Source organism: Pseudomonas sp. UV AK001 (genome assembly GCF_046097675.1).
In the GTDB taxonomy this organism is placed as follows: Bacteria; Pseudomonadota; Gammaproteobacteria; order Pseudomonadales; family Pseudomonadaceae; genus Aquipseudomonas; species Aquipseudomonas kribbensis.
On sequence record NZ_JBJUVZ010000004.1, the window covers coordinates 56,722 to 167,698 of the forward strand.

116 protein-coding genes and 2 tRNA genes (2 of these 118 running past the window's edge) are annotated in these 110,977 nt (G+C 60.8%); 87 read left to right on the forward strand and 31 right to left on the reverse strand.

What is annotated here, in order from left to right:
• From pyrH to ispD, 21 genes are all read left to right on the forward strand, one after another.
• Positions 1-621 carry the 3' portion of a UMP kinase gene (pyrH, locus tag ACKLNA_RS13670; RefSeq protein WP_011332683.1) on the forward strand. 123 nt of this gene lie to the left of the window's left edge, so 621 of the gene's 744 nt are visible here — the last part of the coding sequence; its start codon lies off the left edge, out of view; the stop codon is at positions 619-621.
• Positions 618-1,175: a ribosome recycling factor gene (gene frr, locus ACKLNA_RS13675; protein WP_085688727.1), complete on the forward strand. Its 558-nt coding sequence runs from the start codon at positions 618-620 to the stop codon at positions 1,173-1,175. The genes pyrH and frr overlap by 4 nt, the downstream gene beginning before the upstream one ends.
• Before the next feature lie 14 nt (positions 1,176-1,189).
• A complete protein-coding gene (gene uppS / locus ACKLNA_RS13680) occupies positions 1,190-1,945 on the forward strand; it encodes a polyprenyl diphosphate synthase (protein ID WP_408986151.1) in 756 nt (251 codons plus the stop codon).
• Positions 1,945-2,751 carry a phosphatidate cytidylyltransferase gene (locus tag ACKLNA_RS13685; protein WP_085712840.1) on the forward strand — a complete coding sequence of 269 codons (807 nt, stop codon included), beginning with the start codon at positions 1,945-1,947 and terminating at the stop codon, positions 2,749-2,751. Before uppS ends, ACKLNA_RS13685 begins: the two co-directional genes overlap by 1 nt.
• Positions 2,748-3,938 (forward strand): 1-deoxy-D-xylulose-5-phosphate reductoisomerase, encoded by a 1,191-nt coding sequence (ispC, locus tag ACKLNA_RS13690; protein WP_408986152.1) that lies wholly within the window; start codon positions 2,748-2,750, stop codon positions 3,936-3,938. Before ACKLNA_RS13685 ends, ispC begins: the two co-directional genes overlap by 4 nt.
• 52 nt (positions 3,939-3,990) lie before the next feature.
• A complete protein-coding gene (rseP, locus tag ACKLNA_RS13695; protein WP_408986153.1) occupies positions 3,991-5,343 on the forward strand; it encodes a sigma E protease regulator RseP in 1,353 nt (450 codons plus the stop codon).
• A gap of 74 nt (positions 5,344-5,417) precedes the next feature.
• Positions 5,418-7,805 (forward strand): outer membrane protein assembly factor BamA, encoded by a 2,388-nt coding sequence (gene bamA, locus ACKLNA_RS13700; RefSeq protein ID WP_408986154.1) that lies wholly within the window; start codon positions 5,418-5,420, stop codon positions 7,803-7,805.
• A gap of 45 nt (positions 7,806-7,850) precedes the next feature.
• Entirely contained in the window at positions 7,851-8,354 is a 504-nt protein-coding gene (locus ACKLNA_RS13705) for an OmpH family outer membrane protein (protein ID WP_003222140.1), read from the forward strand.
• A gap of 3 nt (positions 8,355-8,357) precedes the next feature.
• Positions 8,358-9,413: a UDP-3-O-(3-hydroxymyristoyl)glucosamine N-acyltransferase gene (gene lpxD / locus ACKLNA_RS13710; RefSeq protein ID WP_408986155.1), complete on the forward strand. Its 1,056-nt coding sequence runs from the start codon at positions 8,358-8,360 to the stop codon at positions 9,411-9,413.
• Between the two features lie 106 nt (positions 9,414-9,519).
• A complete protein-coding gene (gene fabZ / locus ACKLNA_RS13715; RefSeq protein ID WP_003222142.1) occupies positions 9,520-9,960 on the forward strand; it encodes a 3-hydroxyacyl-ACP dehydratase FabZ in 441 nt (146 codons plus the stop codon).
• Positions 9,957-10,733 carry an acyl-ACP--UDP-N-acetylglucosamine O-acyltransferase gene (gene lpxA, locus ACKLNA_RS13720; RefSeq protein ID WP_085712845.1) on the forward strand — a complete coding sequence of 259 codons (777 nt, stop codon included), beginning with the start codon at positions 9,957-9,959 and terminating at the stop codon, positions 10,731-10,733. The genes fabZ and lpxA overlap by 4 nt, the downstream gene beginning before the upstream one ends.
• A 2-nt stretch (positions 10,734-10,735) precedes the next feature.
• Complete coding sequence (lpxB, locus tag ACKLNA_RS13725) at positions 10,736-11,866, forward strand: lipid-A-disaccharide synthase (RefSeq protein ID WP_408986156.1); 1,131 nt, start codon at positions 10,736-10,738, stop codon at positions 11,864-11,866.
• Between the two features lie 11 nt (positions 11,867-11,877).
• Positions 11,878-12,504 carry a ribonuclease HII gene (gene rnhB / locus ACKLNA_RS13730; protein WP_408986349.1) on the forward strand — a complete coding sequence of 209 codons (627 nt, stop codon included), beginning with the start codon at positions 11,878-11,880 and terminating at the stop codon, positions 12,502-12,504.
• Positions 12,505-12,580: 76 nt separating this feature from the next.
• A complete protein-coding gene (gene dnaE, locus ACKLNA_RS13735) occupies positions 12,581-16,102 on the forward strand; it encodes a DNA polymerase III subunit alpha (RefSeq protein ID WP_085712848.1) in 3,522 nt (1,173 codons plus the stop codon).
• Between the two features lie 140 nt (positions 16,103-16,242).
• Entirely contained in the window at positions 16,243-17,190 is a 948-nt protein-coding gene (locus ACKLNA_RS13740; RefSeq protein WP_408986157.1) for an acetyl-CoA carboxylase carboxyltransferase subunit alpha, read from the forward strand.
• 134 nt (positions 17,191-17,324) lie between these two features.
• The gene (gene tilS, locus ACKLNA_RS13745) at positions 17,325-18,653 is read left to right on the forward strand and encodes a tRNA lysidine(34) synthetase TilS (RefSeq protein WP_408986158.1); all 1,329 of its coding nucleotides are present in this window, start codon (positions 17,325-17,327) and stop codon (positions 18,651-18,653) included.
• 274 nt (positions 18,654-18,927) lie between these two features.
• Positions 18,928-20,559 carry a CTP synthase gene (locus ACKLNA_RS13750; protein WP_011332696.1) on the forward strand — a complete coding sequence of 544 codons (1,632 nt, stop codon included), beginning with the start codon at positions 18,928-18,930 and terminating at the stop codon, positions 20,557-20,559.
• Positions 20,560-20,563: 4 nt separating this feature from the next.
• Positions 20,564-21,409, forward strand: a complete 846-nt coding sequence (gene kdsA / locus ACKLNA_RS13755) for a 3-deoxy-8-phosphooctulonate synthase (RefSeq protein ID WP_007954807.1) — start codon at positions 20,564-20,566, stop codon at positions 21,407-21,409.
• 156 nt (positions 21,410-21,565) lie between these two features.
• Positions 21,566-22,855 (forward strand): phosphopyruvate hydratase, encoded by a 1,290-nt coding sequence (eno, locus tag ACKLNA_RS13760; protein ID WP_007954808.1) that lies wholly within the window; start codon positions 21,566-21,568, stop codon positions 22,853-22,855.
• A gap of 328 nt (positions 22,856-23,183) precedes the next feature.
• The gene (gene ftsB / locus ACKLNA_RS13765) at positions 23,184-23,462 is read left to right on the forward strand and encodes a cell division protein FtsB (protein WP_003222158.1); all 279 of its coding nucleotides are present in this window, start codon (positions 23,184-23,186) and stop codon (positions 23,460-23,462) included.
• On the forward strand, positions 23,459-24,166 hold the full coding sequence (ispD, locus tag ACKLNA_RS13770; protein ID WP_408986159.1) for a 2-C-methyl-D-erythritol 4-phosphate cytidylyltransferase: 708 nt from the start codon (positions 23,459-23,461) through the stop codon (positions 24,164-24,166). The genes ftsB and ispD overlap by 4 nt, the downstream gene beginning before the upstream one ends.
• On the opposite strand, the gene ACKLNA_RS13775 is transcribed toward ispD, so the two are convergent.
• Complete coding sequence (locus ACKLNA_RS13775; RefSeq protein ID WP_085712852.1) at positions 24,163-25,059, reverse strand: LysR substrate-binding domain-containing protein; 897 nt, start codon at positions 25,057-25,059, stop codon at positions 24,163-24,165. The genes ispD and ACKLNA_RS13775 overlap by 4 nt on opposite strands.
• A 116-nt stretch (positions 25,060-25,175) precedes the next feature.
• Here ACKLNA_RS13775 and ACKLNA_RS13780 point away from each other — a divergent pair, with 116 nt between their 5' ends.
• From ACKLNA_RS13780 to rpoS, 8 genes are all read left to right on the forward strand, one after another.
• Positions 25,176-26,288, forward strand: coding sequence for an S-(hydroxymethyl)glutathione dehydrogenase/class III alcohol dehydrogenase (locus ACKLNA_RS13780; protein ID WP_007954819.1), 1,113 nt, complete (start codon positions 25,176-25,178; stop codon positions 26,286-26,288).
• 55 nt (positions 26,289-26,343) lie between these two features.
• A complete protein-coding gene (fghA, locus tag ACKLNA_RS13785; RefSeq protein WP_408986160.1) occupies positions 26,344-27,189 on the forward strand; it encodes an S-formylglutathione hydrolase in 846 nt (281 codons plus the stop codon).
• A 43-nt stretch (positions 27,190-27,232) separates the two neighbouring features.
• Positions 27,233-27,706, forward strand: a complete 474-nt coding sequence (ispF, locus tag ACKLNA_RS13790) for a 2-C-methyl-D-erythritol 2,4-cyclodiphosphate synthase (RefSeq protein WP_042606995.1) — start codon at positions 27,233-27,235, stop codon at positions 27,704-27,706.
• On the forward strand, positions 27,703-28,761 hold the full coding sequence (gene truD / locus ACKLNA_RS13795) for a tRNA pseudouridine(13) synthase TruD (protein WP_408986161.1): 1,059 nt from the start codon (positions 27,703-27,705) through the stop codon (positions 28,759-28,761). The genes ispF and truD overlap by 4 nt, the downstream gene beginning before the upstream one ends.
• Positions 28,749-29,498 (forward strand): 5'/3'-nucleotidase SurE, encoded by a 750-nt coding sequence (surE, locus tag ACKLNA_RS13800; protein WP_085712856.1) that lies wholly within the window; start codon positions 28,749-28,751, stop codon positions 29,496-29,498. The genes truD and surE overlap by 13 nt, the downstream gene beginning before the upstream one ends.
• A gap of 41 nt (positions 29,499-29,539) precedes the next feature.
• Complete coding sequence (locus ACKLNA_RS13805) at positions 29,540-30,175, forward strand: protein-L-isoaspartate(D-aspartate) O-methyltransferase (protein ID WP_169432601.1); 636 nt, start codon at positions 29,540-29,542, stop codon at positions 30,173-30,175.
• A gap of 211 nt (positions 30,176-30,386) precedes the next feature.
• Positions 30,387-31,268 carry a peptidoglycan DD-metalloendopeptidase family protein gene (locus ACKLNA_RS13810; protein WP_408986162.1) on the forward strand — a complete coding sequence of 294 codons (882 nt, stop codon included), beginning with the start codon at positions 30,387-30,389 and terminating at the stop codon, positions 31,266-31,268.
• 106 nt (positions 31,269-31,374) lie between these two features.
• Positions 31,375-32,382, forward strand: a complete 1,008-nt coding sequence (gene rpoS / locus ACKLNA_RS13815; protein ID WP_007954831.1) for an RNA polymerase sigma factor RpoS — start codon at positions 31,375-31,377, stop codon at positions 32,380-32,382.
• 511 nt (positions 32,383-32,893) lie between these two features.
• Here the strand turns inward: rpoS and fdxA are convergent.
• Complete coding sequence (gene fdxA, locus ACKLNA_RS13820; protein ID WP_007908827.1) at positions 32,894-33,217, reverse strand: ferredoxin FdxA; 324 nt, start codon at positions 33,215-33,217, stop codon at positions 32,894-32,896.
• A 163-nt stretch (positions 33,218-33,380) separates the two neighbouring features.
• Positions 33,381-35,963, reverse strand: a complete 2,583-nt coding sequence (gene mutS / locus ACKLNA_RS13825) for a DNA mismatch repair protein MutS (protein ID WP_408986163.1) — start codon at positions 35,961-35,963, stop codon at positions 33,381-33,383.
• Between the two features lie 210 nt (positions 35,964-36,173).
• Between mutS and ACKLNA_RS13830 the strand changes: the two genes are divergently transcribed.
• From ACKLNA_RS13830 to recX, 47 genes are all read left to right on the forward strand, one after another.
• Positions 36,174-36,908 (forward strand): XRE family transcriptional regulator, encoded by a 735-nt coding sequence (locus ACKLNA_RS13830; RefSeq protein WP_085712860.1) that lies wholly within the window; start codon positions 36,174-36,176, stop codon positions 36,906-36,908.
• Positions 36,909-37,423: 515 nt separating this feature from the next.
• Entirely contained in the window at positions 37,424-37,828 is a 405-nt protein-coding gene (locus ACKLNA_RS13835; RefSeq protein WP_408986164.1) for a tail fiber assembly protein, read from the forward strand.
• A gap of 178 nt (positions 37,829-38,006) precedes the next feature.
• The gene (locus tag ACKLNA_RS13840; protein WP_408986165.1) at positions 38,007-38,348 is read left to right on the forward strand and encodes a phage holin family protein; all 342 of its coding nucleotides are present in this window, start codon (positions 38,007-38,009) and stop codon (positions 38,346-38,348) included.
• Between the two features lie 72 nt (positions 38,349-38,420).
• Entirely contained in the window at positions 38,421-38,942 is a 522-nt protein-coding gene (locus ACKLNA_RS13845) for a hypothetical protein (protein WP_408986166.1), read from the forward strand.
• A 3-nt stretch (positions 38,943-38,945) separates the two neighbouring features.
• On the forward strand, positions 38,946-39,554 hold the full coding sequence (locus ACKLNA_RS13850; RefSeq protein ID WP_408986167.1) for a phage baseplate assembly protein V: 609 nt from the start codon (positions 38,946-38,948) through the stop codon (positions 39,552-39,554).
• A gap of 14 nt (positions 39,555-39,568) precedes the next feature.
• The gene (locus ACKLNA_RS13855) at positions 39,569-39,901 is read left to right on the forward strand and encodes a phage baseplate protein (protein WP_085712866.1); all 333 of its coding nucleotides are present in this window, start codon (positions 39,569-39,571) and stop codon (positions 39,899-39,901) included.
• The gene (locus ACKLNA_RS13860) at positions 39,898-40,893 is read left to right on the forward strand and encodes a baseplate J/gp47 family protein (protein ID WP_408986168.1); all 996 of its coding nucleotides are present in this window, start codon (positions 39,898-39,900) and stop codon (positions 40,891-40,893) included. The genes ACKLNA_RS13855 and ACKLNA_RS13860 overlap by 4 nt, the downstream gene beginning before the upstream one ends.
• On the forward strand, positions 40,890-41,525 hold the full coding sequence (locus ACKLNA_RS13865; RefSeq protein WP_408986169.1) for a phage tail protein I: 636 nt from the start codon (positions 40,890-40,892) through the stop codon (positions 41,523-41,525). The genes ACKLNA_RS13860 and ACKLNA_RS13865 overlap by 4 nt, the downstream gene beginning before the upstream one ends.
• Positions 41,526-43,139 carry a phage tail protein gene (locus tag ACKLNA_RS13870; RefSeq protein WP_408986170.1) on the forward strand — a complete coding sequence of 538 codons (1,614 nt, stop codon included), beginning with the start codon at positions 41,526-41,528 and terminating at the stop codon, positions 43,137-43,139.
• 9 nt (positions 43,140-43,148) lie between these two features.
• The gene (locus ACKLNA_RS13875) at positions 43,149-43,736 is read left to right on the forward strand and encodes a phage tail protein (protein ID WP_408986171.1); all 588 of its coding nucleotides are present in this window, start codon (positions 43,149-43,151) and stop codon (positions 43,734-43,736) included.
• Between the two features lie 99 nt (positions 43,737-43,835).
• Positions 43,836-44,021 carry a hypothetical protein gene (locus ACKLNA_RS13880; protein WP_039771239.1) on the forward strand — a complete coding sequence of 62 codons (186 nt, stop codon included), beginning with the start codon at positions 43,836-43,838 and terminating at the stop codon, positions 44,019-44,021.
• 2 nt (positions 44,022-44,023) lie between these two features.
• The gene (locus ACKLNA_RS13885; RefSeq protein WP_248738157.1) at positions 44,024-45,190 is read left to right on the forward strand and encodes a phage tail protein; all 1,167 of its coding nucleotides are present in this window, start codon (positions 44,024-44,026) and stop codon (positions 45,188-45,190) included.
• Complete coding sequence (locus ACKLNA_RS13890; RefSeq protein ID WP_305441673.1) at positions 45,190-45,696, forward strand: phage major tail tube protein; 507 nt, start codon at positions 45,190-45,192, stop codon at positions 45,694-45,696. Before ACKLNA_RS13885 ends, ACKLNA_RS13890 begins: the two co-directional genes overlap by 1 nt.
• Before the next feature lie 100 nt (positions 45,697-45,796).
• Positions 45,797-46,378, forward strand: coding sequence for a phage tail assembly protein (locus tag ACKLNA_RS13895; RefSeq protein ID WP_408986172.1), 582 nt, complete (start codon positions 45,797-45,799; stop codon positions 46,376-46,378).
• Positions 46,379-46,506: 128 nt separating this feature from the next.
• Positions 46,507-48,483, forward strand: a complete 1,977-nt coding sequence (locus tag ACKLNA_RS13900; RefSeq protein ID WP_408986173.1) for a phage tail tape measure protein — start codon at positions 46,507-46,509, stop codon at positions 48,481-48,483.
• Positions 48,480-48,863, forward strand: a complete 384-nt coding sequence (locus ACKLNA_RS13905) for a phage tail protein (RefSeq protein WP_408986174.1) — start codon at positions 48,480-48,482, stop codon at positions 48,861-48,863. The genes ACKLNA_RS13900 and ACKLNA_RS13905 overlap by 4 nt, the downstream gene beginning before the upstream one ends.
• Complete coding sequence (locus ACKLNA_RS13910; RefSeq protein WP_408986175.1) at positions 48,856-49,068, forward strand: tail protein X; 213 nt, start codon at positions 48,856-48,858, stop codon at positions 49,066-49,068. The genes ACKLNA_RS13905 and ACKLNA_RS13910 overlap by 8 nt, the downstream gene beginning before the upstream one ends.
• Before the next feature lie 9 nt (positions 49,069-49,077).
• Complete coding sequence (locus tag ACKLNA_RS13915) at positions 49,078-50,106, forward strand: phage late control D family protein (RefSeq protein ID WP_408986176.1); 1,029 nt, start codon at positions 49,078-49,080, stop codon at positions 50,104-50,106.
• A 57-nt stretch (positions 50,107-50,163) separates the two neighbouring features.
• Positions 50,164-50,748, forward strand: coding sequence for a hypothetical protein (locus tag ACKLNA_RS13920; protein WP_408986177.1), 585 nt, complete (start codon positions 50,164-50,166; stop codon positions 50,746-50,748).
• Complete coding sequence (locus tag ACKLNA_RS13925; RefSeq protein WP_007954893.1) at positions 50,745-50,924, forward strand: DUF2635 domain-containing protein; 180 nt, start codon at positions 50,745-50,747, stop codon at positions 50,922-50,924. Before ACKLNA_RS13920 ends, ACKLNA_RS13925 begins: the two co-directional genes overlap by 4 nt.
• A complete protein-coding gene (locus ACKLNA_RS13930; RefSeq protein ID WP_248738150.1) occupies positions 50,924-52,420 on the forward strand; it encodes a phage tail sheath subtilisin-like domain-containing protein in 1,497 nt (498 codons plus the stop codon). Before ACKLNA_RS13925 ends, ACKLNA_RS13930 begins: the two co-directional genes overlap by 1 nt.
• A 67-nt stretch (positions 52,421-52,487) precedes the next feature.
• On the forward strand, positions 52,488-52,835 hold the full coding sequence (locus ACKLNA_RS13935; protein ID WP_007908779.1) for a phage tail tube protein: 348 nt from the start codon (positions 52,488-52,490) through the stop codon (positions 52,833-52,835).
• Complete coding sequence (locus ACKLNA_RS13940; RefSeq protein WP_003222226.1) at positions 52,832-53,128, forward strand: phage tail assembly protein; 297 nt, start codon at positions 52,832-52,834, stop codon at positions 53,126-53,128. Before ACKLNA_RS13935 ends, ACKLNA_RS13940 begins: the two co-directional genes overlap by 4 nt.
• A 130-nt stretch (positions 53,129-53,258) precedes the next feature.
• The gene (locus ACKLNA_RS13945; protein WP_408986178.1) at positions 53,259-55,031 is read left to right on the forward strand and encodes a phage tail protein; all 1,773 of its coding nucleotides are present in this window, start codon (positions 53,259-53,261) and stop codon (positions 55,029-55,031) included.
• Positions 55,018-56,253, forward strand: coding sequence for a DNA circularization protein (locus ACKLNA_RS13950; RefSeq protein ID WP_408986179.1), 1,236 nt, complete (start codon positions 55,018-55,020; stop codon positions 56,251-56,253). Before ACKLNA_RS13945 ends, ACKLNA_RS13950 begins: the two co-directional genes overlap by 14 nt.
• 3 nt (positions 56,254-56,256) lie before the next feature.
• Positions 56,257-57,300 carry a phage baseplate assembly protein gene (locus tag ACKLNA_RS13955; protein ID WP_408986180.1) on the forward strand — a complete coding sequence of 348 codons (1,044 nt, stop codon included), beginning with the start codon at positions 56,257-56,259 and terminating at the stop codon, positions 57,298-57,300.
• Positions 57,301-57,329: 29 nt separating this feature from the next.
• On the forward strand, positions 57,330-57,839 hold the full coding sequence (locus tag ACKLNA_RS13960; RefSeq protein WP_119427197.1) for a phage baseplate assembly protein V: 510 nt from the start codon (positions 57,330-57,332) through the stop codon (positions 57,837-57,839).
• Complete coding sequence (locus tag ACKLNA_RS13965) at positions 57,839-58,237, forward strand: phage GP46 family protein (RefSeq protein ID WP_408986181.1); 399 nt, start codon at positions 57,839-57,841, stop codon at positions 58,235-58,237. The genes ACKLNA_RS13960 and ACKLNA_RS13965 overlap by 1 nt, the downstream gene beginning before the upstream one ends.
• Positions 58,227-59,270, forward strand: a complete 1,044-nt coding sequence (locus ACKLNA_RS13970; RefSeq protein WP_408986182.1) for a baseplate J/gp47 family protein — start codon at positions 58,227-58,229, stop codon at positions 59,268-59,270. Before ACKLNA_RS13965 ends, ACKLNA_RS13970 begins: the two co-directional genes overlap by 11 nt.
• Positions 59,258-59,857, forward strand: a complete 600-nt coding sequence (locus ACKLNA_RS13975) for a YmfQ family protein (RefSeq protein WP_408986183.1) — start codon at positions 59,258-59,260, stop codon at positions 59,855-59,857. The genes ACKLNA_RS13970 and ACKLNA_RS13975 overlap by 13 nt, the downstream gene beginning before the upstream one ends.
• 14 nt (positions 59,858-59,871) lie before the next feature.
• Entirely contained in the window at positions 59,872-60,807 is a 936-nt protein-coding gene (locus tag ACKLNA_RS13980) for a hypothetical protein (protein WP_408986184.1), read from the forward strand.
• Positions 60,807-61,211 carry a hypothetical protein gene (locus ACKLNA_RS13985; RefSeq protein WP_408986185.1) on the forward strand — a complete coding sequence of 135 codons (405 nt, stop codon included), beginning with the start codon at positions 60,807-60,809 and terminating at the stop codon, positions 61,209-61,211. The genes ACKLNA_RS13980 and ACKLNA_RS13985 overlap by 1 nt, the downstream gene beginning before the upstream one ends.
• Before the next feature lie 112 nt (positions 61,212-61,323).
• Entirely contained in the window at positions 61,324-62,475 is a 1,152-nt protein-coding gene (locus tag ACKLNA_RS13990) for a phage tail protein (protein ID WP_408986186.1), read from the forward strand.
• Complete coding sequence (locus ACKLNA_RS13995; RefSeq protein ID WP_408986187.1) at positions 62,472-62,987, forward strand: phage tail protein; 516 nt, start codon at positions 62,472-62,474, stop codon at positions 62,985-62,987. Before ACKLNA_RS13990 ends, ACKLNA_RS13995 begins: the two co-directional genes overlap by 4 nt.
• 140 nt (positions 62,988-63,127) lie before the next feature.
• Positions 63,128-64,219: a phage tail protein gene (locus ACKLNA_RS14000; RefSeq protein ID WP_408986350.1), complete on the forward strand. Its 1,092-nt coding sequence runs from the start codon at positions 63,128-63,130 to the stop codon at positions 64,217-64,219.
• Between the two features lie 9 nt (positions 64,220-64,228).
• Positions 64,229-64,795: a tail fiber assembly protein gene (locus ACKLNA_RS14005; RefSeq protein ID WP_408986188.1), complete on the forward strand. Its 567-nt coding sequence runs from the start codon at positions 64,229-64,231 to the stop codon at positions 64,793-64,795.
• Positions 64,796-64,817: 22 nt separating this feature from the next.
• A complete protein-coding gene (locus ACKLNA_RS14010; RefSeq protein ID WP_408986189.1) occupies positions 64,818-65,744 on the forward strand; it encodes a hypothetical protein in 927 nt (308 codons plus the stop codon).
• Positions 65,744-66,211, forward strand: coding sequence for a phage tail assembly chaperone (locus ACKLNA_RS14015; protein ID WP_408986190.1), 468 nt, complete (start codon positions 65,744-65,746; stop codon positions 66,209-66,211). The genes ACKLNA_RS14010 and ACKLNA_RS14015 overlap by 1 nt, the downstream gene beginning before the upstream one ends.
• Positions 66,212-66,252: 41 nt before the next feature.
• Positions 66,253-67,149 carry a phage tail protein gene (locus ACKLNA_RS14020; RefSeq protein WP_085712891.1) on the forward strand — a complete coding sequence of 299 codons (897 nt, stop codon included), beginning with the start codon at positions 66,253-66,255 and terminating at the stop codon, positions 67,147-67,149.
• A complete protein-coding gene (locus ACKLNA_RS14025; protein WP_408986191.1) occupies positions 67,150-67,596 on the forward strand; it encodes a hypothetical protein in 447 nt (148 codons plus the stop codon). It abuts the gene before it with no gap.
• A gap of 18 nt (positions 67,597-67,614) precedes the next feature.
• Complete coding sequence (locus tag ACKLNA_RS14030) at positions 67,615-68,772, forward strand: hypothetical protein (protein WP_408986192.1); 1,158 nt, start codon at positions 67,615-67,617, stop codon at positions 68,770-68,772.
• Positions 68,772-69,026, forward strand: coding sequence for a hypothetical protein (locus ACKLNA_RS14035; protein ID WP_408986193.1), 255 nt, complete (start codon positions 68,772-68,774; stop codon positions 69,024-69,026). The genes ACKLNA_RS14030 and ACKLNA_RS14035 overlap by 1 nt, the downstream gene beginning before the upstream one ends.
• A 34-nt stretch (positions 69,027-69,060) precedes the next feature.
• Entirely contained in the window at positions 69,061-69,627 is a 567-nt protein-coding gene (locus ACKLNA_RS14040; RefSeq protein ID WP_408986194.1) for a glycoside hydrolase family 19 protein, read from the forward strand.
• Positions 69,606-70,124, forward strand: coding sequence for a lysis system i-spanin subunit Rz (locus ACKLNA_RS14045; protein ID WP_408986195.1), 519 nt, complete (start codon positions 69,606-69,608; stop codon positions 70,122-70,124). Before ACKLNA_RS14040 ends, ACKLNA_RS14045 begins: the two co-directional genes overlap by 22 nt.
• A gap of 68 nt (positions 70,125-70,192) precedes the next feature.
• Positions 70,193-70,693, forward strand: coding sequence for a CinA family protein (locus tag ACKLNA_RS14050; RefSeq protein WP_085712897.1), 501 nt, complete (start codon positions 70,193-70,195; stop codon positions 70,691-70,693).
• An 83-nt stretch (positions 70,694-70,776) separates the two neighbouring features.
• Positions 70,777-71,835: a recombinase RecA gene (gene recA / locus ACKLNA_RS14055; protein WP_085712898.1), complete on the forward strand. Its 1,059-nt coding sequence runs from the start codon at positions 70,777-70,779 to the stop codon at positions 71,833-71,835.
• Between the two features lie 8 nt (positions 71,836-71,843).
• Positions 71,844-72,314, forward strand: a complete 471-nt coding sequence (gene recX, locus ACKLNA_RS14060; RefSeq protein WP_305837031.1) for a recombination regulator RecX — start codon at positions 71,844-71,846, stop codon at positions 72,312-72,314.
• Between the two features lie 72 nt (positions 72,315-72,386).
• Here recX and ACKLNA_RS14065 read toward each other — a convergent pair whose 3' ends face one another.
• Positions 72,387-73,505: a TIGR00730 family Rossman fold protein gene (locus tag ACKLNA_RS14065; protein WP_408986196.1), complete on the reverse strand. Its 1,119-nt coding sequence runs from the start codon at positions 73,503-73,505 to the stop codon at positions 72,387-72,389.
• A gap of 354 nt (positions 73,506-73,859) precedes the next feature.
• Here ACKLNA_RS14065 and ACKLNA_RS14070 point away from each other — a divergent pair, with 354 nt between their 5' ends.
• Positions 73,860-74,054: a hypothetical protein gene (locus ACKLNA_RS14070; RefSeq protein WP_085712901.1), complete on the forward strand. Its 195-nt coding sequence runs from the start codon at positions 73,860-73,862 to the stop codon at positions 74,052-74,054.
• Here the strand turns inward: ACKLNA_RS14070 and ACKLNA_RS14075 are convergent, their stop codons facing one another.
• Positions 74,055-74,480: a PA3611 family quorum-sensing-regulated virulence factor gene (locus ACKLNA_RS14075; RefSeq protein WP_119427211.1), complete on the reverse strand. Its 426-nt coding sequence runs from the start codon at positions 74,478-74,480 to the stop codon at positions 74,055-74,057.
• 189 nt (positions 74,481-74,669) lie between these two features.
• On the opposite strand from ACKLNA_RS14075, the gene ACKLNA_RS14080 reads away from it, so the two are divergent.
• The 3 genes from ACKLNA_RS14080 to ACKLNA_RS14090 all read left to right on the forward strand — a co-directional run bounded on the left by ACKLNA_RS14080 (position 74,670) and on the right by ACKLNA_RS14090 (position 76,731).
• Positions 74,670-75,413: a tRNA-uridine aminocarboxypropyltransferase gene (locus ACKLNA_RS14080; protein ID WP_408986197.1), complete on the forward strand. Its 744-nt coding sequence runs from the start codon at positions 74,670-74,672 to the stop codon at positions 75,411-75,413.
• Positions 75,414-75,642: 229 nt separating this feature from the next.
• Positions 75,643-76,293: a response regulator transcription factor ErdR gene (gene erdR, locus ACKLNA_RS14085; RefSeq protein ID WP_085712904.1), complete on the forward strand. Its 651-nt coding sequence runs from the start codon at positions 75,643-75,645 to the stop codon at positions 76,291-76,293.
• A 75-nt stretch (positions 76,294-76,368) separates the two neighbouring features.
• The gene (locus tag ACKLNA_RS14090; RefSeq protein WP_003222276.1) at positions 76,369-76,731 is read left to right on the forward strand and encodes a diacylglycerol kinase; all 363 of its coding nucleotides are present in this window, start codon (positions 76,369-76,371) and stop codon (positions 76,729-76,731) included.
• On the opposite strand, the gene ACKLNA_RS14095 is transcribed toward ACKLNA_RS14090, so the two are convergent.
• The gene (locus tag ACKLNA_RS14095) at positions 76,728-77,654 is read right to left on the reverse strand and encodes a LysR family transcriptional regulator (RefSeq protein ID WP_085712905.1); all 927 of its coding nucleotides are present in this window, start codon (positions 77,652-77,654) and stop codon (positions 76,728-76,730) included. The genes ACKLNA_RS14090 and ACKLNA_RS14095 overlap by 4 nt on opposite strands.
• 144 nt (positions 77,655-77,798) lie before the next feature.
• Between ACKLNA_RS14095 and fpr the strand changes: the two genes are divergently transcribed.
• The gene (fpr, locus tag ACKLNA_RS14100) at positions 77,799-78,578 is read left to right on the forward strand and encodes a ferredoxin-NADP reductase (RefSeq protein WP_003222277.1); all 780 of its coding nucleotides are present in this window, start codon (positions 77,799-77,801) and stop codon (positions 78,576-78,578) included.
• 69 nt (positions 78,579-78,647) lie between these two features.
• Here fpr and tsaA read toward each other — a convergent pair whose 3' ends face one another.
• From tsaA to rimO, 6 genes are all read right to left on the reverse strand, one after another.
• Entirely contained in the window at positions 78,648-79,346 is a 699-nt protein-coding gene (gene tsaA, locus ACKLNA_RS14105; protein WP_408986198.1) for a tRNA (N6-threonylcarbamoyladenosine(37)-N6)-methyltransferase TrmO, read from the reverse strand.
• 60 nt (positions 79,347-79,406) lie between these two features.
• Complete coding sequence (locus ACKLNA_RS14110; RefSeq protein ID WP_134825696.1) at positions 79,407-80,177, reverse strand: SDR family oxidoreductase; 771 nt, start codon at positions 80,175-80,177, stop codon at positions 79,407-79,409.
• Between the two features lie 127 nt (positions 80,178-80,304).
• On the reverse strand, positions 80,305-80,772 hold the full coding sequence (locus ACKLNA_RS14115; RefSeq protein WP_114881683.1) for a DUF1456 family protein: 468 nt from the start codon (positions 80,770-80,772) through the stop codon (positions 80,305-80,307).
• A gap of 73 nt (positions 80,773-80,845) precedes the next feature.
• Positions 80,846-81,556, reverse strand: a complete 711-nt coding sequence (locus tag ACKLNA_RS14120; protein WP_134825697.1) for an rRNA pseudouridine synthase — start codon at positions 81,554-81,556, stop codon at positions 80,846-80,848.
• 82 nt (positions 81,557-81,638) lie between these two features.
• Positions 81,639-82,112, reverse strand: coding sequence for a GNAT family N-acetyltransferase (locus ACKLNA_RS14125; RefSeq protein ID WP_085702626.1), 474 nt, complete (start codon positions 82,110-82,112; stop codon positions 81,639-81,641).
• A 112-nt stretch (positions 82,113-82,224) separates the two neighbouring features.
• Positions 82,225-83,562 (reverse strand): 30S ribosomal protein S12 methylthiotransferase RimO, encoded by a 1,338-nt coding sequence (gene rimO, locus ACKLNA_RS14130; RefSeq protein WP_408986199.1) that lies wholly within the window; start codon positions 83,560-83,562, stop codon positions 82,225-82,227.
• A 350-nt stretch (positions 83,563-83,912) separates the two neighbouring features.
• Here rimO and ACKLNA_RS14135 point away from each other — a divergent pair, with 350 nt between their 5' ends.
• Together ACKLNA_RS14135 and ACKLNA_RS14140 are read left to right on the forward strand one after the other, a co-directional pair.
• Positions 83,913-85,754 (forward strand): potassium transporter Kup, encoded by a 1,842-nt coding sequence (locus ACKLNA_RS14135; protein WP_371321039.1) that lies wholly within the window; start codon positions 83,913-83,915, stop codon positions 85,752-85,754.
• 151 nt (positions 85,755-85,905) lie between these two features.
• Positions 85,906-86,064 (forward strand): hypothetical protein, encoded by a 159-nt coding sequence (locus tag ACKLNA_RS14140; protein ID WP_408986200.1) that lies wholly within the window; start codon positions 85,906-85,908, stop codon positions 86,062-86,064.
• A gap of 88 nt (positions 86,065-86,152) precedes the next feature.
• Here ACKLNA_RS14140 and ACKLNA_RS14145 read toward each other — a convergent pair whose 3' ends face one another.
• From ACKLNA_RS14145 to ACKLNA_RS14160, 4 genes are all read right to left on the reverse strand, one after another.
• The gene (locus tag ACKLNA_RS14145; RefSeq protein WP_085712913.1) at positions 86,153-87,445 is read right to left on the reverse strand and encodes a virulence factor family protein; all 1,293 of its coding nucleotides are present in this window, start codon (positions 87,443-87,445) and stop codon (positions 86,153-86,155) included.
• Complete coding sequence (gene mprF / locus ACKLNA_RS14150; RefSeq protein ID WP_085712914.1) at positions 87,445-90,084, reverse strand: bifunctional lysylphosphatidylglycerol flippase/synthetase MprF; 2,640 nt, start codon at positions 90,082-90,084, stop codon at positions 87,445-87,447. Before mprF ends, ACKLNA_RS14145 begins: the two co-directional genes overlap by 1 nt.
• A 279-nt stretch (positions 90,085-90,363) precedes the next feature.
• Positions 90,364-90,440: transfer RNA gene (locus ACKLNA_RS14155), tRNA-Met, on the reverse strand.
• A gap of 209 nt (positions 90,441-90,649) precedes the next feature.
• Positions 90,650-90,726 (reverse strand) — tRNA-Met (locus tag ACKLNA_RS14160).
• A gap of 280 nt (positions 90,727-91,006) precedes the next feature.
• Here ACKLNA_RS14160 and dinB point away from each other — a divergent pair.
• Entirely contained in the window at positions 91,007-92,068 is a 1,062-nt protein-coding gene (dinB, locus tag ACKLNA_RS14165; protein WP_408986201.1) for a DNA polymerase IV, read from the forward strand.
• Positions 92,069-92,117: 49 nt separating this feature from the next.
• Here the strand turns inward: dinB and ACKLNA_RS14170 are convergent, their stop codons facing one another.
• From ACKLNA_RS14170 to ACKLNA_RS14185, 4 genes are all read right to left on the reverse strand, one after another.
• Positions 92,118-93,071 carry a hypothetical protein gene (locus tag ACKLNA_RS14170; RefSeq protein ID WP_085712916.1) on the reverse strand — a complete coding sequence of 318 codons (954 nt, stop codon included), beginning with the start codon at positions 93,069-93,071 and terminating at the stop codon, positions 92,118-92,120.
• Between the two features lie 17 nt (positions 93,072-93,088).
• Positions 93,089-94,804: a proline--tRNA ligase gene (locus ACKLNA_RS14175; RefSeq protein ID WP_085712917.1), complete on the reverse strand. Its 1,716-nt coding sequence runs from the start codon at positions 94,802-94,804 to the stop codon at positions 93,089-93,091.
• 115 nt (positions 94,805-94,919) lie between these two features.
• Positions 94,920-96,479, reverse strand: a complete 1,560-nt coding sequence (locus ACKLNA_RS14180; RefSeq protein WP_408986202.1) for an AmpG family muropeptide MFS transporter — start codon at positions 96,477-96,479, stop codon at positions 94,920-94,922.
• Positions 96,480-96,522: 43 nt separating this feature from the next.
• Positions 96,523-96,906 carry an MGMT family protein gene (locus tag ACKLNA_RS14185; protein WP_162803463.1) on the reverse strand — a complete coding sequence of 128 codons (384 nt, stop codon included), beginning with the start codon at positions 96,904-96,906 and terminating at the stop codon, positions 96,523-96,525.
• Between the two features lie 136 nt (positions 96,907-97,042).
• Here ACKLNA_RS14185 and ACKLNA_RS14190 point away from each other — a divergent pair, with 136 nt between their 5' ends.
• Entirely contained in the window at positions 97,043-98,050 is a 1,008-nt protein-coding gene (locus tag ACKLNA_RS14190) for a DUF481 domain-containing protein (protein ID WP_408986203.1), read from the forward strand.
• A 120-nt stretch (positions 98,051-98,170) separates the two neighbouring features.
• Here the strand turns inward: ACKLNA_RS14190 and ACKLNA_RS14195 are convergent, their stop codons facing one another.
• A complete protein-coding gene (locus tag ACKLNA_RS14195) occupies positions 98,171-98,380 on the reverse strand; it encodes a cold-shock protein (protein WP_002554837.1) in 210 nt (69 codons plus the stop codon).
• 354 nt (positions 98,381-98,734) lie between these two features.
• Here ACKLNA_RS14195 and dcd point away from each other — a divergent pair, with 354 nt between their 5' ends.
• Together dcd and ACKLNA_RS14205 are read left to right on the forward strand one after the other, a co-directional pair.
• Positions 98,735-99,301, forward strand: a complete 567-nt coding sequence (dcd, locus tag ACKLNA_RS14200; protein WP_007954988.1) for a dCTP deaminase — start codon at positions 98,735-98,737, stop codon at positions 99,299-99,301.
• 106 nt (positions 99,302-99,407) lie between these two features.
• Positions 99,408-99,617 carry a hypothetical protein gene (locus tag ACKLNA_RS14205; RefSeq protein ID WP_065259270.1) on the forward strand — a complete coding sequence of 70 codons (210 nt, stop codon included), beginning with the start codon at positions 99,408-99,410 and terminating at the stop codon, positions 99,615-99,617.
• A gap of 39 nt (positions 99,618-99,656) precedes the next feature.
• On the opposite strand, the gene pdeM is transcribed toward ACKLNA_RS14205, so the two are convergent.
• The 10 genes from pdeM to ACKLNA_RS14255 all read right to left on the reverse strand — a co-directional run.
• A complete protein-coding gene (gene pdeM, locus ACKLNA_RS14210; RefSeq protein WP_408986204.1) occupies positions 99,657-100,313 on the reverse strand; it encodes a ligase-associated DNA damage response endonuclease PdeM in 657 nt (218 codons plus the stop codon).
• A complete protein-coding gene (locus ACKLNA_RS14215) occupies positions 100,313-102,799 on the reverse strand; it encodes a ligase-associated DNA damage response DEXH box helicase (RefSeq protein WP_408986205.1) in 2,487 nt (828 codons plus the stop codon). The genes pdeM and ACKLNA_RS14215 overlap by 1 nt, the downstream gene beginning before the upstream one ends.
• A 59-nt stretch (positions 102,800-102,858) precedes the next feature.
• Positions 102,859-103,623: an ABC transporter ATP-binding protein gene (locus ACKLNA_RS14220; RefSeq protein ID WP_408986206.1), complete on the reverse strand. Its 765-nt coding sequence runs from the start codon at positions 103,621-103,623 to the stop codon at positions 102,859-102,861.
• 13 nt (positions 103,624-103,636) lie between these two features.
• A complete protein-coding gene (locus ACKLNA_RS14225) occupies positions 103,637-104,755 on the reverse strand; it encodes a succinylglutamate desuccinylase/aspartoacylase family protein (RefSeq protein WP_408986207.1) in 1,119 nt (372 codons plus the stop codon).
• 12 nt (positions 104,756-104,767) lie between these two features.
• Positions 104,768-105,478, reverse strand: a complete 711-nt coding sequence (locus tag ACKLNA_RS14230; protein WP_115076788.1) for an ABC transporter permease — start codon at positions 105,476-105,478, stop codon at positions 104,768-104,770.
• On the reverse strand, positions 105,475-106,203 hold the full coding sequence (locus ACKLNA_RS14235) for an ABC transporter permease (RefSeq protein WP_102686593.1): 729 nt from the start codon (positions 106,201-106,203) through the stop codon (positions 105,475-105,477). The genes ACKLNA_RS14230 and ACKLNA_RS14235 overlap by 4 nt, the downstream gene beginning before the upstream one ends.
• 56 nt (positions 106,204-106,259) lie before the next feature.
• Positions 106,260-107,042 (reverse strand): transporter substrate-binding domain-containing protein, encoded by a 783-nt coding sequence (locus tag ACKLNA_RS14240; RefSeq protein ID WP_085683295.1) that lies wholly within the window; start codon positions 107,040-107,042, stop codon positions 106,260-106,262.
• 250 nt (positions 107,043-107,292) lie between these two features.
• The gene (locus ACKLNA_RS14245) at positions 107,293-108,978 is read right to left on the reverse strand and encodes an ATP-dependent DNA ligase (RefSeq protein ID WP_408986208.1); all 1,686 of its coding nucleotides are present in this window, start codon (positions 108,976-108,978) and stop codon (positions 107,293-107,295) included.
• Complete coding sequence (locus tag ACKLNA_RS14250; protein WP_408986209.1) at positions 108,975-110,009, reverse strand: ligase-associated DNA damage response exonuclease; 1,035 nt, start codon at positions 110,007-110,009, stop codon at positions 108,975-108,977. Before ACKLNA_RS14250 ends, ACKLNA_RS14245 begins: the two co-directional genes overlap by 4 nt.
• Before the next feature lie 125 nt (positions 110,010-110,134).
• Positions 110,135-110,977 carry the 3' end of a penicillin acylase family protein gene (locus tag ACKLNA_RS14255; protein ID WP_408986210.1) on the reverse strand. 1,608 nt of this gene lie beyond the right edge of the window, so the window shows 843 of its 2,451 coding nt (coding positions 1,609-2,451); its start codon lies off the right edge, out of view; its stop codon occupies positions 110,135-110,137.

The following is a 110,977-nucleotide window of genomic DNA, read 5'->3' on the forward strand; positions in this document are numbered from 1 at the left end:
CTGGAAGTCGGCCAACTGGTCGGCATCGGCGTTCAGGTCGGTCTGGTGATCGGCGGCGGCAACCTGTTCCGTGGTGAAGCGCTGAGCAAGGCTGGCATGGATCGTGTCACCGGCGACCACATGGGCATGCTGGCCACTGTGATGAACGCCCTGGCCATGCGCGATGCGCTGGAACGTGCCAATATCTCGGCCATCGTGATGTCGGCCATTTCCATGGTCGGTGTGACCGATCACTATGATCGTCGCAAGGCCATGCGTCACCTGAACTCCAAGGACGTGGTGATTTTCGCGGCCGGTACCGGCAATCCGTTCTTTACCACGGATTCGGCAGCCTGCCTGCGTGCCATCGAGATCGACGCGGACGTCGTGCTCAAGGCAACCAAGGTCGATGGCGTCTACACCGCCGACCCGTTCAAAGACCCGCATGCCGAGAAGTTCGATCATCTGACTTACGATGAAGTACTGGATCGCAAGCTGGGCGTAATGGATCTGACGGCCATCTGCCTGTGCCGCGACCACAAGATGCCATTGCGCGTATTCAACATGAACAAGCCTGGCGCCCTGCTGAACATCGTGCACGGCGGCGCTGAAGGAACCCTGATCGAGGAAGTTCAACAATGATCAACGAAATCAAGAAAGACGCCCAAGAGCGCATGAAGAAGTCGATCGAGTCGCTGAGTCATGCATTCGGCCAGATTCGTACCGGCAAGGCTCACCCGAGCATTCTGGGTAGCGTGATGGTGCCTTACTATGGTGCCGATACCCCTTTGAGCGGGGTAGCGAACGTTACGGTGAAAGACTCCCGTACCCTGCAGGTCGTGCCGTTCGAGCGCAACATGCTCACGGCGGTCGACAAGGCGATCATGAACGCCGGTCTGAACCTCAATCCGACCAACCTTGGCGAGCTGCTGCTGGTTTCCATGCCGGCGCTGACCGAAGAAACCCGTAAGGGCTTCACCAAGCAGGCGCGCGCAGCGGCTGAAGATGCTCGCGTTGCCGTGCGCAACATTCGCCGTGATGCACTGGGTGACCTGAAAAAGTTGGTCAAGGACAAGGAAATCAGCGAAGACGAAGAGCGCCGCGCGGCGGCTGATATCCAGAAGCTGACCGACAAGGCTGAAGCTGATATCGACGCGGCTACCAAGGAAAAAGAAGCGGATCTGATGGCCGTATAAGGGTCGAGCTTTAAATGGAAAAGACCAAGCAGACTGCGCCGTCCGCGGTGCCGCGCCATGTCGCGATCATCATGGATGGCAACAATCGCTGGGCGAAAAAACGCTTTATGCCGGGTGTCGCCGGGCATAAGGCGGGTGTAGATGCTGTGCGGGCGGTGATCGAGGTGTGTGCCGAGGCCGGTGTCGAGGTGTTGACACTGTTTGCCTTCTCCAGTGAAAACTGGCAGCGCCCGGCCGATGAGGTCAGTGCCCTGATGGATCTGTTCTTCAAGGCGCTGCGTCGTGAGGCCAAGCGCCTCAATGACAACAACATCAGCCTGCGCATCATTGGTGACCGTTCGCGTTTCCATCCTGAGCTGCAGGCGGCCATGCGTGAAGCTGAAGCGATGACTGCGGGCGCCAATCGCTTCATCCTGCAAATTGCCGCCAACTACGGCGGTCAGTGGGATATCGCGCAAGCTGCGCAGCGCCTGGCTCGCGAAGTTCAGGCCGGGCACCTGCGGCCGGAAGACATCACCCCGGATCTGCTGCAAACCTGTCTGGCGACCGGCGACCTGCCATTGCCGGACTTGTGCATCCGCACGGGCGGCGAGCACCGCATCAGCAACTTCCTGCTGTGGCAACTGGCCTATGCCGAGCTGTTCTTCTCCGACCTGTTCTGGCCGGACTTCAAACACGATGCCATGCGTAATGCACTGGCCGATTTCGCTTCGCGTCAGCGTCGCTTCGGTAAAACGAGCGAGCAGATCGAAGCTGGAGCCCGGGTTTAATGCTTAAACAACGAATCATCACTGCGCTGATCCTGCTGCCGATTGCACTGGGCGGATTTTTCCTGCTCGAGGGATCCGGTTTTGCGCTGTTCATCGGTCTGGTGGTCAGTCTGGGTGCCTGGGAATGGGCGCGCCTTGCCGGTTTCACTGCGCAATCGTTTCGCGTTGGTTATGCGGCAGTCGTCGCGCTGATGCTGTTCGTCATGTACATCCTGCCAGGGCTGGCGCCCTGGGTGCTTGGTGCTTCGGTGATCTGGTGGGCGGTGGCAACGTGGCTGGTGCTGACCTATCCGCGCTCCAGCGAGCGCTGGGCCAGTGCCGCCAGCAAGCTGGTGATCGGCCTGCTGATTCTCCTGCCGGCCTGGCAAGGCCTGGTTCAGATCAAGCAATACCCGCTGGGTAACTGGCTGATCATGGCGGTGATGGTGCTGGTCTGGGGTGCCGATATCGGTGCCTACTTTTCCGGTCGTGCATTCGGCAAGCGCAAGCTGGCCCCGCAAGTCAGCCCGGGCAAAAGCTGGGAAGGCGTGTATGGCGGTCTGGCCCTGAGTCTCGTTATCACCACGCTGGTCGCTCTGTTTCGAGACTGGACAGTGGCGCAACTGTTCAAAGGCCTGATTGGCGCTGCGCTGATCGTGTTCATTTCGGTGGTGGGCGATCTGACTGAAAGCATGTTCAAGCGTCAGTCCGGTATCAAGGACAGTAGCAATCTGCTGCCGGGCCATGGCGGCATACTGGACCGCATTGACAGCCTGACGGCCGCGATCCCGGTATTCGCCGTGCTGTTGTGGATGGCAGCACCGTGAGCCGCCCACAGCAGGTCACTGTTCTGGGGGCAACCGGCTCGATCGGTCTGAGCACTCTGGATGTCATCGCTCGTCACCCTGACCGTTATCAAGTGTTTGCACTCAGTGGCTTTACGCGTCTGAGCGAGCTGTTTGCCTTGTGCGTACGCCATGTGCCGCAGTTCGCTGTGGTGCCGGAAGTCGCGGCAGCCCGTGGTTTGCAAGACGACTTGCGTGCCGCCGGCCTGTCGACCCGGGTGCTGGTCGGTGAGGAAGGTCTGTGTCAGGTCGCAGCAGCCCCTGAGGTGGATGCCGTGATGGCGGCCATTGTCGGCGCCGCCGGTCTGCGCCCGACCCTCGCCGCTGTCGAGGCGGGCAAGAAGATTCTTCTGGCGAACAAGGAGGCGCTGGTCATGTCCGGCGCCTTGTTCATGGAGGCTGTGCGCAAGAGCGGATCGGTCCTGCTGCCCATCGACAGTGAGCACAACGCGGTTTTCCAGTGCATGCCGCAGGATTTCGCGCGTGGATTGAGCAATGTCGGCGTGCGTCGGATTTTGCTGACGGCCTCTGGTGGTCCTTTCCGGCAGACGCCGATGGCCGAACTGGCGCATGTTTCTCCTGATCAGGCCTGTGCCCATCCTAACTGGTCCATGGGGCGCAAGATTTCCGTGGATTCGGCCAGCATGATGAACAAGGGGCTCGAGTTGATCGAAGCCTGCTGGCTGTTCGATGCCCGGCCATCGCAAGTCGAAGTGGTGATCCATCCGCAGAGCGTGATTCACTCTCTGGTCGACTACATAGATGGCTCGGTACTGGCGCAGTTGGGTAATCCCGACATGCGTACGCCGATCGCCAATGCGCTGGCCTGGCCTGAACGCATTGATTCTGGCGTGGCGCCACTGGATCTGTTCGCCATCGCGCGCCTGGACTTCGAAGCGCCCGATGAAGAGCGCTTCCCGTGCCTGCGGCTTGCCCGTCAGGCAGCCGAGGCCGGCAACAGTGCGCCTGCCATGCTCAATGCCGCGAATGAAGTTGCGGTGGCGGCGTTTCTCGACGGGCGGGTTCGCTACCTCGAAATCGCGAGTATCATCGAGGAAGTGTTGAATCTCGAGCCGGTGGTTGCTCTGAATGATCTCGATGCGGTGTTCACGGCGGACGCGGCAGCACGTACGCTCGCCGGGCAATGGCTGATTCGTCACGGTCGATAGACCCTGCGTACATGGCTTCATGCGGCATAGAACAGGATTGCGGAGAAAGTAGATGAGCGCGCTCTATATGATTGCCGGCACCCTGATCGCCCTGGGTGTGCTGGTCACCTTTCACGAATTCGGCCACTTCTGGGTCGCGCGTCGCTGTGGCGTCAAGGTTCTGCGCTTTTCCGTGGGCTTCGGCATGCCGTTACTGCGCTGGCATGACAGGCAGGGGACCGAGTTTGTCATCGCGGCCATTCCGCTGGGTGGCTACGTCAAGATGCTCGATGAGCGTGAAGGCGAAGTGCCCGCTGATCAGCTTCATTTGTCTTTCAATCGCAAGTCCGTTCGCCAGCGTATTGCTATCGTGGCGGCTGGCCCGGTCGCCAACTTCCTGCTGGCCATGGTGTTTTTCTGGGTGCTGGCCATGCTCGGCAGTGAACAGGTGCGTCCGGTCATCGGTGCTGTCGAGTCAGGCAGTATCGCCGCGAAAGCCGGTCTGAATGCAGGTCAGGAAATTGTCGCCATCGACGGTGAGCCGACTTCGGGCTGGGCGGCGGTCAATCTGCAACTGGTACGTCGCCTGGGGGAAAGCGGTTCCCTACAGGTGCTGGTGCGTGAGCAGGGCTCTACGGCCGATTCGCCGCGTGAGCTTGCGCTGGATCATTGGCTCAAGGGGGCCGACGAGCCGGATCCGATTCGCTCTCTGGGTATTCGCCCATGGCGTCCGGCGCTGCCGCCTATTCTCGCTGAGCTCGATCCGAAAGGCCCGGCCCAGGCGGCCGGGTTGAAGACCGGTGACCGTCTGCTGGCGCTGGACGGCAAGGCGCTGGATGACTGGCAGCAAGTGGTCGACACCGTTCGTACGCGTCCTGATACCAAAATCATGCTGCACGTCGAGCGCGACGGTGCTCAAATCGACGTCCCCGTGACGCTGGCGGCGCGCGGCGAGAGCAAGTCGCCAAGTGGTTATCTGGGGGCGGGAGTGAAAGCTGTCGACTGGCCACCGGAGATGATCCGTGAGGTCAGTTATGGTCCTTTGGCCGCGATTGGCGAGGGTGCCCGTCGTACCTGGACCATGAGCGTGCTGACGCTGGATTCACTGAAGAAAATGCTGTTCGGCGAGCTCTCGGTAAAAAACTTGAGTGGACCGATAACCATTGCTAAAGTGGCGGGCGCTTCTGCCCAGTCGGGCGTTGCTGATTTCCTGAATTTCCTTGCTTATCTGAGTATTAGCCTGGGGGTTCTGAATTTGCTGCCTATTCCTGTACTGGATGGGGGGCATTTGTTGTTTTATCTGATCGAGTGGGCGCGTGGTCGTCCCTTGTCGGATCGGGTGCAAGGTTGGGGGATACAGATCGGTATCAGTTTGGTGGTCGGGGTGATGTTGCTTGCTCTGGTCAACGATCTGGGTCGACTGTAACGCTTCGCTGAATTGCGAATCTGCCGCATTTTGCGGCAGTTTGTTTATTGCCAGTTGGAATAAGAAAGGACTTCATGAAACGTCTGCTGCTAACTGCGGTTCTCACCGTATTGATGATCGCCGAAGTTCACGCCGAGTCCTTCACTATCTCTGATATTCGCGTCAATGGCCTCCAGCGGGTCTCCGCGGGTAGCGTCTTTGGTGCCTTGCCGTTGAACGTCGGCGAGCAGGCGGATGATCGTCGCCTGGTGGAATCCACTCGTGCGTTGTTCAAAACCGGTTTCTTTCAAGATATCCAGCTGGGCCGCGAAGGCAACGTTCTGGTGATCACGGTCGTTGAACGTCCATCGGTCGCGAGCATCGAGATCGAAGGCAACAAGGCGATCTCCACCGAAGACCTGATGAAGGGCCTCAAGCAATCCGGTCTGGCCGAAGGCGAGATCTTCCAGCGTGCGACCCTCGAAGGCGTGCGTAACGAGCTGCAACGCCAGTACGTTGCGCAAGGTCGTTACTCGGCCACCGTCGATACCGAAGTGGTATCGCAGCCGCGTAACCGTGTCGGCCTGAAAGTGAAGATCAACGAAGGCACCGTCGCTGCCATTCAGCACATCAACGTGGTGGGCAACACGGTTTTCCCTGAGGAAGACCTGACCGACCTGTTCGAACTGAAGACCACCAACTGGCTGTCGTTCTTCAAGAACGATGACAAGTACGCCCGTGAAAAGCTTTCCGGTGACCTGGAGCGTCTGCGTTCCTACTACCTGGACCGCGGCTATATCAACATGGATATCGCTTCGACCCAGGTGTCCATCACACCGGACAAAAAACACGTCTACATCACCGTCAACGTGAACGAAGGCGAGAAGTACACCGTTCGTGACGTCAAGCTCAGCGGTGACCTGAAAGTCCCTGAGGACCAGGTCAAGTCGCTGTTGCTGGTGCAAAAGGGTCAGGTGTTCTCGCGCAAGCTGATGACCACCACCTCCGAACTGATCACCCGTCGTCTGGGTAACGAGGGCTACACCTTCGCCAACGTCAACGGTGTTCCGCAGCCGCACGACGATGACCACACTGTGGACATCCTGTTCGCTGTCGATCCGGGCAAGCGTGCTTACGTCAACCGCATCAACTTCCGTGGCAACACCAAGTCCGAGGACGAAGTGCTGCGTCGTGAAATGCGCCAGATGGAAGGTGGCTGGGCTTCGACCTACCTGATCGACCAGTCCAAGACCCGTCTTGAGCGTCTGGGCTTCTTCAAGGAAGTCAACGTCGAGACCCCGGCAGTTCCAGGTGTCGACGACCAGGTTGACGTGAACTATGCGGTTGAAGAGCAGGCTTCCGGTTCGATCACCGCCAGTGTCGGTTTTGCCCAGAGCGCCGGTCTGATCCTCGGTGGTTCGATCACCCAGAACAACTTCCTGGGTACCGGTAATCGCGTCAGCGTCGGCCTGACCCGCAGTGAATACCAGAGCCGTTACAACTTCGGCTACGTTGACCCCTACTGGACCGCCGATGGCGTGAGCCTGGGTTACAACGCGTTCTATCGCACCACTGACTACAAAGACCTCGACGTCGACGTAGCAAGCTATGCGGTAGACAGCCTGGGTGCCGGTGTGAACGTTGGTTATCCGATCAGCGAGACTTCGCGTCTGACCTTCGGTCTGTCGGCTCAGCAGGACAAGATCAAGACCGGTCAGTACACCGTTGACGAGATTTTCGACTTTGTTAAGCGCGAGGGCGACCAGTACCTGAACTTCAAGGCGTCGGCCGGCTGGTCCGAGTCCACTCTGAACAAAGGCGTGCTGCCAACCCGCGGTCGTTCGCAGAGCCTGACCCTGGAAACGACGATTCCCGGCAGTGACCTGTCGTTCTACAAACTGGATTACCGTGGCCAGCTGTTCCAGCCACTGACCGAAAACTACACCCTGCGTCTGCACACCGAGTTGGGTTATGGCGACGGTTACGGTTCGACGGACGGCTTGCCGTTCTATGAAAACTACTATGCTGGTGGTTTCAACTCGGTACGTGGTTTCAAAGACAGTACCCTGGGTCCGCGCAGTACGCCGAGCCGTGGCCAGGCGGTCACCGGTAACGCCGGTACGCTTGCCGACCCGGATCAGGATCCGCTGCCATTCGGTGGTAACGTGTTGATCCAGGGTGGTGTCGAGGTGCTGTTCCCGCTGCCGTTCGTGAAGGATCAGCGTTCGTTGCGTACATCGGTATTCTGGGACGTCGGTAACGTGTTCGACTCGACTTGCAAGTCGACCACAAACGCCGATGGCTCCAAGGCCAATACACAGTGCAACGACATCAGCCTGAGCAACATGGCCAGTTCCGTCGGTGTCGGCGTGACCTGGGTTACCGCACTGGGTCCTTTGAGCTTCGCGTTGGCCACACCGATCAAGAAACCGGATAACGCTGAAACTCAAGTGTTCCAATTCTCCCTCGGCCAGACGTTCTAAGCGTCTGACCCAAGATAACGACAATGGATTTTGTAGGAGTGCATCGTGCGTAAGTTGACTCAATTGGTTCTCCTGGCCTCCGTACTGGTGGCAGGCCCGGCATTTGCCGACATGAAAATCGCTGTTCTGAACTATCAGATGGCTCTGCTGGAATCCGATGCGGCCAAGAAGTACGCCGTGGATGCCGAGAAGAAGTTCGGTCCTCAACTGACCAAACTGAAGACGCTGGAAAGCAGCGCCAAGGGTATCCAGGATCGTCTGATGGCTGGCGGCGACAAGATGCAGCAGGGCGAGCGTGAGCGTCTCGAGCTGGAATTCAAGCAAAAGGCCCGTGACTTCCAGTTCCAGTCCAAGGAACTGAACGAAGCCAAGGCTGTTGCTGACCGTGAAATGCTCAAGCAGCTCAAGCCGAAACTGGATAGCGCAGTGGAAGAAGTCATCAAGAAAGGTGGTTTTGACCTGGTGTTCGAGCGTGGCGCAGTGATCGATGTCAAACCTCAGTACGACATCACGCGCCAGGTTATCGAGCGCATGAATCAGCTGAAGTAACCCATGACCGTGACTATCAAACTCGGCCAGTTGGCCGAGTTCCTCGGTGCCACCCTGAGTGGCGATCCCGAGAAGCAAATTACTGGGCTAGCCACCTTGCAGGAGGCTGGCCCAGCTCAGTTGAGCTTTCTGGCAAACCCTCAATACCGCAAATACCTGGCTGGCTCACAAGCGGCAGCATTGCTGCTCAAGGCGGCTGATGCCGAAGGTTATGCCGGGAATACGTTGGTGGTGCCGGATCCTTATCTGGCTTACGCACGCATTTCTCACCTGTTCGATCCGAAGCCGAAATCTGCAGCCGGTATCCATCCGACCGCAGTGATTGCTCCGGACGCCGTGGTCGATCCGACTGCCAGCATCGGTCCCTTTGTGGTGATCGAGGCTCAAGCACGGATTGGAGCGGGCGTGGCGCTCGGCGCGCATTGCGTCGTCGGTGCCCGCAGTGAAATCGGCGAGGGCGGCTGGCTGGCTCCGCGTGTCACGCTGTATCACGATGTACGCATCGGCAAGCGGGTGGTGATTCAGTCAGGTGCAGTGCTTGGCGGTGAGGGCTTCGGCTTTGCCAACGAGAAAGGCATCTGGCAGAAAATCGCCCAGATCGGTGGCGTCACCATCGGCGACGATGTGGAGATCGGCGTGAACACCGCCATCGACCGCGGTGCGTTGGCCGATACCGTGATCGGTAACGGCGTCAAGCTCGACAACCAGATTCAGATCGCTCACAACGTTCAGGTCGGCGATCACACCGCCATGGCTGCGTGCGTGGGGATTTCCGGCAGCACCAAGATCGGCAAGCACTGCATGCTCGCCGGTGGTGTCGGCCTGGTAGGGCACATCGACATTTGCGACAACGTATTCCTGACCGGGATGACTATGGTGACTCACTCGATTACCGAGCCGGGCGCCTATTCTTCCGGTACGGCGATGCAGCCGGCTGCCGAGTGGCGCAAAAGCGCGGCACGCATCCGTCAGCTCGATGACATCGCGCGACGTTTGCGACAGCTGGAAAAGCAGGCAGGAGAAGTGACCCCTGGCGGTAACGCTTCATCTGAAGGCTGATACCATTTCCATATCAAGTGTGCACAGCCTCTGGACTGCCTCCTTGATTTGCTAGAGGAGTGCGCGTCAGTCGCGCTCCCAATCTTTACATAGGCTTCCCCCCGAAATGATGGACATCAACGAGATTCGCGAATACCTGCCTCACCGTTACCCGTTCCTGCTGGTGGACCGGGTGGTGGAACTGGATACGGAAGGCAAGCGCATTCGCGCCTACAAGAATGTCAGCATCAACGAACCGTTCTTCAATGGCCACTTCCCTGCGCACCCGATCATGCCTGGCGTGTTGATCATCGAAGCGATGGCTCAGGCTGCCGGGATCCTCGGTTTCAAGATGCTCGATGTGAAACCGGCTGATGGCACCCTCTATTATTTCGTCGGTTCCGACAAACTGCGCTTCCGTCAGCCAGTGCTGCCGGGTGACCAGTTGATTCTCGAAGCCAAGTTCATCAGCTGCAAGCGTCAGATCTGGAAGTTCGAATGCCAGGCTTCGGTCGATGGCAAGCCGGTCTGCTCCGCTGAAATCATCTGTGCGGAACGCAAGCTATGAGTTTGATTGACCCTCGCGCAATCATCGATCCTTCGGCCGTACTGGCCGAAGGTGTCGAGGTCGGCCCGTGGTCGATCATCGGCGCAGGTGTGGAAATCGGCGAGGGAACAGTGATCGGGCCACACGTGATCCTCAAAGGTCCGACCCGAATCGGCAAGCACAATCGCATCTACCAGTTTTCCTCGGTAGGCGAAGACACGCCTGATCTCAAGTACAAGGGTGAAGAAACCCGTCTGGTGATCGGTGACCATAACGTTATCCGTGAAGGCGTGACGATTCACCGTGGCACGGTTCAGGATCGCTCGGAAACCACCCTGGGCGATCACAACCTGATCATGGCTTACGCCCACATCGGTCACGACAGTGTCATCGGCAACCACTGCATTCTGGTCAACAACACCGCGTTGGCCGGGCATGTGCACGTCGAGGACTGGGCGATCCTGTCCGGTTTCACCCTGGTTCACCAGTATTGTCACATTGGTGCTCACAGCTTTTCCGGCATGGGAACGGCCATTGGCAAGGACGTCCCGGCGTTCGTCACGGTGTTCGGCAACCCGGCCGAAGCGCGCAGCATGAATTTTGAGGGCATGCGTCGTCGCGGTTTCAGCGAGGACGCCATTCACGCCCTGCGTCGCGCTTACAAAACCGTTTATCGTCAGGGGCTGACTGTCGAACAGGCGCTGGCCGAACTGGCCGAACCTGCCGCCCAGTTCCCGGAAGTCGCAGTGTTCCGTGACTCCATCCAGTCGTCGTCTCGCGGCATCACTCGCTGATCATGGCCAATCTGCGTATTGCGCTGGTGGCGGGTGAGGCTTCCGGCGATATTCTGGGTGCCGGTCTGATGCGTGCCCTCAAGGCACAGCATCCGGCGGTCGAGTTTATCGGTGTCGGCGGCCCCCTGATGCAGGCCGAGGGCCTGAATTCCTACTTCCCCATGGAGCGGTTGTCGGTCATGGGGCTGGTGGAGGTTCTCGGTCGGTTGCGTGAGCTGCTCAAGCGCCGCAAGGACCTGATCGCCACCCTGATCGCCCAGAAGCCGGACGTGTTCATCGGCATCGATGCGCCGGATTTCAACCTCAACATCGAACTCAAGCTGCGTCAGGCCGGGATCAAGACCGTGCATTACGTCAGCCCTTCGGTGTGGGCGTGGCGGCAGAAGCGAGTGCTGAAGATTCGCGAAGGCTGCGACCTGATGCTCACGCTGCTGCCGTTCGAAGCCAGGTTTTATGAAGAGAAAGGCGTACCGGTGCGATTCGTCGGTCATACGCTGGCCGATACCATTCCACTGGAAGCCGATCGCGCCGCTGCGCGAGCCGAGCTGGGTTTGCCTGACGGTCCGCTGGTGGCTTTGATGCCGGGCAGCCGGGGCGGCGAAGTCAGTCGTCTGGGCGCGCTGTTCCTCGATACCGCCGAACGCCTGCGCGCCATGCGCCCGGGTTTACGCTTTGTCATTCCATGTGCCAACCCGGAGCGTCGTGCCCAGCTTGAAGAGCTGTTGGCCGGTCGCGATTTGCCAGTGACCTTGCTCGATGGCAAGTCCCACTTGGCGCTGGCAGCGTGCAACGCGGTCCTGATTGCGTCGGGCACGGCGACCCTTGAAGCGTTGCTGTACAAGCGCCCGATGGTCGTGGCCTACCGCCTTGCGCCGCTGACGTTCTGGATTCTCAAGCGCATGGTCAAGAGCCCGTACGTCTCCCTGCCGAACCTGCTGGCCCAACGGTTGCTGGTGCCGGAATTGTTGCAGGATGATGCGACGGTCGAGGCGCTGGCCCAGACCCTGTCGCCGCTGATCGACGGCGGTGAAGAACAGACTCGCGGCTTCGATGAAATCCACCGCACCCTGCGCCTGGACGCCTCCAATCAGGCGGCTGACGCCGTTCTGAACCTGATCGGTCAAACACGATGAGCAAGACAAGCATGCAGATGGGGCTGGATTTCACTTTGGTCGCCGAAGTCGAAGAACTGGTTGCCGGCGTTGACGAGGTAGGTCGCGGCCCGTTGTGCGGTGCGGTCGTCACGGCGGCAGTCATCCTCGATCCGAACCGGCCGATTCTTGGTCTCAATGACTCGAAGAAACTCACCGAAGCCAAGCGTGAAAAGCTCTACGATGAAATCTGCGAAAAGGCTTTGAGCTGGTGCATCGCCCGTGCCGAAGTCGAAGAAATCGACGAGCTGAATATCCTTCACGCCACCATGCTGGCCATGCAGCGCGCCGTTGCGGGCCTGCATGTCCAGCCGAAACTGGCGATGATCGACGGCAACCGCTGCCCGAAACTGCCGATGCGTTCCGAAGCGGTGGTCAAGGGCGACAGCAAGGTCCCGGCCATCGCAGCGGCCTCGATTCTGGCCAAGGTCAGCCGCGACCGCGAGATGACGGCGTTCGAGTTGATCTACCCGGGTTACGGCATCGGCGGTCATAAAGGCTATCCGACGCCCGTTCATCTGGAAGCGCTGGTGCGCCTCGGGCCGACGCCGATTCACCGGCGTTCGTTTGCCCCGGTGCGGCAGGCTTACGAGGCGCTTGAAGGTCTCACGCAGGTTTAGCGGCGAGGCTGATGTTTTATTCGGGGCCCGGTACAATCCGGGCCTTGTTGTCTCTATGTAACTGGACAGGATCACTATGCCGGCTTCATTCGTTCATCTACGCCTGCACACTGAATACTCCCTGGTCGACGGGCTGGTGCGGATCAAGCCGCTGGTCAAGGCCCTGACCGGCATGGGCATGCCGGCCGTTGCGGTTACCGACCAGAACAACATGTGTTCGCTGGTCAAATTCTATAAAAACACCATGGGCGCGGGGATCAAGCCGATCTGCGGCGCCGACCTGTGGCTGTCGAACAAGGACCCGGATGGCCCGCTGAGCCGGATCAGCCTGCTGGTCATGAACGCCCTGGGCTATCGCAACCTGACCGAGCTGATTTCCCGTGGCTTCATCGACGGTCAGCGCAACGGCATGATCATCATCGAGCGCGAGTGGGTGGCCGAGGCCAATGAAGGCCTGATCATGCTGTCCGCCGCAAAAGAAGGCGAGATCGGCATGGCCATGATCGGCGGCAATCCCGCTGAGGCCGAGGTCCTGACCCGTGAGTGGATGTCGGTGTTCCCGGATCGCTTCTATCTGGAAATACAGCGTACCAATCGCCCGAACGACGAAGAACAATTGCACGGCGCCGTGGCCCTGGCCGAGAAGCTCGGTGCGCCGCTGGTCGCCACCAACGATGTGCGCTTCATCAAGCAGGAAGACTTCGCCGCCCACGAAACCCGCGTCTGCATCGGTGAGGGCCGGGCCCTCGACGACCCGCGCCGCTCGAAGAATTACAGCGATCAGCAGTACCTGAAAAGCGCCGAGGAAATGGCCGAGCTGTTCAGCGACCTGCCGGATGCCGTGGAAAACACCGTCGAGATCGCCAAGCGCTGCAATATCGACGTGAAGCTGGGCAAGCACTTCCTGCCGGACTACCCGATTCCCGATGGCATGACCATCGACGAGTATTTCCGCAAGGTGTCGTTCGATGGTCTGGACGAGCGTCTCAGCGTACTGCTGCCCAAGGACACTACCGAAGATTACGAGGCCAAGCGTCAGGTCTATGTCGACCGGCTGAATTTCGAGCTGGATATCATCATCCAGATGGGATTCCCCGGTTACTTCCTGATCGTGATGGACTTTATCCAGTGGGCCAAGAACAACGGCGTGCCGGTGGGCCCGGGCCGGGGGTCGGGTGCCGGATCGCTGGTGGCCTATGTGCAGAAGATCACCGACCTCGACCCGCTGGAATATGACCTGCTGTTCGAACGTTTCCTCAACCCGGAACGGGTATCGATGCCCGACTTCGACGTCGACTTCTGCATGGACGGTCGCGACCGGGTAATCGATTACGTGGCCGAAAAATACGGCCGCAACGCCGTTAGCCAGATCATCACCTTCGGTTCCATGGCGGCCAAGGCTGTGGTGCGGGACGTGGCGCGAGCCCAGGGCAAGTCGTTCGGTCTGGCGGATCGTCTGTCGAAGATGATTCCGTTCGAAGTCGGGATGACCCTGGAAAAAGCCTACGAGCAGGAAGAAATCCTGCGCGACTTCATCAAGGTCGATGAAGAAGCGGCGGAAATCTGGGAGATGGCGCGCAAGCTCGAAGGCGTGGTGCGTAACGTCGGTAAACACGCCGGTGGTGTGGTGATCGCGCCGACCAAACTGACCGACTTCTCGCCGATCTATTGCGACGAGGCCGGCGACGGTCTGGTGACCCAGTTCGACAAGGACGACGTGGAGGCGGCCGGTCTGGTGAAGTTCGACTTCCTCGGCCTGCGGACCCTGACGATCATCGACTGGGCGCTGAAAACCATCAACCGCGACCGCGCCAAGGTCAACGAGCCGCCGCTGGACATTGCGTTCATCCCGCTGGATGACAAGCCGACTTACCAGTTGCTGCAAAAAGCTGAAACCACCGCGGTGTTCCAGCTTGAATCCCGCGGCATGAAAGAGCTGATCAAAAAGCTCAAGCCCGACTGCCTCGAAGACCTTATCGCACTGGTGGCCCTGTTCCGTCCGGGCCCGCTGCAGTCCGGCATGGTGGATGACTTCATCAACCGCAAGCACGGTCGCGCGGAACTGGCGTATCCGCACCCGGATTACCAGTACGAAGGTTTGCAACCGGTACTCGCACCGACGTACGGCATCATTCTGTATCAGGAACAGGTGATGCAGATCGCCCAGGTCATGGCCGGTTACACCCTCGGTGGTGCGGACATGCTGCGTCGGGCGATGGGTAAGAAGAAACCCGAGGAAATGGCCAAGCAGCGCGGCGGTTTCATTGAGGGTTGTGCGTCGAACAATATCGACGCGGATCTTGCCGGTAACATTTTCGACCTGGTGGAAAAATTCGCCGGTTACGGCTTCAACAAATCCCACTCCGCCGCCTACGGCCTGGTGTCGTACCAGACTGCCTGGCTGAAAGCTCACTACCCGGCGCCGTTCATGGCCGCGGTACTCTCGGCGGATATGCACAACACCGACAAGGTCGTGACCTTGATCGAGGAAGTGCGCACGATGAAGCTGCGTCTCGACGCGCCGGACGTGAACACGTCGGAGTTCAAGTTCACGGTGAACGACGAGGGCCGCATCGTGTACGGTCTGGGCGCGATCAAAGGCGTCGGCGAAGGTCCGGTGGAAGCGATCACTGAGGCGCGTCAGGCCGGTCCGTTCAAGGATCTGTTCGACTTCTGCGCCCGGGTCGACCTCAAGCGCATCAACAAGCGCACGCTGGACGGTCTGATCCGCAGCGGCGCGCTGGATCGCCTCGGCCCGTACTTCCATGACGAGCAAAAGGCTTATCAGGCCAATATCGACCGCAACCGCGCGGTGCTGCTGGCGGCGATGGAAGAGGCGATCAAGTCGGCCGAACAGACTGCACGCACCCGCGACAGTGGTCACGCCGACCTGTTCGGCGGGCTGTTCGTCGAGGAAGACGCAGACGTTTACGCGCTGCATCGCAAGGCCAAGGAGCTGACCCTCAAGGAGCGCCTCAAGGGTGAAAAAGACACCCTCGGCCTGTACCTGACCGGCCACCCGATCGACGAATACGAAGGCGAAATCCGCCGTTTCGCCCGCCAGCGCATCATCGACCTGAAACCGGCCCGGGACACCCAGACCGTGGCGGGGATGATCATTGCCCTGCGGGTGATGAAGAACAAAAAGGGCGACAAGATGGGTTTCATCACCCTCGACGACCGCTCCGGGCGAATCGAGGCGTCGCTGTTTGCCGATGCGTTCCACTCCGCACAGTCGCTGTTGCAGACCGATGCGATGGTGGTGGTCGAAGGCGAGGTCAGCAACGATGACTTCTCTGGCGGCCTGCGCCTGCGGGTCAAGCGGGTGATGAGCATGGAAGATGCGCGCACCAACCTGGCCGAGAGCCTGCGCCTGAAGTTGCAGACCCAGGACCTGAAAGGCGATCAGCTACGCTGGTTGGGGGATTTGCTCAAGCGTCATCGCGGGGCCTGCCCGATCACCATGGAATACACCAGCCCGGATGCGAAGACCTTGCTGCAGTTTGGCGAGACCTGGCGGATCGACCCGGCGGATGCCTTGATTCAAGCCCTGCGTGACCAGTTCGGGCGAGACAACGTCTTCCTCCAATACCGTTGACCGGCAGGTGAGACCGAACCGCCTGCCCACAACCTGAATTTTTAATCTCGACCTCAGCGCGCCTCTCCCTTAAGGTAGGGCGCGAATAGACAACCGGCCGGCCCCAAGCTCACTTGGGACACGACCCAAGACGGACGCCTATGAACCCGAATTTCCTGGATTTCGAACAGCCGATCGCCGACCTGCAAGCCAAGATCGAAGAGTTGCGCTTGGTCGGTAATGACAATGCGCTGAATATCGGCGATGAGATCTCCCGCCTGCAGGACAAGAGCAAGACGCTCACCGAAGACATCTTCGGCAAGCTGACCAGCTGGCAGATCGCACGTCTGGCACGTCACCCGAAACGTCCATACACCCTGGACTACATCGAGCACATCTTCACCGAGTTCGACGAACTGCACGGTGACCGTCACTTCTCCGACGACGCGGCCATTGTAGGCGGCGTGGCACGTCTGGAAGACCAGCCAGTAATGGTGATCGGTCACCAGAAGGGCCGTGAAGTGCGTGAAAAGGTACGCCGCAATTTCGGCATGCCGCGCCCGGAAGGCTACCGCAAGGCTTGCCGCCTGATGGAAATGGCCGAGCGCTTCAAGATGCCGATCCTGACTTTCATCGACACTCCGGGTGCCTATCCTGGCATCGACGCCGAAGAGCGCAACCAGAGCGAAGCGATCGCCTGGAACCTGCGCGTCATGGCTCGTTTGAAGACCCCGATCATCGCCACCGTGATCGGTGAAGGTGGTTCCGGCGGCGCACTGGCAATCGGTGTCTGCGACCAGCTGAACATGCTGCAGTACTCGACTTACGCGGTGATTTCGCCGGAAGGTTGCGCTTCGATTCTGTGGAAAACCGCAGAAAAAGCGCCGGATGCCGCTGAAGCGATGGGCATCACCGCCGAGCGTCTGAAAGGCCTGGGCATCGTTGACAAAGTGATCGGCGAGCCTCTGGGCGGCGCCCATCGCGATCCGGCGGCGGCGGCTGCTTCGATCCGTGCCGAGCTGAGTTCGCAACTGGCGATGCTGAAGAAGCTCGACAACGAAGCGCTGCTCAAGCGTCGTTACGATCGTCTGATGAGCTACGGTCTCTAAGTCGACCGCGCAATACCCGATGTGGGAGCGAGCCTGCTCGCGATGAGGGGGTAACATTCAACCAATGAGTTGGCTGTTGCACCGCTATCGCGAGCAGGCTCGCTCCCACATTTGATTTGTGCCAAGGGAAAGAAATGGATCCGTCGACGATTGATTTGCCTTCCAGGCTTCTACGCAATCTCAAGCCCTGGCTCGATGCGGCTCATTGGCGCATTGCCTTCTCGGGCGGCCTCGACTCCACCGTCCTGCTGCACCTTCTGGCAACTCTCGCCAAAACCGAATCCCTTCCGGCGCTAAGCGCCATCCATGTCCATCACGGCCTTCAGGCCGCGGCCGAAGTGTGGCCGGCGCATTGCCAGGCTGTCTGTGACGCCTTGGGCATTTCATTGCAGATCGTTCACGTGACCGTGCAACAGGGCGCCAGCCTTGAACGTGCGGCGCGGGATGCGCGTTACGCGGCACTCACTTCGGCGACCCGGATCAATGATGTCTTGATGACGGGCCAGCACCGCGATGATCAGGCAGAAACCCTGTTGTTCCGGTTGCTGCGTGGCGCCGGGGTGCGCGGTCTGTCCGGCATGCCGGCGCAGCGAACGTTGGGGCAGGGCAGTCTGGTTCGGCCCTTGCTCGACATCCCGCGTGCCGAACTGGAAGCTTATGCGCGGGATCATGGTCTGCGTTGGGTTGAAGATCCGTCGAATCAGGATCGGCAGTTCTCGCGCAACTACCTGCGTCATCAGGTCATGCCGCTGCTGACCGATCGCTGGCCGCAGGCACACGCCAGCATGGCCCGCAGTGCGGCACATCTGCGTGAGGCGCAGGGGTTGCTCGATGAGTTGGCGCAGATCGATCTGGCGCAAGCGAGCTTGCCCGGTGAGTTCGAATGGTCGGGATTGCCATCGCTGGAGTTCGCGGCCATCGTCGGGTTGTCCGATGCGCGCCAGCGCAATGCACTCAGTCACTGGCTTGAACCGCTCACCCGACTGCCGGATACCGACCATTGGTCGGGTTGGATCGATCTGCGCGATGCCGGTAACGACGCCGCTCCGGTCTGGCGTCTGGCGGATGGCGAGTTGCACCGCAGCGCCGGTCGCCTGTGGTGGCTCAGCGGCCATTGGTTGCGCACGCCGGTGGTCAGCGGCGACTGGCGTGAGACGTCGCTGGCGCTACGCTTGCCCGATAACGGGCATGTCATGTTCAGCGGTCAGACTCCCGCAGGGCCGCTGCAGATCCGCTATCGGCAGGGCGGCGAGGTGATGCATCTGGCGGATCGCGGACACCGCGATCTCAAGCGCCTGCTCAATGAGCGCGCGGTGCCGGCCTTTGTGCGTGGCAGATTGCCGCTGCTGTTTCGCGGTGAAGAATTGCTCGCCGTGGCGAACCTGCCGGGGCTCGACGGCAATGCACGGGAAGGCTGGCGATTGCATTGGCAGCCTTCTGACGAAGATCAAGGTTTGAGATGAAGGGGGCATTCCGGTAGACTACGCTCCCTTCTTGATACAACTTCTGTGGATTCGCCTGAATTGCAGGAGTTGCCGATTACCAAGCAGTCTTTGCTGGGCGATTCCAAAAAATGTGTAGCGAGCAACGTACCGGTGTTTTCACTTCCGGTCTGTCCCAACGCGGCGGTTTTTTTGAAAGGTGCACTGTGATTAATGCAGGTGATCGGGGGCTTCGGCCTTCCTTCGCTTTCCCCGGCGGCTCGGACCGCTTTAACGCAGACTTCTAGGGTTTTTCATGACGCGCTACATATTCGTCACGGGCGGTGTTGTTTCTTCTTTGGGGAAAGGCATTGCATCGGCTTCATTGGCGGCCATCCTGGAGGCGCGGGGGCTTAAGGTCACCATGCTGAAGCTGGATCCGTACATCAACGTCGACCCGGGCACCATGAGCCCGTTCCAGCACGGTGAAGTGTTCGTCACCCACGACGGCGCCGAGACCGACCTGGACCTGGGCCACTACGAGCGGTTCATCCGCACGACCATGACCCAGAACAACAACTTCACCACCGGCCGTGTCTACGAGCACGTGCTGCGCAAAGAGCGCCGTGGTGACTACCTGGGTGCAACCATCCAGGTGATTCCGCACATCACCGACGAAATCAAGCGTCGCATCATCAAGGGCGCCGGCGATGCCGACGTGGCCCTGGTGGAAATCGGCGGTACCGTTGGCGACATCGAATCGCAACCGTTCCTCGAAGCCATCCGCCAGCTGCGTGTGGAAGTCGGTTCCAAGCGCGCGATGCTGATGCACCTGACTCTGGTTCCGTACATCGCCACCGCTGGCGAGACCAAGACCAAGCCGACCCAGCACTCCGTAAAAGAGCTGCGTTCGATCGGCCTGCAGCCAGACGTGCTGATCTGCCGCTCCGACCATCCGGTGGATGTATCGTCGCGTCGCAAGATCGCGCTGTTCACCAACGTTGAAGAGCGTGCGGTGATCTCCCTGGAAGACGTCGACACCATCTACAAGATCCCGGCCGTGCTGCATGCTCAGGGTCTGGATGATTTCGTCGTCGAGCGTTTCGGCCTGCAATGCAATGGCGCCGACCTGTCCGAGTGGGAAAAGGTCGTCGATGCCAAGCTCAATCCTGAGCACGAAGTCACCATCGCGATGGTCGGCAAGTACATGGAGCTGCTGGACGCCTACAAGTCGCTGATCGAAGCGATGAGTCACGCCGGCATCACCAACCGCACCAAGGTCAACCTGCGCTACATCGATTCCGAAGACATCGAGAACCAGGGCACCGCGCTGCTGGAAGGTGTCGACGCGATCCTCGTACCGGGCGGTTTCGGTCTGCGTGGCGTGGAAGGCAAGATCACTGCCGTTCAATACGCTCGCGAAAACAAGGTTCCCTACCTGGGTATCTGCCTGGGCATGCAAGTGGCGGTCATCGAGTTCGCCCGTAACGTGCTGGGCTGGAAAGACGCCAACTCCACCGAGTTCGATCGTGCCAGCGGACATCCGGTTGTCGGCCTGATCACCGAGTGGGAAGACGCCACCGGCGCCGTTGAAGTGCGTACCGAAGCGTCCGACCTGGGCGGCACCATGCGCCTCGGCGCTCAGGAATGCCTGCTCGAAGCCGGCTCCAAGGTGCACGACTGCTACGGCAAGGATGTGATTGTCGAGCGTCACCGTCACCGTTACGAAGTGAACAACAACCTGCTGCCGCAGATCATCGAAGCCGGCCTGAAGATTTCCGGTCGTTCTTCCGATGCAGCGCTGGTCGAAGTGGTTGAAGCCCCGGATCATCCATGGTTCGTCGCTTGCCAGTTCCACCCGGAATTCACCTCGACTCCGCGTGACGGTCACCCGCTGTTCAGCGGTTTCGTGAAAGCAGCGTTGGCTCAACACCAGAAGAAGGCGTAACCCGATGGCACAGAAGATCATCCGCGTCGGCGACATCGAGATTGCCAACGACAAACCCATGGTGCTGTTCGGCGGCATGAACGTGCTGGAAAGCCGTGACATGGCCATGCAGGTTTGCGAAGAGTACGTGAAGGTCACCGAAAAGCTCGGTATCCCTTACGTGTTCAAGGCCAGCTTCGACAAGGCCAACCGTTCTTCTGTGACCTCCTATCGCGGTCCTGGCCTGGAAGAGGGCATGCGCATCTTCCAGGACATCAAACAAGCCTTCGGCGTGCCGATCATCACCGACGTCCACGAGCCTGACCAGGCCGCGGTCGTCGCTGAGGTCTGCGACATTATCCAGCTGCCGGCCTTCCTGTCGCGCCAGACCGATCTGGTCGTCGCGATGGCCAAGACCAATGCTGTGATCAACATCAAGAAAGCCCAGTTCCTCGCGCCTCAGGAAATGAAACACATCCTGAACAAGTGCGTGGAAGCGGGTAACGATCAATTGATCCTCTGCGAGCGAGGTTCGAGCTTTGGCTACAACAACCTCGTGGTGGACATGCTCGGCTTCGGCATCATGAAGCAGTTCGAGTACCCGGTATTCTTCGACGTGACCCATTCGCTGCAAATGCCTGGCGGTCGTTCCGACTCCGCCGGCGGTCGCCGCGCCCAGGTCACCGACCTGGCCAAGGCTGGCATGAGCCAGTCGCTGGCGGGTCTGTTCCTCGAAGCGCATCCGGATCCGGACAACGCCAAATGCGACGGCCCTTGCGCCTTGCGTCTGGACAAACTGGAGCCATTCCTGGCCCAGCTCAAAGCCCTGGACGAACTGGTGAAGAGTTTTCCGACGGTAGAAACCGCGTAAACCTCAATTCTCCGGTAAAGTACCGCACGATTTGTCGCTCATGCCCTCGGGTATGAGCGTTGTCGTCTGCAAGCTGCCCGCTGTACACCACTTGCCGACGGTCAAAAGATTTCCTCTAGCTGCGTCGTTTTCGTCAACTTTGGAGTGTTTACAACAATGGCAAAAATCGTCGACATCAAAGGTCGTGAAGTTCTCGACTCCCGTGGCAATCCCACCGTGGAAGCGGACGTGCTTCTCGACAACGGCATCATCGGCAGCGCTTGCGCGCCGTCCGGTGCATCCACTGGCTCGCGTGAAGCGCTCGAGCTGCGTGATGGCGACAAGAGCCGTTACCTGGGCAAGGGCGTGCTCAAGGCGGTAGCCAACATCAACGGTCCGATCCGCGATCTGCTGCTGGGCACCGACCCGAGCGACCAGAAAGCCCTGGATCACGCGATGATCAAGCTCGACGGTACCGAAAACAAGGCAACCCTGGGCGCCAACGCCATCCTCGCCGTTTCCCTGGCTGCGGCCAAGGCGGCTGCACAGGATCAGGACCTGCCGCTGTACGCACACATCGCCAACCTGAACGGCACTCCGGGTGTCTACTCGATGCCGGTTCCGATGATGAACATCATCAACGGTGGCGAACACGCCGACAACAACGTCGACATCCAGGAATTCATGGTTCAGCCGGTTGGCGCCAAGTCTTTCTCGGAAGGTCTGCGCATGGGCACCGAGATTTTCCATCACCTGAAAGCTGTTCTGAAAGCCCGTGGCCTGAGCACTGCTGTCGGTGACGAAGGCGGTTTCGCGCCGAACCTGGCGTCCAACGAAGACGCACTGAAAGTGATCTCCGAAGCAGTCGCCAACGCTGGTTACAAGCTGGGCACCGACGTGACCCTGGCTCTGGACTGCGCGGCCAGCGAATTCTTCGAAGACGGCAAGTACAACCTGTCCGGCGAAGGCCAGGTGTTCACCGCTGAAGGTTTCGCCGATTACCTGAAAGGCCTGACCGAGCGTTACCCGATCATCTCGATCGAAGACGGTCTGGACGAGTCCGACTGGGCTGGCTGGAAGATCCTCACCGACAAGATCGGCGAGAAGACCCAACTGGTCGGCGACGACCTGTTCGTGACCAACACCAAGATCCTGAAAGAAGGCATCGATAAAAAGATCGCCAACTCGATCCTGATCAAGTTCAACCAGATCGGCACCCTGACCGAAACCCTGGAAGCCATCCAGATGGCCAAGGCTGCCGGTTACACCGCCGTTATCTCGCACCGTTCGGGCGAAACCGAAGATTCGACCATTGCCGACCTGGCTGTGGGCACTTCGGCTGGCCAGATCAAGACCGGCTCGCTGTGCCGTTCCGACCGCGTTTCCAAATACAACCAACTGCTGCGTATCGAAGAGCAGTTGAATGGCAAAGCCAAGTACAACGGTCGCAGCGAGTTCCGCGGCTGAGTAAGTGCCCTGCCTCACCAATACTGCTTCATTTTGGCGGCGCCTGTTGCCGTCACGCAGCGTTGCCGCTCCTCGCCATAGCGCGCTATGACTCGTCGCGGCGCCTTGCTTGACGGCAACAGTCACTCGCCAAAAGTGAAGCGTATTGGTGAAGCAAGGCACACATGTTAAAAAGACACCGGATTGTGTCGGAAAAGTCGTGACAGCGATGGATTTGCCACTAATCTGATGCCTTATATGCACAAGCCTGGATATTCCAGGCTTCGTGCTATCAGATGCTTCAAAGTTTTTGCGTGGCTGTCTTTTTTCACTGGATACCTGATATTCGATGCGCAGTCCTTACTGGTTGTTTCTCGTCTTGCTCTTGCTGCTGGCCGGTCTGCAGTACCGCCTGTGGGTGGGCAATGGCAGTCTGGCGCAAGTTGCCGAACTGAATCAGCAGATCGCTGATCAACACGCCGAGAACGAAGCCCTGCTGGAGCGCAACCGGGTGATGGACGCTGAAGTCAGCGAGTTGAAGAAAGGCATGGAGACCGTTGAAGAACGGGCTCGTCACGAACTGGGCATGGTCAAGGACGGCGAAACCCTTTACCAGTTGGCCCAATGATCGATTCCCTGCCGGCCTTCTGGGCCGTGATTCCTGCCGCGGGCGTTGGTGCCCGTATGGCCGCGGACCGTCCCAAGCAATATCTGCAACTGGGCGGGCGCACAATTCTCGAACACAGCCTCGGCTGTTTCCTCGATCACCCTAGCCTCAAGGGGCTGGTGGTCAGTCTTGCCTCTGATGATCCTTATTGGCCGACCCTGGCCAGCGCCAGCGATCCGCGAATTCAACGGGTCGATGGCGGTGCCGAGCGTTCCGGTTCGGTGCTCAACGCCTTGCTGCATTTGCACGCGCAAGGTGCCGACGATGAGGATTGGGTGCTGGTGCACGATGCGGCACGGCCCAATCTGAGCCGTGACGATCTCGACAAACTGCTCGCTGAGCTGGCGAACGATGCGGTGGGTGGTTTGCTGGCTGTGCCGGCGCGCGACACCCTGAAGCGGGTCGACAAGCACGGTCGTGTGGTCGAAACCGTGGATCGCAGCGTGATCTGGCAGGCCTACACGCCGCAGATGTTCCGCCTCGGTGCGCTGCACCGCGCACTGGCGGACAGTCTGGTGGCCGATGCGCTGATCACCGATGAAGCCTCGGCGATGGAGTGGGCCGGTATGGCGCCGCGTCTGATCGAGGGCCGTGCGGATAACCTGAAAGTCACCCGCCCGGAAGACTTGGAATGGTTGCGCCAGCGCTGGGCCAACCGTCGTTAAATCCGGTACTCCGGCCGTTCGGCCAGACCTTCCTTGAGAAAATCCACCAGTTTGCGCACCTTCGGCGAAAGGTGCCTTTGCTGTGGATACAGCGCCCACACCGCCGTATTTGGCGGTTGATGCGCTTCCAGCAAAGAGATCAACGCACCGCTGTGCAGGTGCTCCAGCACGTAATAGTCCGGCAACTGACATAAGCCCACGCCTTGTAGCGCTGCATCCAGCACCGCTTGCCCACTGTTGCAGCGCCAGTTTCCCTGTACCCGCTGGGAAAATTCCCGCCCGTTCTGTTCCAGTTGCCAGATATCCGAGCTGCCGATCAGGCAATTGTGCCGGCTCAGTTCCGACAAACTATGTGGCCGACCGTACCGTTCGAGGTAGGACGGTGATGCGCAGAGATACATGCGCCGTGGGGCCAGACGAGTCGCCACTAACCGGGAATCCTGAAGACGCCCGAGACGGATCGCCAGATCCAGGCCTTCATGCACCAGATCGAGTTGCCGGTTGGTCAGTTCGATATCGATGCGCAGTTGCGGGTAGTGCCCCATGAACCGGGTCACCAGCGGCACGATGAAGCGCTCGCCGTAGGCCACGGCACAGGTCATGCGCAGCATGCCTTTGGGCTCGCTGGTCAGATCACCGACCGCGCGCAGCGCTTCTTCGCGGCCGTCCTGCAGGCGCTGACAATGTTGCAGGAAGGTCTGGCCGGCTTCTGTCAGCGTGACGCGCCGGGTACTGCGGTAGAGCAGTCGTGTCTGCAAACGCTCTTCCAGTCGTACGATTTGTCGACTGATGTGCGAGGAAGAAACGCCCAGACGTTCGGCAGCAGCGGTGAACTGGCTGCATTCGGCAACGGCGACGAACTCGTCGATGCCTTCCCAGCGGTTTTCGGACATGGGGATTATCCCTGTATGGCAATAATGTTTTGCTTTTGTCCGGATTATTCATCAATCGGCGCTGGACTACACTGCCAGTCTGTTTTTTTATTCAATGGATTCACTGGAGAGTCAGCATGATCAAGTCGCGCGCCGCCGTTGCCTTCGAGGCCAAGAAGCCGCTGGAAATCGTAGAAGTCGATGTCGCCATGCCCAAGGCCGGTGAAGTGTTGCTGCGCGTGGTGGCTTCCGGGGTTTGCCACACTGACGCCTACACCCTGTCCGGCGCTGACCCGGAAGGTATCTTCCCGTCGATCCTCGGTCACGAAGGTGGTGCCATCGTTGAAGCGATCGGCGAAGGCGTGACCTCGGTGGCCGTCGGCGACCATGTGATCCCGCTGTACACCCCGGAATGCGGTCAGTGCAAATTCTGCAAGTCGGGCAAGACCAACCTGTGCCAGGCGATTCGCGCCACTCAGGGCAAGGGCCTGATGCCGGACGGCACTTCGCGTTTTTCCTACAAGGGCCAAACGATTTTCCACTACATGGGTACTTCGACCTTCTCCGAGTACACCGTGCTGCCGGAAATCTCCGTGGCCAAGATCTCCAAGGATGCGCCGCTGGAAAAGGTCTGCCTGCTCGGTTGCGGCGTGACCACCGGTATCGGTGCGGTGATCAACACCGCCAAGGTCAAACCGGGTGACACCGTGGCCATCTTCGGTCTTGGCGGCATCGGTCTGTCGGCGGTGATTGGTGCGGTGAAGGCCAAGGCCTCGCGCATCATCGCTATCGACATCAACCCGGCCAAGTTCGAAATCGCCAAGCAACTGGGCGCTACCGACTGCGTGAACCCGAAAGACTTCGATCGTCCGATCCAGGAAGTGATCGTCGACATGACCGACGGCGGCGTCGATTTCTCCTTCGAATGCATCGGCAACGTACAACTGATGCGCGCAGCCCTCGAGTGCTGCCATAAAGGCTGGGGCGAGTCGGTCATCATCGGCGTGGCCGGTGCCGGCCAGGAAATCGCTACCCGTCCATTCCAGCTGGTGACCGGTCGCGTCTGGCGCGGTTCGGCGTTCGGCGGCGTGCGTGGTCGTACCGAATTGCCAAGCTATGTCGACATGGCTCAGAGCGGCGAAATCCCGCTGGACACCTTCATCACCCACACCATGGGCCTGGAAGACATCAACAAGGCCTTCGACCTGATGCACGAAGGCAAGAGCATCCGCACCGTCATTCATTTCTGATCAATCGCGATGCCACGGCTGCCAATGTGCAGCCGTGGTTGCGTAGGAGTCCTACATGAGTCTGGAAAACATCTCCTGTCAGAAGAGTTTCGGCGGTTGGCACAAGCGCTATCGCCATCGCTCCGAAGTGCTGGGCTGCGACATGGTGTTTGCCGTGTATCTGCCACCGCAGGCAGAGCAGGGCGGCAAGCTGCCGGTGCTGTACTGGTTGTCGGGCCTGACCTGCACGGACGAGAACTTCATGCAGAAGGCCGGCGCCATGCGCATGGCAGCCGAACTGGGGTTGATCATCGTGGCGCCGGACACCAGCCCCCGTGGCGCCGATGTACCGGGCGATCCGGATGGCGCGTGGGATTTCGGCCTCGGTGCCGGGTTCTACCTGAATGCCACGCAGGAACCATGGTCGCGGCACTATCGGATGCATGACTACGTCGTGCAGGAATTGCCTTCACTGGTTGAAGCGCATTTCCCGGCGTCGGACAAGCGCAGCATCAGCGGCCACTCCATGGGTGGTCACGGTGCATTGGTCTGTGCGTTGCGCAATCCGGGGCGTTACCAATCGGTGTCGGCATTTTCGCCGATCAACAACCCGATGGATTGCCCGTGGGGTCAGAAGGCGTTCTCCCGTTATCTGGGCGAAGACCGTTCGAAATGGCGCGAGTGGGATGCCTGTGCGCTGATCGCCGAGGCCGACGAGAAACTGCCGTTGCTGGTCGATCAGGGTGATCGCGACGACTTCCTCGCCACCCAGCTCAAACCCGAAGCCCTGCAACAAGCGGCAAAACAGGCGGGTCATCCGCTGACGTTGCGCCTGCAACCAGGCTACGACCACAGCTATTTCTTCATTGCCAGCTTCATTGACGACCACTTGCAGCATCACGCACGCGCCCTCAAGGGCTAATGCAGGTAGAATCACGCCCTGACAAAATTCGGGGCGTTTTTTTATGCGTATTGGCCACGGCTATGATGTGCACCGTTTCGCTGAAGGCGATTTCATTACTCTGGGCGGCGTGCGAATCGCACACGGCTTCGGGCTGCTCGCTCACTCCGACGGTGACGTCCTGCTGCATGCCTTGAGCGATGCCTTGCTCGGCGCCGCGGCGCTGGGTGATATCGGCAAGCATTTCCCGGACACCGACCCGCAATTCAAGGGCGCCGACAGCCGTGTGCTGTTGCGTCACGTGGTCAGCCTGATCCACGCCAAAGGCTGGAAAATCGGCAACGTCGACAACACCATTGTTGCCCAGGCCCCGAAAATGGCCCCTCATATCGAATCGATGCGCGCGCTGATTGCCGCGGATCTGCAAGTAGAACTGGATCAAGTGAACGTGAAAGCCACCACCACCGAGAAGCTCGGCTTCGTCGGTCGCGAAGAAGGCATCGCCGTGCATTCCGTTGCCTTGTTGCTGCGCGCATGAACGAACTGCAACTGCTCGGCCCGCGGGCCTATGGCGATGCCCTCGGCACCGCGGTACTGAAAGCCATCGCCGAAGATTTCCAGGTCGATGAAGTCCTCGACATTCCGTTCAGCGGTGATGGCGAGCACCTGTGGATCTGGGTGGAAAAGCGCGGTCTGAACACCGAAGAAGCGGCACGACGCATCGCCAAGGCGGCCGGCGTGCCACTGCGCACGGTCAGCTATGCCGGCCTGAAAGACCGTCAGGCGCTGACCCGCCAGTGGTTCAGCGTTCAATTGCCGGGCAAGGCTGACCCGGACCTGTCAGCGGCGGAAAACGACACGCTGAAGATCCTCAAGACCACCCGCCACAAGCGCAAGTTGCAACGCGGTGCGCATTCGGCCAACGGTTTCACCTTGCGCCTGACCCAGTTCAATGGCGACAAGGCTGCCATCGACGAGCGCCTGCAACAGATTGCCAAGCAAGGTATCCCGAACTACTTCGGTGCCCAGCGTTTCGGCCATGACGGTGGCAACGTGGTCGATGCCCGTTCATGGGCGGCGCGCAAGGCTCTGCCGGAGCAGCGCAATGTGCGTTCGCGCCTGCTGTCGACCGCACGCAGTTTTCTGTTCAATCAGGTGCTGGCGGCACGTGTTGTCGATGGTACCTGGCAGCGCGCCCAGGTCGGCGATCTGCTGGCCTTCACCGACAGCCGCAGCTTTTTCCCGGCGGGTGAAGCCGAGTGCAGCGACCCGCGCCTCGCGATACTCGATCTGCATCCGACCGGCCCGCAGTGGGGCGAAGGTGACTCACCGGCCGCCGGCGCTGTCCATGATCTGGAGCAGGCAATCGCCGCACGCGAGGCGGATCTGCGCGATTGGTTGATTAATGCCGGTATGAGCCACGAACGTCGTATCCTGCGGCTGCCCATTGGCGGGTTGACGTGGCATTATCCCGAGCCTGACATTCTGCAACTGGAATTCGTCCTCCCGGCCGGATGCTTCGCCACCGTATTGGTGCGCGAACTCGTTGATCTGGTGCCGGTGGGGCAGACGGACAGCCCATGCGTATTCTGATTTCTAACGACGATGGGGTGACTGCGCCCGGTCTTGCCGCGCTTTATGCTGCGCTGGCGGATTACACCGAATGCGTGGTTATCGCCCCGGAACAGGACAAGAGCGGTGCCAGCAGTTCGCTGACGCTGGATCGTCCGCTGCACCCGCAATACCTGGCCAACGGTTTCATCAGTCTCAACGGCACGCCGACCGACTGCGTACACCTGGGGCTCAACGGTTTGCTGGAGCGCGAACCGGACATGGTGGTTTCGGGCATCAACCTCGGCGCCAACCTGGGCGACGACGTGTTGTATTCCGGGACAGTGGCGGCAGCCCTTGAAGGGCGTTTTCTCGAACGACCATCGTTTGCCTTCTCGCTGGCTTCCCGGCAGGTGGACAATCTGCCCACTGCCGCCTACTTTGCGCGCAAACTGGTCGAGGCCCACGCCGGGCTCGATCTGCCACCGCGCACGGTGCTGAATGTGAACATTCCCAATCTGCCGCTTGATCACATTCGCGGCATTCAGCTGACACGCCTGGGGCATCGCGCCCGTGCGGCAGCGCCAATGAAAGTGGTCGATCCCCGTGGCAAGGCCGGTTACTGGATCGCCGCTGCCGGCGATGCAGAAGACGGCGGTCCGGGCACCGATTTCCATGCGGTGATGCAGGGCTACGTTTCCATCACTCCGTTGCAGCTCGATCGCACCTTCAATGATGCTTTCAGAAGTCTCGACGGCTGGCTGGAGGGGCTCAACTGATGGCTCGTGAACAAGACGACCGGTTGCGCAGCGGCATCGGGATGACCTCCCAGCGCACCCGTGAACGCCTGATTCAACGTCTGTATGAAGAAGGGCTGTCCAACGCGAACGTGCTGGAAGTGATCCGCCGTACCCCGCGACATCTCTTTGTCGACGAAGCGCTGGCGCACCGTGCCTACGAAGACACCGCGCTGCCGATCGGCCACAACCAGACCATCTCCCAGCCTTATATGGTCGCGCGCATGAGCGAGTTGCTGCTCGAAGCGGGGCCGCTGGACAAGGTATTGGAAATCGGCACCGGTTCCGGTTACCAGACCGCAGTGTTGTCGCAACTGGTCGAGCGGGTGTTCTCCGTCGAGCGGATCAAGGTACTGCAGGACCGGGCCAAGGAACGCCTGGTCGAGCTCAACCTGCGCAACGTGGTGTTCCGCTGGGGCGATGGCTGGGAAGGCTGGCCGGCGCTGGCGCCGTACAACGGCATCATCGTCACGGCCGTGGCGACCGATGTTCCCCAGGCGCTGCTCGATCAGCTGGCACCAGGCGGGCGGATGGTCATCCCGGTCGGCTCAGGCGAAGTTCAGCAATTGATGTTGATCGTGCGCGAAGAAAACGGCTTCTCCCGACACGTTCTCGGGGCGGTGCGTTTCGTGCCATTGCTCAACGGGCCGCTGGCCTGAGCATTTGTTTTTCGGCGCTGAATTCCTTGCGAGTGCACCTGTCTTACAGCGGCACCGATTGTTTAAACGGAATTCATCGTCCATGAGCAAACGTGTGCGCCGAGCGATAACGCTTCATTAAAGGTAAAGCCGGATTCGCCCGTTATACTTGCGAAGCTACACGCCGAAATCGGCAATCCACATTTTTCAGCCACCACAAAGGGAGCGGCGGGTGAGTCTCACAGTCATTGCGCAGCGTATGGGTAACACGAGCTTTCAGCGCCTGGTGACTGGCCTTGTCTTGAGCACCTTGCTGGTCGGTTGCTCCAGCACCAAATCGAACAACGTTCGGGTCGTCGATCGCAACAACGCGGTCGCCCAGCGTCCTACAGTGACGACCGGACAGTATGTAGTCCGGCCAGGCGATACGATGTTTTCCATCGCGTTTCGCTACGGCTGGGACTACAAAGCCCTCGCTGCCCGGAACAATATTCCTACGCCGTACACGATCCACCCGGGTCAGACGATTCGCTTCGATGGACGCCCGGGTTCAACGTCGACAGCGGTGGTGAGCAACAGCAGTTCTGCGCCGCCCTCGTCGAGCAAAACCACGATAATCCGGCGCCAGGCGAATGGCACGACGACCACCACAACCACGGGTTCCGGGGCGGCTGCCACGACCGTTGTACCGTCCGTCGCCAACAAGCCGGCACCGGCTCCATTGCCTCCACCGGGCCCGGCCCCGACCGGCTGGGGATGGCCATCTAATGGCATTCTGATTGGTAAATTCTCTTCAAACGGTAGTTTGAATAAAGGAATTGATATCGCCGGAGATTTGGGACAGCCTGTTTTAGCTGCGTCTGATGGGACGGTGGTTTACGCCGGGAGTGGCTTAAGGGGCTACGGCGAATTGGTCATCATCAAACACAGCGAAACCTACGTCAGTGCTTACGGACACAACCGTCGGCTGTTGGTACGGGAGGGGCAGCAGGTCAAAGTCGGACAGACAATTGCCGAAATGGGGTCAACGGGTACAGACCGGGTGAAACTGCATTTTGAGATTCGCCGACAAGGTAAACCTGTAGATCCGCTGCAGTTCCTGCCAAGACGTTGATTTGCAGACCAGCCTGTTCCGTCGCGTAGAGGGGACAGGCTCCAGCGTTGCCAAGGATAAAGGCGTCGCTTGAGCTTGGGGTCGAACTCACCAAAGGACTATAACAATGGCTCTCAGTAAAGAAGTGCCGGAGTTTGACATCGACGATGAGGTTCTCCTGATGGAGACCGGCATCGATTCGGATTCGATGTCGAATGATGAAGGGGCTGCTCCACCTTCCGTTCGTGCCAAATCCAAACACTCCGCTTCACTTAAGCAACACAAGTACATCGACTACACCCGGGCACTCGATGCCACGCAGCTGTACCTCAACGAAATCGGCTTTTCCCCATTGCTCTCCCCGGAGGAAGAAGTTCATTTTGCGCGTCTGTCGCAAAGTGGCGACCCCGCCGGGCGCAAGCGCATGATTGAAAGTAACCTGCGGCTGGTGGTCAAAATCGCCCGGCGTTATGTCAATCGGGGGCTGTCGCTGCTGGATCTGATCGAAGAGGGCAACCTCGGGCTGATCCGCGCGGTGGAAAAGTTCGATCCTGAGCGCGGCTTCCGCTTCTCGACCTACGCGACCTGGTGGATCCGTCAGACCATCGAGCGCGCGATCATGAATCAGACCCGGACCATCCGGCTGCCGATCCATGTGGTCAAGGAGCTCAACGTGTACCTGCGGGCCGCACGGGAGCTGACGCAAAAGCTCGATCACGAACCTTCACCCGAAGAAATCGCCAACCTGCTGGAAAAACCGGTGGGCGAGGTCAAGCGAATGCTGGGCCTGAACGAGCGGGTTTCTTCGGTCGACGTCTCGCTGGGTCCGGATTCGGATAAAACCCTGCTGGACACCCTCACGGATGACCGTCCGACCGATCCATGCGAACTGCTGCAGGACGACGATCTGTCGCAGAGCATCGATCAATGGCTCTCGGAGCTGACCGACAAGCAACGCGAGGTGGTGGTCCGCCGCTTCGGTCTGCGCGGTCACGAGAGCAGCACGCTGGAAGATGTAGGCCTGGAGATCGGACTGACCCGGGAACGGGTGAGACAGATCCAGGTGGAAGGCCTCAAGCGCCTGCGTGAGATTCTCGAGAAAAACGGCCTGTCGAGCGAGTCGCTGTTTCAGTAAGCGTCTTGCATGATCGCCCGCAAAAAGCCCCGACTGGTTCGGGGCTTTTTGTTGTCCGGCTCTGGCAACCTGTTAGGAATCTGACGACCGGTCGTCGTTTCCCGGGTTTGTAGTCTCTCGGTGTAAGCCCTGGCTTACTCTTTCGTAAGTGTTCGTTATTTTTACACAGCGGAAGACATCCATTGGGCTGTAGGGTCGCTGATAAGGCTATGATTTATATGGATATTTATAAATATTAAATGCTTATGACACGAGGTTTTACCGGAACGGAGCGGTTGCCCGAACCGGGGAACTCTTTAGTATCTGGGTTGTGTCGACGGATAGACACGCCCTTCAAGGAAGAAGGGAATGGACATCGCAGGACGCGATTCATCAGGACGATGAAAAGGAACACAGGGAATAGGGAAAAAATGTGGGCGGGTCAAACCGCCCCTTTTTTTGCCCGCAGAAAAGCAAAACCCGAAAAAACAAAAAGGCCCGCAAGGGGCCTTTTCTTCAAACGCGGGGCAGATCAGCGTTCGAGGTCTTTGATCTTGCCTTTGACGCCATCCCACTCTTCGGCGTCCGGCAGCGATTCTTTCTTCTCGGTGATGTTCGGCCAGATTTCGGCCAGCTCAACGTTCAGTTGAATGAACTCCTGCATTTCTTCCGGAACTTCGTCCTCGGAGAAAATCGCGACGGCCGGGCATTCCGGTTCGCACAGGGCGCAGTCGATGCACTCATCCGGGTGAATCACCAGGAAGTTCGGGCCTTCGTAAAAGCAGTCCACCGGACAGACTTCTACGCAGTCGGTGTACTTGCACTTGATGCAGTTGTCGGTGACGACGAAGGTCATTTCTAATTTTCTCCTCAGGCGGCGGCAGCGTTGCCCCTTCACGGTTGGGGTCGCCAGGTTCGGGAGCGATGTCTGCCAGCCAGGCTAATAGCCAGCAGCATCCCGAACCGCGCGAGATTCTAACAGCTTGAAGCCGTTTGCGTTATATCCGGTTCTTCGGTGCTTAGATCCGGTTCTTAAGTGCATATAACATTTCGAGCGCCCGACGCGGCGTCACGTCATCGAGATCCAGTTTGGCCAGTTCGTCCAGTACCGGATGCGGCAGGCTGGCAAACATGTCGCTTTGCTGCGGTGTCGCCGGTTTGCCTTTGACGGCAGGCTTCGGCGCCTCGTGGGGCAGTGCGGTGTCTTCCAGTCGGCTCAGATGCTCGCGCGCGCGCACGATCACTTCGCTCGGTACACCGGCCAGTTGTGCCACCGCCAGGCCATAGCTTTGGCTGGCAGGCCCCGGCAACACATGGTGCAGGAACACGATGCGTTCGTTGTGCTCGGTGGCGTTGAGGTGCACGTTGGCCACCAGAGGCTCGGCTTCCGGCAACACGGTCAGTTCGAAATAGTGCGTTGCAAATAGAGTATAGGCACGCAAATGTGCCAGTCGCTCAGCCGCCGCCCATGCCAGCGACAAACCGTCGAAGGTGCTGGTGCCGCGGCCGACCTCGTCCATCAGCACCAGGCTGCGCTCGGTGGCGTTGTGCAGGATGTTGGCGGTTTCGCTCATTTCCACCATGAAGGTCGAACGTCCGCCGGCGAGGTCGTCGCTGGAGCCGATCCGGGTGAAAATCCGGTCCACCAGCGACAGTTCGCAACTGGCTGCCGGCACGAAGCTGCCGATATGGGCCAGCAACACGATCAATGCAGTCTGGCGCATATAGGTGGATTTACCGCCCATGTTCGGACCGGTAATCACCAGCATCCGAGTGTTGTCGTCCAGGCTCAGATCGTTGGCCACGAACGGCGTGGTCAGCACTTGCTCGACCACCGGGTGACGACCCTGGGTAATGCGCATGCACGGTTCGCTGACGAAGGTCGGGCAATTCAGATCGAGATTCAGAGCACGCTCGGCGAGGTTGCTCAGCACGTCCAGCTCGGCCAGGGCGCCAGCAGTGTCCTGCAGTGGCGGCAACTGGCTGATCAGATCTTCCAGCAGCGCTTCGTAAAGCATCTTCTCGCGAGCCAGGGCACGGCTCTTGGCCGACAGTGCCTTGTCTTCGAATTCTTTCAGTTCAGGCGTGATGAAGCGCTCGGCACCCTTGAGGGTCTGCCGACGGATGTAGTCTGCCGGTGCCGATTCGGCCTGCTTGCTCGGCAATTCGATGAAGTAGCCGTGGATACGGTTGTAGCCGACTTTCAGGTTGGCCAGGCCGGTGCGGGCCTTTTCCCGGGCTTCCAGGTCGATCAGGAACTGACCGGCGTTTTCGCTCAGCGATTGCAGCTCGTCGAGCTCGCTGTCGTAGCCGGTTTTCAGTACGCCACCGTCACGGATCACTGCCGGTGGGTTGTCGATAATGGCTTTTTCCAGCAGCGCCGCCAGTTCCGGGTAAGTGCTGGTGGTGGTGGCCAGGCGTTGCAGGTGTGGCGCTTCCAGGTCGGTCATCGCCACTTGCAGTTCCGGCAGGGCGCCGAGTGCGTCACGCAGGCGGGCGAGGTCCCGAGGACGGGCATTGCGCAGACCGATCCGCGCCAGAATCCGCTCGATGTCGCCGATTTCCTTGAGCTGCGGTTGCAGGCTTTCAAAGCGATAGCGGTCGAGCAGGCAAGTGATCGAGCTCTGACGCGCCAGCAGCACGGTCAGGTCGCGCAGCGGGCGGTTCAGCCAGCGGGTCAGCAAGCGGCTGCCCATGGCGGTCTGGCAACGGTCGACTACCGATTGCAGGGTGTTGTCGCGGCCGCCGGCCAGGTTGGTGTCGAGTTCCAGGTTGCGGCGGCTGGCGCCGTCCAGCACCACGGTATCGTCCAGCCGCTCGTGACGCAGACTGCGCAGATGGGGCAGGGCGGTACGCTGGGTTTCCTTGGCGTACGCCAGCAGGCAACCGGCAGCGCCGATGGCCAGGGTCAACGTTTCGCAGCCGAAGCCTTTGAGGTCTTGGGTCGAAAACTGCTGGCAAAGACTTTTCAGCGCCGAATCACGCTCGAAGTCCCACGGCGCGCGGCGACGAACGCCACGGCGTTTTTCCGCCGGCAGATCCTTCGGCCAGTCATCCGGGATCAGTAACTCGACCGGGTTGACCCGCTCCAGCTCCGCCAACAGGTTTTCCCAGCCCTTGATCTCCAGCACGGTGAAGTTGCCGCTGGTGATATCCAGCACCGCCAGACCGAACAGACGCTCGTCGCCCAGCACCGCCGCAATCAGGTTGTCGCGACGCTCATCCAGCAATGCCTCATCGCTGACTGTGCCCGGGGTGATGATCCGCACCACCTGACGCTCCACCGGACCCTTGCTGGTGGCCGGATCACCGACCTGCTCGCAGATCACGACCGATTCGCCGAGCTTGACCAGTTTCGCCAGATAGCCTTCCGCCGCGTGATACGGAATCCCGCACATCGGAATCGCCTGGCCCGCCGACTGCCCGCGAGCGGTCAGGGTGATGTCCAGCAACTTGGCCGCCTTCTTCGCGTCTTCGTAGAAGATCTCGTAGAAGTCGCCCATGCGGTAGAACATCAGCTGGTCCGGGTGCTGATTCTTCAGGCGCCAGTACTGCTGCATCATCGGGGTGTGGGAGGACAGGTCGGAGACGGCTTTATTCATCGGATTGTCAGGTAACTCGTTGGAAGATGTGGGGCAAAAGCGGGGCAGTCGCCGGGCTTTTCCGCGATGGGCGCAAGGTTACCATGGGCAGTCTGTCGGACGCAGGCATCGCGGCCGGGCGACAGCTTTATGGCGCAAAAAGGTCGACTATGCACGATTTATGCAAATCAGCATTTGTCTTCGCGAAAAACTTCAAGCACTATGCGCGTTATGCAAAAACGCAACGTATCCTCCGTCTTAAGAGCACTGCTCGATCAGCACGGGATCTCCCCCACGGAGCTCCACCGTCGCACCGGCGTGCCTCAATCCACTCTCTCGCGGATTCTCAGCGGGAAGATCGTCGATCCTTCGGATAAACACATCTCGAAGATCGCCGAGTACTTCGCCGTGAGTACCGATCAGTTGCGCGGGCGCGCGGACGTTGCGCCGGTCGCGGGCGGCGGGCGCGAGGAGTTGCATTCCGAACTCAAGGACATAAGCCTGTGGGACGATGACACGCCCGTCGATGACGACGAGGTGTCGGTGCCCTTCCTTCGCGAGGTTGAATTGGCTGCTGGATCAGGAAGATTCGTCATCGAAGAGAGCGAACGCTCCAGCCTGCGCTTCGGCAAGCGCAGCCTGCGCCATAACGGCGTGCAGTTCGACCAGGCCAAATGCGTGACCGTGCGGGGCAACAGCATGTTGCCGGTGCTGCGTGACGGCGCCACCGTCGGTGTCAACGCGGGCAAGTGCGGGATCGGCGACATCATCGATGGCGACCTTTACGCGATCAACCACAACGGTCAATTGCGGGTGAAACAGCTCTATCGCCTGCCAACCGGTATTCGCCTGCGCAGCTTCAATCGCGATGAGCATCCGGACGAGGACTACAGCTTCCAGGACATGCAGGAAGAGCAGATTGTCATCCTCGGTCACGTCTTCTGGTGGGGCATGTACGCCCGGTAACGATCCCTCTCTCAGATAAAACCCGCCCACGGCGGGTTTTTTTTCGCCTGTAGAAAACCGGACAACCCTTGATTGGCGGGGTTTCCATGCATCCGCGCAATTCTCATGCATAAATAAATGCATTTACGCATTGACTGAATATGCATTCATGCATATTCTTGCCACCAAGCCGCTCGACAAAGCGGCTGGCAACAACAGCTCTTTAGTTCCACAAGAACAGGCAGCGATGAACCGGCCTCAACGGTTCAGAGGGTTGGCAACTGACCCGGGTGTGCAGCGTAAAGCACCAGAAGCAGTTATCCGGCGGGCAGGGACCGCGGTCGGAAAAACAATTTGAACGGACTCGTACCGCGCCAGTAGCGCCGAAAAGTCAGCTTCCTTCACGAACACAGGATTGAAGGAAGGCGAAGGAGCGCATTACTGAAAAGCCCGGTCAGTGGCCGGGCTTTTTGGAATGCCTGCCAGGTTTCATCACCGCACCCATCTGGATCAACAACAAACCAAGGAGTTAAACCATGAATCTCTATGCACTGGTTGAATACAGCAAAGTCGCTCAGCTCAGAGAGAGTGAGGTTATCCCGGACGCACCAGCTTCACCGACGTCCTTCTGGGTTGATGTCACCGGTAACAGCGAAATTCGTGTGGGTTGGTCGGCGACCTTTAATGAGGTCTGGACATTTACCCCTCCTTCCGACGAAGACCTGCGCAACGAAGCCGAGCAACAGAAATGGCAACTGCTGAATTTCGCCGCCAACTGGCTGCTGCTGAATTCCCTGCAGTTCAAAGTGGACCTCGGCGTTGCTTCGGCCGCGGACGAGGCTCGGTTGCTGGCGCACAAGCAGTACTCGATTGCCGTCAGCGACATCGATAAGCAGCCGGGTTATCCGGCAAATATTGTCTGGCCAGTAGCTCCTTACTGACAGCCTTGCGATGTTAACTGGCCGGGTGCGACTGTCCCAGGCGCTCTGTCAGCTCTGTTATCGAGAACGCATTACTGAAAAGCCCGGCCCTTGTGCCGGGCTTTTTGGAATGCCTGCCTCGAGAGAAAACGTTTGAACCCGACACACACCACTCATCCATCACACCAGGAGGCGTGACATGACAAACGAGCAACAAGCGTTGGCGGACATGCCGATCTGGCTGGTCATTCTGCTCGCCGTGGCGGGCGGGGTCTCCGGCGAAATGTGGCGCGCCGACAAGGACGGCGCCCGCGGCTGGCCGCTGTTGCGACGGCTGGTCTTGCGCTCCGGCGCCTGCATGATCTGCGGCGTCTCGGCGATCATGCTGCTGTACGCCGCCGGCATGTCGATTTGGGCCGCCGGCGCATTTGGCTGCCTCACTGCAATGGCCGGTGCCGACGTGGCCATCGGTCTGTACGAACGCTGGGCCGCCAAGCGCATCGGCGTCTGCGAAGTTCCGCCACCGCGCGATCCACAGTAACCCACCCCATTCTTGCCTCGCTGCACGCTGTGCGGCGGGATTTTGCGTGGACATTCGAAAAGGAGGTCATGCATGTCTGCACCGATCCAGCAGCCTTCGCAGCTGTTCACGGCAATGGCGACAGCCTTGCGCAACGACGCCGATCTGAACGTGCAAGTCGGCAACCACGATGACTTCACGGCCCCCGGCGACAAGGCCTGGGTGCTGATCGACATCGAACGCAATGCACCGGGAGAGCGCGCCGCCAACGGGCGGATTGCTCACGCATTGACGCTGTCCCTTCAAGTCATTCCGGCCATTTCTGCCACGGCGTTTGCCGCGTGCGATCTGATCGCCGCCCTGAAAAACCTGATCACCGACAACCGCTGGGGCCTGCCTGGCGATCAGTGCGATCTGCCGATGAACATCGATGGCTTGCCGTCGCTGGCGATTCGCGCCGATCAGCCCAACAAGGCGTGGACCCTGACCTTCAACCAGACCCTCTACCTCGGCCCGACCTTGCTCGACGACCCGCTCGGCACACCGAAATTCGCTCGCACCTGGGAAGTCAGCGACATCGACGACCCCGACCAATACACCCCGCTGGAGGCGTGATCGATGTTCGACGCATTACTGCGCATGCAACTGGGCCCGATCATCGAGCGTCTGGCGGAAATGGAAGCGGAGATCGAAGACCTGCACCGACGTGCCGAGAGCTATTGCCGAATCGGCATCTGTCAGGAGGTCGATGCGGCGAGCAACACCTGCAAGGTCAGCCACGGTGGTTTGCTCACCCCGGCGATCAAGTTCTTCAACCCGAGCGCCGGCGCCCAAAGCGAATCGCGGATTCCCAGCGTGGGCGAACAGTGTCTGTTGCTCAACTACGGCAGCGGCGAAAGCGGTGCGCAAAGCGTGGCGTTGTTCGGCTTGAATAGTGACCGTTTTCCACCTGTTGCGACCCTCCCCACGCTGACGCGACGGGTACATGTCGATGGCAGCGAAAGCGGCTACGACGATGCTTCTCACACCCTGCACTGGCAAAACGGCCCGGCAGCGTTCAGCGGATCTCGCGAAGCGCTTGAGCTGAGCATCGGCCCGGCGCGGTTGGCGATGACGCCGCAAGCGATCAACCTGCAACTGGGCGCCACCGGCCTGACCATCGACGCCTCGGGCGTGCACTTCAGCGGCCCGCTGGTGGATCACCAGGGTCGCGTCATCAGCCCCTGAATCAAGAGCCTCCCATGATCGGAATCGATAGAGACACCGGGGCCACGGTCGACGACTGGCTGCAATTCGTGCAGCGCGCGACCCGGGCCCTGACCACGCCGCTGGGCACCCGGCAAAAAAGGCCCCTTTATGGTTCGCTGATCCCCACGCTGCTGGGGCAAAACCTCGGCGATGACGTCCTGCTTCTGGCCCAGAGCCACGCCGCGCAGGCGTTCTACAACCCGCAGAACGGCATCGGCGATTTCCAGCCCGGCGTGATCGTCGCCACCCGACAGGGCGCCGGCCTGCTGCTGCGTTTCGCCGGTACCTGGAAAAACCGCCAACAGACTTTCGAGGTCGTGACATGAGCATGTTGATCCCTGGCCAGAACCAACTGGCCGAACCTTCGCTGATCAAGGTCGAGGCCTTCGAGGATTTGCTGGCCGAGTTCAAGACCTTCGTCCTGGAATACGTCGGATCCCGTTCGCCGCAGAGTGCTGCGAAACTCAAGACCAGCCTGGAAAACGAAAGCGAATTGCTGACCATGGCGCTCGAAGCGTTTTGCGTTCGCCTGCAAACCCATGAACGCAAATACAACGCCCGCATCAAGCAGATGCTGGCGTGGTGGGCCACCGGCAGCAACCTCGATGCGCGGCTGGCGGACATGGGCCTGGAGCGACAGTTGCTCGATCCGGGCGACCCGGCGGCATTCCCGCCAGTGCCGGCGATTTACGAGAGTGACGATGACGCCCGGTTGCGCTATTACCTGGCGCCCCATGCTCCGGCGGCAGGTTCGCGGATGCAGTATCGCCGCGAAGTTTTCACCCTTGGCGAACGGCCGGCGGTGAAAGTCGAATCCACCGATGCCGGTGTCGTCGACGTCACCTACACCTTCGCCCCGGACGGCTTCGCTGCACAGGTCAAGGATGGCAACGGTCGTCGCACGGCTCCCGGTGAAGTGCAGGTGACTGTGCTGTCCCGCGACGCCGACGGCACACCGTCCGCCGCATTGCTCGACGGCGTGCGCCAACATTTCGCCCGACCGGATGTCTGCCCGGAAACCGACAAGGTCACCGTCAAGGGCGCCGAGATTCAGCGCTACAAGATCCGCGTCGTGGCGAAGATCAATTCCGGCCCGGATTCGGGCCTGACCAAAGTTGCCGCCGAACAACATCTGCAAGCCTACGCCGACAGTTGTCATCGTCTGGAAGGCCGGGTCGACCCTAGCTGGATCGACTACACGCTGCACAGTGCCGGCGCCGTGCAGTTGCAGATTCTTGAGCCACTGACACCCATCGTGTGCACCGCGTTTCAAGCACCGTACTGCACGGCGGTCGAAGTCGAGGTGCAGACGCTATGACGGACCAGACACCGCGTCCGACCCTGCTGCCGGCCAACAGCTCGGCGCTGGAACGGGCGCTCGATATCGGCTTCGGCACCTTGCTTGACCGCATCGTGCCGCCGTTTCCCGAATTGATGAACCCAAGCGCTACGCCGGTCGCGTTCCTGCCGTATCTCGCGGCGGATCGCGGCGTGGCCGAATGGAGCACCGACGCATCGGAAGCGGAAAAGCGCCTGACCGTCGAACTGGCCTGGCCCACCGCGCGCCAGGCCGGCACCCGCAAGGCGCTGGAAAATGCCGCCAAGGGTTTGCAGCTCAGACCCGAGATCCGTGCCTGGTACGAACAGACACCGCCAGGCGAGCCTTACAGCTTTTCCGTGCGGGCTTTCACCGAACAACCCTACAGCGAAGAAATCGACGCCCGTCTCGACCGACGCCTGGCCGATGCCAAGAGCGAACGGGACGTGCTGTCGGTGTCGGTCGGCCTCAGCGCCTTCGGCTCTCATGTGATCGGTGCCGCAACCTTCTGCGGTGAACTGACCACGGTCTATCCGGTGTTCCTCGAAGGCCTCGAAACCTCCGGTGAAGCCTTCATGGCGGCCGGTCTCTACACCGTCGAAACATCCACTATTTATCCTCAGGGGGCCTGAATGGCTGACTATTACACCCTGCTCACCAACGCAGGGATTGCCTACGAAACCGCCTGCAAGGCAGCGGGCGTGCCGATCAAGCTGACGCAGATTTCCGTCGGCGATGGCGGTGGCGCGGTCTACAACCCGGCCGCGACAGCTACCGCGCTGAAACGCGAAGTCTGGCGCGGACCGCTCAATGCGCTGTTCCAGGACGAGAAAAATCCGAGCTGGCTGCTCGCCGAAGTCACCATCCCGCCGGACGTCGGCGGCTGGTATGTACGGGAAGCCGGACTGTGGACCGACACCGGCATTCTCTACGCCATCGTCAAATACCCGGAGTCGTTCAAACCGGTGCTGGCCACGTCCGGCTCGGGCAAAGAGTTCTACATCCGCTCGATTTTCGAGACCAGCAATGCCTCGCTGGTGACGCTGCTGATCGATGACACGGTGGTCAAGGCCACCCGTGCCTGGGTCATGAGCTACCTTGCCGAAGAACTCGGCAAACTCGATGGCAAACAATCGGTGCGCGTCGCCGCCACCGCCAACGTGGTGCTGAACGGTGCGCAGCAGATCGACGGCGTGGCGGTGATCGCCGGTGACCGCGTGTTGCTGCCGAATCAGACCCTGGCCAAGGACAACGGCCTGTGGATCGTCGCCAACGGCGACTGGGTCCGGGCCAACGATGCCAACGTCAGCGCCAAGGTCACCCCGGGCCTGACGGTGATGGTGGAGGAGGGCACGCTCAACGGCGATTCGCTGTGGCACCTGACCACCAACGCACCGATCACGCTCGGCACCACTGCGCTGACCTTCAAGATGCTGGCGGGGCGTACCGGGATTGCTCCCGGGACCTACAAAAGTCTGAGCGTCGACGAATATGGCCGTGCGACGGCCGGGGCCAACCCCACGACACTGGCCGGTTTCGGGATCACTGACGCCCTTGGAATCAACGCCACTGCAGTAGCGGCTCGAAAGCTTGAAACGGCACGCAGTATTTCCATCTCCGGCGCGGCGAGTGGTAGCGCGTCATTTGACGGATCGGCGAATGCCAACATTGCCCTGGCACTTGCCGATTCAGGTGTTACTCCCGGCACTTACACAAAAATTGCCGTCAACGCTAAAGGGGTGGCTACCAGTGGCACAACTCTGGTTGCATCCGACATCCCTGCGCTGGACTGGAGCAAGATTACCTCTGGCAAACCCAATTCGCTGGCGGGCTACGGAATTACCGACAGCTATACCCAGGCCCAGACCAACAGCGTGGTGAGTACCGCCTTCGCAAATTTTTCAGCGACAAGCATCAAGGTACCGGCGTTCATCAACGGTTTTGCCGACGCAAATGCCTGCCGTTACTGGAAGGCCAACGGCAATGTCTACGTGAGCATCGATGCCTCACGCTGGATCAGTAACGGTATCGATCCGTTGGTCATGTTCACGCTTCCGCCAGGTTACCGGCCCATCACCCGAGTTTGCGGGACGGGCGATTGGGCTACCAACAGTCCGCTCGGGTTCGGGTGGTTGTCGTGGCGAGCGGAAGCTACAGGCGAGGTGGTCCTGGATTACGCGATGGGTTCCACGGCCGGCGCCGGCGGATTTGCCTGCCAATTCAGCTTCTGCGTTCAAACGGTTTAAGGGGGAAGTATGATTTTTGTGATCGATCAGAACGGCCGGTTCCTTTACGCCGCCGATACCCCGGCGGACGCCGACAACTGGACGGCCGTCCAATTGCCTCAGCCTTGCTGGAACCCGCGATTCAAGGGAACGCGAATCCCGGATAGCGGTGAGTGGAAAGGCCAATGGGAGCATGACGGCGAGCCTGTGCCGACCTCCGCCGAGTTGTGCACAAGGGTTGATAACTACGCCGACCAGGCACGACAGACTGTTGCAGGCGACCCGTTGCGGGCGCTCGAATACGAACGAGCGACGGCCGAAGCGCAAGCTTTCAAGGATGCCGGATATCCCGCAGACGCAGTGCCACGTTCGGTCGCTGCCTGGGCAATCATGGGTCGAGCGCCTCGGGAGGCCGCAGACAGCATGCTGGCTGAATCCGCCAGATACGCAGAATTACTTTATCTGGTCCGCGAACGCCGCCTGGAGGCGAAAGAGCTGATCAGAGACAGGATTGCGAATGGCGCAATCGATGAAGCCAGAAAGGCTGCCGACGAAGCAATCAAAGCTATCCAGACAGCTGTGACAGGTACCGGGAAACCTGAACCGTCACTTCAATAACGCCCCGAACCCTGGGCGTTTTGTTTTCCCACTCAACCCACTCAACACCCGCCAAGCCCCTCCCCACGAGGGGCTTTCCCGTTTATGGAGAAACGAAAAATGGCAACCCGCCAAACCTACACCGTGCTCGTTCCATTCCCCACCGGCGGTGGGCACTGGTCGAGCGTCGGCCAGGAACTCGATCTGCTCGATGTCGAGGCCAGTGCCCTGCACAGCGCCGGTCGACTGGAGCTGAAAACACCTACCACCAAGGCCGTGAAGGCCGCTGCCAAGAAGGCTGACTGAATATGGCTGAGGTTCTGAACTTCGAGCACAACGGCATTACCGTCAATGCCACCGAATCCCCCGAGGCCATGGGGGGCCTGGGTGACAACGTCATCGGTCTGGTCGGCACTGCGCCGAAAGCCGATCCGCTGATTCCGCGCAACGCACCGTTTCGCATCAACAGCTTCACCACCCACGCGCTGCTCGATCCGACCGGCGCGGAAGAGGGCACCCTGTACCACGCGGTTTACCAGATCCTCAAAGTGGTCAAGGTACCGGTGTACGTGGTGATCGTCGAAGCGGGCGCAACCCCGGCCGACACCGTCAACGCAGTGATCGGCGGCATCGAGCCAGTGACCGGTCGAAAACTCGGTCTGGCCGCACTGGGCAGCGTCCCGGAAGACCTGACCATCATCGGCGCGCCGGGCTTCACCGGCACCAAGGCTGTGGCCAGCGAGTTCGCCTCGTTCGGCAAGCGCATCAAGGCCCGTGTGGTGCTGGACGGCAAGGACGCTTCGGTCGCCGACCAGGTGACCTACAGCCAGGAACTGGGCGGCGCCGACCTCGGCTTCGACCGTTGCCTAGTGGTGCACAACATGCCGGCCGTGTATTCGAAAGCGGCGAAGAAAAACGTCTTCCTCGCGCCATCCAGCCTGGCGATTGCCGCACTGGCCAAGGTCAAGCAGTGGGAAAGCCCGGGCAACCAGGTGACCTACGCCGAAGACGTGTCCCGGGTCGTTGAGTACAACATCCTCGACACTTCCACCGAAGGCGATCTGCTCAACCGCTACGGCGTCAGCTACTACGCCCGCACCGTGCTGGGAGGCTTCTCGCTGCTGGGCAACCGTTCGATCACCGGCAAGTTCATCAGCTACGTCGGTCTGGAAGATGCCATCAGTCGCAAGCTGGTGAAGGCCGGCCAGAAAGCCATGGCGAAGAACCTGACCAAGTCGTTCATGGATCAGGAAGTCAAGCGCATCAACGACTGGCTGCAGACCCTGGTCGCCGACGAAACCATTCCTGGCGGCAGCGTTTACCTGCACCCGGAACTCAACAGCGTCGAGAAGTACAAGAACGGCACCTGGTACGTGGTCATCGACTACGGCCGCTACGCGCCGAACGAACACATGGTTTATCAACTCAACGCCCGCGATGAAATCATCGAGCAGTTCCTGGAGGACGTTCTCTAATGTTTACCAACCGCGTAAGACAGGCCATCGCGGCCACCCTGCAAGGCCTGCCGTTGTCGGCAACCGTGGAGGAGTTCACTCCGCCGAAGATCGATTTCGAGATGGAGAACATGACGGGCGGCCGCTTCATCATCGAAGAGATGGCCAAGAGCGCCAAGGCGTTGAATGCGCAGATCAAGCTGCAGGGCACTGGCGCCGAAGTGTTGCTCGCCATGGGTGTGAAACTCGGTGACGACATTCTGCTGAACGTGCGTGAAGCCGGTCAGGACCAGGACGGCAATACCTGGTTCACCTACCACACCATCGGCGGCAAGCTCAAAACCATGGGTGAAGACGCAATCAAAATGGGCGGCAAGGCCCTGACGACGCTGGATTTTTCCTGCCGCACCTACACCCGCCTGGAGAACGGCATCCCGGTGATCGACATCGACGTGCGCACCCAGAAGTTCGTGCTCAACGGCGTCGACATCCTTGGTGATGCCCGTCGTGCGGTGCTGATGCCGTAAGCCTTTTTGGCAGACCGTGCACAAACCCTGTGGGAGCGGCGGTGCGCCGCTTCCACAAGGGACTGCAACACCCCCTCAAGAATCACCAAGGAATTCATTCATGTCGTGGATGCCACCCAAGCATGACCTGCTGTCGCCGATTACCGGTGACGACGGCTCACAGATCGAATCGATCCAGCTCAAGCCCCTGTTCTACGCCGCCCAGAAAGAAGCGCTGGAACGCGCCGGCGACGATGAAGACGATCAGTTCTTCGAATTGGCGCTGCTGGCCACCGGGCTGTCGGTCAAGGAGCTCGATCAGCTCAAGCGCCCGGACTACGTGAGCATCGCGCAGTACGTACACGAGATGTCGACCCGTCCGGCGTCGTACTTTCTCGATCAGGTCGAAGACGCGGAAAAGTCCGACGATCCCGACCTGGTGCAACTGCTGCAACCGCTCGCCGTCACCGGCCGCACCGTGACCTCGCTGAGCCTGGAAATGCCGGCGCTGCGGGCCACCAAAGTGATGAAGAAACTGAAAACGGCCAAGGAACGCGCCGAGTTCATCACCGCCCATTGCACCGGCCTGATGATCCCCGATCTGGCCCTGATGAGCGTCCCGGACTGGACGCAATTGCAGGTGCGCATCGACGATTTTTTAAACCAGCCGGCGGCCTTCTTTCAGAGCGCGACATCGAAGTAATCCTCGATATCGTGCCGCTCATTTACCCGGTAAGTGAGGCGGAAATTCTGGAGTGGGACGCCGAAAAGGCGTTGCGCCGCTACGACATAGCGATCACTCGCCTTGGCGTGAAAAAGGAGTAGAGCGGCATGGCAGAGAGCAAGAATGCGCTCACGTACGCCGGTGAGAATTCAACCGTAACGCCCGGTAATACCAGCTTGAACGTGGCGTCGATCAATGGTTCCGGGCAAATTGTCCATGACCGGATTTCTGACTTGAGTCAGGTGCTTGTTAAAGCAAGTGCCAGTATCCGCTCGCTGACCACGGCGATTGATGCATTGAGGTTGACCCTGTCCACTTACCGTCCAGTTTCGGCGAGTACCGCTGAAAAGGATGAATCCAGCGGTGAGTCAGCGACGCCGAAGGAGTCAAGTGAACGGACTGAAGCGCCAGGGTTTCTCCAGCGGTCGATTGCGCTGAACCTGGCTGCGGCCGAGTTGGGCAGCGCCACACAACTGTCTCCAAAAAAGACCAAAGAGGTGGAGCTGGCAAGTCTGGTCATGGCCAGCAAGCCATTGGTGGCGGCGGGAGGAACTCGCGGGGTCGAGTTGATCAAGATCGCAACGCTTGCGGCCGATGCGGGAGTCGGCAATGACCTGGCCAATGAGTCGGACAAGCCTTTTGAATTGCTCAATTTCGCCAGCGACGCTGCGATCATTGCGTCAGCGTTCAAAGTCCCCGCCAAGGATGTCGCTGAAATGATGGTGGTGTGGCGCACCTCGATGAAGCTCACTCGCGATCAGGCGTTTGACCTCGCGGATGCGACCAATCAGCTCGGCAAAATACCGGGTGGGGCAAAACCGTCAGACATCGGTGCCGTCCTCAAGCAATCAGGTGAATCGGCGATCTCGGCAGGTCTGCAACCCGAGCAGGCCGCTGCGCTCTCGGCAGCATTACTCAACAGCGGGATGAAGAAAGACGATGCCGGCGAGGCGTTGAAGAGCCTTTCCGTTGCGCTGGGCAAAGGTGACAAAACTTCGGGCGCCGAGCGTGTTGCCTGGAAACAACTGGGGCTTGATCCCGTCGCCGTGGCGGCGGCAATGCGCGACCCGGACAAGCAAAATGCACAGGGCGCGGTACTCTCGGTACTTGCCGCGCTGAACGCCAGACCGGTCGAGCAACGCGCCACGCTGGCGCGGACACTGTTTGCCGATAGCGATGACGCCGCACAGTTGCTGGCGCAGAACCTTGGCGGCGTCAACGAGGCCTTTTCGCAAGTAAAGGACAAGGGGCAATACGCGACTTCGAAGGTCGGTGAGCAGAGTTCGGTGCGCCAGTCTGCACTGGCACTTTCCAATACCCAGCAAGGTCAATGGAACGTTCAGCTTGCGCGCAACGAACGTCTGGCCATCGCCAGCGCAAATGCGGTGTCGCCTTCTCCTGAAGTGCTTGGATTTGCCGGCGACAATACTGACCGAATGAGCGATTTTGCCGAGAATCATCCAAACATCAGCGCTGCGATCATAGTCACGGGGGCAACCCTGAAAGCGCTGTTCGATGTTCTGTTTGACGCAGCGGTCGATGTGGCAAAAGAGCGTAAAGGCAAACGGCTACCGGGCAAGGAGTCCACCACCTCTCCAGACCTGTCATCTACCCGCGATACTGAAGCAAAGCTGTCAACGGATGCGCCTGTGACGGGGATAGCCAGTCTGGATCCTGCTGTTGTCAGGGTAAGGGAAACGGGCAAACAACCGTCATGGGGCGAGATTCCGCGTCAAGGGCTGTCGGCCATTTCAATAGACACACGTTCACAAGTGGCTCCAGCATCGGCCAGGGATACCGGTGTTGCGTTGGATGAACGGTTCGTATTTATCGCCCCTGACGTACTGTCTGCCCCCGGCCAGGTCAGCAAGGATCTGGCCAGCGCCCAGGCTGTAAACCAGCAAGTCACCTACGCACCTTCGGTTCAGGTGTACTGCAGCGATCCGGGCACTTCGGAAAACATCGGATTGCTGGTCACGCAGCACCTGCAGAGTCAGTTCGACAATCAGTTCACACCAATGATGACCAGTAACCCCCTCGCCACCCGCCGTGACGCAGCCCTGACCGATGGAGTCGCCACATGAAACAACAAATGGCACTGGGCAGTTTCATCTTCGGCCTGTCCCGGGATTTTGCGTACAGCACGCTGGCGCGAAAGTCCGATGGCGGCTGGACCGAGCTGCAGATCCTCAACAGCAAGCCCAAAGCCTATCAGATAGGGCAGAAGCCCGAAACCCTGACTATCGGCGGCACCTCGATGTACGCCGTGGCGATGGATCGGCTCGATGAGCTGCGTGCGCTGCAAGCGTTGAGAGCGCCGTTGCCGTTGATTGACGGCATTGGCCGCAACTGGGGTTTGTGGCGGATCACCAGCATCGACGAAAACCAGAGCGAGGTCATCGATGACGGCACTGCGATGGTGATCAAGTGGGTGATCGTATTGACGGAGTTCAACAATGCGTAAGGTACGAAGCGTGGCCGGTGATTCGGTGAATCTGTTGCTGTACCGCGAAACCGGTCGCAGCGATGACACCGCCGAAGAAGCCCTGTGGACACTCAACCCGACCCTGGCCGAGCACGGCCCGATTCTGTCGGCCGGTGTCTGGGTGACACTCCCGGAACTCGATAGCAAACCGGCTGCGATCAAACCGGTTCTGGCCTGGGATTAAGGAGGCTGCATGGCACAGGGATTTACGCCGGCGATCGAAATCTACGGCGCCAACAAGGACCTGCTGAACCAGCGCCTGATCAGTTGGGAACACATCGATGCCGCCGGGATGGAGTCCGATCAACTGACGCTGGTGCTCGACCTGGAAGGCCTTGAAGGCTTGCCGACTCTGGGCGGAATCATCGGCCTGCGGGTGGGGTATCTGGAGACCGGGCTGGTCGAAAAAGGCCAGTTCCGGGTGACTCGACTGACACCGACGCTGTTCCCGCTGCGCCTGACGCTGGTCGCGACCGCCGCGCCTTTCAGCGGCAAGGACGAAACCGGATTCAAGGAACGGCGCACGGCCAGTCATGGCCCCACGACGCTTGGCGGGCTGTTTCGCAAACTGGTCGAGCCGCACGGTTTCTCGCCGCGCGTCGATCCCGAACTGGCGCTGATCAGGATTGCCCATGTCGACCAGTCGAACGAAACCGACATGAGCTTCATCACGCGAATGGCGCGCAAATACGACGCGGTTGCCAAACCGGTCAACGAACTCTACGTACTGGCGAAACCGGCGCAGCTCAAAAACTTTTCAGGCCAGGTGATACCGGACGTCAGGTTATCGGTGACCAGCAACAATCGGCCGGGCGATCACGCCTTCATCAGCGCCACGCTGGAAGAGACCGCTCGTACCCAGAACCAGGGTTGCAAGACCAGCTTCTGGGACGATGCTCTTGGCAAGCTGCGGGAGGTGATCACCGGTTCCGAGCCCTACAAGGTCATTCGCCAGAAACTGGCCAATGAGGAAGAGGCCAAAACTATCGGCGAAGCCGAAGTGCGCAAGATGCTGCGCGAGAAATACAAGCTGAAGGTTACCTGCCCGGGCGACCCGCTACTGGTGGCCGAGGGCTTGTTGGTACTCGATGACACCTGGCCGGACTTCATGCGCGGTCGCTGGTCGATTGAAAAAGTCACGGCCAGTGGCAAGCGCGAAGAAAGCTATCGCTGCCTGATCGAAGCGACCGGCCGGGATCCCGAGGCAAAAGCCAAAGACTGATTCACCCCGCCATACGCTCCCACTCCTGCGTCACTCTCTAACACTGGAACGCTCCCCATGAAGATCTCCCCGATCCTCACGCAGCTGCGTGCGCAATGCCCAAGCCTTGTCGGCCATATCGCGACAGGTGTCGACCTGGCGCTGCTGCAAGGCGACCCGAATCTGCCGACCCCGTCGGCCCACGTCTTACCGCTGGCCGACCTGGCCAGTGCCAGCACCGCACAGAACTCCGCCAGCCAGCCGATCCGCGACCGCTTCGAAATCATCCTGGTGCTCGACGCCACGGATGCCACAAAAGCGCTGGATCTGTTGCACGACCTGCGCGCCGAAATCTGGCGTGCGCTGGTGGGTTTCAAACCCGGTTCCGACTACAGCGCCATCGTTTATGACGGCGGCGAAACGGTCTCGATCAACAGCAGCCGCGCGTTCTACCGGCTGCGCTTTTTTGCCGAGTTCCAGCTGGGCCGCAATCTGCCAAGTCAGCCTGCGGAGAGTTGGCACGAACGCGAACTGGACGGTTTGTCGTCCTTTACCGGGGTCACCGTGCGGGTCGATGCGATCGACCCGGCCGACCCCAACCTGAAACACCCCGGCCCTGACGGGCGCGTGGAAATGACTTTCTCTGGAGACGTAACCCCATGAGCAACCGCATCACCGTAGTGCCGGCCGCCGGCCGTGCCGTGCCGGACCCGGAAGCAGGCGACCTGCTGCCACTGGAAGGCCGTGAAGTGCTGGACAGCGCCTGGTGGCGCCGGCGTCTGGCCGACGGCGATATCACCCTCAAAACCGCAACAGCTAAACAAAAGGGAGCCAAATAATGGCGATCGGATTCAGCAACATTCCTGCGGACATTCGTGTACCGCTGTTCTATGCCGAAATGGACAACTCGGCCGCCAATAGCGCGTCCTCGTCCATGCGCCGCCTGATCGTGGCGCAGGTCAACGACAACATCGCCCCGAGCGAAGTCGGCAAACTGGTGCTGGTTTCCAGCGTGGCACTGGCCAAGAGCATTGGCGGCCAGGGCTCGATGCTGGCTTCGATGTACGAGACTTTCCGCAAGGCTGACCCGATCGGTGAGATCTGGTGCCTGCCGCTGCACAACGCCACCGGCGCCATCGCCAAAGGCGTGCTGACCCTGACCGGCACCGCGACTCAGGCTGGCGTGCTCAACCTGTATGTCGGCGGCGTCCGCGTCCAGGCCACCGTGGTCAACGGTGCCACCGCTGCCCAGGCGGCCACCGCCCTGGCACAGAAAATCAACGCCACCGCCGATCTGCCGGTGAGCGCTGCGGCTGCCGAAGGCGTGGTAACCCTGAACGCCAAATGGACCGGCGAGAGCGGCAACGACATCAGCCTGCAATTCAATCGCCTGGGCAAGAGCAACGGCGAAGAAACCCCGGCCGGCCTGACCACCGCCATCACCGCCATGACCGGCGGCGTCGGTGTTCCGGATCAAGTGGCGGCCGTTGCCGCACTGGGTGACGAGCCGTTCGAATTCATCGCGCTGCCATGGTCCGACCTGGCCACCCTCAACACCTGGCAAGCGGTGATGGACGACAGCACCGGTCGCTGGTCCTGGGCCAAGCAACTGTTCGGTCACGTCTACAGCGCCAAGCGCGGCACCGTCGGCACTCTGGTGGCGGCCGGTCAGGCGCGCAACGACCAGCACATGACCATTCAGGCGCTGGAGCCGGGCGTTCCGCAACCGGTATGGGTACAAGCCGCCGCACTGGCTGCACGTACTTCGGTGTTCATCTCGGCGGATGCCAGCCGTCCGACCCAGAGCGGCAGTCTGCCAGGCGTCGATCCGGCGCCGGCCAGCGAGCGCTTCACCCTGACCGAGCGTCAGTCGCTGCTCAACTACGGCATCGCCACCGCGTACTACGAAGGCGGCTACGTGCGCATCCAGCGCTCGATCACCACCTACCAGAAAAACGCTTACGGCCAGGCCGACAACTCGTACCTGGACAGCGAAACCATGCACCAGTCGGCGTTCATCGTGCGTCGTCTGCAAAGCGTGATCACCAGCAAGTACGGTCGCCACAAACTGGCCTCCGACGGCACCCGTTTCGGTGCCGGCCAGCCGATCGTCACCCCGGCGACCATTCGCGGTGAGCTGATCGCCCAGTACGCCAAGCTCGAACTGGAAGGCCACGTGGAAAACGCCGAGCTGTTCGCCGAGCACCTGATCGTCGAGCGCGACGTGCAGGACCCGAGCCGCGTGAACGTGCTGTTCCCGCCGGATTACATCAACGGTCTGCGCGTGTTCGCACTGCTCAACCAGTTCCGTCTGCAGTACGACGACGTCGCCTGATCGGCCCGTTTGAGACTGTGATTTCAGCCCACCTCGCGTGGGCTTTTTATTTGAAGGGAGTAACACCATGGGTCAACTGATTGCAGGCACCTGCTACGTCAAGGTCGACGGTGCACAACTGACCATCAATGGCGGCTGCGAAGCCCCGCTGATGGCCGTCAAACGCGAAACCGTCGTGCCGGGTTTCTACAAGGAAACCGACATCGCGCCGTCGTTCAAGGTGACCGCGCTGCACACCGCCGACTTCCCGCTGAAGAAGCTGATCGAAGGCACCGACATCACCGTCACCTGCGAATTCAGCAACGGCAAAGTCTACGTGCTGGCCGGTGCCTACCTGGTCGAAGAGCCAGTCTCCAAGGGCGATGACGCCACCATCGAACTGAAATTCGAAGGCATCAAGGGGACCTGGCAATGAGCGGCGCCGTGAAGCTTCAAGTTGCGATCGAAGCTCACGGCGAGCCCCTGACTGAACTCGTCCTGCGCCGTCCGACGGTGCAGGAGGTACGAGCGATCAAGGCGCTGCCGTACAAGATCGACAAGAGCGAAGAGGTCAGCCTCGACATGGACGTGGCGGCCAAGTACATCGCCGTGTGCGCCGGCATTCCGCCGTCGTCGGTCAACCAGCTGGACCTGGCTGACCTCAACGCGTTGAGCTGGGCCGTTGCGAGTTTTTTCATGAGTGCGGCGTCGGAGCCATCACCGACCTGATTTCGGTCGCCTATGACCTGGCCTGGTTCTGGAAGGTTGACCCCGAACAGATGATGGCCAGGCCACTGGATGTGCTTCGCGAATCGCTGGAGCACGCGCAACGGATCAATGCGATGCAGCAGGTGCAGTGATGGCAGAAGAAACCAAAGCTAAAGCGTCGGTGCTGCTGACCGGCATCGACGAACTGTCACCCAAACTCGGCGCCCTGCGAGTGAAGGTGGATGACTTCAAGAAAAACCTCGAACAGACCGGCCTCGGCAAACTCGACATCAGCGGTCTGTTCAAGGGCGGCAGTGTGATTACGCCGTTCGTGGACGGCATCAAATCCGCCGCAGCGTTTCAGGGCAAGCTGAGCGAAGTCAGCGAGACGGCGAAAACCGTCGATCTGCCGGAAACACCGAAAGCCGCCGCGCAGAACATGAACGTGTTCAGCGCGTCGATGGAAAAGGTCTCCGCTGCGGTAGACGCCGCACTGGTGCCGGCGGTGGGCGCCCTGGTGGTCGGGTTGGAGCCGGTGCTGACCCAGGTCGGCAGCCTGCTGGCCGACAACCCGAAACTGGTCGAAGGGCTGGCGGCGGGGGCGATTGCGTTTTCCGCCATGCAAACCGCCGTCACCGGTATGACCCAAGTGATGGACGTCATGAGCATGGTGCTCAAGACCAATCCGATCATGCTGATCGCCATGGGCATTGCCGTGGCGGCCGGTTTGATCGTGGCCAACTGGACACCGATTTCCGCGTTCTTCACCGGATTGTGGGAGGGCGTGAAAAACGCCGGGGCCAGTGCAATGGCGACGTTGCGCTCGGTACTCGACTGGCGGCCACTGGAGGCACTGGCGGCGTTATGGGAACCGGTCACGGGTTTCTTCTCGGGTATCTGGGACAAGGTCAAAGCGGTCACCGCGCCGGTGATCGACTTCTTCAAGTCGGTTTTCTCGTGGTCGCCTGCGGGCCTGATCCTGGAAAACTGGGGGCCGTTGACCGGTCTGTTTTCGGCGATCTGGGAATTGCTCGAGGCCTTGAGCGTACCGGTGATGTCGTTCCTCAAGGGGCTGTTCGACTGGACGCCGCTGGGCATGATCATCAACAACTGGGGCGCAATCACCGGTTTCTTCGCTTCGATCTGGGCAGCGTTGCAACCGGCGGCGCAAGCCATCAAGGACTTCTTCGGCACCCTGTTCGACTATTCTCCGTTGGGGATGCTCGTCAACAACTGGGGCAGCGTCGTGACCTTTTTCGAACCGGTCTGGGCCGCGTTGCAAGCGTCGGCACAAGCGATCAAAAGCTTCTTCCAGAGCCTGTTCGAATGGTCGCCGCTGGAGCAGATCGCGCAGTACTGGCAGCCTATCAGCGAAGTGTTTTCGGCGCTGTGGGGCGTGGTGCAAGCGTTGGCAGCACCGGTGCTGGAGTTCCTGCACAACATGTTCGAATGGACACCGTTGGGGCAGATCATCAAGAACTGGGGACCGATCACCGAATGGTTCGGCGAGCTGTGGCAAAAGCTGCAGACCGTCATCGCACCGATCAAGGAACTGTTCGATGGCGGTTTCGCCGGGCTGATCGCCAGGGTCACCGGCAAGGTCGAAACCCTGACCGAAGCACAACGCCAGACCAATGCCGAAGGCAAGGGCGAACTGGCGCCGGCGTTCTTCGGTGCCAGTGCGAAACCCGAGGGTGGCAGCGCGTTGCAGGGCGGTTCTTTGCCGCAATCCTCTGGCGCCCTGATCCAGCAAAGCGCCGCCAACAACCGCACGCAACTCGAAGGCGGCCTGACGGTCCGCTTCGAAAACGCGCCGGCGGGGCTGCGCACCGATCAACCGCAAACCAATCAACCGGGGCTGGCGCTCAGTTCGCGCATCGGCTATCGCTCGCTATCGGCAGGAGGTTCCAATGAACTGGCGTGACCGTTTGTTGCCGGCATCCTTTCGCGGTGTCGGCTTCTGGATCGACCAGGCGAAAACCCCGGTCGGTCGCAAGGGGCAGTTGCACGAATACCCGCAACGCGACCTGCCGTTTTTCGAGGATCTCGGCCAGCAGGCCAAGACCCACGACCTGACGGCGTTCATCATCGGTGCCGATTGCCTGGAGCAGCGTGACAAGCTGCTCCAGGCGCTGGAGCAGGGCAGCGGCGAGCTGGTGCATCCGTGGCTGGGCCGCTTGCAGGTCAAGGTCGGCGAGTGCGACATGACCCACACCCGCCAGGACGGCGGGATGGTGACCTTCACCCTGAAGTTCTACCCCGACCGGCCGCTGCCGTTTCCGACGGCGACGGTCAGCACGCAGAAAGTCCTGCTGATCAAGGCCGACGGCTTGCTCGGCTCGGCGGTGGCGCGCTTCGAACAGGCGATGATCCTGATCAAGGCGGCGCGGATCGGCATCACCAATCTGCGCAACAGCCTCACCGGCGTGTACGACGTGATCAAGGAGCAACTCAAACCGCTGATCGCGCAATACAAGCAGATCACCGAACTGGTCCGGGCCGTCAAGGAACTGCCCAAGGAGGTGGCGGCGGAGTTCAAGGGCTTGCTCGGCGATATCAAGGAGCTGAAGGCATTCGCGAAGGAGGGCTACCGTGGCGTGATTGCCGACGTGTCCCAACAGATCGAAGCCATCCGCAAGGCCGACGCACCGAAAATCACCACCGGCAAGGACACAACGGCTGCGGCGCAGGCACTGGCCAATCTGGTGCAGGACACTCTGATCGTCAAAGTGGCGCAATGGGTTGCCTCGATGCCGGTGGCGTCGACGCCGGTGAAGCTCAGCTCGACGCCCTCGCTGGATCAGCAATCGAAGCAGCCGATCAGCCGTCAGGAAGTGCCGGTCACGGATGATCTGCAAGCACTGCAAAAAGCGTTGAACGAAGTGCTGCAAATGGCCCAGGACAAGGCCGATCCCGCGCACTACCAGGCCATCGGCGATCTGAAGGAGGCGCTGAATGGGCACTTCAAGGCTGTGGCGTCGTCCGGTGTGCGGCTGGTGAGCAAAACCTTCCAGGAAACCTTCCCGGCGCTGGTCGTGGCCTACAAGCAGTTTGGCGATGCCACTCGGGTGACCGAGGTCATTCAGCGCAACGGGCTGTCTCACCCAAGCTTCCCACCCAACGAAGTCAAGGTTTCCAGGGAGTGAGTCATGAACGAGACTGACAACCGCGTCACGCTGACCGTCGGCAACATGGAATACGGCGGCTGGAAAAGCGTGCAGATCACCGCGGACCTGGAGCGCCAGTTCCGCACCTTCAAACTCGATATCACCTGGCAATGGCCGGGACAGACCGTGGATCAGCGGATCAAGGCCGGCGACCCGTGCGAAGTGCGGATCGGCCAGGATCTGGTGCTCACCGGTTATGTGTTCAAGGCCCCGATCAGCTACGACGGGCGGCAGATCAGCCTGAGCATCGAAGGCAGCTCCAAGACCCAGGATCTGGTGGATTGCGCGGCGCGAAACAACCCCGGCCAATGGCAGGATCAGTCGCTGCTGAGCATCGTCCAGGCCCTGGCCATGGAGTACGCGTTGATGGTGGTCAACGAAATTCCCGAGACCGCACGCCTGAGCAAACACACGATTGTGCCGGGTGAAACGGCGTTTCAGTCGATCGACCGTTTGCTCTCGCTGTACCGGGTGTTTTCCACCGATGACGCCGAAGGCCGGCTGGTACTTGCCAGACCCGGCAGCGGCGGCCGCGCCAGCGATGCACTGGAGCTGGGCAAGAACATTCTCTCGGCCAATGCGCCGATGGATTTCAGCCAGGTGTTTTCCGAATACCGGGTGATCGGCCAGCAGAAGGGCAACGACAAGAAAAGCGGGGCAGCGGCCAGCGAAGTGGAATCGACGGCGGCCGACCTGAGTTTCAAGCGCCGGCGTACCACGATCATCAACGAAGGCTCGCAACTGACGTTCGAACTGGCCCAGCAACGGGCCCAATGGGAGAGCGCGACGCGAATGGGCCGGGCGCTGACCACGACTTATCAGGTACAGGGCTGGCGTCAGTCCAACGGTGACCTGTGGCGTCACAACACCTTGGTGCGGGTCAAGGATCCGGTGCTTGGCTTCGATGAAGACATGCTGATTTCCAAGGTGACGTATTCGCTGTCGGCGCAAGGTTCGGTGACCACCCTGCAAGTGGCGCCGCCGCATACCTTCGACGCGAACCCGACTCCCCCGAAAAAGACCTGAGCCCGACCCCGTCCTCCAAGGAAAGCCCTATGAGCCTACTGACACGCCTGCTGGCGCGCGGCACTGTCGTGCTCGCCAGTTCGGCCTCCAAGCTGCAATCGCTGCAAATGCGCCTCACCGCTGGTGAAGTGAACGACGACATGGAGCACTTCGAACCCTACGGTTTCACCAGCCATCCGCTGGCCGGCGCCGAGGGTGTCGTCACGTTCCTCGGTGGTGACCGTTCCCACGCCATCGCCCTGGTGGTCGCTGACCGCCGTTATCGCCTGCAATCGCTGGCGGCCGGCGAAGTGGCGATCTACACCGACGAAGGCGACAAGATCCACTTCAGGCGTGGACGGATCATCGATATCGAAACCGCCACGCTGAATATCCGCGCCAGTACGGCGGTGAACTTTGACACGCCGGTGATCAACCAGACCGGCAAGATCGTTTCCAAAGGTGATCAGCTGGCCGGCGGCATCAGCCAGATCAAGCACGTGCATGGCGGCGTGCAGGGCGGCAGCGGCCAGACCGGCGTGCCGGCGGGAGGTCAGTGATGCTCTTGAGTCAAAATCTCCAAGCCGCGCTGACCCGTTCGGTGCTGATCAGCCTGTTCACCTGGCGCCGCGCCGCCGACGACGATGCCCTCGATGATGAGGAGCGTTACGGCTGGTGGGGCGACACCTTTCCCACCGTGGCCGACGACCGCATCGGCTCGCGGCTGTGGCTGCTGCGTCGGGTCAAGCTGACCCGGCAGACCCAGATGGACGCCGAGTTCTATGCCCGCGAAGCCTTGCAATGGCTGATCGACGACGGCCACTGCAGCGCCATCGACATCATCAGCGAACGCCTCGACGCCCAGCGTCTGAACTTGCGTACAGTCCTGACCCTGGCCGACGGCGAACGCCTGGACATCAACCCCGATAACAGTTGGCAGGTGATCTATGCCGTTTGAAACCCCTTCGCTGCCGGTGCTGATCAAGCGCACCCAAAGCGACCTGGCCGGCGATTCGCTGCGCCAGTCCGATGCGCAAGTCCTGGCCCGTACCGTCGGTGGTGCCGCTTACGGTCTGTATGGCTACCTTGACTGGATTGCCGAGCAGATCCTGCCTGACACCGCCGACGAATCGACTCTGGAACGCATCGCCGCGCTGCGCCTTAACCAGCCGCGCAAACCGGCGCAAGTCGCCACCGGCAGCGTCAGTTTTACCGCGACCGCGGGCGCGGTGCTGGACGTTGATACGCTGCTGCAATCGAGCGATGGCCGTACCTACAAAGTCACCACCGCGCGCACCACCGTCAATGGCAGCAACACCACCACCATCGCGGCGCTGGAGGCCGGCAGCCTCGGCAACGCCGACGCCGGACTGGCGCTGACCCCGGTGCAGCCGATTGCCGGCGTCGTCGGCAACAGCTTTGTGGTGCTGGCGCCTGGACTCAATGGCGGTGTGGCACGGGAAAGCCTGGAGTCGCTGCGCTCGCGGGTGATCCGTTCCTATCGCGTCATTCCCCATGGCGGCTCGGCCAGTGACTATGAAACCTGGGCGCTGGAAGTACCGGGCGTGACTCGCGCGTGGTGCCGTGGTGGCTTCCTCGGGCCGGGCACGGTCGGCGTGTACATCATGCGCGACGACGATCCGCAACCGGTGCCGAATGCCGATCAACTGGCCGAAGTGCAGGCCTACATCGAGCCGTTGCGTCCGGTGACCGCCGAGGTGCATGTGCGTGCCCCGGTGCAGAAGCCGGTGACCTATCAGTTGAAGTTGACACCCGACACCACCGCCGTGCGTGCCGCCGTCGAAACCCAGTTGCGCGATCTGCACAACCGCGAAGCCGACCTGGGTGAAGACCTGCTGATCAGCCATATCCGCGAAGCGATCAGCAGTGCGGCGGGTGAAACCGACCACGTCCTTTCGGCCCCTGTGGCGAACGTAGCCGCCGGTGACAGCGAACTGCTGACCTTCGGGGGTTGCGTATGGCTGCCATAAGAACCGCTGCGCAATACCAGGCGCAACTGCGCGCCTTGCTGCCCAGCGGCCCGGCATGGGACCCGGAGCGGGTGCCGGAGCTGGATGAGGTACTGCAAGGCGTCGCTGCCGAACTGGCACGTCTCGATGCCCGCGCCGCCGACCTGCTCAACGAGATGGACCCGGCCGGTGTCAGCGAACTGGTGCCGGACTGGGAGCAGGTGATGAACCTGCCCGATCCGTGCCTCGGTGCCACACCGCTGTTCGACGACCGTCGCCTCGCCGTGCGCCGCCGCTTGCTGGCGGTCGGCAGCCAGGCCGTCGGCTACTACCTGGAAATCGCCAAGAGCCAGGGTTACCCCAACGCCACCATCACCGAACTCGAAGCCCCACGCATGGGCCGTTCGCGCTTCGGCGCGGCGCACTGGGGCACCTGGGAAGCGCAGTTCATGTGGACGCTGAACACCGGCGGCCGGCTGCTGCTCGGCCGGCGTTTCGGCGCGAGTTACTGGGGCGAGCGCTTCGGCGTGAATCCGGGCTCGGCGCTTGAGTGCCTGATCCATCGGGCGGCGCCGGCGCACACCAAGGTGCACATCAACTATGACTAGGAAGGAGTGACGGGATGGATTACCCGAAAAGTGTGCCCAGCTCCGGGCTGGTGGATGGGCGCTTTGCCGATGAAAACCCACTGACCGGAACACCGGGTTCGCTGATTCCCGCGACATGGGGTAACGGCGTAACGGAAGAGTTGCTGAACGTGATCCGTGCGGCGGGGATGGCGCCCTCCGAAAGCGAGTCGGATCAGTTGCTCAAGGCGCTGAAGAATGTCTTGTCCCAGGACGCGATGCCATTCGCCGCGTTGGCATTTCCAACCGTGGCCACGGCCGACGGGCGCATTTCGGTCAGCGCCGCGAGCGCTTCGGCTGGCGGCACCGTGTCGGTGCCGGGCGGTGTGCTGGTCTGTCTCGGCGAAGAGGTCGCCGCCGGCATGACGGCCCGTCCGCGCACGTTGCTGACCTCCGCGTGGACCTCGCCCGGGCTGGATATCAACAGCACCTATTTTCTGCGGATGCAGGTCCGCAACGGGGCACTGGTCTGCTACACGCAAAAAGGCCTCGATGCCGATGCGATCCCGGCGGGAATGAAAGCGGGAACCGGCAGCAGTGGCGGCGGTTTCGACTCCACCTGCATCGACATGCTGGTGGCCAGAGTGGTGACCGCCGGTGCCGGGACTTTACCCAAGCTCACGCTGCTGGCGAACAAGGCCCGCCTGGAAGCGGTCGGTGTCTGGTCCGGTGCCAATGGCAGCTTCTCGCTCCCGTTGAACTGGGCGCGCAAACCCCGTGCTTACATGGCCGGGATCAGCGATTTTGACGACTACGTCAAAACTGACTATGGCGTGGTCAGTGAGGAAATTGGGGTCAACTTCAACGGTATCCAGATCACGCCCGAGGGTGGGTTTACTGACCGTTATACAGCACGTGTGGCTATCACGGCGTGGGCACAGAACATGAGCACTTCTGGCCGGATTAACGCTCGCGTCAGATGGGAGGTTTGATGATGAAGGCCATTATCGAAAATGGAGTGGTGACGGCTTTGTTGACCGGTGATGTCGATTGCGGCGTTCCGGTACCGGTCGGCCTCCCGGTTTCCACAGGTTGGCTGTTCGACGACGAGCGCTTCAATGCTCCGCCACAGGTCGATGTTCCGCCGGATGCGCAAACCGACGCAGAGCGTCAATGGCGTACGGCAGAGCTCGCAGCCACCGACTGGCTGGTAACCCGTCATCGCGATGAACTGGACATCGGCGCGCAACCGACTCTGAGCGGCAAGCAATTCTCGAAATTGCAGGCCTGGCGCCAGGCGCTGCGCAATTGGCCGGGCACCGTCGAGATGGCGGATGACCTGTCGCGCCCCGTACCTCCCAAGTGGCTTGCGCGGATGCTCCAGCGGGCACCGTGAATACACGCTTGTAGCTACTGAACGACGCCCGCCCTGTGCGGGCGTTTTTCATCAGTGCGCAAGCTGACCGCCGATCGCTGGATTCACAGCGAATACCTACAGGAATTGAACAGTGGACTATCCAAAAACTGTCCCCAGCGCCGGTCTGGTGAATGGGAAATTTGTCGATGAAAACCCCCTGACCGGAACACCGGGATCGCTGATCCCGGCGGATTGGGGGAACAGTGTCACGCAGGAAATTCTCAATGTGATCAAGGCCGGGGATCTGACCCCGGACGAGAAGAAATACGATCAACTGTTGCAAGCGATTCAGAGCGTTTCGGCCAAAGGCTGGAGTCTGGATTCGGCATTGCCTGTCGGTTCATTACCGTTGCCGACCGTCGCGACCCCTGACGGTCGCTTGCCGACCACCCCGACGGCGGTATTGACCAGCGGCGGACGTGTGTCGATTCCAGCGGGCGTGTTGTTGAGCATTGGCCAGGAGGTCGTTGCGGGACAACTTGGCAGGTCTCGAACGTTCACCACACAGGCCTGGAGCAGTGCGGACCTGTTGCCTACAACCGGCTACTTTCTAAGGGCACAGGTCATTGGCGGGGCGCTGACTTTCTACATGCAGCGCGGAACGATCTATGACCCGGCCCCCGAAGGATTGAAAGGGACCGTCAACAGTGCGGCGGGGGGCGGTTTTCAATCGACGCCGCTGGATATGTGTCTGGCCTGGGTGGTGACCGCAGGACCCGGATCGGTACCGATCGTCAGGCCGGTCTACAACCGCAAGCATCTGGCATGGAGCCAGACGGTCAACGGCAATGGCGTGGTCTATCTGCCAGTCGACCCCCACGCCCGGGCGGCGCGTCTGGTGGTGGGCAACCCGACACCGCATCCGACAGGCATTACTGCTGTGTCCTTCGCCCCGGGCGGTTGGCTGGGCGGCAACTACTCCTACCTGAATCCGACCTTGGGAACTCCGGGCAATTGGGACGGCTGGTCCACTGCCGGTGCGACGGCGTGCATCTTCACCAGCAACGTGCTCAATGACACAACCGTGTCGACCCTGACTGCCAGCTTCGATCACAACGAATTGCGCTCGCTCTGGCAGGTCTATCAGGCCGAGCACACGTTGGGTGCCAGTAATGCGTCCAGCGATGAACTGCTGTTCAGCATGGGCCTGAAAAGCATGTCCCCCGGCGACTACGCCAACGGGATCGCCATCAATTTCTCCGCTGCGGTCAACGTCAATTTTTCCTGGGAGTTGATCCGATGAACATCATTCAGGAACTGCATCAATTCGAAGAGGGCTTGCGTCCGCTTCAGCCATCCGCCGCCCATGACTGGGACGGCAAAGCCTGGGTGCTGGACAGCGCGCGGGCCGGGCAACTGGACCAGCAGGAAGGCGAGCGCCTGTGCGTGCGTGTCGATGCGGCCGCCGACAATGCCCGTGCCGTTCTGGCCGGCGATCCGCTCAAGGCGCTGGAATACGCTCAGGCTGCCGTCGACGCGCAGTCCTTTCAGGACGCGGGCTACCCGAAAAACGACGTACCACTCTCCGTCGCTGCCTGGGTCGCCAGAGGGCGCAGTGCCAGGCAGGCAGCCGATCAGATTCTGGACAAGTCGACCCGGCTCAGCGACAGCCTGTTGACCCTGCGCACCCTGCGCCTGAAGGCCAAGACCCAGATCCGCGGGTACGCCAGCAAAAGCCAGATGGAGCAGGCGCGCGCTGCTACGGACGAGGTGCTGCTGGCCATTCGTGGACTGACGGACAACACCAACCCGTAGTCGCGTCCCGCCTCACCCAAGCCCACGTCGCCGTGGGCTTTTTATTTTCAGGAACAGAAGCGTTTGCGCCCGCCGTTGAAAAAGCCAAAAGCCCGCGTGCAGCCACGTTTCATTTGTCATTCAAGAGGAACGAACATCCCATGGATTATCCAAAGAGCGTCCCCAGCGTCGGCCTGGTTGACGGCCGCTTCGTCGATGAAAACCCGGTGGCAGGCACGCCAGGGTCTTTGATTCCGGCGGTGTGGGGCAACAGCGTTACACAAGAACTTCTCAACGTGATCACGGGGGCTGGAATGACGGCCAACGAGGTGGATACCGGCCAGTTGTTCAAAGCCATTCAATCGATCATCGGTGCCGCCAGCCCAATGCGTTCGGTGGTGACACGGCTTGCCGCTTCGAAGGCACTGACTGATCAGGAGCTCGGACTGGTGTTGATCGATGGCAGCCCCGGTGCTACGACGATCACCTTGCCCGGCGCCACTGTCGGACTGGGTGTGCGCGACGTGATTGTTCGTCGTGTCGACAACAGCGGCAATCGAATGGTTGTGCAGGCATCCGGAACCGACCGGATCCGTTTTCATACGCATTTGTCTGCGAGCGGTTACCCGTTTCTGGTGTTGATGGGCGGCGGTGACTGGTGGCATTTGCGCAGTGACGGCGCTGGCAGCTGGTGGCCAGTCGGTCGCTTCGACAACACACCACTTGGACGGCCGTTTTTTGAAACCACCATTGTGCTCAGCCCCGGAGGTTACGGCGCGCTGAACGGCACGCTGATGAATCGTGCCGAATGGCCGTGGCTGTGGGATCACGCGCAGCGCTCCGGAATGCTCAATACCGAAGCCACTCGCGTGGGCAACGAGGGCAACTGGACGCCGGGTGACGGTGCCCTGACGTTTCGAGGCCCTGAGTTGCGGGGCGAGTTCCTGCGCGTACTGGACGAAGGTCGCAATGTCGACTCGGGTCGAATCATGGGCACCAATCAGGCGGGTACAGTGCATTCGTATGCCATGGGCGCGCAGGGTGGGGGAGCCATCGGCTCGCGTTGGTCTGACAGCCTGGCTGCGGTCGGCGCGCAGACGCACGAAACGAAAACCTATTCCACGCCTTCCAACGGTGGACCGATCTACCCCGCCGGCACCAGTTATCAGATGGATACGGCCAACACGCTTCTGTATTCCTTCTCGTCTCGTCCCCGCAACGTTGCCTATCCCGGCCGCATGAAAGTCATCTGAGGTTTTTCCATGTTCAATTATCTGGTCGATGATGCTGGCGCCTTGGTGGGGCCAGTGGAGTTTTTCGTGACGCCCGGCATCGGCGTTCAACTACCTGCCAATGCCGTTCAACTGGCTTACGAGTTGCCGGTGCCAGAGCAGGGTCGCACGTGGGCGATGGCCAACGGTGTTCCTCGCGAACTGATCGATCTGCGGGGCATCGTCTATCGCAAGGACAACGGTGCACAGCAGACCTGGAGCGAATTGGGTGCGCTGACGGATGAGTTCACCGCCGAACCTTGCCCTGACGAGTTTCATGTCTGGCAGGACAACGCGTGGGTGCTCAATGAGCAAAGACACCTGGCTGATCTCACCGCCAAGGCCCTCAATCAACGCGACGCGCTGCTTCGTGACGCCGTCCTGCGCATCGCCCCCCTGCAATACGCCGAAGACATCGGCGATGCCAGCCACGAAGAGCAACTGCAACTGCTCGAATGGAAGCTCTACAGCGTGGAGCTTAACCGTATTGAAAAACAGCCGGGTTTTCCGGAGCAAATCACCTGGCCGGCAGCACCCGGTGCAACCGTAACCAGCTGACAGAAGCACAGGGAACAGTGCAATGGACTATCCGAAAAGCATTCCCGGCGTCGGCCTGGTCGACGGTGGTTTTATCGATGAAAACCCTGTTGCCGGCACGCCCGGTTCGTTGATCCCCGCCGCCTGGGGCAACAGTGTCACGCAAGAAATTCTCAACGCCATCAAGGCTGCGGGGCTTACCCCGGACGAGACCAAGACCAACCAGCTGGCAACGGCGATTGGTGCTCTGGTCGACTTCACCAAGCTGAAGAACACCCCGACCACTCTGGCCGGTTACGGCATCACCGATGCGGTCGGGCGACTGCTGACGGTCAGGCAGATCGAAACCGTCGGGATCACGGTTTACAAGCCGAACCCGAGAGCCAGACGGATTCGCGTGCGGCTGGTCGGGGCGGGTGGCTCGGGGGGGGGATGTGCACCCATCCCGGCGACTTATCTAGGCATTGGTGGCGGCGGCGGGGCGGGTGCTTATGGGGAAAGTCTGTATGACGTCACGCCGGAAATGCTGACCGGTGTTCCGGTCACTCTGGGCGCCGGCGGTGCCCCACGTAACGCGGTTGGCCAGGCAGGTGGCGGCGCTTCTTTCGGTTCCTACCTGAGTGTTTCGGGAGGCATGGGTGGGCAGACGCTTACCGTCCTGACGTCCCCAACGGCGTCCGGCTTTGTGCAAGGCGGTTTGGGAGGGCAAGTCGTTACGGGCGGCAACCTCTGCAGTGCTCGGGGCATCACCGGCACCTTTGCGATGTACAACGGCAACTGGGGAATGGTCTGCGGGGGCGGAGGCCCCAGCCCGTTCGATGGCGGTGCGCCGCTGATAGGTGTGAACAGCATTGGTATTGCCGGTGTTCGTGGCTCGGGAGGAAGTGGTTCGTGCTCGAACAATGCATCCGCATCAGTCGTCAGCGGCGCCGGTGGCAATGCCTTCTGTGAAATCTGGGAGTACGAGTAATGGCCCGTTATGCACGTATTGAAAACGGTGTCGCGGTCGAAGTGATCGACACCGGTGACTACGCGATCGAGCAACTGTTTGCGCCGGCGTTCGTCGCGGTGATGGTGCAGGTGCCCGAAGGTGCTGATGTTGAAATCGGCGCGCCGATGTCTGAGTTGACGCCCGCTGTCGAGCCTCTGCGCGAACCGCCAGGTCCTGAAATCGCTCAGGTCGCAACGGTCGACTACAACACGTCTTTGACGGCTGAGCGCGCCTGGCGCCAGTCGGCGCTGGCGGCCACCGAATGGCTGATCACCCGCCATCGCGACGAGCAGGAACTGGGACGCGGCACCAGGCTCAAGGCCCAGCAATATCTGGAGCTGCTCGAATACCGTCAGGCGTTGCGCGACTGGCCGGATTGCGGCGCATTTCCGTCATCCGTTTCTCGGCCATCAGCGCCGCAGTGGCTGGCCGGCCCGATTGGCTGAAGCCATCACCCTACCCATGTTTTCAGATAAGGAGATAAGCCTTGGACTATCCCAATAGTGTTCCCAGTGCTGGCCTGGTCAACGGTCGGTTTGTCGATGAAGACCTGATTACGGGCAAGCCGGGATCGTTGATCCCGGCCAGTTGGGGCAATGGTGTCACGCAGGAATTGATCAATGTCATTCAGGCGGCCGGCCTCACGGCGTCGGAGGCCAAGGTTGATCAATTGCTGACAGCATTACGCGGTAGCCGGTTGTTCGCCACGGCGTCGCAGTTCGACAACAGCCAGACCGTCGCCACTACAGGTTTTGTTGCCCGTAGCGGCGTGCAGTTTTCGGGGCTCACGTCCTTTGCGACCAGTACGGTTCTGACTGCGGCCCATGTGGGCGGAATGGTCAGTTTCTACAGCGCGGCACCGGTCACCGCCACCATGCCTGTTCTCGGCGTCGCCGGTAATGCAAGTACGCTGCACGTCATCAATCTCGGCACCGGCGTGCTGACGATCAACCCGGCAGCGAACGAGCGCATCATCAGCAGCAACAACACGGTGGGGTCGCTGCTGCTCGGTATTGGCGATTCGGCGCAACTGATCCGGGTTGGCACTGACTGGCGACTTTATGGTGGATCCGTCAGTGACCGATATGCGTCGGCTCACTCCGGTGCCTTCGGCGATGCCGGCTATCAGCGGTTCGCGAGCGGCAATATCGAGCAGTGGGGTTACGGATCAACGGATGCCAATGGGGATGTCTATGTGACGTTTCCGATCTCGTTTCCGGTGGCATTTTCGTCACTGGTGGCGACACATGTCGGTGGTGACGGAGCGATGGTGCTCCTGTACGGGGGGAGTGCGACCAAACAAGGTTGTCGCTTGAGAGTACGGAATTACTTGGGCCAGTCTTCTGCTGGCTGGAGCGTGAACTATTTTGCGAAGGGGTATTGAATGAACGCTTTCAATGTTTTGTTCAGCGCCAGCACTCGGGGCGTTTATGTACCGGGTATCAACTCGTCAGACATTCCTGACGACGTCATCGAGATTCCCCAGGCCTACTGGGCCTCGCTCCTGAAGCAACTGTCGGTCTCTGCAAAAGTGATTGGCGTGCGGGCGGATAACGGTTTTCCGGTGCTGGTCGATCCACCACCGCCGACGGCAGACGAAGCTGCTGACATCGAACGCCGCTGGCGCACCGCACAACTGGCAGCCACCGATGGTCTGGTGGCCCGTGACCGCGATGAGCTGGAGGACGGCGGCGGCACCACTCTGACCACCGAGCAATATGCCGAACTGCAAACATTTCGGCGCGCGCTGCGGGATTGGCCACAGGCTTCGTTTTTCCCGTTCAGCGAGCATCGTCCGGTGGCGCCGCGCTGGTTGGCAACGGGACTCTAATGGATCAGGGAAACTGAAATGGATTATCCGAAAAGCGTTCCCGGCATCGGGCTGGTGAACGGCAAGTTCGTCAATGAGGACGTCGTCGGCGGGTTGCCGGGATCGCTGATCCCCGCGACCTGGGGCAATGGCATCACCGATGAGCTGCTGAATGTCGTCAAGTCTGCCGGACTCGAACCCAGCGAAAACGATGCGACGCAGTTGTTGCTGGCAATCAAGAAAATAAGCCAGAGCGGTGAAGATAAACACGCAGCGGATATCGGCGCTGCCAACCTTTACATGGCCAATTATGTGCCGGCCATCAGTGCGTTGAAGGACGGGCTGACGCTGCGCTTCACGGCAGGCAATGCCAATACCGGCGCAAGCACTTTTGCACCGAATGGTCTTCTGCCAAAACCGCTATTGAGCCTGGCCCTGAGTGCATTGCGACCTGCCGAGATTGTCGGCGGCAGTGTGTGTTCGGTGGTGTACAGCGCGGCGCGGGACAGCTGGTTGCTGGTGTATGCCAGCGGTGGCAACGCAACCAGTGGCCGCTTGTTGAATGTAAAAACCTTCACTGCATCCGGTGTCTATGTACCGACGGCGGGAATGAAGAATGTGCTGGTCAAGGTCGTTGGCGGTGGCGGTGGAAGCGCGGGCGTCAGTGCGGCGACTTCCACTCAGTATGGTGTTTCCGGTGGCGGCGCTTCTGGAAGTTATGCCGAGGCATGGCTGGATGCGAAAACGATCGGCATCAGCCAAGTGATCACCGTAGGGATTTCTGGAGCGGCAGGTGCCATTGCGAGCAGTGGAGCAAGCGGCGGGACAAGTTCCTTCGGCTCGCTGGTCAGTGCTCCGGGAGGTGGTGCGTCGCCCTGGATCGATCTGGTTTCACCGGGTGGTAATGGTCTGTATTTCGGCGGTACACCAGGCGCCGTCGCTTCCGGAGGGAACATCGTCAACTGTGGCGGCACGTCCGGTGCGCCGGGCATCTCGGTTGCAGGCCCTACGCTCGCTGGACATGGTGCCAGTTCGCCGCTGGGCGCAGGAGGAACGGGCAACAGTTTCGGCGGCCCGACAAGCGTCGGAACCGGTTACGGTGCTGGCGGTGGCGGAGTCGCCAATGCTCCGAACCAACCTGGCCGATCGGGCTCCGCCGGCGCCCCCGGCGTCGTGATCATTTACGAGTACGCCTGATGAAAACCTACGCACGCATCGTTAACGACACGGTAGTCGAACTGTTCTCGACCGACGGAAACATGGTCGAGATGTTTCACCCGGATCTGCTCTGGGTCGATATCACCGAGATCACTCCAGCACCACAAATCGATTGGTCGGCGAACTTCGGCACCCTCGGCTGGGTGTTTTCGTCGCACGAAGACAGTGCCCCTGATGGCACCCTGAAAACCCTGGCAAAGAAATGGCTCACCGGATTCGGCCGCCAGCCGTGATTCAATCGGCGCAATCCAGGGAGGACCAAGCATTATGCAAATCACAGAAAACAACCTCAGTAACATCATGCCCAACGCCCGCTCCCAAGCGGGCGTTTTTGTTTCACCGCTCAACGACGCCATGGCGCGTCATCGCATCGATACGCCCAAACGCGTCGCTGCGTTTCTCGCCCAGGTTGGCCATGAGTCCGGGCAACTGCGCTACGTGCGCGAACTGGGCGACAACCAGTATCTGAGCAGGTACGACACGGGGACGCTGGCCCTGCGTCTGGGCAATACGCCGGAAGCCGATGGCGACGGGCAGAAGTATCGCGGTCGTGGTCTGATCCAGATCACTGGCCGCACCAACTATCGCCAGTGCAGCCTTGGGCTGTTCGGCGATGAGCGTCTGTTGTCGTTGCCTGAATTGCTCGAGCAACCGCAATGGGCGGCCGAGTCCGCCGCGTGGTTCTGGGAGTTGAACGGTTTGAACGAACTGGCGGACCGCGATCAGTTCAACACCATCACCCGTCGAATCAACGGCGGATTGAACGGCTTGCAGGATCGCCTGGATCTCTGGGCGCGGGCGAGGGCGGTTTTATGTCCATCTCCTGGCGTGTAACCGGTGTTGCATTGCTGGTCCTGGGGGCTGTTGCGCTGGCCTGGCAATTTCAGGACTGGCGCTACGGCCGCCAACTGGCCGAGCAGGCGCGGCAGCATGCCGAAACCCTCAACCAGCTGACTCAGGCTGCTGCCTCGGTGCAGCAGGCCGAGCAGAACAAGCGTATGGCTCTGGAGCAACGGCTCGCGGCCAGTGAACAAACCCACTATCGAGCACTCAGCGATGCCCAACGTGATCAGGATCGCCTGCGCGATCGCCTTGCCACTGCTGATCTGCGCCTGTCAGTCCTCATCGACGCAGGCGACGCTGCCCAAGGCTGCGGTGTGCCAGCCGCCTCCGGCACCGGCGGCGTGGATCATGCAACCTTACGCGCCCGACTTGACCCGGCGCATGCTCAACGAATTGTCGCCATCACCGGTGAAGGCGATCGCGGACTGATTGCCCTGCAGGCCTGTCAGGCCTATATCAGAGCGCTGGCGCCTGCACATTTTGAATGAGTCTGTGTATTGAAAGCGCAACCGGCTCGTGTACGGTGGTAGGCATTCCACCCGATCCGGAGAGTGCCGTGAAAGACCTCACCCAACTGGCGGCCGAACTTGGCCGACGCCTGCAGTTGCTCAATGCCCACGTCACCACGGCCGAGTCCTGCACCGGCGGCGGCATCGCTGAAGCGATTACCCGGATCCCGGGGAGCTCCGCCTGGTTCGAGGCCGGTTATGTGACCTACTCCAACCGACAGAAAACCCAGCAACTGAACGTGCCTGCCGAACTGTTCGGGACGGTGGGCGCCGTCAGTCGCGAGGTGGTCGAGGCGATGGTGCGCGGTGCGCAGAAACACAGCCGTGCGCGGTTCGCCGTGGCGGTCAGCGGTATCGCCGGGCCGGACGGCGGCTCACCGAACAAACCGGTGGGCACGGTGTGGCTGGCCTGGGGTGTCGGCGATGCGGTTTCCAGCGAGGTGCAGCACTTCCCCGGCAACCGCGACGAAGTCCGCCGACAAACGGTGAAGGCCGCGCTAGAGGGGCTCCTGCGACTAGCGGCACGAGAAATCGAAAATCAGGGGTAGGCGATCCGTGAACGCTGTGGAATAATACTGGCTACTTATACAGGTGTTGGCCGTCAGGCCTTATTGATTACGTGAGGACTTTAATGGACGACAACAAGAAGAAAGCCTTGGCTGCGGCCCTGGGTCAGATCGAACGTCAATTCGGCAAGGGTGCCGTAATGCGTATGGGCGATCAGGACCGTCAGGCGATCCCGGCCATTTCCACCGGCTCGCTGGGTCTGGACATCGCGCTCGGCATCGGCGGTCTGCCAAAAGGCCGTATTGTTGAAATCTACGGTCCTGAATCTTCCGGTAAAACCACACTGACGCTGTCCGTGATCGCCCAGGCCCAGAAGGCCGGCGCGACCTGCGCATTCGTCGACGCCGAACACGCCCTCGACCCTGAGTATGCCGGCAAGCTGGGCGTCAACGTCGACGACCTGCTGGTTTCCCAGCCGGACACCGGCGAACAGGCCCTGGAAATCACCGACATGCTGGTGCGCTCCAACGCCGTTGACGTGATCATCGTCGACTCCGTGGCGGCACTGGTGCCGAAGGCTGAAATCGAAGGCGAAATGGGTGACATGCACGTGGGCCTGCAAGCCCGTCTGATGTCCCAGGCGCTGCGTAAGATCACCGGTAACATCAAGAACGCCAACTGCCTGGTGATCTTCATCAACCAGATCCGCATGAAGATCGGCGTGATGTTCGGCAGCCCGGAAACCACCACCGGTGGTAACGCGCTGAAGTTCTACGCTTCGGTTCGTCTCGACATCCGCCGTACCGGCGCGGTGAAGGAAGGCGACGAAGTGGTCGGCAGCGAAACCCGCGTCAAGGTTGTGAAGAACAAGGTGGCTTCGCCGTTCCGTCAGGCCGAGTTCCAGATTCTTTACGGCAAGGGTATCTACCTGAACGGCGAGATGATCGACCTGGGCGTACTGCACGGTTTCGTCGAGAAGTCCGGCGCCTGGTATGCCTACGAAGGCACCAAGATCGGTCAGGGCAAGGCCAACTCGGCCAAGTTCCTGGCAGACAACCCGGAAGTCGCGGCGAAGCTCGAGAAGCAACTGCGTGACAAGCTGCTGTCGCCAGCCGTGATCGCTGACTCCAAGGCCTCTGCGGTCACAGAGACCGAAGACGACCTGGCTGACGCTGATATCTGATTGCACCGATGACAACCGCCGTACTCGATACCCTCGTCGCGGTGCGGCGAACCGCAATGGACCTGCTCGCACGTCGCGAGCACGGTCGAGTCGAGCTGACGCGTAAACTGCGTCAGCGCGGCGCTCCACCCGAAATGATCGAAACAGCTCTCGACCGATTGACGGAAGAAGGGCTGCTTTCCGAAGCCCGTTATCTGGAAAGCTTTGTTTCTTACCGCGCCCGTTCAGGTTATGGCCCGTTACGGATTCGTGAGGAACTCAGTCAGCGCGGATTGCAGCGTGCCGATATCGAACTCGCCTTGCGTGAGAGCGGTATCAACTGGCAAGAGCAGCTGACAGACACCTGGCAACGGAAATTCTCCGGACAGCTTCCTGTCGACGCCAAGGAGCGAGCCAGACAAGGCCGGTTTCTGGCGTATCGGGGATTCTCGATGGAGATGATCAACCGCTTGTTCAGCGGCAGAGGTATGGACGATTAAATCGGTTCCAGCTTCAATCAAAAAATAAAAAAGCGGCCCGCTATTTCGATAGCGGGCCGCTTTTTTTTGCCTTCAGATTACCTTTGACGGTTCTCGGGAGGATTGCGCCGTTTGTGGTCTGGACTGTGCCCAGTTTTCCGGCAGGTTGATGAAGTCCACCAGTTCTCGCAGGCGCCCATGGTCCCGGGCGTTGAAGGCGAAGGACAGTCGCGCCAGATGGCTGAATTGCGCCTCGTCGTGTTCCTCACCGTTATAGGCGTGTTGATGGAACCGGTCGCTCAGGCACAGATCGGCGAAGGCTTCCTGCATGTGGTCCAGTGCCCGGTCGCTGAGCCTGTGGTTCATGCGAATCACAAACTGCCGTTTGAGCCAGCGGCTGGAGTGGAAGTTGCCATAGAACTGATTGATCTGTTCCACCGCCTCTTCAACGCTGTAGACCAGACGCATCAGTTTCAGGTCAGTTGGCAGGATGTAACGGTTGTCCTCCAGTTGCTGGCGAATGAAATCCAGCGCCCCTTGCCAGAATGTGCCGCCGGGCGCGTCCAGCAGCACCACTGGCACCAGCGGGCTCTTGCCGGTCTGGATCAGGGTCAGCACTTCCAGCGCTTCGTCCAGCGTGCCGAAGCCACCGGGGCACAGCACCAGTGCGTCGGCCTCCTTAACGAAGAACAGTTTGCGGGTAAAGAAAAAGTGGAATGGCAGCAGATTACCGGTGCCGTCAACGGTAGGGTTGGCATGCTGTTCGAAGGGCAGGGTGATGTTGAATCCCAGGCTGTTGTCGCGGCCGGCTCCTTCATGGGCGGCGGCCATGATTCCACCACCGGCACCGGTGATGACCATCATGTCTGATCTGGCCAGGGCTGCGCCCAGTTCACGGGCCATGGCGTACAGCGGATGCTCGACGGGCGTGCGCGCCGAGCCGAATACGGTGACCTTGCGCCGGCCCTTGAACTGCTCGAGCGTGCGAAACGCCTGCTCCAGTTCACGCAGGGCCTGCAGGGTGATCTTGGCATTCCAGCGGTTGTGATCTTCCTGGGCCATGCGCAGCACGGTCAGGATCATGTCGCGGTAGATGGGAATGTTCGGGCTGTTGGGGGAAACCAGGTTGAGTTGTTCTTCGACCTTGCCGGTAAGGTCGTGGCCGCTTTCCTGAAAATGACGGCTGAGCAGGTCATTCGGTTGGTAAGGCATGCAACTTCTCCTTCTGCACAGAGCCTTCGGCCCTGACGTGCGGCGTCAGTGCCGCGCTGCAAGAAAAACAAACGTCCGGCAGCTCCTTTCCTGCCGTTGATAAAATGATCGGGAATACTTTGAATCTAGACCCTCAAAGCATTTCTCGCTCATTGAGCATTGCGCCACAAAGTCTTGCCTGGCAACTGCTTATTGTGGTTTTGCGAAGTGCTTTCACCGCTCGTCCGATGGCGCACCGAGGGCAAAATGCTCTGATTTACTAAGTTAAAGGCGCCGTACGACAACTTTGCGTCAGCGAGCGTACGCAAGGTGCACGCGATTCAAGGATTTGCGGGTGGCAAGGAGGCGGGACACATGACCAGAGTCATTCTGGAGATCGATACGCAGCTGTATCGAATGTTGAAGGCATCGGCCGAGACCAATCATGTCAGTCTCGAAGAGGAGTGCTGCCGACGTCTTTCGGGAGGGGAGCGTCGCTCGCGCTATCTGCAGGCCTTGCTGGCCGAACTGCGCGCCGAGGATGAACAGCGGCGCGCCAATTCTCGTTGATTACTTCTTCTTCGCCGGGCCTGCTTTCGGGCAGTCCGATTCCTGATAGCTGGCCGAACCGATCGCCCGATTGGTCTTCACTTCGCTGAAGTCATAACGCATCACGGCGCCCTTGGCCATCAGCTTGCGGTACGACGGGTTGTTGCAGACCGAAGCCCCCAGCTGGAAGTACACGGCCTTGGGATCGGCGCGCATCTTGTCGGCATGGCTTGCCTGGACGCTCAGGTGGTTGATCAGCGTGGTGCCTTCGACGGTGTAACCCTGATCGAGGATGTCTTCGTTGATCGCCCGTGGTGTACCGACGCTGCTTTGGGCGGCGACGTTTTGCAGCTCTTTGTTCAGGTTCTGCTCTTTCAGGGACGCAGCCTGTGCGCTGAAGGACAACGCCAGCGCAATGGCCGCGGTAGGAACGATAAGGCGCAGCATGAAACTCTCCTGATTCAGTGACTGGTGGTTCGACCAGCCCCGGGGCTGTGCGTTCAGTGGCGGCGAATTATAGGGGAGCCGGTCGGGAGGGTACAGGCTTGTGCCCGCTGCTCTGATAAACTGCCGGCCTTTATTGCCTTGCCGAGAGTTGTTCGTGTCGAGTTTTCCTGTCAATCGGCGTCGCCCGCAATGAACCATGCCCCCAACGCCGTGGCCCGCCTGCGCGATCAGCGCGAGGACGAGGGCATCAAGCCGATTCAGGCCCGTGGTTTCCGCTCCGAACGTTGCCGCGACTGCCGGGTCATCATCAGTCATTGCCTGTGCGCCTGGCGCCCGACCGTGGATACCCGCTCGGGTGTCTGCCTGATCATGACCGGCAAGGAAGTGTTCAAGCCGAGCAACACCGGTTGGCTGATCGCCGACATCGTGCGGGACAATCACGCCTTCATCTGGTCGCGGACCGAACCCGACGAGCAACTGCTGGCGCTGCTGAACGACCCGCAATGGCAGCCGTATCTGGTGTTTCCCGGCGAGTACGTCGAGCCTTCGCGGGTCACCAACACCGTGGATCTCGATAGCAGCAAGCGTCCGCTGTTCATTCTGCTGGACGCGACCTGGACCGAGGCGCGCAAGATTTTCCGCAAGAGCCCGTACTTCGATCGCCTGCCGATCCTGAGTCTGTTGCCCGACAAACTGTCGCGTTATCGCCTGCGCCGTTCGACCCGCAGCGAGCACCTGTGCACCGCCGAAGTGGCGGCGCTGTGCCTGGAACTGGCGGGCGATACGGATGCCGCTTCGGCGCTGGACGCCTATTTCGATGTGTTCAGCCAGCATTACCTGGGCGCCAAGCAGCAGCTCGAGGTGAATGTATCGACACCGGCCCATGCCGAGTTGCTGCCTTTTATAGCCAACCCGCAGCCGGTGCCGGCCTGATCCTGGCCCATACTGCTAAAGCAGTGGCCGTGTTGCTTGACCACCCCGGCTTCGCTGGGCATGCTTGGCGCCGATTGGGGTGCGGCCAAGGTTTGAAACGCCGTTTTTGTCCGTGATTGGCGTTGAACGTGCCCCTGTGGATGCCGCTGCACAAGCGCCGGCATCTTGATTTGCCTTGGTGAGCCCCGAATGCATCGGGTCTGCCATCAAAAACAGGATCATTTGAAAAATGGCCACATACGACATCCTGATTGCCGATGATCACCCTCTTTTTCGTAGCGCACTGCATCAAGCGGTGACGATGGGCCTTGGTCCGGATGTACGAATGGTGGAGGTGGCGAGCATCGCCGAGCTGGAGGCGCGCCTGACCGAGAAGGCCGACTGGGATCTGGTGCTGCTGGACCTGAACATGCCGGGCGCCTTTGGGTTTTCCGGGCTGGTGATGCTGCGCGGGCAGTACCCGCAGATTCCGGTGGTGATGGTTTCGGCGCAGGAAGAAGCTTCGGTGATGGTCAAGTCGCGGGAGTTCGGTGCCAGCGGTTTCATTCCCAAGTCGAGCGACCTGAGCGTGATTCAGGAAGCGGTGCGCAAAGTGCTGGACGGCGACGTGTTCTGGCCGCCACAGGCGTTCGAGGCCGTCAGCGTCTCCGACGAGGCCAAAGCCGCCAGCGATGGCCTGGCGAGCCTAACGCCCCAGCAGTTCCGGGTGTTGACCATGGTCTGTGAAGGCCTGCTCAACAAGCAGATTGCCTATGAGTTGAACGTGTCGGAAGCGACCATCAAGGCCCACGTCACGGCGATCTTTCGCAAGCTGAACGTGCGGACTCGTACCCAGGCGGCTTTACTCTTGCAACAACTTGAGTCAATTCCAAGCCAGTAAAGGCTGGCGTCTTCACGCTTTTTTGACTTTCGTTGAACTAGCTTCCCCACTTCTTTTTGGTCGGTTGTTTACTTTATGTCACCTTTCAAGGGCCAGACGGGCCTGAAACGCATCCTCAACGCCTCCGGTTACTCGCTGGACGGCCTGCGCGCAGCCTTCACCGGCGAAGCGGCGTTCCGTCAACTGGTGCTGCTTAACGTGGTGCTGATTCCACTGACGTTCTTCCTGAATGTCAGCCGTGTCGAGCAGGCGTTGCTGATTGCCGTGTGCCTGCTGGCGCTGATCGTCGAGCTGTTGAACTCTGCGGTGGAGGCGGCCATCGACCGCATTTCCCTGGAACTGCACCCGCTGTCCAAGAACGCCAAGGACATGGGCAGCGCCGCGCAATTCGTGGCACTGAGCATGATTGCCCTGGTGTGGGCGGTGATTCTGCTTTAAGCGATTGTCGGCAGGACGATCTCGTCGCTGCGCTGGACCCCGGCGGTGAAGGCGCGGCACAGATCGAGAAACTCGCGCATGGCGGAAGTCTGGTACTTCTGTTTATGCCAGATGAAATAGAACTGCCGCGCCAGATCCAGATCCGGCGTCTCCACCGGCACCAGACTGCCGCGCCGAAACGCATCACGCAGCGCCAAACGCGAGATGCAGCCAATCCCCAGACCCGATTCCACGGCGCGTTTGATCGCTTCCGTGTGTTCCAGCTCCAGCCGGATGTTCAGCGCACTACGATGGTGACGCATGGCCTGATCGAACGTCAGGCGCGTACCCGAACCCTGCTCCCGTAAAATCCACGCTTCATGGGTCAGTTCCTCCATGGTCGCGCTGCCGCGTTTGGCCAACGGATGCTGCGGGGCGCAGAACACCACCAGTTCATCCTCGACCCAGCTCTGCACTTCGATGTCCGGGTGGCTGCAATCGCCTTCGATTAGACCCAGATCAATTTCGTAATGCGCCACTTGTTGCACGATATTGGCAGTGTTCTGCACGTGCAGCTTCACCTGGCTTTCCGGGTGCCGCTGCATGAAGCCGCCGATCAACAGGGTGGCCAGGTAATTGCCGATGGTCAGGGTCGCGCCCACCGACAGAGAGCCGAAACCGGATTTGCCGTTGAGCAGGTCTTCGATTTCCTTGGCCTGATCGAGCATGGCCACCGCTTGCGGCAACAATTGTTTGCCGAGGGCGTTGAGGCTCAGGCGTTTGCCGGCGCGATCGAACAGCTGGCAGCTGGACTGACGCTCCAGTTCGGTGATGGAAGTGCTGGCGGCCGATTGCGACAGGTTGAGCAGACCCGCAGCACGGGACACGCTCTCCTGCTGGGCGACAGCGACGAAGACTTGCAGTTGACGAAGAGTAAATCGCATATCGATATAACCGATAACCCTTATCTTAATAATCCAGTTAACAGATATTGTCGGCGCTATTAGAATGCGATGCAATTGCGCACCGTCGGCATCCTTCAACGCGAGCCGGGCAAGCGCAGATCAATCTCCAGGAGTCCCACGTACATGAGCAACATGAACCACGAGCGTGTCCTCAGTGTTCATCACTGGAACGACACTCTGTTCAGCTTCAAGTGCACCCGCGATCCGGGCCTGCGCTTCGAGAACGGTCAGTTCGTGATGATCGGCCTGCAACAGCCAAACGGCCGCCCGCTTATGCGCGCTTACTCGATCGCCAGCCCGAACTGGGAAGAGCATCTCGAGTTCTTCAGCATCAAGGTGCCTGATGGTCCGCTGACCTCCCAGTTGCAGCACCTGAAGGAAGGCGACGAGATCATCATCTCGAAGAAACCTACCGGCACCCTCGTTCTGGACGACCTGAACCCGGGCAAGCACCTGTACCTGCTGAGCACCGGCACCGGTCTGGCACCGTTCATGAGTGTGATCCAGGACCCGGAAACCTACGAGCGCTTCGAGAAAGTGATCCTGGTTCACGGCGTTCGTTACGTCAACGAAGTCGCCTACCGCGAGTTCATCACCGAGCACCTGCCGCAGAACGAGTTCTTCGGCGAAGCGCTGCGTGACAAGCTGATCTACTACCCGACCGTGACTCGCGAACCGTTCGAGAATCAGGGTCGTCTGACCGACCTGATGCGCAGCGGCAAGCTGTTCAGCGACATCGGCCTGCCACCGATCAACCCGCAGGACGACCGCGCGATGATCTGCGGCAGCCCGAGCATGCTCGACGAGACCAGCGAAGTGCTCGACAGCTTCGGCCTGAAGATCTCGGCCCGTATGCGCGAGCCGGGTGATTATCTGATCGAGCGAGCGTTCGTCGAGAAGTAATCGCGACGATGCCAACAGAAAAGCCCGCGTTGCCTGAGAAGGCAGCGCGGGCTTTTTCGTTTCCGGGGATCACGCTTCGGCGGGGATGACTTCCAGGACGCGGATCTGCTCCGGTGTCGGGTAATGCCAGCGCACGTCCAGATCCCAGAACTGCGCGCCGTATTCGCGCTCCGGTGCGGGCGTCTGATAGGCCGGACGCGGATCCTGAGCCAGGCACTGCTCGATCAGCTCCACCAGCGGCTCGGCCAGGCGCTGAGCGTGGGTGTGGGCCTGTTGCAGCGCCGCATCCGTCCACTGCACGTCGATCAGTTGCGGCGCGGCACTGGCGATGCTGTTGGAGGCCTCGGGGATGATGTCGGCGTAAGGCACGTAGGGTTTGATATCGAGAATCGGCGTGCCGTCCAGCAGGTCGATGCCGGAGATGAACAAGCGATTGGCCTCGACCTTGTCCAGCTTCACCACCGACTGGCCGATGCCGTTCGGCCGATGCGTGGCGCGGGTGGCAAACACCCCCATGGACTTGTTGCCCCCCAGACGGGGAGGGCGGACTTTCAGTCGCGGCTTGTCTTCCAGCGCCTGATGGAACAGGAACAGCAGCCATACATGACTGACCTGCTCCAGTCCCTGCACCGCATCGCCCTGATCGAACGGTGCCACCAGTTCCAGCACGCCACGGGCGGCGGGCGCCAGTTGCGGCTGGCGCGGGATGGCGAACTTCTCCTTGAAGCAGGAGCGGACGAAGCCGATGGGGGAGACGCTGTAAGTCATGGTTTGCATTCGAAACGGAGCAGGGGCGGGCATGATAACCCGTCCGGCCACGTCGCCGACCTAAAGACTGAACCCGCCATCCAGCGGAATCACATTCCCGGTCATATAGGCCCCGGCGGTACTCGCCAGGCTGATCGCCAGCGCCGCCATTTCTTCCTCGCGGCCCCAACGCTTCATCGGGATCAGCGCGGTGTCTTCGGCTAGTGCCTGCTGGTCGTTGCCGATGTGCTGGGTCATCTTGCTCGGGAAGCGTCCCGGCGCAATCACGTTGACGTTGATGTGCTGGCTCACCAGTTCCCGGGCGAGAATCCGCGACAGTTGATGCAGGGCCGCTTTGCTCGGCCCGTAGGCATAGGCCTGTTCACCGAACGAAGAAATCCCCGCCACCGAGCCGATGTTGATGATCCGCGCCGGATTGGCTGCCGAGCCGGCCTTTCGCAGCAGCGGCAGAAACTGCTGGATGCAACTGAACACCGAAGTCACGTTGAGCTGCATGACCTTCTCCCAGCCCTTTACCGGGTAGCTCTCCAGCGGCGCCCCCCAAGTGGTGCCGGCGTTGTTCACCAGAATGTCCAGATGAGTGATCTGCTCGCCCAGCCGGGCCGCCAGTTCTTTTACACCCTCTTCGGTCGCCAGATTCGCCGCCACGCCCTCACAAGTGCCCAACGCACTGAGTTCTTCAGCGGTCTGATGACAGGCTTCAGCGTCCCGGGAGCAGACGTACACACGGGCGCCGGCCTCGACAAAGGCCTTGGCGATCATTTTGCCGATACCACGGGTGCCGCCGGTCACCAGGGCGGTGCGGCCTTGCAGGGAGAAGTACGGGTGCATGGCGAATCCTGAGGGCTAGGGTTCAGTACACCCTAGTCGCCGGCCGCGAAAAGCGGAGCCACTATTTTTCGAGGGAATGGAGGGCCATGCATGAAAACGGCGACCGAAGTCGCCGTTTATTCAAGGATCAGCCGCGAATGCGCAGCGTCAGGCCCTTGAGGAAATTGCGCAGCAACTGGTCGCCGCACGGGCGGTAGTTGGTGTGGCCGACCTTGCGGAACAGCGCGCTCAGCTCAGGCTTGGACACCGGGAAATCGGCAGCCTTGAGGATCGCGTGCATGTCGTCTTCTTTCAGTTCGAAGGCCACGCGCAGCTTTTTCAGGATGATGTTGTTGGTCACCGGCACTTCGATCGGCTGCGGCGGACGGCTTTCGTCCTTGCCGCGCTTGAAGATCACCAGACCGTCGAGGAAGTGCGCGATGACTTCATCCGGGCAACGCACGAAACCTTCTTCGTCTTCTTCCTTCTTGTCGAGCCAGGTCACCACGTCGGCGAGGGTCACGTCCATGCCACCGAGTTTGATGATTTCGACGACTTTCTTGTCGCTGATGTCGAGCATGTAGCGCACGCTGCGCAGTACGTCGTTATGAACCATGTTTGCAATCCTGATCGTTCGCTGTGGGCACCGCGCAGGCGCGATGCCGGAATGTATGGCGGCAACGGAGGCCTTAGAACTTCTCTTTGCCGGACAGGTAGCGCCATTGGCCGGCCGGCACCTTGCCGATCGATACGCCACCGATGCGGATACGGCGGATGCCGACGACCTTCAGCCCGACCGCTTCGCAGAACTGGGCGATGATCCCCGGCTGCGGGTTCTTCATGGCGAAGCGCAGGCGGTTTTCGTTCTGCCAGCTGGCCTTGACCGGCGGCAGCTCCTTGCCCTTGTGGGTGAGACCATGCTGCAGGCGATTGAGGCCGTGGGCGACCATTTCGCCTTCGACTTCAACGACGTATTCCTGCTCGATCTTGGCCGCGTCGGCGGTGAGCTTGCGCAGCACCTTCCAGTCCTGGGTGAACACCAGCAGGCCGCTGGCCTTGGGTTGCAGGTCGGCGCTGGCGGTCAGGCGCAGGAAGTGCCCGCGCAGCGGTCGCTTGCCGTAGCGGTGTTCTTCGCTGAGGGTGTCGGCGCTCAGCGACTGCATCGCAGTGTCGACATCCATGCCCGCCGGCACGTTGAGCAGGATGGTCACCGGCTCCGGTGCGGTGGCCTTGGCGTCCTTGTCGAGCTCGACTTTCTGGTCGCCGACCTTGAACTGCGGCTCGTCGATGACCTCGCCGTCCACGGTGACCCAGCCGCCCTCGATGAACAGCTCGGCCTCCCGGCGGGAGCAACCGACCAGTTCGATGAGGCGTTTGGAGAGGCGAATCGGGTCAGTCATGACAGGGCCGTAACAAAAAAGGGGTGGGCATTGTACCTGCCTGGCGCCGGTTAATCGCGATTGCATTTGTACCGTGTGGCTTTTAGCCGCGTACGGCGCGCTGTTCCGGCTGTTTCAGACGCATGTGCAGCAACGGATAAGGCTGGCCCATGCCATCGACTTCCGACCGGCCGATCACCTCGAAGCCCTGCTTGAAGTAAAAACCGAGGGCCTGCGGGTTCTGCTCGTTGACGTCCAGTTCATCGGCGTTCAGGTGTTCCATGGCGTATCTCAGCAGCTTCTTGCCCAGGCCCTGGCCGCGATGCTCGGGGTCGATGAACAGCATTTCGATCTTGCCCGCCGCCACGCCGGCAAACCCGGTGATGCGCTGGTGGCTGTCCCTGGTGCAGATCAGCATCACCGCATCGAGGTAGCGGGTCAGCACCAGATTGCGCAGCAGCTCGATGTAACTGTCCGGCAGAAAATCATGGGTCGCGCGGACCGAGGCCTCCCAGACCCGGGTCAGTTCCTGATAATCGCTGAGTTTCGGCGTGTGGATGACCGAATGGTGGCGCATGCCCGATAGCCTCTATGTCATGAATGAGGGGAGTCCTTCCCCCCACAAACGATAGCCGTAAAAAAGCCCCGCATCTCGTAAAAGAGAGCGGGGCTTTTCGTATTTTTCGCGTTTAGATCTGTTCGGCCCAGAGGTCGTATTCGTCGGCGTCGGTCACCTTGCACCAGACCTTGTCGCCCGGCTTGAGGTTGCTGCCGTTGTCGATGAACACGTTGCCGTCGATTTCCGGGGCATCGAAGAAGCAGCGGCCGACCGCGCCTTGCTCGTCGACTTCGTCCACCAGCACTTCGATTTCACGGCCGATGCGCATTTGCAGGCGGGTCGAGCTGATTTCCTGCTGGTGCGCCATGAAGCGCTCCCAGCGATCCTGCTTGACGTCGTCCGGGACGATGTCGAGGTTCAGGTCATTGGCCGGTGCGCCTTCGACCGGCGAATACTGGAAGCAGCCGACGCGGTCGAGCTGGGCTTCGGTCAGCCAGTCCAGCAGGTACTGGAAGTCTTCTTCGGTTTCGCCGGGGAAGCCGACGATGAAGGTCGAACGGATGATCAGGTCCGGGCAGATTTCGCGCCAGTTCTTGATCCGCGCCAGGGTCTTGTCTTCGAACGCCGGGCGTTTCATCGACTTCAGGACTTTCGGGCTGGCGTGCTGGAACGGGATGTCCAGGTACGGCAGGATCTTGCCGGCGGCCATCAGCGGGATCAGCTCGTCGACGTGCGGGTACGGGTAAACGTAGTGCAGGCGGACCCAGACGCCGAGGGTGCTCAGCGCTTCGCAGAGTTCGGTCATGCGGGTCTTCACCGGCGCGCCGTTCCAGAAACCGGTGCGGTACTTGACGTCAACGCCGTAGGCGCTGGTGTCCTGGGAAATCACCAACAGCTCCTTCACGCCGGATTTGACCAGGCGCTGGGCTTCGTCGAGCACGTCGCCGACCGGACGGCTGACCAGTTTGCCGCGCATCGACGGGATGATGCAGAAGCTGCAGCTGTGGTTGCAGCCTTCGGAAATCTTCAGGTACGCGTAGTGACGCGGCGTCAGCTTGATGCCTTGCGGCGGCACCAGGTCGATCAGCGGGTTGTGATCCTGTTTCGGCGGCACGACTTCGTGCACGGCGTTGACCACTTGCTCGTACTGCTGCGGACCGGTGACGGCCAGCACGCTCGGGTGCACGTCACGGATGTTGCCTTCTTCGACGCCCATGCAGCCGGTCACGATGACCTTGCCGTTTTCCTTGATCGCTTCGCCGATGACTTCCAGGGATTCGGCCTTGGCCGAGTCGATGAAGCCACAGGTGTTGACCACGACCACGTCGGCGTCCTGATAGGTGGACACCACGTCATAGCCTTCCATGCGCAGCTGGGTCAGGATGCGCTCGGAGTCGACCAGTGCTTTCGGGCAACCCAGAGATACGAAGCCAACCTTTGGATTGGCCGGCGCAGGAGTGGTGGACATGTCTAACCTCGGTGTTTTGTGACGTCGCTTGCCTGATGGCGGAAGCCGACGGACGGGCGCTTGAAGTGCGCCTCTGATCAAAAAGTGCGCAATTCTAGCGATGAGCAGCGCACTTGACCAGCTTTATGCAGGGAAATACGACGAGTGCTGCGCTATGCTTCGCGCCGTTGGGCTTTACCAATTTTTTACAGTCAACAAAACGACTGTAACAACGGGTAAAACAGCGCATGCTGCATCAAAAAGCATAGTGCTTCGTTCAAAGAAGCCGGTCTGGAAATCAGGAGTGTTGGATGGGTCAGGCAAGTAGTCAGGCGGCGGGCGCCGAGCATTCGGCTGCAAAACCGCTGAGCATGCTGGTCGCGGCAGTCGGGGTAGTTTACGGCGACATCGGCACGAGCCCGTTGTACACCCTCAAAGAAGTGTTTTCCGGCGGTTACGGCGTACCGGTCAATCACGACGGAGTGCTGGGCATTCTGTCGCTGATCTTCTGGTCGCTGATCTGGGTCGTGTCGATCAAGTACATGATGTTCGTCCTGCGGGCCGACAACCAGGGCGAGGGCGGGATCATGGCGCTCACCGCGCTGGCGCGGCGGGCGGCAGGGGAGCGCAGGAAGTTGCGTTCGCTGCTGGTGGTCTGCGGCCTGATCGGTGCGGCGCTGTTCTACGGTGACAGCATGATCACCCCGGCGATTTCCGTACTCTCGGCCATTGAAGGTCTGGGCCTGGCGTTTGACGGGATCGACCATTGGGTCGTGCCATTGTCGCTGGTGGTGCTGGTGGGTCTGTTCCTGATCCAGCGTCACGGTACGGCGCGGATCGGCATTCTCTTCGGGCCGATCATGGTCACCTGGTTCCTGGTGCTTGGCGCCCTCGGCGTGTACGGCATCAGTCATTCCCCGGAGGTGCTGAAGGCACTGAACCCGATCTGGGCCGTGCGTTTCTTCATGGTGCATGCCGGCATGGGTGTGGCGATCCTCGGCGCCGTGGTGCTGGCACTGACCGGTGCCGAAGCGCTGTACGCCGACATGGGCCACTTCGGGCGCAAACCGATTGCCCGGGCGTGGTTCCTGCTGGTGCTGCCGGCGCTGGTGCTCAACTACTTCGGTCAGGGCGCCTTGCTGCTGGACAACCCGGAAGCGGCGCGCAACCCGTTCTACCTGCTGGCGCCGAGCTGGGCGCTGATTCCGCTGGTGGGCCTGTCGACCCTGGCCACGGTGATCGCCTCGCAAGCGGTGATCTCCGGCGCGTTCTCCCTGACCCGTCAGGCGATCCAGCTCGGCTACATCCCGCGCATGTACATCCAGCACACCTCCAGCGATGAGCAGGGCCAGATCTACATCGGTGCGGTGAACTGGACGCTGATGGTCGGTGTGGTCCTGCTGGTGCTGGGCTTCGAGTCCTCCGGCGCCCTGGCCTCTGCCTACGGCGTGGCGGTGACCGGGACCATGCTGATGACCACGATTCTGGTGTCGGCGGTCATGCTCTTGCTGTGGAAATGGCCTCCGGTGCTGGCCGTGCCGGTGCTGATCGGCTTCCTGCTGGTGGACGGCCTGTACTTCGCCGCCAACGTGCCGAAGATCGTCCAGGGCGGTGCGTTCCCGGTGGTCGCCGGTATCGCCTTGTTCATCCTCATGACCACCTGGAAGCGCGGCAAGCAATTGCTGGTCGAGCGTCTGGACGAAGGCGCGCTGCCGCTGCCGATTTTCATCAGCAGTATCCGCGTGCAGCCGCCACACCGTGTTCAGGGCACTGCCGTGTTCCTTACCGCCCGCTCCGACGCCGTGCCACACGCGCTGTTGCACAACCTGCTGCACAACCAGGTCTTGCACGAGCAGGTTGTGCTGCTGACTGTGGTGTACGAAGACATCCCGCGCGTCCCGCCATCGCGACGCTTCGAAGTCGAAGCCCACGGCGAAGGTTTCTTCCGGGTGATCCTGCACTTCGGCTTCACCGACGAACCGGACGTGCCGCAGGCGCTGAAGCTCTGCCATCTGGACGACCTCGACTTCAGCCCGATGCGCACCACCTACTTCCTCAGCCGCGAAACGGTGATCGCCTCGAAACTCGAAGGCATGGCCCGTTGGCGTGAAGCGCTGTTTGCGTTCATGTTGAAGAATGCCAACGGCAACCTGCGGTTCTTCAATCTGCCGCTGAACCGGGTGATTGAGTTGGGGACGCAGGTGGAGATGTAGGCTCCGCCTTAATTGAAAAGCCCCCGTCGGTCTTGTGGCTGGCGGGGGCTTTTTTGTGTCGCTGTACCAAACCTGTTCCAGGCGCCAATCCACTATGGGAGCGGGTAGGCTAGTTCTCACGGAGTCATTACGGTGCGCGAGGTCGGTTTGTATGACGGAATTACCGGAACAAGAGATGCTGGATGAACTTGAGAATCTTCGGACTGAAGCGGTAGTAAAAGCACGACTGATCAATTTCGATCCGGCTCAAGCGATCAGTCATGACGACATGCGGGCAAGGTACTGGCAGGAAGAGCTGACAGTTAATTGAATCCCGCGTAGTTCTCTTTGTGACTATGGGAATGAAAAAGCCCCCGCAACCCTAAGGTTGCGGGGGCTTTTCGTTGGAGCGCCTCAGATCACTCTGCCGGCTGATCCTTGCTCTGACGCTTCTCGATCAGATCCACCAACCGCTTGGCCAGCGCCGGGTAGTTCTCGTCGAAGTGGTGGCCGCCAGGCAGCTTCACCGCTTCGCCCACCGCTGTTTTGTCGGTGCAGCCGCTTTCATCTTTCTCTTCTTCGCCGTAGATGCACACGACCTTGGCCGGTGGCAGTTTGGCCATTTCCGGGCCGGTGGCGGCTTCTTTGCCGGCGTTGCCGAGCCAGCCTTCGACTTCGATTTCGAAGCTGCCAGTGCGGGCGAAAGCCAGCAGGATGATGGCGTCGACGCGTTGCTGCTCGGTTTCCGGCAGGCGGTTGTAGATGGCCGGCAGGACGTCGGCGCCGAACGAGTAACCGGTCAGGATGAAGCGTTTGGTGCCCCATTTCTGGCGGTAGTGCTGCATCAGTTCGGTCAGGTCCAGCGCGCTCTGTTCCGGGCTCTTGTGCTGCCAGTAGTAGCGCAGGGTGTCGATGCCGACCACCGGGTAGCCGATCTTGGCCATTTCACCGGCCACGTCGCGGTCGAGATCTCGCCAGCCACCATCACCGGACAGGAACAGGGTCACGGTGTCCTTGGCCTGGCCGGCCGGGACTTCCACCACCGGGATCTGCAGGCCGCCGTTGGCCTTGTCACCACCAACGAGGATCTTGCGCAGTTCGTTGTTCAACACTTGCGGCAGGTTGATGTCGTAGTCGCTGATGCTGGTTTCGGCGTTCGGTTGATCACGTACGAAACCGGCGCTGGTGTCGTCCGGGTTGTCGTTCCAGGCCACCAGCCAGTGGCCGTGGGCGGCGGATTTTGGCAGCAGGTGAGTGCAGCCGCCTTTTTCCAGGGCCAGGTCGACCGACACGGCCTGGGCCTTGTCGTCCTTCTGTTCCGACAGCCAGCGCCAGGCCAGCACCGCGCCAGGGCCGATGCCGCTGACCAGGGTCGCCGGGCCGTTCAGTTCACGCAGACCGCTTTGCAGTGCGCGGCTTTGCAGCAGGCAGTCCTTGGGCAGAATCACCTGGACGATCTGCGCCGAGGCGCTGCGGCTCAGGGTGGTCAGCTGATTGTCGGTGAGTTTCTTGTCGTCCTCGACCGCCACCAGCACCTGGGCCTTGGGCTTGGTGCCGGGGATGACCCGGGTCATCACGGTGCCGTCAGCCGGTTTTAGCTGTTCGAGGGTCGGTTCCGGTGCCGGGCGTTTGAGGTACCAGTAACCGCCGCCGGCAATCACGGCCAGCACGATCAGTGCGGCCAGGATGTACTTCAGGGAGCGTTGAATCATCAGCGTTTCACCAATCCAGTCAAGCCGCCCGCGATCAGGGCAGCAGTATCGGCCAGTGCCACCAGCGGATCGAGTCCGGCGGGCACTGCCATATAACGGGGTTCCCAGTCAGGCTGGAACTTGTCTTTGAAGCGGCGCAAGCCTTGGAAGTTGTACAGCTGCTCACCACGGCGGAAAACCATCGAGCCCAGACGCTGGGTCAGCGGTGCACCACGACGGGGTTGCAACCCCGACAACGGCACCATGCCCAGGCTGAAACGCGCGTATCCGTGACTCTTATAATGTTGAATCAGACCGACCATCAAAAACTCCATGGTCAGCTTGGGGGCGTCCGGGTGCGAGCGCATCAGGTCGAGGCTGGCCAGGTCATGGCTGTAAGTCTCGAGCAGGTTGGCAAACGCCACCGGGCGGCCTTCGAAGCGAATCACCGCGATGCGGAAATGCTTCAGGTAATCGTCGCTGAAACGGCCGAGGGAGAAGCCTTTCTCGCGTACGTTCTTGCCGGTCAGCCAGGCATCGGAAATCACCTTGAGCTCATCCATCGGCGCCTGGCCCGGCTCGAAGATCTCCAGCGACAGACCGTCGCGGGTACCACGGTTCCAGGTGTAGCGAAGGTCCTTCATCTCCTTGCCCTTGGCATCCAGGTCAAAGCGATGCAGATCGACCCGGGCTTCTTCGCCGAGCTTGATCGCGGTCAGGCCGATGTCCATGTAGTACGGCAGGTTCTCGGCGCGCACTTGATAGAACACGGGACGGGCATGGTGGATGTCGCACAGGTCACGGAACTGCCAGATCATTTCCGCCCGTTGCTGGCCGGGACCGATCGGGTCGTACAGCGCCACCAGACTGCGGCCGCGACGGGCGTACATCAGGAAGGCCTCGTCGTTGGGGTGAAACAGCAGCGCCTTGTCACCGGTCAGGGCCAGGCCGCCGTCCGGTTGCGAGGAAGCCATCAGGACCTTCGAGGCGCGCTCCAGCTCGTCCGGGGTCGGCAGATGAATCACCGGGCGGGCGGTGCGCAGCAGCCAGGTCAGGGCGATCACCAGCAACAGCACCGCAGCACCGAGCAGCGAACGCAGGCCGCGCGGGGCATCGGCGTCCAGGGTGAACTGCCACCACAGCTGATGGCTGTACGGCACGTCCTGGTAGGCGAACAGCAACAGCCAGGTCGAAGCGCCGAGTACGCACAGGCTCGCCACCAGATACAGCGGCGAGAACGGCACTTCGGTCAGACGGCTCGGGCGATAGAAAGAACGACGGAACACCCCCAGCAGCGCGGCGGTGAGGGTCATCAACGTGGCTTCTTCCCAGTCGAAACCCTTGAGCAGCGAGAGCAGGGCACCCACCAGCAGCAGAATGGTGGTCAGCATCCACGCCGCCGACAGCCGGCGACGCAGGCCCTGGGCGAGCATCAGGCACAGCACGCCGATCAGGCTGGCGCCGAAGTGCGAGGCATCGACCAGACGATGAGGGATCAGGTAGGCGATGTGTTCCAGGCGCGTGTCGATTTCAGGCGTCGCGCCGGAGAACAGCAGCACCACGCCGGACAGGAACACCAGCACCGCGAGGATCGGTGCGGCCAGACCGGAAGCGGCACGCATGGTCTGGGTCTGGAACAACCGCTGACCTTCATTGATCAGCAGCAGTACGCAGGCCACCAGCAATGGCAGCACCACATAGATCATGCGATAGAGCAGCAGGGCAGCGGCCAGCGGTGCTGCGCCGAGCTTGTCGGCGAAGGCAGCCAGTAGAATCGCTTCGAAAACCCCGACGCCGCCCGGCACATGGCTGAGCACGCCGGCCGCCAGGGCCAGCAGGTACACCAGCAGGAATGCGCCGAATGGCGGGGCTTCCGGCAGCAACATGTACAGCACGGTGGCGGCAGCGGCGACGTCGAGGGCAGTGATGACCAGTTGCAGGAACGTCAGGCGTCGGCCCGGCAGGCGCAGGGTGCGGCGGCCGACCTTGACCAGCAGATTGTCGCGATACGGTTGCTCCGGCAGACGCCGACGATAAATGCCCATGGCCAGAATCGCGCCGAGCAGCAGCACGGCAGAGGCAATCGTGGCCAGCAGGCCTTCGGACAGGCCCAGCGCCTGGGAAGCTGCCGGCAGGTCACTCAGGGTGGCCAGTGCCGCCAGCGGGGGTAGGGCGCATCCCAGCGACAGGCTGGCAAACAGGGTCATGTGCGCGACTTCCGAAGCGCCCAGGCCAAGCCGTGCATATAAACGGTAACGCACCGAGCCGCCGGACAGCATCGACAGACCGATGGCGTTGCCGATCGCGAATGCCGTGAAGCCACCGAGCGCCAGCGTACGCGGCGGGATGGTCACGCCGGCATAGCGGCTGGCCGACCATTCGTAGCCCAGCAGAATGATGAAGCCGACGACGGTCGCGCCGAAAGCGCCCAGCAGGGCCGGCTTCGGCACGTCGAGAATCGAGTCGTGCAGGGCATAGAGGTCGAGTTCGCTGAGCAGATGGCGACAGGCAATCAGCGCGATAGCGAACAACAGCAAAGTGACCGCCAGACCAATCGGTTGCCGGTATTTGCTGATTCGATCCAGCAAGCGCATGCGCTCGGGCTTGATCGATGGATTCACGGTGAGGGTGTCTTGTGGATCAGACGAGTTGGCGCGCATCAATCACCTCTTGGATTGTGCGCGACAGGATGGGGGTATCCAGCCAAGTTACCAATCCCTGTAGAAAAAAATAATCACAAAATACTACGCCTCTCGTCGGGTATCGGCGAGGGCAGGTCCCGGATTGCAGACCTCTTGCCTGCGACTCAAGCATAGTCGCAACTCGGCGGGTCTGAAGATCCTGAGCGGTTCACTGCACGATGACAGATCATTGTTGCGAAAGGACTTTTTCCACAGATACAAAAAAGGCCACTCTTTCGAGCAGCCTTTTTTGATGTTTGGTTGCGGGAGCCGGATTTGAACCGACGACCTTCGGGTTATGAGCCCGACGAGCTACCAGACTGCTCCATCCCGCGTCTGTGTGGCGGCATTCTACAGGCGAACGGCGGGGTGTCAACCGTTAATCCCGTGAAGGGTCAAATAAGCGTGAAATCGCGTCAATCCGTCGCAGGAGGGCGGTAAGTTTCGGAATTGCAAAGGATTCCTGTTTGGCCCGGATGATTGCCCAATGAAAAACAGACGCGCACAAAAAAGGCCAATCTTTCGATTGGCCTTTTTCGATGTTTGGTTGCGGGAGCCGGATTTGAACCGACGACCTTCGGGTTATGAGCCCGACGAGCTACCAGACTGCTCCATCCCGCGTCTGTGTGGCGGCATTCTACAGAGGATCGCCGGGGTGTCAACCTTGAATCCGGATAAAATCTGTTCTGGTTCAATTGGTTAGCTATTTTTCGAGGCCGCTGGCGGGGCCGCAGGTCAGGCAGGACGCGGGTTTCAGCTCTATTGGTCAGCGATTTCCGATTGAGAAAATAAATTCAATGGACGTTTCCTACCGCTGGAAAAGAACGTTCATACCACTGGTGCTATATACAGGTGTCAGTGAGATACTGCCCATCCGGCTTGCCACGTTTCCTTTTCTGTCATGACCCAGCGAAAAATCATCCACATCGACTGTGACTGTTTCTACGCCGCCATCGAGATGCGTGACGATCCGCGCCTGGCCGGCAAACCGCTGGCGGTGGGTGGTTCGGCAGACCGGCGCGGGGTGATTGCCACCTGCAACTATGAGGCGCGGGCTTACGGCGTGCGGTCGGCGATGTCCTCCGGGCATGCCTTGAAACTGTGCCCGGACCTGACCATCGTCAAGCCGCGGATGGACGCCTACCGTGAGGCATCGAAGGAAATTCACACGATCTTTCGCGATTACACCGACCTGATCGAACCGCTATCGCTGGACGAGGCCTACCTCGATGTCTCGGACAGCGCGCATTTCGGTGGCAGCGCTACGCGCATCGCCCAGGACATCCGGCGCCGGGTCTCCAATCAATTGCACATCACGGTCTCGGCCGGGGTGGCGCCGAACAAGTTTCTGGCCAAGATCGCCAGCGACTGGAAAAAGCCCAACGGTTTGTTCGTCATCACGCCGGATCAGGTCGAAGACTTCGTCAGTGGTCTGCCGGTGAGCAAGCTGCACGGCGTCGGCAAGGTCACTGCGGACAAACTGGGCAAGCTGGGAATCAACGACTGCTCGCAACTGCGCGAGTGGGACAAGTTGGCTCTGGTGCGCGAATTCGGCAGTTTTGGCGAGCGACTCTGGAGCCTTGCCCGTGGGATAGATGAGCGGCAGGTGCAAAACGACAGCCGTCGTCAGTCGATCAGTGTGGAAAACACCTACGACGTGGATCTGCCGGATCTGCGCAGTTGCCTGGACAAGCTGCCTGAATTGCTGGAAACCCTGAAAACCCGCATGGCGCGGATCGACAGCAGCTACCGGCCGGGCAAGCCGTTCGTCAAAGTGAAATTCCATGACTTTACCCAGACCACGCTGGAGCAGGCCGGGGCAGGGCGGGATCTGGGCAGTTATCAGTTGATGCTGACGCAGGCGTTCAATCGGGGTGGCAAACCGGTGCGGCTGCTTGGGGTGGGTGTGCGGCTGGAGGATTTGCGCGGCGGTTTTGAACAAATGGAGTTGTTCGAGCGGTAGCGCATATAAAAAAGCCCGAAACAGGTTCGGGCTCTTCTATAAAGCGTTGTCAGTTCGGACCGGGGTCCGCCACCAGTCGCCCGGCATCCTTGGTCAGCGACTTGAGGAACTCGGCCTGCAACTCGGGATCGTTGCGTGTCAGTTCGATCAGGCTCTGTTCCAGCTCGCTGGCTTCTTCTTCCAGACCCAGTTCCGACAGGCGTTTGACCCGGTGCACCCACTGGCTCACTTCGTCGTCTTCCAGATCGTCGTAAATCAGGCCGTGGGCTTCCAGCAGCTTGCCACGCAGGTGACTGCTGATCGTCAGGGACGAGTCGGAATGCACGTCATCCTTGGCGTCTTCGACACTGATCTGCAGTTTGCCGACATGGTTCAGATCGTTTTCGGCGAACGGACTGTCCAGCAGGTTCAGGCGCAGCACGCCGTTGCGGTCGGTGGTCATGTCGAAGGTCTGCTTGCCGGCCTTGACCTGCACCGGGCGCTCGCTCCACGGCAGGCTCGAATACTCCATGCGCTTGTCGCGCTGGACTTCATCGATACCGGCCAGGTTCTGCTGTGCACGACCATGGGACTGCACGTTCATGAACGGGTTGAGCCCGGCGAATCCGTAGCTCAGCCAGTCCTTGGTCACGCTGTCCGGCAGGGTGCCGAAGGCGAATACGTTGACCACGTTGGCCCCGACGCCGGCCACCACCGCCACGGCACCCAGCGGAATCTCGTAGATTTCGCGCCAGGGCTGGTAAGGCGTGTAGCGGTCATAACGACGGGTCACTTCGTACTCAGTGACTTCGAAGGTTTTCTGTTCGTTGATCTTTACGCGTCTCTGCGGCAGCTCAAGCACCTTAGGCTCACCGACATCGATCTGCAGGCTGTGATCGAGCAGCTTTCGCTCGACCCGCTCTTCGTGCTCGCTGCGCTGTGACATGTGATTGGCACAGCCGCTGACCAGCAGGGTGCCGCACAGGGCGGCACCACCGAGGCCTAAGGTGTTTCGCTTGAACATGAGGACTCTATCTGGTTTCAGCGGCGGATACGGGCCTGCAGGAAGGACAGTACGTCGGCAACCGGCAGCGCTTGCGCCTGGCCTTCGGTACGGCTCTTGTATTCCAGGTTGCCTTCGGCGAGGCCGCGGTCGCTGACCACGATCCGGTGTGGAATGCCGATCAGTTCCATGTCCGCGAACTTGATGCCCGGGCTGGTTTTCTTGTCGCGATCGTCCAGCAGCACTTCGAAGCCGGCAGCGGTCAGTTCCGCGTACAGCTTGTCGGTGGCCTCGCGCACCTGCTCGGTTTCATAGCGCAGCGGTACCAGCGCGATCTGGAATGGTGCCAGGGCGTCGCTCCAGATGATGCCGTTCTCGTCGTTGTTCTGCTCGATGGCCGCAGCCACCACGCGGGACACGCCGATGCCGTAGCAACCCATTTCCAGGGTGACTGGCTTGCCGTTCTCGCCCAGCACTTCGCACTTCATCGCCTTGCTGTACTTGTTGCCCAGCTGGAAGATGTGCCCGACTTCGATGCCGCGCTTGATTTCCAGGGTGCCCTTGCCGTCCGGGCTCGGGTCGCCGGCCACGACGTTGCGCAGGTCGGCCACGGTCGGAACCGGCAGGTCACGCTCCCAGTTCACGCCGAAGTAGTGCTTGTCGTCGATGTTGGCACCGATGCCGAAGTCGCTCATCAGCTCGACCGAACGGTCGATGATGATCGGCAGCGGCAGGTTCAGCGGGCCGAGGGAACCGGCGCCGGCGCCGATGGCGTCACGCAGTTCAGCGTCGGACGCCATGACCAGCGGGCTGGCGACGCCAGGTTGCTGGGCAGCCTTGATTTCGTTCAGCTCGTGGTCGCCACGGATGACCAGGGCGATCAGCTTGCCTTCTTCTTCGGCGTGCACGATCAGGGTCTTGATGGTCTTTTCAATCGGCAGACCGAATTTTTCCACCAGGGCCGCGATGGTCTTGGTGTCCGGAGTGTCGACCAGGCGCAGTTCTTCGGCCGGCGCAGCGCGGGAAGTTTCACGCGGTACGGCTTCGGCTTTCTCGATGTTCGCGGCGTAGTCGGAGCCGTTGCTGAAGACGATATCGTCTTCGCCGGATTCGGCCAGCACGTGGAATTCGTGGGAGCCGGCACCGCCGATGGAACCGTTGTCGGCTTCCACCGGACGGAATTTCAGGCCCAGACGGGTGAACACGTTGCAGTACGCCTCGTGCATGCGGTCATAGGTGACCTGCAGCGACGCCTGGTCGGCGTGGAACGAGTACGCGTCCTTCATGATGAATTCACGGCCGCGCATCAAACCGAAGCGTGGGCGGATTTCGTCACGGAACTTGGTCTGGATCTGGTACAGGTTGATTGGCAGCTGCTTGTAGCTGCTCAACTCGTTGCGCATCAGATCGGTGATCACTTCTTCGTGGGTCGGGCCCGCGCAGAAGTCGCGACCGTGACGGTCTTTGATGCGCAGCAGCTCAGGGCCGTATTCTTCCCAGCGCCCCGATTCCTGCCACAGCTCGGCCGGTTGGGTGCTCGGCATCAACACTTCCAGAGAGCCGGCGGCGTTCATCTCTTCGCGAACGATGGCTTCCACCTTGCGCATTACCCGCAGGCCCATCGGCAGCCAGGTGTACAGGCCCGAGGCGAGTTTGCGGATCATGCCGGCGCGCAGCATCAGCTGATGGCTGATGACGACCGCGTCGGAAGGCGTTTCTTTTTGTGTGGCGAGCAAAAATTGACTGGTGCGCATGGTTGGCCGTTGTCGGTTGCTATGACTGGAAATGACGGAGCAGTGTACCGGCGAGAGCTGCCGACGTACAGAAGTGCAGGCCCGGCGGAAACCCTCCCGCCGGGTGCGAGATGTCTTACGACTCTTCGGCGACGGGCGTCGACACGGGTTCCGGTGTCGGTGTCGGGCCTTCGCGGCGACTCTCCTGGAACCAGTGCAGGGCGATCAGTACCAGGGTCGGTACGCCGAGCGCCGCCGTGATGATGAAGAAGTTGTGATAGCCGAACTTCTCCACCATGACCCCGGAGTAGCCGCCGATGAGGCGCGGCAGCAGCAGCATGATCGAGCTGAGGAGAGCGTACTGGGTCGCGGAGAACTTCAGGTTGGTCAGGCTCGACAGATAGGCGACGAACGCCGAAGTGGCCATGCCCGAGCTGAAGTTGTCGAGGGAAATGGTCACCACCAGCATCTGCAGGTTCGGGCCCATGTCCGCCAGCATCACGAACATCAGGTTGGTGGCTGCCGATGCGGCACCGCCTATGAACAGGATCGGCAGAATCCCGAAGCGCACGATCAGCAGGCCGCCCATGCCGGCGCCCACCAGGGTCATGATCAGGCCGAAGATCTTGCTGACACTGGCGATCTGGTCCTTGGTGAAGCCCTGGTCGATGTAGAACACGTTGGCCATTACGCCCATCACCGTGTCCGACATGCGATAGGTGGCGATCAGGCCGAGCAGCAGCAGGGCCTGCCAGCGGTAGCGCAGGATGAAATCGTTCACCGGCGTCAGCACCGGCGCCAGGCCACGGCGACCCATGGTCGACAGGCACAGACCTGTCAGCAGGGTATAGAGAATGGCGCGCAGGAATGCCCGGTCTTCCAGCAGCAGGTCCAGCGGGCTCATGGTGCCGAACAGCACGCTGGCGAAATCGGTGTTGTAGAGCTGGGTGAACATGGCCGGTACGGAAACCAGCAGGACGATCAGCACGAACACCGACATCAGCTGATGCATGAAGGTGTAGCGCCCGGCCTGCAACTGGGTACGCAGCGGCACTGGCGGCTCGCGCATCAGCAGGGTGGTGATCAGGGCAGGCACCATCAAGGCGCCGAACAGCGCGTAAGTGCCGGTCCAGGCGGAATGCTGGTAGTTGAAGCCGGTGGAGCCGAAGCCTTCGGCGAAGAACAGTGCGCCGGCAGTCGCCAGCAGAGCCGCGACCCGATAACCGGACATGTAACTGGCGGCCAGGGCAGCCTGGCGGTTGTCTTCGGCGATTTCCAGGCGATAGGCGTCGACGGCGATGTCCTGGGTGGCGGAAGCGAAGGCGACGATCACGGCAATGGCGATCAGCCAGGACAGGTGTTTCTGCGGGTCGCAGAAGCCCATGCCGATCAGGCCGAGGATCACCAGCGACTGCGCAAGCACCAGCCACGAACGGCGTCGGCCCAGTTTGCCCAGTAATGGCAGGCGCCATTGATCGAGCAGCGGCGACCAGACCCATTTGAAGGCATAGGCCAGACCGATCAGGCTCGCATAGCCGATCGTCTCGCGGGCTACACCGGCTTCACGCAGCCAGACCGAAAGTGTCGAGAACACCAGCATGTACGGCAGGCCGGCGGCGAAACCCAGCAACAACAGCACGAGCGTCGAAGGACTGGCATAGGCGGCGAGCGCGGCGCGCCAGGTTTTACGGGGCATGGGCTGAAGTCTGCCTCAAGATTGCGAAAACAAAGCGCGCACTCTAACCGCTGTGCTCTACCGGACGCCAGCCATGGCGCCGAATATCCACACGATTGTTCAGGATCGTAACGCCCTCCATACGCAATCGTGCCCGCTGCTCATCACCCGAAGGGCTGCCTGCCGGCAGGCTGATCCGACCGCCGGCACCGAGTACGCGGTGCCAGGGCAGCTTGGTGTCGCCCGGCAACTGGCTCAGGGTGCGGCCGACCCAGCGGGCGGCGCGCCCCAACCCGGCCAGTTCGGCCAACTGACCATAGCTGACCACCTTGCCCTCAGGTACCTGGGCAAGGGTCGAGTAGAGTGCCGTGCGTCGGATTTGCGGATCGTTTTCGCAGGCTTGTATCGGGTCTGTCACGTGCGCCGTTCCTGAACAGGGTCGATTCATGGATGAAAGGGTAATCCGTGATCGGGCAATTGAGAAATGAACTCAACAGAAATAGCCGGGTCACTCCTTGTCAGAGGATTATTCCTACGGATAATGCCGACCCTTTTTTTCGCAAACCCGAGCCCCCGATTCGCTTATGTTGTCCAGAACCCTGTTGTGCCTTGCTGTCTTCAGTGCGTCCACGCCCTTGCTTGCCGATACCGTCTGGTTGAAGAACGGAGACAAGCTGAGCGGCAAAATCACCCTGTTCGATGGCGGCAAGTTGCTGGTCCAGACCCAGTACGCCGGCGCGGTCACCATCGACTGGAAACAGGTGAAGACGCTGGAAAGCGATCAGGAACTGCTGGTCAAGCAGGACGCCTACAGCGGCGAGAAAGCCAAGTCGCTGACCGCCGCCGACGATGGCAAGGTTACCCTGGCCAACGGCGAGGCACCGAAAACCGTCGAACTGGCGAGCATCCAGCAGATTCTCAAGCCCAAGCCGGTGGTCGAGGATCTGGTCTGGAAGGGCAATGTCGATCTGGCCCTGGATTATCAGCGTGCCGAAAAAGACACCAATGACTACGACGTCGGCTTCAAGACTTCGGCGCGCCATGGCCGTTGGCGTCATACCGCCGAGGGCGAGTACAACCGTGAAGTCCAGGATGAGGTGGTGACCACCAACAACTGGCGCGCCGAATATGCACTGGACCGCTTCCTGACCGACAAGTGGTTCTGGCAGGGACGGTTGAACTACAAGCGCGATTACGTCGAAGAGCTGTCGCGCCAGCGGGTGGTCGGTACCGGTCCGGGCTATCAGTTCTGGGATGACGAGCTTGGCGCCTTCTCCCTCGGCTCGCTGCTCAACCGCACCGATTACGAGTACAGCGACGGCGGCACGGACAACTTCTATTCCGTCGCCATGAAATGGGACTACAACCGCTACCTGATCGGCAAGAAAGTGCAGTTCTTCACCACTGGCGAGATTGGCAAGCCGCTGTCGGACGTTGCCAACTATGCCCTGGATTCGGAAGTGGGCCTGCGCTACAAGGTGACGGACTGGGCCTCGCTCAATCTCAAGGCCGAGCGTGACATCATCAGTGGCACCAAGGATGCGGATCTGAACAAGACCCGCTACACCGCCGGGTTTGGCGTGGCCTGGTAACGCCGCACACAAAAAAAACGCTGCCTTTGTCGGGCTGCGTTTTTTTTGCCTGTACAAAACAGGCACCCACAAAAAAGCCCCGCTTTTAAGGGCGGGGCTTCTTAGCTGGGAAGCTACAAGTTAGATAACTTGTACTTCTTCAGCTTGCATGCCTTTCTGACCGCGGGTAGCGATGAAAGAAACCTGTTGGCCTTCTTTCAGGCTTTTGAAGCCGTCGGACTGGATAGCTTTGAAGTGAACGAACAGGTCGTCACCGGATTGTGGAGTGATGAAGCCGAAGCCTTTTTCATCGTTGAACCACTTAACGGTACCGGTTTGGCGATTAGACATGGTGTAACTCCTTGAACAAAGATAACTGCGACTCAGGAAGAACCCTGGCCGAGACTGAGTGCAAAGAGCAGGAAAAATTCTTGTAGATGGTTGGATCGAAATTCAACATATCGTGTAGAGATTCTCAGTGACACAAGCAGCACAGTGGCGCCACCTTAACCCTTTTTCCGGAACGTGCCAATGCTTCTTGCGAAGGTTTCTCCTTTTTAGGGATCGGCGGTGTGACGGTTCGTCGCGAAGCCGCGTATTTCCTGCATGTTCGGCGAGATTTGCACCCTGGACTTTGAACCCGGCGGCGCGCCCGGTAAGATGCCGGACAGATTTTTTCCACCTCGCTATTCAGGACACCCCGCCATGAGCATCAAATCGGACAAGTGGATTCGCCGCATGGCGCAGGAACACGGCATGATCGAGCCGTTCGTCGAGCGCCAGGTACGTGGCAGCGACGACAGCCGGGTGATCTCCTACGGTGTGTCGAGCTACGGCTACGATGTGCGTTGCACCAACCACTTCAAGGTGTTCACCAACATCAATTCGGCCATCGTCGATCCGAAGAACTTCGACGCCGGCAGCTTCGTCGATGTCCACAGTGACGTCTGCATCATCCCGCCGAACTCCTTCGCCCTGGCCACGACCGTTGAATACTTCCGTATTCCACGCAACGTGCTGACCATCTGCCTGGGCAAAAGCACCTACGCCCGTTGCGGCATCATCGTCAACGTCACTCCGCTCGAGCCCGAGTGGGAAGGCCAGGTGACCCTGGAGTTCTCCAACACCACCAACCTGCCGGCGAAGATCTACGCCAACGAAGGTGTGGCGCAGATGCTGTTCCTGGAGTCCGACGAGGAATGCGAAGTCTCCTACAAGGACCGTGCCGGCAAGTACCAGGGCCAGCGTGGCGTGACCCTGCCGCGGACCTGAGCCGTCCATCCGGCAGTTACCGGGAATTCTTCGGCGGGTAGACACTCTATGGGGTGTACTGCCCGTTTCGCGAACAGCGGGACGGGCCTTCGCCGAGGAGTGCTCCATGAAGATCGATCCGCAAATCACTGCCGAACTGGCAAGGCTCGAGCCCAATCAGGTTGGCGTATTGGCCTGGTCGTTGCTGGCACACCCGCCCGTCACCCTGGCTGGCGGAATTCCTCACCAGCCCGATCCCGACACCCCCAACGAAGAACCGACCGAGCCCGGCGAACCAACGTTGCCGGACAAACCGCCACCTGCGCCCGTCGCGTGATTGAATGTATGGCCCGTCGGCTGAATCCTGAACAGGACTTCATCCGACGGGCCATATTTCGTTGTCGCCAATGACAAAGATCCGACAGCTGTCTTCCTTCTCCACCGGATAACCGCCGGTGAAGGCGCCGAAGGCCGGCAGCAGGCTGATGCGCTCTCCCAGTCTGAAACACGCCAGCCGCAGACGCTGACGCCCCTTGCCGTTCAATCGATAAACCGGATGCACGTGCCCGGCGAGGACGTGGCGTTCAGGGTGCGGATCGGGTTCGTGCTGCAAGGCGAAGGGCCCGAGCAGCAAGGGCTCCGGCACCACCCGAATATTCAGCGCCTGCGGCGGATCACCGGCACGTTTATCGTGATTGCCACGAATCAGCGTGATCGGCAGATCCGCATGACGCGCCCGCCATTGCGCCAATGCCAGCAGGGTGCCAGGGGCGTGGGAGCCGGGGCCATGCAAAAAATCACCGAGGAAGATCAGTTGCCGACACGGCAGTTTCGCCAGCAACTGTTCGATCACCGCAATGTTACTCGCCGTGGTGCCCTGCGGTACCGGTTGCCCCAGGCGCCGGTAAGCGGCAGCCTTGCCAAAATGCACATCAGCAATCAGCAGTGCCTGTTGCGCCGGCCAGTACAGTGCCTTTTCCGGCAACAGCCAGAGTTCTTCGCCCGCCAGACGCACAGGGTAGGGCGCGCCCATCAGGATTGGCCCTTGTCGGCGGTTTTCTCCAGATCGCCGACCATGCGCCGGATGCGATCGGCGAGTTTTTCCGAACTCAGGCTTTCGCGCATGCGTTCGACCAGCAACGGAAACCCGAGCGGTGTCGGGCGTTTGATCAGGTGCATGTCCAGTTTCATCCGGTTGATTCGCTCCAGCGTCTGTTCCAGTCGACGAATATCCAGTTCTTCCCGTAGGACTTCTTCCCCGGCCTGCGCCAGCAACAGATTGTCGGCGTCGTATTGCTTGAACACTTCGAAGAACAGCCCGCTGGAGGCCTGTACCTGTCGGGTGCTTTTTGGCGCGCCGGGGTAACCGGCGAACACCAGGCCGGCGATCCGCGCGATTTCCCGAAACCTGCGCAGCGCCAGCTCGCCCGCGTTGAGACTGGCCAGCACGTCTCTCAATAAACTTTCGGGACTGAGCAGGGCGCCATTCAGTTGCACAGACCAGTCAACGGGCGTGGCACTGAGCAATTCCAGTCCGTAATCATTGACCGCAATCGAGAAGGTCACTGGCAGGCGCTGGCTGACCCGCCACGCCAGCAGACTGGCCAGCCCCAGATGCACCTGACGTCCGGCAAACGGATATAGGAAAAGGTGCCAGCCTTCGCGGGACTTCAACACTTCGGCCAGCAGGCTGTCGGCCGTCGGCAAACCCGACCAGCGCATCTGCGTTTCCAGCAACGGTCGCAAGGCCTGCATTTCCGGGCCGGCAAACTCACCGTGTGCCGCCGCGCCGAACCGGGTGACTACCGCTTCGGCCAGTTCGCTGGACAGCGGCATGCGCCCGCCATTCCAGCGCGGCACGGCGGCTTTTTTCGCGGTGCTGCGTTTGACGTAGGCGGTCATGTTTTCCACCCGCACCAGTTCCAGCAAGCGTCCGGCGAACAGGAAACCATCACCGGGTTTGAGGCGGGCGATGAAGCCTTCCTCGACGCTGCCCAGTTGCTTGCCGCCTCCGCCCTTGCTCCAGAATTTCAAATGGATAGAGGCGTCGCTGACGATGGTGCCGATGCTCATCCGGTGCCGCCGGGCCAGGCGCGCGTCCGGCACTCGCCAGATTCCGTGCTCATCCGGCTCGACCCGGCGGTAATCCGGGTAAGCCGTCAGCGATATCCCGCCATGGCGTACGAATGCCAGCGCCCAGGCCCATTCCGCCAGCGTCAGGTCGCGATAAGCCCAGGCTCCCCGGACTTCTTCGTACAAGTCCTCGGGTAAAAAGCCACCGCCCAATGCAATGCTGACCAGATGCTGCACCAGCACATCCAGCGGCTTGTGGGGCGACAGACGCGGTTCGATCCGTCGCTGCGCCACCGCATCGCGGGCGGCAGCGGCTTCGATCAGTTCCAGACTGTGGGTTGGCACCAGGGTCACCCGCGAAGTTCGACCGGGCGCATGGCCTGAACGTCCGGCACGCTGCATCAGGCGCGCCACGCCTTTGGCCGAACCGATTTGCAGCACCCGCTCCACGGGCAGAAAGTCCACCCCCAGATCGAGACTTGAAGTGCAAACCACCGCTTTGAGCTGGCCATTCTTCAACGCCTGCTCAACCCACTCCCGGGTTTCGCGGGACAGCGAGCTGTGGTGCAAGGCAATCAGACCGGCCCAGTCCGGCCGTGCTTCCAGCAAGGCCTGATACCAGATTTCCGATTGCGCCCGGGTGTTGGTGAACACCAGGCTGCTGGCGCACACGTCCAGTTCGGCGACCACCTGCGGCAACATCTTCAGACCGATATGCCCGGCCCAGGGAAAACGCTCGATCTGCGGTGGGAGCAGAGTATCGACACGCAGCGTTTTTTCGCTTTGACCCTGGACACTCACGCCACCGCCCTGTGGGATCAACACTTGTTCGGCGTGGGATTGATTGCCAAGCGTCGCGGAAACACCCCAGACGATCAGTCCCGGATGCCAGCGCCGCAGGCGGGCGAGGGCCAGTTGCAATTGCACGCCGCGTTTGTTGCCGAGCAGTTCGTGCCATTCATCGACCACGACCATGCGCAAGGTCGACAGCGCCGTTTGTGCGTCGGCACGGGCGAGCATCAGGGTCAGGCTTTCCGGAGTGGTGATCAGCGCGGTCGGCAGGCGCCGGTTCTGCCGGGCGCGCTCGCTGCTGCCGGTGTCGCCGGTGCGCAGGCCGACGCTCCAGGGAATGTGCAGATCGTCCAGCGGCGTTTGCAGGGCACGCGCGGTGTCGGCGGCCAGCGCCCGCATCGGCGTGATCCACAAGACGGTCAGCGGTTCGGCAGGCGGCGGGCGTTTGCGGGGGGGCTCACCAGCAGGCCCGGAGCGGGAAAATCGATTGAGCGCGGCAAACCACACCGCGTAGGTTTTACCGGCACCGGTGCTGGCGTGCAGCAGTCCGGATTCGCCACGTTTGACTGCCGCCCACACTTGTTTCTGAAAGGCGAACGGCTTCCAGTCGCGGGCGCTGAACCAGTGTTTGGCGAAGTCGGTGGAAGTGCCCATGCCGGCGACGTGTGCTCTGAAGGTGTTCCTTCAGTGACCGCGCCGGCCGGGCAATAGTTTTACTTGAGATTGCCACTGAGGAATTGCTTCAGGCGTTCGCTTTTCGGATTGCCCAGCACTTCTTCGGGCGCGCCTTCTTCTTCCACCAGCCCCTGATGCAGGAACAGCACCTGGCTCGAGACCTTGCGCGCAAAACTCATTTCGTGGGTGACCATGATCATGGTCCGGCCTTCTTCGGCCAGGCCCTGGATCACCTTGAGCACTTCGCCGACCAGTTCCGGGTCGAGCGCCGAGGTCGGTTCGTCGAACAGCATGACTTCCGGCTCCATGGCCAGGGCCCGGGCAATGGCCACCCGTTGTTGCTGGCCACCGGAAAGAAACGCCGGGTACTGATCGGCGACCCGGGCCGGCAGGCCGACCTTGTCCAGATAACGCCGGGCGCGATCATCGGCTTCGGCCTTGCTGCAACCCAGCACCCGGCGCGGGGCCATGGTGATGTTTTCCAGCACGGTCATGTGGCTCCACAGGTTGAAATGCTGGAACACCATGGCGAGGCGGGTGCGCAGGCGTTGCAGTTCCTCGGCGTCGGCGACGTGCATGCCGTGGCGGTCGGTGACCATGCGGATCGCCTGGCCGTCGAGGCTCATCGCGCCGTCGTTGGGTTGTTCGAGGAAGTTGATGCAGCGCAAAAAGGTGCTTTTGCCCGAGCCGCTGGCGCCGATCAGGCTGATCACGTCACCGGTTTTGGCTTTGAGCGAAACGCCTTTGAGCACCTGATGGTCGCCATAGCTTTTGTGCAGGCCTTCTACGGTCAGTTTGTACATGGGACAGGCATCCTCAAGGCGAAAGTAAGTAGCCGCTGCGATAGGCTTCGGCGCCCGCGACGTGGGCGATCACCATGCCGGCCGTGGCCATGCGCCGCAGCGAGCGGGCATAGAGCAGACCGGAAGCGGTGCAATGGACAGGCGTGACCCGATCGTTGATCGGGTCGATGATTTCGGCGATTTGCTGCCCGGCTTCCAGGTGCTGCCCGGGCGTGGCGGTGTACACCAGCAGGCCGCCGACCGGAGTGGTCACCGGCTCGACACCCGCCAGCGGCGTGGCCGGCAGCGGCAGCTCCGGCAGCGGTTTCGAGGCGCCTGCGATGGCTCCGAAGTGAGTCAGGTAATCGAGCAGCGCCTGGCAGTCACGACTGGCCACCGGATGGCTGACGTCGCCCTGGCCGCGCAGCTCGACCGTCACCGAAAAACTGCCGAGGGGGATCTCGAAGTGCTCGCCGAAGCGTTCCTTCAATTGCCACCACAACAGGGTGAAGCATTCGTCGAACGATTGGCCTCCGGAGTCGGTGGCCAGCAGGCTCGCCTGCGATTCGATGTAGCGCGCCAGCGGCTCGACCTGCGGCCAGGCCTCGGGCGTGGTGTAGAGATGAACCACGGATTCGAAGTCGCAGTGCAGGTCCAAAACCATGTCCGCGTCACAGGCCAGCCGTTGCAGGGTCAGGCGCTGGGATTGCAGCTGAGTCGTGGCGGTATGGCGGGCGAGGGCGCTGCGCAGGCTGGTGCGGATCAGTTCGAGGTTGCGCTGCGGGTCGTCGCACAGTTGCGATTCGATTTCGTTGCCGATCTCTTCGCTGAGGTCGACGAACCAGCGGTTGAAATTCTGCCCGCTCTCCAGTTCGTAGCGGCCCAGCGGCACGTCCATCAGCACTTGTTCGAGGCCGACCGGGTTGGCCACCGGCACCAGCACGATTTCGCTGATCAGGCGGCCGGCGGCTTCCAGCTCCGCCAGGCGCTGCTTGAGGTGCCAGGCCACGAGCATGCCGGGCAGTTCGTCGGCATGCAGCGAGGACTGGATGTAGATCTTGCCTTGGGCCTTGTCCGGGCCGAAGTGAAAGCTGTGGATCTGTCGTGCGGTCCCCGGCAGCGGGGCCAGCAGGTCGTGTATCTGGTGGCGCATCTCAAAAGGGTCCTAGTGGGTCGGGCCAAGGAAGGCCAGCCATCGGCGTTCGGCAAGGCGGAACAGGCCGACCAGCGCAAAGGTGATGGTCAGGTAGATCAGCGCGGCGATGCCGAACGACTGGAAGGTCAGGAAGGTCGCCGAGTTGGCGTCCCGCGCGACTTTCAGGATGTCGGGGATGGTCGCGGTGAAGGCCACGGTGGTCGAGTGCAGCATCAGGATCACTTCGTTGCTGTAGTACGGCAACGAACGGCGCAGCGCCGACGGCATGATCACGTAGGCATACAGCTTCCAGCCGGTCAGCCCGTAGGCCTTGGCCGCTTCGACTTCGCCGTGGTTCATGCTGCGAATGGCCCCGGCGAAAATCTCCGTGGTGTAGGCGCAGGTGTTCAGGGCGAAGGCCAGGATCGTGCAGTTCATCGCATCGCGGAAGAAACTGTCGAGCACCGGTTGCGCGCGCACGGCGGCCAGGCTGTAGATCCCGGTGTAGCAGATCAGCAACTGGATATAGAGCGGCGTGCCACGGAACAGGTAGGTGTAGAACTGCACCGGCCAGCGAATGTAGAAGTGCGAGGAAACGCGAGCGATCGACAGCGGAATCGACACGATGAAACCGAAGAAGATCGAGGCGCTGAGCAGCCACATGGTCATCGCAAGGCCGGTGATGTTCTGGCCGTCGGTATAAAGGAAGGCTTTCCAGTATTCCTGCAGGAGTTCGATCATCGTACGGCCTCCCGGGCACCGGCGGCGTAGCGGCGTTCGAGCCAGCGCAGGATGAAGTTCGAGGCACTGGTGATCAGCAGGTAGATCAACGCGGCGAGGACCAGGAAGTAGAACAGTTGATAGGTACTTTTACCGGCGTCCTGCGCAGCCTTGACCAGATCGGCCAGGCCGATGATCGAAACCAGCGCGGTAGCCTTGAGCATCACCATCCAGTTGTTGCCGATGCCCGGCAGGGCGAAGCGCATCATTTGCGGGAACACCACGAAACGAAAGCGCTGGCCGCGCTTGAGGCCATAGGCGGTGGCGGCTTCGACCTGACCGCGCGGCACGGCGAGAATCGCCCCGCGGAAGGTTTCAGTGAAATACGCGCCATAAATGAAGCCCAGGGTCAGGACCCCGGCGCTGAACGGGTCGATTTCGATGTATTCCCATTCCATGTAATCAGTGAGCGTCGTCAGCCAGGTTTGCAGGCTGTAGAAGATCAGCAGCATCAGCACCAGGTCCGGCACTCCGCGAATCAGCGTGGTGTAGAGCTGGGCGGGCAGGCGCAGCAGTTTGACTTTTGACAGCTTGGCACTGGCGCCGAGCAGGCCGAGCAACACGGCCACCAGCAGCGACAACGCCGACAATTTGATGGTCATCCAGGTGCCTTCCAACAGCAAAGGGCCAAAACCCTTGAGGCTGAAGGCGGAGAGCCCCAGATTTTGTAAGAGGTTTTCGAACATAAATCAGCAACCTGACTGAATGAAAAAGGCGCCCATCGAGGATGGGCGCCGGGGCATTATTTGCCGCTGTACAGATTCAGATCGCCAAAGTGTTTCTTTTGAATCTCGGCGTATTTGCCATCATCGTGTAACGCTTTGATACCTTTATCCAAAAGCGCTTTCAGCTCGGTGTTACCTTTCTTAATACCGACAGCGGTCTTGGCTGGCAGCAAGTGGTTGTCGACCGGCTCGCTGACGGCATAGTCGGCGCCCTGTGGCGACTTCAGAAAGCCCAGTTCGGCCTGCAACATGTCCTGAATGCCCGCATCGAGACGGCCGGAAGTCAGGTCGGAATACACCTGGTCCTGGTTCTGATAGGCCTGGGTTTTCACGCCGGCCTTGTCCAGCACGGCTTTGGCATAGGCTTCCTGGATAGTGCCTTGCTCGTAGCCTACGGTTTTGCCTTTCAGCGAGGCGACGTCGTTGGTGATGCCCGAACCTTTTTTCGACACGTACGCAGTCGGGCCGGAGAACAGCTCGCTGGAGAAATCGATGACTTTTTCGCGGGCTTCGGTAACGGTCATCGACGAGATCACACCGTCGAATTTATTGGCCTTGAGGCCCGGAATCATGCCGTCGAAGTCACTCTCGACCCATTTGCACTTGACCTTCAGCTCGGCGCAGATCGCGTTGCCCAGATCGATGTCAAAGCCCACCAGGCTGCCGTCGGCCGCTTTCGACTCGAACGGTGCGTAGGAAGGATCGACGCCAAAACGCAGCTCTTTGTATTCCTTGGCCAGCGCGGAGCCGGCGGCCATGCACAACGCCAGTGCAGAAAGGGTCAGCAATGCTTTTTTCATTATTCAATCCCTAAGAACCAATATGAGCGCTTGTGGCGCAGAATTATTGTTACTGGAACGCTTACGACTTATAGAAAGTAGCAATTTCCGAACCAGAGTCCCGAACAAGTGTTTTAAAAGGTGTAGGAAGGGAGGGCGCAGCGGGAGGAATGCCCGAAAACGGGCATGGAAAATCTGGTGCACTGTTTATGAGCATGATCGTTCCCACGCCCTGCGTGGGAACGATCAGAGTGAGCATCGGAAGTAGGGATCAGACCAGCAGATTCTGCAAGGTCGCCAGGTTGTCGGCTTCTTCCACGGTCTTGTCCTGGCGCCAGCGCAGCATGCGCGGGAAGCGCACGGCGATGCCGCTCTTGTGTCGGCGCGACAGGGCGATGCCTTCGAAACCCAGTTCGAACACCAGGCTCGGTGTCACGCTGCTGACCGGGCCGAATTTTTCCACGGTGGTCTTGCGCACGATGCTGTCGACCTCGCGCATTTCCTCGTCGGTCAGGCCGGAATAGGCCTTGGCGAATGGCACCAGGGCGCGGGCGCTGGAACCGGGCGGCCCGTCCCACACCGCAAACGTGTAATCGCTGTACAGACTGGCGCGCCGGCCATGGCCGCGCTGGGCATAAATCAGCACGGCGTCAACACTGAACGGGTCGACCTTCCATTTCCACCACACGCCCATGTCCTTGGTGCGCCCGACACCGTACATCGCATCGCGGGCCTTGAGCATCATGCCTTCGACCCCCAGTCGCCGGGAGGCTTCGCGCTGACGGGCGAGGTCGAACCAGTCGCTGCCGGTCAGCACCGGGGAGGGCAGCAGCACCGGGTTGTTGCACCGGGCGATGACCTGTTCCAGTTGTTCGCGCCGTTTGATCTGCGGCTGGTTGCGCCAGTCTTCGCCCTGCCATTCCAAAAGATCGTAGGCGAGGACCACCACCGGTACGTCTTCAAGGATCTTCCTGTCCAGGGTCTTGCGACCGATCCGTTGCTGAAGCAGGGCGAAAGGTTGCACCGCCGGTGGCGCCGTCGAGTCCGGATCAAAGGCTTCGGTATCAGTCCGGGTGTTTTTCCAGACCACGATTTCGCCGTCGATCACCGTGCCGTCAGGCAAGCCTTCAACCAGCGAGTCCAGTTCGGGAAAGCGTTCGGTCACCAGTTCCTCGCCCCGGGACCAGATCCACAATCGCCCGTCACGCTTGACCACCTGCGCGCGGATGCCGTCCCACTTCCACTCCACCTGCCAGTTGCTGGCCGGGCCGAGCAAGTCTTCGAACTGCTCGACCGGTTGCGACAGACCGTGGGCGAGAAAGAACGGATACGGCTGGCCGCCACGCTGGGCGTGTTCGTCGCTGGACTCCGGGGCGATGAGTTTCAGGTAACTGGCGGCGTCCGGCCGGTTGGACAAGTCGGTGTAACCGACCAGCCGTTGTGCCACACGTTTGCTGTCCAGCCCGGCCATCGAGGCCAGGGCACGGGTCACCAGCAACTTGGAGACACCGACGCGGAAGCTGCCGGTGATCAGTTTGATGCACAGCATCAGGCTCGGCCGGTCCAGTTGCGCCCACAGCGCTGGCAACTGACGAGCGAGGTATTCCGGGGTTTCACCGCGAAGCGGCAGCAGTTTGTGCTCGATCCATTCGGCGAGGCCGGCTTCGGACGTGTGCGGGTTTTCCGGCAGGACCAGCGAGATGGTTTCTGCCAGATCGCCGACCGCTTGATAGCTTTCCTCGAACAGCCATGGCGTGAGTCCGGACACTTCGACGGCGAGTTCGCGCAGGATCCGTACCGGCACCAGTTGTCGTGGTCGCCCGCCGGACAGAAAGTACACCGCCCACGCGGCATCTTGCGGTTCCGCCTGGGCGAAGTAGGCCTGCATGGCTGCGAGTTTCGCGTTGCTGGAGGTGGTGGCGTCGAGTTCGGCGTACAACCCGGCGAAGTCTTTCATGGTTGCACCTCGGCAACGGTGGGTTCGACGGCGAGGTTTTCCTGTTCATCATCGCCGTATTCGGTGTTGAAGCCTTGGGCATCCAGGCCTTTTTCTCGCAGGTGGCGGACCAGCACGCCGATCGATCCGTGTGTGACCATCACCCGTTCGGCACCGGTCTGTTCGATGGCCCACAGCAGGCCGGGCCAGTCGGCGTGATCGGAAAGCACGAAACCGCGATCCACGCCGCGCCGCCGACGGGTGCCACGCAAGCGCATCCAGCCGCTGGCGAAGCTGTCGCTGTAGTCGCCGAAACGCCGCATCCAGCTGCTGCCGCCGGCCGAAGGCGGGGCGATGACCAGCGCCTGACGCATCAGCGGATCGTTTTTCTTCACGTCGCCGGCGTAGATCGTCGGCGGCAGATACACGCCGGCCTCGCGGTAGACCCGGTTCAGCGGTTCCACCGCGCCGTGGCTGAGGATCGGGCCGAGGGTTTCGTCGATACCGTGGAGGATGCGCTGGGCCTTGCCGAAGGAATAGCAGAACAGCACGCTGGTTTTGCCGGCCTCGATATTGGCCTGCCACCACTGATTGATCTCGCCAAACACCTGCGCCTGTGGCTGCCAGCGGTAGATCGGCAGGCCGAAGGTCGATTCGGTGATGAAGGTGTGGCAGCGCACCGGTTCGAACGGCGCGCAGGTACCGTCGGGTTCGATCTTGTAGTCGCCGGAAGCGACCCAGACTTCACCGCCGTATTCCAGCCGCACCTGAGCCGAGCCCAGAACGTGTCCGGCAGGATGAAAACTCAAGGTGACACCGTGGTGGGTCAGGCGCCGGCCGTACTCAAGTGATTGCAGGTTGATGTCCTGACCCAGACGCGCACGCAGAATGCCTTCGCCGGCGCTGGCCGCCAGATAGTGCGCGTTGCCGGTGCGGGCGTGATCGCCGTGGGCATGGGTGATCACCGCGCGCTCGACCGGGCGCCACGGATCGATGTAGAAGTCCCCGGCGGGGCAGTACAAGCCTTCGGGGCGGGCGATAACAAGGTCCATGGCGTTACCGGAATGGAGGGACTTGTTAGCTATGAGGTTTGGGCGAAGTCAGAAGTTCGATTGATTTTGCGGGTCATTGCAAAACCCGTGTGGGAGCCGGGCTGGCTCCCACACGGGGATCGCATTTACTTGCCTGGAGTCAGCGTCAACCGCGTCTTCCCATACACCCGCTCAAAGTTCTGCGGCTGCATCGGCAAACCGATGTACTGGCCCTTGAGCCAAGGATCGATCCCGTTGAGGTAGTTCGGACTGGCCGGGTTACCCGATTGCCCCGTGCCGTTCTGGCCCATCAGCGGTTCGCTTTGGCTGAAGTCGACGATAAAGCGCATCGACGGCGCCCGGGTGGTGTTGAAATCCTGACCCCAGGCAAACGCCGCCGTGTTCAGGGTAGTGTGGTCACCGCCCGCAGCGATCGGACCGCGAACGGTCTGGCCGTTGGCATTCTTCCATTCGTAGCGGTGCAGTTTGCCCCACTGCCAGGCTTTGCGGTCGCCACCCAGTTGACTGTCGCCGGCGCTGATCGCCGCCGCAAGGCTGCGCGCGAGGATGGTCGGTTTGTCTTCTTTTTGCGGCGTGCGGGCGTCGTCCCAGAACGGACTGTCCTCACGGCCCAGCAAGTGATCGGCCTGCGCCGAGTAGGACAAGTCGCCGTTGGCGATAAACGCTTTCCACGCCGGGCTGTTCTGCGGGCCGAGTTCATCGAGGAAGATCTGCTTCATGCTTTCCTGCAGGAACAACTCGTAGATCGCCGCGTCCGCCGAGGTCGGGCTGAGCTTGCCATCGAACGCCATCAAGCGGGTGTAGGCTTCGCGGGCCTTGCTGCGGTCGGCTTCCGGCAGGGCGTCGATCGCCTGTTTCAGCGGCTGCGCCATGCCCGGGGCTTCGAACATTTTCTTCAGCTTGGCGGCGAAGGTGGTGGTCTGGTCGTACTGCATGGCGATCATGCTGCGGCCGTCCTGTTTACCGCT

Coding starts and splice junctions, on each gene's coding strand:
- frr (WP_085688727.1), top strand. CDS start 618: ATGATCAACGAAATCAAGAAAGACGCCCAAGAGCGCATGAAGAAGTCG.
- uppS (WP_408986151.1), top strand. CDS start 1,190: ATGGAAAAGACCAAGCAGACTGCGCCGTCCGCGGTGCCGCGCCATGTC.
- ACKLNA_RS13685 (WP_085712840.1), top strand. CDS start 1,945: ATGCTTAAACAACGAATCATCACTGCGCTGATCCTGCTGCCGATTGCA.
- rseP (WP_408986153.1), top strand. CDS start 3,991: ATGAGCGCGCTCTATATGATTGCCGGCACCCTGATCGCCCTGGGTGTG.
- bamA (WP_408986154.1), top strand. CDS start 5,418: ATGAAACGTCTGCTGCTAACTGCGGTTCTCACCGTATTGATGATCGCC.
- lpxD (WP_408986155.1), top strand. CDS start 8,358: ATGACCGTGACTATCAAACTCGGCCAGTTGGCCGAGTTCCTCGGTGCC.
- fabZ (WP_003222142.1), top strand. CDS start 9,520: ATGATGGACATCAACGAGATTCGCGAATACCTGCCTCACCGTTACCCG.
- lpxA (WP_085712845.1), top strand. CDS start 9,957: ATGAGTTTGATTGACCCTCGCGCAATCATCGATCCTTCGGCCGTACTG.
- lpxB (WP_408986156.1), top strand. CDS start 10,736: ATGGCCAATCTGCGTATTGCGCTGGTGGCGGGTGAGGCTTCCGGCGAT.
- rnhB (WP_408986349.1), top strand. CDS start 11,878: ATGCAGATGGGGCTGGATTTCACTTTGGTCGCCGAAGTCGAAGAACTG.
- dnaE (WP_085712848.1), top strand. CDS start 12,581: ATGCCGGCTTCATTCGTTCATCTACGCCTGCACACTGAATACTCCCTG.
- ACKLNA_RS13740 (WP_408986157.1), top strand. CDS start 16,243: ATGAACCCGAATTTCCTGGATTTCGAACAGCCGATCGCCGACCTGCAA.
- tilS (WP_408986158.1), top strand. CDS start 17,325: ATGGATCCGTCGACGATTGATTTGCCTTCCAGGCTTCTACGCAATCTC.
- ACKLNA_RS13750 (WP_011332696.1), top strand. CDS start 18,928: ATGACGCGCTACATATTCGTCACGGGCGGTGTTGTTTCTTCTTTGGGG.
- kdsA (WP_007954807.1), top strand. CDS start 20,564: ATGGCACAGAAGATCATCCGCGTCGGCGACATCGAGATTGCCAACGAC.
- eno (WP_007954808.1), top strand. CDS start 21,566: ATGGCAAAAATCGTCGACATCAAAGGTCGTGAAGTTCTCGACTCCCGT.
- ftsB (WP_003222158.1), top strand. CDS start 23,184: ATGCGCAGTCCTTACTGGTTGTTTCTCGTCTTGCTCTTGCTGCTGGCC.
- ispD (WP_408986159.1), top strand. CDS start 23,459: ATGATCGATTCCCTGCCGGCCTTCTGGGCCGTGATTCCTGCCGCGGGC.
- ACKLNA_RS13775 (WP_085712852.1), bottom strand. CDS start 25,059: ATGTCCGAAAACCGCTGGGAAGGCATCGACGAGTTCGTCGCCGTTGCC.
- ACKLNA_RS13780 (WP_007954819.1), top strand. CDS start 25,176: ATGATCAAGTCGCGCGCCGCCGTTGCCTTCGAGGCCAAGAAGCCGCTG.
- fghA (WP_408986160.1), top strand. CDS start 26,344: ATGAGTCTGGAAAACATCTCCTGTCAGAAGAGTTTCGGCGGTTGGCAC.
- ispF (WP_042606995.1), top strand. CDS start 27,233: ATGCGTATTGGCCACGGCTATGATGTGCACCGTTTCGCTGAAGGCGAT.
- truD (WP_408986161.1), top strand. CDS start 27,703: ATGAACGAACTGCAACTGCTCGGCCCGCGGGCCTATGGCGATGCCCTC.
- surE (WP_085712856.1), top strand. CDS start 28,749: ATGCGTATTCTGATTTCTAACGACGATGGGGTGACTGCGCCCGGTCTT.
- ACKLNA_RS13805 (WP_169432601.1), top strand. CDS start 29,540: ATGACCTCCCAGCGCACCCGTGAACGCCTGATTCAACGTCTGTATGAA.
- rpoS (WP_007954831.1), top strand. CDS start 31,375: ATGGCTCTCAGTAAAGAAGTGCCGGAGTTTGACATCGACGATGAGGTT.
- fdxA (WP_007908827.1), bottom strand. CDS start 33,217: ATGACCTTCGTCGTCACCGACAACTGCATCAAGTGCAAGTACACCGAC.
- mutS (WP_408986163.1), bottom strand. CDS start 35,963: ATGAATAAAGCCGTCTCCGACCTGTCCTCCCACACCCCGATGATGCAG.
- ACKLNA_RS13830 (WP_085712860.1), top strand. CDS start 36,174: ATGCAAAAACGCAACGTATCCTCCGTCTTAAGAGCACTGCTCGATCAG.
- ACKLNA_RS13835 (WP_408986164.1), top strand. CDS start 37,424: ATGAATCTCTATGCACTGGTTGAATACAGCAAAGTCGCTCAGCTCAGA.
- ACKLNA_RS13840 (WP_408986165.1), top strand. CDS start 38,007: ATGACAAACGAGCAACAAGCGTTGGCGGACATGCCGATCTGGCTGGTC.
- ACKLNA_RS13845 (WP_408986166.1), top strand. CDS start 38,421: ATGTCTGCACCGATCCAGCAGCCTTCGCAGCTGTTCACGGCAATGGCG.
- ACKLNA_RS13850 (WP_408986167.1), top strand. CDS start 38,946: ATGTTCGACGCATTACTGCGCATGCAACTGGGCCCGATCATCGAGCGT.
- ACKLNA_RS13855 (WP_085712866.1), top strand. CDS start 39,569: ATGATCGGAATCGATAGAGACACCGGGGCCACGGTCGACGACTGGCTG.
- ACKLNA_RS13860 (WP_408986168.1), top strand. CDS start 39,898: ATGAGCATGTTGATCCCTGGCCAGAACCAACTGGCCGAACCTTCGCTG.
- ACKLNA_RS13865 (WP_408986169.1), top strand. CDS start 40,890: ATGACGGACCAGACACCGCGTCCGACCCTGCTGCCGGCCAACAGCTCG.
- ACKLNA_RS13870 (WP_408986170.1), top strand. CDS start 41,526: ATGGCTGACTATTACACCCTGCTCACCAACGCAGGGATTGCCTACGAA.
- ACKLNA_RS13875 (WP_408986171.1), top strand. CDS start 43,149: ATGATTTTTGTGATCGATCAGAACGGCCGGTTCCTTTACGCCGCCGAT.
- ACKLNA_RS13880 (WP_039771239.1), top strand. CDS start 43,836: ATGGCAACCCGCCAAACCTACACCGTGCTCGTTCCATTCCCCACCGGC.
- ACKLNA_RS13885 (WP_248738157.1), top strand. CDS start 44,024: ATGGCTGAGGTTCTGAACTTCGAGCACAACGGCATTACCGTCAATGCC.
- ACKLNA_RS13890 (WP_305441673.1), top strand. CDS start 45,190: ATGTTTACCAACCGCGTAAGACAGGCCATCGCGGCCACCCTGCAAGGC.
- ACKLNA_RS13895 (WP_408986172.1), top strand. CDS start 45,797: ATGTCGTGGATGCCACCCAAGCATGACCTGCTGTCGCCGATTACCGGT.
- ACKLNA_RS13900 (WP_408986173.1), top strand. CDS start 46,507: ATGGCAGAGAGCAAGAATGCGCTCACGTACGCCGGTGAGAATTCAACC.
- ACKLNA_RS13905 (WP_408986174.1), top strand. CDS start 48,480: ATGAAACAACAAATGGCACTGGGCAGTTTCATCTTCGGCCTGTCCCGG.
- ACKLNA_RS13910 (WP_408986175.1), top strand. CDS start 48,856: ATGCGTAAGGTACGAAGCGTGGCCGGTGATTCGGTGAATCTGTTGCTG.
- ACKLNA_RS13915 (WP_408986176.1), top strand. CDS start 49,078: ATGGCACAGGGATTTACGCCGGCGATCGAAATCTACGGCGCCAACAAG.
- ACKLNA_RS13920 (WP_408986177.1), top strand. CDS start 50,164: ATGAAGATCTCCCCGATCCTCACGCAGCTGCGTGCGCAATGCCCAAGC.
- ACKLNA_RS13925 (WP_007954893.1), top strand. CDS start 50,745: ATGAGCAACCGCATCACCGTAGTGCCGGCCGCCGGCCGTGCCGTGCCG.
- ACKLNA_RS13930 (WP_248738150.1), top strand. CDS start 50,924: ATGGCGATCGGATTCAGCAACATTCCTGCGGACATTCGTGTACCGCTG.
- ACKLNA_RS13935 (WP_007908779.1), top strand. CDS start 52,488: ATGGGTCAACTGATTGCAGGCACCTGCTACGTCAAGGTCGACGGTGCA.
- ACKLNA_RS13940 (WP_003222226.1), top strand. CDS start 52,832: ATGAGCGGCGCCGTGAAGCTTCAAGTTGCGATCGAAGCTCACGGCGAG.
- ACKLNA_RS13945 (WP_408986178.1), top strand. CDS start 53,259: ATGGCAGAAGAAACCAAAGCTAAAGCGTCGGTGCTGCTGACCGGCATC.
- ACKLNA_RS13950 (WP_408986179.1), top strand. CDS start 55,018: ATGAACTGGCGTGACCGTTTGTTGCCGGCATCCTTTCGCGGTGTCGGC.
- ACKLNA_RS13955 (WP_408986180.1), top strand. CDS start 56,257: ATGAACGAGACTGACAACCGCGTCACGCTGACCGTCGGCAACATGGAA.
- ACKLNA_RS13960 (WP_119427197.1), top strand. CDS start 57,330: ATGAGCCTACTGACACGCCTGCTGGCGCGCGGCACTGTCGTGCTCGCC.
- ACKLNA_RS13965 (WP_408986181.1), top strand. CDS start 57,839: ATGCTCTTGAGTCAAAATCTCCAAGCCGCGCTGACCCGTTCGGTGCTG.
- ACKLNA_RS13970 (WP_408986182.1), top strand. CDS start 58,227: ATGCCGTTTGAAACCCCTTCGCTGCCGGTGCTGATCAAGCGCACCCAA.
- ACKLNA_RS13975 (WP_408986183.1), top strand. CDS start 59,258: ATGGCTGCCATAAGAACCGCTGCGCAATACCAGGCGCAACTGCGCGCC.
- ACKLNA_RS13980 (WP_408986184.1), top strand. CDS start 59,872: ATGGATTACCCGAAAAGTGTGCCCAGCTCCGGGCTGGTGGATGGGCGC.
- ACKLNA_RS13985 (WP_408986185.1), top strand. CDS start 60,807: ATGATGAAGGCCATTATCGAAAATGGAGTGGTGACGGCTTTGTTGACC.
- ACKLNA_RS13995 (WP_408986187.1), top strand. CDS start 62,472: ATGAACATCATTCAGGAACTGCATCAATTCGAAGAGGGCTTGCGTCCG.
- ACKLNA_RS14000 (WP_408986350.1), top strand. CDS start 63,128: ATGGATTATCCAAAGAGCGTCCCCAGCGTCGGCCTGGTTGACGGCCGC.
- ACKLNA_RS14005 (WP_408986188.1), top strand. CDS start 64,229: ATGTTCAATTATCTGGTCGATGATGCTGGCGCCTTGGTGGGGCCAGTG.
- ACKLNA_RS14010 (WP_408986189.1), top strand. CDS start 64,818: ATGGACTATCCGAAAAGCATTCCCGGCGTCGGCCTGGTCGACGGTGGT.
- ACKLNA_RS14015 (WP_408986190.1), top strand. CDS start 65,744: ATGGCCCGTTATGCACGTATTGAAAACGGTGTCGCGGTCGAAGTGATC.
- ACKLNA_RS14025 (WP_408986191.1), top strand. CDS start 67,150: ATGAACGCTTTCAATGTTTTGTTCAGCGCCAGCACTCGGGGCGTTTAT.
- ACKLNA_RS14030 (WP_408986192.1), top strand. CDS start 67,615: ATGGATTATCCGAAAAGCGTTCCCGGCATCGGGCTGGTGAACGGCAAG.
- ACKLNA_RS14035 (WP_408986193.1), top strand. CDS start 68,772: ATGAAAACCTACGCACGCATCGTTAACGACACGGTAGTCGAACTGTTC.
- ACKLNA_RS14040 (WP_408986194.1), top strand. CDS start 69,061: ATGCAAATCACAGAAAACAACCTCAGTAACATCATGCCCAACGCCCGC.
- ACKLNA_RS14045 (WP_408986195.1), top strand. CDS start 69,606: ATGTCCATCTCCTGGCGTGTAACCGGTGTTGCATTGCTGGTCCTGGGG.
- recA (WP_085712898.1), top strand. CDS start 70,777: ATGGACGACAACAAGAAGAAAGCCTTGGCTGCGGCCCTGGGTCAGATC.
- recX (WP_305837031.1), top strand. CDS start 71,844: ATGACAACCGCCGTACTCGATACCCTCGTCGCGGTGCGGCGAACCGCA.
- ACKLNA_RS14065 (WP_408986196.1), bottom strand. CDS start 73,505: ATGCCTTACCAACCGAATGACCTGCTCAGCCGTCATTTTCAGGAAAGC.
- ACKLNA_RS14070 (WP_085712901.1), top strand. CDS start 73,860: ATGACCAGAGTCATTCTGGAGATCGATACGCAGCTGTATCGAATGTTG.
- ACKLNA_RS14075 (WP_119427211.1), bottom strand. CDS start 74,480: ATGCTGCGCCTTATCGTTCCTACCGCGGCCATTGCGCTGGCGTTGTCC.
- ACKLNA_RS14080 (WP_408986197.1), top strand. CDS start 74,670: ATGAACCATGCCCCCAACGCCGTGGCCCGCCTGCGCGATCAGCGCGAG.
- erdR (WP_085712904.1), top strand. CDS start 75,643: ATGGCCACATACGACATCCTGATTGCCGATGATCACCCTCTTTTTCGT.
- ACKLNA_RS14090 (WP_003222276.1), top strand. CDS start 76,369: ATGTCACCTTTCAAGGGCCAGACGGGCCTGAAACGCATCCTCAACGCC.
- ACKLNA_RS14095 (WP_085712905.1), bottom strand. CDS start 77,654: ATGCGATTTACTCTTCGTCAACTGCAAGTCTTCGTCGCTGTCGCCCAG.
- fpr (WP_003222277.1), top strand. CDS start 77,799: ATGAGCAACATGAACCACGAGCGTGTCCTCAGTGTTCATCACTGGAAC.
- tsaA (WP_408986198.1), bottom strand. CDS start 79,346: ATGACTTACAGCGTCTCCCCCATCGGCTTCGTCCGCTCCTGCTTCAAG.
- ACKLNA_RS14110 (WP_134825696.1), bottom strand. CDS start 80,177: ATGCACCCGTACTTCTCCCTGCAAGGCCGCACCGCCCTGGTGACCGGC.
- ACKLNA_RS14115 (WP_114881683.1), bottom strand. CDS start 80,772: ATGGTTCATAACGACGTACTGCGCAGCGTGCGCTACATGCTCGACATC.
- ACKLNA_RS14120 (WP_134825697.1), bottom strand. CDS start 81,556: ATGACTGACCCGATTCGCCTCTCCAAACGCCTCATCGAACTGGTCGGT.
- ACKLNA_RS14125 (WP_085702626.1), bottom strand. CDS start 82,112: ATGCGCCACCATTCGGTCATCCACACGCCGAAACTCAGCGATTATCAG.
- rimO (WP_408986199.1), bottom strand. CDS start 83,562: ATGTCCACCACTCCTGCGCCGGCCAATCCAAAGGTTGGCTTCGTATCT.
- ACKLNA_RS14135 (WP_371321039.1), top strand. CDS start 83,913: ATGCTGGTCGCGGCAGTCGGGGTAGTTTACGGCGACATCGGCACGAGC.
- ACKLNA_RS14140 (WP_408986200.1), top strand. CDS start 85,906: ATGACGGAATTACCGGAACAAGAGATGCTGGATGAACTTGAGAATCTT.
- ACKLNA_RS14145 (WP_085712913.1), bottom strand. CDS start 87,445: ATGATTCAACGCTCCCTGAAGTACATCCTGGCCGCACTGATCGTGCTG.
- mprF (WP_085712914.1), bottom strand. CDS start 90,084: ATGCGCGCCAACTCGTCTGATCCACAAGACACCCTCACCGTGAATCCA.
- dinB (WP_408986201.1), top strand. CDS start 91,007: ATGACCCAGCGAAAAATCATCCACATCGACTGTGACTGTTTCTACGCC.
- ACKLNA_RS14170 (WP_085712916.1), bottom strand. CDS start 93,071: ATGTTCAAGCGAAACACCTTAGGCCTCGGTGGTGCCGCCCTGTGCGGC.
- ACKLNA_RS14175 (WP_085712917.1), bottom strand. CDS start 94,804: ATGCGCACCAGTCAATTTTTGCTCGCCACACAAAAAGAAACGCCTTCC.
- ACKLNA_RS14180 (WP_408986202.1), bottom strand. CDS start 96,479: ATGCCCCGTAAAACCTGGCGCGCCGCGCTCGCCGCCTATGCCAGTCCT.
- ACKLNA_RS14185 (WP_162803463.1), bottom strand. CDS start 96,906: ATGAATCGACCCTGTTCAGGAACGGCGCACGTGACAGACCCGATACAA.
- ACKLNA_RS14190 (WP_408986203.1), top strand. CDS start 97,043: ATGTTGTCCAGAACCCTGTTGTGCCTTGCTGTCTTCAGTGCGTCCACG.
- ACKLNA_RS14195 (WP_002554837.1), bottom strand. CDS start 98,380: ATGTCTAATCGCCAAACCGGTACCGTTAAGTGGTTCAACGATGAAAAA.
- dcd (WP_007954988.1), top strand. CDS start 98,735: ATGAGCATCAAATCGGACAAGTGGATTCGCCGCATGGCGCAGGAACAC.
- ACKLNA_RS14205 (WP_065259270.1), top strand. CDS start 99,408: ATGAAGATCGATCCGCAAATCACTGCCGAACTGGCAAGGCTCGAGCCC.
- pdeM (WP_408986204.1), bottom strand. CDS start 100,313: ATGGGCGCGCCCTACCCTGTGCGTCTGGCGGGCGAAGAACTCTGGCTG.
- ACKLNA_RS14215 (WP_408986205.1), bottom strand. CDS start 102,799: ATGGGCACTTCCACCGACTTCGCCAAACACTGGTTCAGCGCCCGCGAC.
- ACKLNA_RS14220 (WP_408986206.1), bottom strand. CDS start 103,623: ATGTACAAACTGACCGTAGAAGGCCTGCACAAAAGCTATGGCGACCAT.
- ACKLNA_RS14225 (WP_408986207.1), bottom strand. CDS start 104,755: ATGCGCCACCAGATACACGACCTGCTGGCCCCGCTGCCGGGGACCGCA.
- ACKLNA_RS14230 (WP_115076788.1), bottom strand. CDS start 105,478: ATGATCGAACTCCTGCAGGAATACTGGAAAGCCTTCCTTTATACCGAC.
- ACKLNA_RS14235 (WP_102686593.1), bottom strand. CDS start 106,203: ATGTTCGAAAACCTCTTACAAAATCTGGGGCTCTCCGCCTTCAGCCTC.
- ACKLNA_RS14240 (WP_085683295.1), bottom strand. CDS start 107,042: ATGAAAAAAGCATTGCTGACCCTTTCTGCACTGGCGTTGTGCATGGCC.
- ACKLNA_RS14245 (WP_408986208.1), bottom strand. CDS start 108,978: ATGAAAGACTTCGCCGGGTTGTACGCCGAACTCGACGCCACCACCTCC.
- ACKLNA_RS14250 (WP_408986209.1), bottom strand. CDS start 110,009: ATGGACCTTGTTATCGCCCGCCCCGAAGGCTTGTACTGCCCCGCCGGG.